We start from the raw sequence: 111,662 nt of genomic DNA, 5'->3' as shown, positions 1-111,662 counted from the left end.
TGATCGACGACTCGCGCGCGATGCGCATGATCCTCAAGCGAATCGTCACGAAGCTCAACTTCGAGGCGGTGGAAGCGGGCGACGGCAAGGAGGCGATGGACCTCCTCGCTGACATGACCGAGGTGCCGGAACTGGCCCTCATCGACTGGAACATGCCCAACATGAACGGGCTCGAGTTCGTCACGAAGGTCCGGGCCGACCCGCGACTGCGCGAGATGACCCTGGTGATGGTCACAACCGAAAGCGAACAGAGCCAGATCGTACGGGCGCTCGCAGCGGGCGCTCACGAATATGTGATCAAGCCCTTCACGGAGGGCGCAATGATCGAAAAGCTGGCCCTGCTGGGCCTCGTCCCGACCGGAGCGAATTCATGAGTGTCGAAGTCGAGGTCGACGAGAGTGACCTCGCCGAAATGGTGGAGCAGGTCTGGGAGTCGTACCTCGATCCGGAGGGCATCAGCCCGCTGATCCCGACGTACGACGAGAACCAGCCCTCCGAGGTGCACTCCTCGGTCTCCATCACCGGGTCGTGGAGTGGGCACATCGTCTATGCCTCCTCCCGCGTCGCTGCTCAGCGAGCCGCGGCCGCCTTCCTGGCGATGGAGATGGAGGAGGTGAGCGAGGAGGACATTTCTGACACACTGGGCGAACTAGCAAATATTGTCGGTGGCAACGTCAAAGCAATGCTGCCGCCCGGGGCGCAGCTGTCGCTCCCGCAGGTGGTGCTGGCACCGGAGTCCTCGGCGCGATACCCGAACGCCCAGCGCATCAGCGGGGTGTACGGGGTGTGGGAGGGCGAACCGGTGTCCATTTCGATGTGGCAGAGCAGCACCGACAACAAGGAGGAGGGCGCATGAAGATCCTCATCGCCGATGACAGCCGGGTGATGCGGCAGATCGTCGTCCGGACTTTGCGTCAGGCCGGGTTCGGCGATCACGACCTGGTCGAGGCCGCGGACGGCCAGGAGGCGTTCGACAAGGCCACCGCCGAGAATCCCGACCTGATCATCTCGGACTGGAACATGCCGGGCCAGACGGGCATCGAGGTGCTCCGCAATCTCCGGGCCGCCGGCAACAACGTCAAGTTCGGCTTCGTGACCTCGGAGTGCACTCCGGAGATGAAGTCGGCTGCCGAGGGCGCCGGCGCGGCGTTCTTCATCGTCAAACCCTTCACCGCTGAGCGATTCGATGAGGTTTTCGCTCCTATCTTGGGATGATTAGGACATGTCAGACGTCTCGGTTCTTCCCGGCTCTCTAGCCGTCCGTAACCTGTTCGAGGATCTGCTCGGTCGCGAGGTGATCGTCAGCCCCGGGGATCCGCTCAGCGCGCCGGAGGTCACCACCGCGACGGTCGCCATCTTCACTGATAACAGTCAGAAGATTTACGCGTGCATGGGCATGCAGCTCAGCCTCGCGGCGAACGCGGGCGCCGCGCTCGGTCTGCTGCCGGCCGGCGCCGCCGAGGACAGCATCGACGAGAAGCAGCTCTTCCCCAACCTCGCGGAGAACGTCGGTGAACTCTGCAACATCTTCACCAGCCTCCTCAACAAGGAGGGTTCGCCGCACGTCAAGCTCTACCAGGTGGTCTACCCGGGCCAGGACCTGCCCGCCGACGCGCGTGCGGTTCTGCTCGCCCTCGGCCGGCGGCTCGACCTGATGGTCGAGGTCAGCCGATACGGCAAGGGCAAGCTCAGCCTGTCCCTGGCTCCCTAGTTTGAGGCGTTCCCATTGAAGATCTCCCGTTGCGGGCCCGCCGATTCGGCGGGCCCGCAAATTTTGCGACTTGTTCGCCACCTACCTCGAGTTCCTGCCGCGTAAGCGAGGCAGGCGATCTCCACCGTCGCGAACAATTCTCACCGGGCCTAAGCAAACCGGGGGCCGGGCCGAAGCTTAGGTTGAGCTTGCTACGGGACAGGGAGAAGTCAATGACCTCACCGACCTCCGGACCACTCGGCACCGGCGGCGCCGATGCTGCCAAGGCATTGGCCGCGGCCAAAGCCTCGGAAGCGAAGAGCAAGTCGCTCGGTGACAAGGACACGTTCATGAAGCTCCTCGTCGCCCAGCTGAAGTACCAGGACCCCACCAAGCCAGCCGACTCGACCGCGTTCCTGGCGCAGACCGCCCAGTTCACGCAGGTCGAGAAGCTCGAAGACATGATCAACATGCTCCAGTCGCAACGCATGATCGGCGCTAGTTCGCTGGTCGGCAAGACGGTCACGTACATGGACGAAACCGGTGCTCAGCAGACCGGCGTGATCACCGCGGCGAAGCTCAACGGAGACAGCGAACCGACGCTCAAGGTCGGGAACACGGATGTGCAGCTGTCCAAGGTCGTCGAGATCACCACCGCGACCAACGCCTGAATTCCGTTTCCTCCGAGCTAAGGACTCCTCTTCATGCTGCGTTCCCTTTACTCCGGCATCAGTGGCCTCAACGCCCACCAGCGGATGATCGACGTCACCGGTAACAACATCGCGAACGTCAACACGACCGGCTACAAAGCGTCGCAGGTTCAGTTCAACGACACGCTGAGCCAGATGATGGGCGCCGCGGGTTCGCCGCAGGAAGGCCAGGCCGGCACGAACCCGGCGCAGGTCGGCCTCGGTGTGCGGGTCGCCGGTATCACCGCGAACTTCAGCCAGGGATCGGCGCAGACGACCGGCAAGTCCGGCGACATGATGATCCAGGGTGACGGGTTCTTCATCACCCGCAGCGGCAACGAGACGCTCTACACGCGGGCCGGCTCGTTCTTCTTCGACGCGAACGGCGTACTGGCGACCTCCACCGGCGAGCCGGTGCAGGGCTGGACGGCCAAGGACGGCGTGGTGGAGTCGAGCGGTCAGCCCGGCGATATCAAAATGCCGCTCGGCGCGACCATTCCGCCCGAGAAGACCACGAAGATCACGCTGAAGGGCAACCTGTCCAGCGACCAGCCGCAGGGTGACCCGGCGCCGCTGACGGACACGGTCAACATCCCGGTCAAGGTTTTCGATGACAAGGGCGCGACCCGGACCATCAACGTGAAGTTCACGCGTGACACCAACCAGCCGCCGCCCACGGTCGACACCGACTGGGACATCGAGCTCTTCGAGGCCGATGGAACCACGCCGGTTATGGAGTCCGACGGCGTCACACCGGTCACCGGTGTCATCGGTCTGGCCAGCGGCAAGGCGGTCATCGACACCACCGGCACGCCAGGCCTCGGTGAGCTCGACTCCGACGGCTTCATGGAGCTGGGCCCGTTCAAAATCAACATGGCTGACGTGACGATGTACTCGGGCTTCTCCGACGCCCGGGTGTTCGACACCGACGGCCAGACCGCCGGCGCGCTGACCTCACTCTCGTACACCGTCTCGGACACCGGCGAGATCGTCGGCGTCTACAGCAACGGCCTCAAGCAGACGCTGGGCCAGGTCGCCATGGCGACGTTCAAGAACGTGGCAGGCCTGGAGAAGGTTGGCAACTCCATGTTCCGGACCACCGTCAACTCCGGGTACGCGCAGGTCGGCGAACCCGGCAGTGCCGGCATGGGTCAGGTCATCTCCGGCGCCCTGGAGATGTCGAACGTCGACCTCGCGCAGGAGTTCACCAACCTGGTCGTCGCCCAGCGTGGCTTCCAGGCCAACTCCCGCATCATCACCACCTCCGACGAGATCCTCCAGGAGCTCGTCAGCATGAAGCGCTAGTAGCGATTCCGGCGATCGGCCGGGACGGGCACTCGTGCCCGTCCCGGCCGTTTTCGTGAGTGCATGCCCCGATATGACCGCACCCGAGTCGCCACCACGCCGATCTCATCGGCAACCGGCACTCAGCCGAAGTACTAGGTGACGGGCCACGGACGGCCCCACCAGCCAAGACGCCCCAAGGACGGAAGTCGTGATTCTCGTAACCCGCATCAACGGTGCCGTGTTCGCACTGAACCCGGATCTCGTCGAGCGTGTCGACTGCACGCCCGACACGGTCGTGACCCTGGTGGACGGCACCAAGTACATCATCGCCGAGTCCGTGCCCGAATTCATCGACTCGGTGCGCCACTACCGCGCCTCGCTGATCGCCCAGGCGAGTCGCTTGGAGCCCGAGCACGTGGCTACCAACTCCTCGTCCCACTCCTCGTCGGATGACGAGCTCGACGCCAAGGTGCTCCCGCTGCACCGGAAGGATCGCTGATGGACCTCGCAACCATTATCGGTGTCGCCGCCGGCCTGGGCATTGTCTTCCTGGTCCAGATCGTGGAGGGTGGTTCGCCCGCCTCCATCATGCTGTGGCCGTCGATGCTGCTGGTCTTCGGTGGTGGCTTCGCCGCCGCCATGACGGGTGGCGTCATGAAGGACACCGCCGCCTTCGGTGCGCAGCTCAAGAAGGGCTTCACCAACAAGGTGACCCCGCCGACCGAGCTGCTCGACAACGTCGTGAAGCTGGCCGAGCGCGCTCGCCGCGAGGGCCTGCTGGCCCTCGAGGACGCGGTCAAGACGGTCGAGCACCCCTTCCTCAAGCGCGGACTGCAGCTGGCCATCGACGGCACCGACCCGGACGAGCTGCACGACATCCTGCACGCCGAGGTCGCCGCCAAGAAGAAGGCCGACAAGGTGGGCGTGAAGTTCTTCGAGTCCTGGGGTGGCTACGCCCCGACGATCGGCATCATCGGCACGGTCATGGGTCTGGTGCTCGTCATGGAGAACCTGGACAAGCCCGAGACGCTGGGCCACTCGATCGCCGCGGCGTTCTGCGCCACCCTCTGGGGCGTGCTCAGCGCCAACATGATCCTGCTGCCGATGGGTGCCCGTCTGGCCCGGCTGAGCGCGATCGAGGCCGAGGAGATGGAGCTGGTCATCGACGGTGTCCTGGCCATCCAGGCCGGCTCGAACCCGCGTCTGGTTGCGCAGAAGCTCCGCAGCCTGCTCCCGCCGGACGAGATGAAGAAGGCCGAAGCGGCGGCATCGACCAAGAAGGCGGCCTGATCTAGATGAGTTCCGGCGGCGGGGGCGCCAAGCGCAAGCAGAAGCACGAAGAGCACGAAGAGCACGCCAACCACGAGCGCTGGCTCGTGTCGTACGCGGACATGATGACCCTGCTGTTCGTTCTGTTCGTGGTGCTCTTCGCGATGAGCAGTGTTGACCAGAAGAAGTTCGCCGAGCTGGCGGCAGGCCTGTCAGCCGGCTTCGGTGCGGACAGCGTCGCCTTCACGGGGCAGTCGGCTCCGCTCGACGGCGCCGCGAACACCGCACAGATCGTGCAGATCGACCCGGGCTCCAACCCCGGTGACGGCACGTCCGGCACCCAGGGCCTGAACCAGGAGCAGAAGGAAGCGGTCGAGCGGGCCCTTCTCGCCGAGGACCGTAAGGAGGCCTCCGCGAATGCCGAAAAGGCAGCGGAGGAGGCGGAGGACCTGAAGGCCATCGAGCGGAGGATCGCGGACGCGCTGTCCGCGCAGAAGCTGCTCAACAGCGCGAAGTTCACGATCGACCAGCGCGGTCTGGTGGTCACCATCGTGACCAACGACGTGGTCTTCGCCGGCAACCGGGCGGAACTCCAGTCGGGCGGCAAGAAGATCCTGAACGCGATCGCCCCGACGCTGGCGACACTGCCCAACAGCATCGAGGTGGACGGTCACACCAACCAGCTCCGCGCGAAGACCACGTATTACCCGAGCGGCTGGGAGTTGTCCGCGGCGCGGGCCTCGACCACGGTCCGGTTCTTCACCGAGCACGGTATCCCGAAGAAGCGGCTGAGCGCGGTGGGCTTCTCCGACACCAAGCCGCTGATCGACCCGAAGGACCCGCGGTCGATCACGATGAACCGCCGGGTGGACGTCGTCGTCCTGACCCAGCTTTCCGCGGAGCAGGCGGCGCTGCTGCCGGCCGCGGCGGGTGCGGACGGCAAGTTGCACACCGGCGAGACCACGGCTGCCGCCAAGGCCGCCGCCGCGGCGAAGGCCGCGACCAAGACCACGACCACGACGCACGACTGAACTGAGGGGAGTTCCGATGGCGGACGAGAAGGACACGGCGGCTGAAGCGCCGAAGAAGTCGAACAAGATGCTCATGATCATCATCGCCGCGGTGCTGGTCGTGCTGGTCGGCGGTGGCGCCGGAGCGTTCTTCATGCTGAAGGGCGACTCGGCGGAGGCGGCCGAGGAGCCGGTGAAGGGTGACGTGGCCGCGGTCGAGAACACCCTGACGGTGAACCTCGCGGACGGGCACTACCTGAAGTTCGGGTTCGCCCTGCAGCTGACCGAGGCGGCCGGCCACGACGGTGTCGACCTCAGCCAGGCGATGAACCTGGCGATCGAGACCTACACCGGCCGGGACATCGCGGAGTTCGCCACCGAGGAGAGCCGCAACGCGATCAAGGCCGAGTTCCTCGAGAAGGTCGAGAAGGCGTACGAGGCGGAAGAGCAGCAGATGGTCATGGACATCTACTACACCTCCTTCGTGACCCAGTAACGACAAGCGCCGAAACGGGCAGGTCCTCCACCGGGGGACCTGCCCATCGGCCGGAAAACTGGATGAAAACGCCGCCACGGCTCAGCGGTTCGGTAACTGAGCCGATGAGGACGACGTGACCACCGCTTCGCGTTCCCCCGGCAGGATGTCACGTCGCGGCCAAGGCGGAGGCCCGGCGCCGTACGACTTCCGCCGCCCGATCAAGCTTTCGCGTGAGCATGTCCGCACCCTGCAGATCGCCTTCGAGACGTACGCGCGAAGCTGCGGAACCCTGCTGACCACCCGGCTCAGGGCGGTCAGCAATGTCTCGTTGATCTCCATCGAGCAGCTGAACTACGACGAGTACGTCGCCTCGCTCGCCAACCCCACGATCATCGGCGTGGTCGTTCTGGACCCGCTCCCCGGCACGGTGCTGATGGAGATCGCGCAGTCGGCGGTGATGACCGCGATCGACCACATGCTCGGTGGCCCCGGCGGCACCCAGCCGGAGCGGCCGCTGACCGAGGTGGAGATGCCGCTGCTGCGCGGCCTGCTCGAGCGGATGCTGGGCGAATTGCGCTACGGCTTCGAGACGCTTGTCGACATCTCGCCGAAGCTCAAGGAGATCGAATACAACGCGCAGTTCCTGCGCGCGCACGCCCCGGGCGACGCCGTCGTGGTGGCCTCCTTCGAGACCAAGATCGGTGCCGAGGAGTGCATCGCCACCATCTGCCTGCCGTTCAACACGATCCTGCCGGTGCTCTCCCGGACCGAGACGATCGTGCTCAGCGCGGCCGAGCGGCAGGTACGCGACCGGGCCCTGCGCAACCTCACCGCCGGACTTTCCGCGGCTCCGATCGACGTAGCAGTGCGATTCCAGCCCATTCGGATGCGTACCGATGACATCGTGGATCTACGTCCGGGTGACGTCGTGCCGCTGGGGCATCCGACCAGCCGGCCTCTTGAGGTGACCGTCAACGACATCGTCTTCGGCCATGCCGTTCCCGGTAACCAAGGCGCCCGGCTCGCCTGTCTCGTCGTGCCGTCGCCCAACGAGCACTCGTCCAAGGAGTCTGGCCGCTCATGACCGCCCCCACCATCAACGCGCCGCAGCTGGCGCTCGCCCGGAACGCCGCCGAAGCCGCGCTGGCCGTCCTGCCCACCAGCCGGGCGCTGGTCGCCGCCGACCCGGTGGCCCCCGACGCCGGGACGGTGATCGACGGCCAAGCGATCACGGCGCGGTTCACCGGCGCGGCGTCCGGCGAGGTCGTCGTGGTGGTCGGCCAGGATCTGGCGGACGCGCTGCGGGAGAGCCCGCTCGGCGAACTGGATCTGACCGCCGCCGTCCGGCCGGCGCTGGAGGCGGCCGCCCGGGTCTTCGGTCCGGTGGTGCTCGACCCGGGCCAGCTGATGGAGCCCGAGGTCGCGCTCAGCGCGCTGGCCACCAAGGAGGGCGCGGTCGCGGTCCCCTTGCGGGACGACGAGGCGGTACGCGCGGTCGTCGCCCTCGCGCTGAGCCAGTGGCCCGGCGACGAGCCGCCGGCCGCGAGCCTGGCGCCGCAGACGACCCGGATGCCCGGCGGCGGCGCCCGCGGCGGTCTCGACATGCTGCACGACGTGGAGATGGAGGTCTCCGCCGAACTGGGCCGGACCAGGATGAGCGTCCGCGAGCTGCTGTCGCTGACACCCGGCGCGATCGTCGAGCTGGACCGGGCCGCGGGCAGTCCCGCCGACCTGCTGGTCAACGGCCGGCTGATCGCCCGTGGCGAGGTCGTGGTGGTGGACGAGAACTTCGGGATCCGGATCACCGAGATCGTCTCTCCCGGCACCGAGCGGGAGTAGTCGCCTTGATCGGGCTCGTCGTCCAGGTCGTCTTCTCGCTGCTGGTCGTCCTCTTCCTGATGTGGGGCCTGGCCAGGGTGCTGCGCCGCCCGTACGGCGGACGCGGCGCCGGACCGCTGGCGGTGCTGAACCGGGAGCAGCTCAGCCGCGGCTCGATGATCGCCGTGGTCCGGGTGGCCGACCGGGCGCTGGTGCTGGGCATCACCGAACAGCAGGTCAGCCTGCTCGGCGAGACCGAGCTCGACGCCTTCGAGACGGAACCGGCCGAGCACCGCGACGCGCTCGAGGTGGACGCCGTGACGCTGCCCGGCTGGCATCCGGTCGGCGTCGGCGGCCGGATGGACGACACACCGCGTACCTGGGTCTCACCGCTGGAGTTCCTCCGCGATCGGACGTCCCGCCGATGATGCGACGCGCGATCCTGCTGCTGATGCTGGGTGCCGGACTGGCCATGGTCCTGCTCCCGGCCGCAGCGTCCGCGCTACCCGGCGACTCGGCGGGCGTGGTTCTGGCTGCGCCGCAGGCACCGGCGCCGCCTTCGCCGCCCTCGATCAACATCGATATCAACGGTACGAATCCCGACGGCAGCCGCCCGGCGTCCTCCCTGGTGATCGTCCTCGGCCTGACGCTGCTCTCGGTCGCCCCGGCGCTGCTGCTGCTCTGCACCTGTTTCACCAAGGTCTTCATGGTGCTCGGCATCACCCGCAACGCGCTCGGCCTGACCAGCATGCCGCCCAACCAGGTGCTGGCCGGGCTGGCGCTGTTCCTGAGCCTGTTCATCATGGGCCCGACCGTCTCGGGCATCAACGAGCAGGGCGTGCAGCCCTATCTCGCCGGTGACAAGACGCAGTCGCAGGCGTTCCGGGACGGTGTCGAGCCGTTGCGCGAGTTCATGTACGACGTGACCCGCGAGGACGAGCTCGCCCTGCTGATCAAGGTGTCCGGCGAGGAGCGGCCGGCGAACATCGAGTCGGTGCCGCTGACCACGCTGGTCCCGGCCTTCATTCTCTCCGAGCTGCGGGCCGCCTTCATCATCGGCTTCGTCATCTTCATCCCGTTCCTCATCATCGACCTCGTGGTGTCGGCGTCCCTGATGTCGCTGGGCATGATGATGTTGCCCCCGGTGACCGTGGCGCTGCCGTTCAAGCTGCTGCTGTTCGTGCTGGTCAACGGCTGGAGTCTGATCATCACGGCCCTGGTCGGTTCGTACTGAGCCGATGAACTACGACGTGCCCATTGCGCAGCTCCTGGCGATCATGCTGGGAGCGGTACGAACGGGCGCGTGGATGATGATCTGCCCGCCGTTCAACTCGCGGCTCATCCCCGGGCCGGTCAAGGCGCTGCTCTCGGTCGGCTTCACCCTGCCGATGGCGCCGTACCTGCAGAGCACGATCCCCTCGCTGGAGACCGCGGACCTGATCGCCAGCGCCGCACTGCAGGTGTTCATCGGCGCCGGGCTGGGCTTCCTCACCGCCCTGCTGTTCGCCGCCATCCAGGCGGCTGGTGACCTGCTCGACCTGTTCGGCGGTTTCACGCTGGCCTCCGCATACGACCCGTTCTCGATGAGCCAGAGCTCGATCTTCGGCCGGTTCTACCAGCTCCTCGCGATCACCCTGCTCTTCGCCAGCGACGGGCACCAGCTCATCCTCCGGGGATTCCTGCAGAGCTTCCGTACGCTGCCGCTGGACACCACGTTCTCGATGGAGACCTTCAGCCGCCTGCTGGTCCGCGGCATCGGTGAGATGTTCCTGGCCGCGGTCCAGATCGCCGGGCCGCTGATCGCCGTGCTGTTCCTCGCCGACGTCGCGCTCGGCCTGCTCAACCGGGTGGCGCCCGCGCTCAACGCGTTCCAGCTCGGTTTCCCGGTGAAGATCTTCCTGGTGGTCACGCTCTCGGGCATCGCCATCGCGATGCTGCCGGGAATTCTCGACGTGCTGGTCGACAAGGCGGTCACCGCGGTGGTCCGGCTCAGCGGGGGTTGACCCGGAGCCGAAGAGGCGGAAAAGGGGGTGGGGAGATGTCTGGCGAGAAGACCGAGGAACCGACACAACAAAAGCTCAAGAAGGCCAAGCAAGAGGGCCAGATCGGGCGCAGTCAGGACCTCGGCGCCTGGGCCGGCATGCTGGCCGCCAGCATCATGCTGCCCCGCACGCTGCGCAACGCCATGGACCACGCCCGTGAGCTGATGACCAAGGTGCCGGACACCATCGCGAACCCGGATCCCGGCAAGACCCTCGCCATCCTCAAGGACGGCCTGCTCAGCGCCGCCTGGGCGGTGCTGCCGCTGGCGGTCACCATGATGGCGGTCGGCATCCTGGCGGCCGGCGCGCAGGGCGGCATCCGGGTGGCGACCAAGCTGTTCATCCCCAAGTTCAACCGGTTGAACCCGTTCAGCGGGATCAAGCGCATGCTCGGCCCGCAGGCGCTCTGGGAGGGCGTCAAGGCCCTGGTGAAGACGATCGTTCTCGGCACGGTCCTCTACTTCACCATGAAGGACATCGTGCCGGTGCTCATGACGGCCGGCCAACTCCCGCTCACCTCACTGCTCTCCACGGTCACCGACGCCTCGATCCAGCTGATCCGGGCGGCCGCGGTAGCCGGCCTGGTGATGGCGGCGGCCGACTACTTCGTGGTCCGCCGGCGCACCAAGAAGCAGCTGCGGATGAGCAAGGAAGAGGTCAAGCAGGAGCACAAGAACACCGAGGGCGATCCGCTGGTCAAGGCCCAGATCCGGGCCAAGCAGATGGCCATGGCCCGCAATCGGCAGATGGCGGACGTGCCCACCGCGGACGTGGTGGTGGTCAACCCGGTGCACGTCGCCGTCGCGCTGCGGTACGACCCGGAGAAGGGTGCCCCTCGGGTGGTGGCGAAGGGCAAGGGGCCGCTGGCCGCGAAGATCCGCCAGCTCGCCACCGAGAACCGGGTGCCGATGGTGCAGGACGTCGCCCTGGCCCGGGCGCTGAACTCCAGCGTCGAGATCGGCCAGGAGATTCCGGCGGAGTTCTTCGCCGCGGTGGCGAAGGTGCTGGCGTTCGTGATGAGCCTGAAGGCACGTGGTGCGGCTGCTGGTTTGCACCGCAACCCGAACCCCACCCCAGCTATGGCATAACCGAAATTCAGGAGATTTCCTCACATCGCGGTGCAAGAGCAGGGAAGATCGGTGCGTGGCGGTGCCACAGCGGCCTGGTGTGACGGCGGAAGATCGCCGGACGGAACGACGCCCGAGCGGCGGCGGCTGGGCCTGGATGGCAACCGGACTGCCCGTGCTCGGAAGGTGCCGTGAAGATACAGAACATCAGCAGGTTTGCCGTACCCGTCGGGGTCATCGGCATCATCATCATGATGGTCGTCCCTCTGCCGACCTTCCTGCTGGACCTGCTGATCGCCGTGAACATCACGATGGCCCTGCTGGTCCTGCTGGTCAGCATGTTCGTTCAGAAGCCACTCGACTTCGCGGTCTTCCCGGCCCTTCTGCTGGTGCTCACCCTCTTCCGGCTGGCGCTCAACATCAGTGCCACCCGGCTGGTGCTGCGCGACGGCGACGCCGGCAAGGTGATCCACGCGTTCGGCAGCTTCGTCGTCGGTGGCAACCTGGTCATCGGTCTGGTGATCTTCTCGATCCTGGTCATCGTCCAGATGATCGTGGTGACCAAGGGTGCCGAGCGGGTCGCCGAGGTCGGCGCCCGGTTCACGCTCGACGCCATGCCCGGCAAGCAGATGGCGATCGACGCCGACCTCAACGCCGGCCTCATCGACGACGCCGAGGCGAAGAAGCGCCGGGCCGAGGTCGCTGCCGAGGCCGACTTCTACGGCGCCATGGACGGTGGTTCCAAGTTCGTCAAGGGCGACGCCATCGCGGCCATCATCATCACGCTGATCAACCTGATCGGCGGCTTCGCGGTCGGCATCCTGCAGGCCGGGATGGCGCCGGTCGACGCGATGAACCACTACAGCATGCTGAGCATCGGCGACGGCCTGGTTTCGCAGATCCCCGCCCTGCTGCTGTCGGTCGCCACCGGTCTGATCGTGACCCGCTCGGCGACCTCCGGCGACATGGGGCAGAGCGTCACCACGCAGCTCAGCCAGAACAAGCTCGCCCTGCGCATCGGCGGTGGCGCGGCCCTCGCGCTGTGCGTCATCCCCGGCCTGCCGAAGCTGCCCTTCCTGGTGGTCGGCGCGTCCGTGCTGGCCATCGCCCACCGGATCAAGGATCCGGTGCCGGAGGCGATCGAGGCGGCCGCCGCCGAAGCGGTCGAGATGCCGTCCCCGGACTCGCCCGAACAGCTGCTCGGCGAGATGCGGATCGACCCGCTGGAACTCGCCCTGGCGCCGGACCTGGTCGACCTGGTCGACGCCAGCAGCGGGGACCTGCTGGACCGGGTCCGCGCTCTGCGCCGCAAGATGGCGATGGAACTGGGCGTCATCATGCCGCCGGTCCGCACCCGGGACGACTTGGATCTGCCGCTTTCCTCGTACGCGATCCGTATTTCCGGTGTTGATGCCGGCGCCGGACAGGCGCCGCCGGGCACCGTGCTGGCCATCGGCGAGGGGTTGCAGGCACTTCCCGGCCGTGCCGGGGTGGAGCCGGTCTTCGGCCTGGCCGGCAAGTGGGTCCCGGCCGAGATGCACTACCAGGCAGAACTCTCCGGCGCGACGGTGGTGGACCGAGCGTCGGTGATCATCACGCACCTGGCCGAGATCGTCCGGACCAACGCCAGCCGCCTGCTCGGCCGGGAGGACGTCCGCGCGCTGAGCGAGATGGTGAAACGAACCCATCCGGTCGTGGTCGAGGAACTGACCCCGGCGCTGCTCAGCCTCGGCCAGGTGCAGAAGGTGCTGCAGGCGCTGCTGGACGAGGGGGTGCCGATCCGCGACCTGGTCCGGATCTTCGAGGCACTCTCACTGCGGGCGAAGATCTCGATGGATCACGACAGCCTGGTCGAGGCCGCCCGGGGCGCGCTCGGCCCGGCCATCGCCGCCCAGTACGCGACGGCCGGCCGGCTCACCGTGATCACGCTGGACCCGATGCTCGAGCAGGGACTGCTCGAATCGTTGCGACCCAGCGACACCGGCGCCTTCATGGCGATCGACGGCATGCGTGCCGAGGCGATCGTCAGCGAGGCCAGCCGGCTCGCCGAGGCCGCGGAGCAGCAGGGACTCAATCCGGTCCTGGCTTGCTCACCACAACTGCGGCTGCCGCTGATGCGGCTGCTGCGGGCCGGCTCCCGCCGGGTGCAGGTGCTGTCGTACAGCGAAATCTCTGGTTCCACCGCACAGATCGAGACGATAGGGGTGGTGAACGGTGCCTACGCGGGTGCTGCTTGAGGGACCGGCCATCGAGCCACTGCTGGCTCAGGTACGTGACGAGTACGGCTCGAGCGTGCGGATTATTTCCGCCGACAAGGTACGAAGCGGTGGTATCGGCGGCTTCTTCGCGAAGCAGCACTACGAGCTCTCCGTCGAGGTACCGGATGCTAACGAGGAGAGTGATGACATGGCGCAACAAACCGTCGCCCAGAACGGCACGAACAGCTTCGAGCGCCTGCTGGAACAGGCCGAGTCGCAGGACCGCGTGTCCACCGAGGGCCCACCGTCCCACCGGGCCCGGCAGGAGAGCCGCGACGCCGGCATGGGTGACACCGGCGCCGCGTTCGCCGAGCTGATGGCGGGGCTGGACGTGGCCACCCACATGAGCGGCAGCGCCCAGCACCGCCCGGCGGCCCGGCCCCGCCAGAACGAGGCCCGCGAGGAGACGCCGATGGTCCGCCCGTTCCGGCCCGCCGCCGCGGGCGGCTCAGCGGTGAACGCCGGCCACCGGCCGCTGCCCGCCGCGCTGCCGACCGCACCGAGCTTCCCCGCCCGGCCGACACCGCCCGTCGCGGAGCGCGAGGAACCCCGCGAGCCGAGCCCGCCGATCCGCGCGTCCCGGGCTGCCGCACCCACACCGGTCCGGCCCACCGAACCCGCCCCGGCGCCGCCGCGCGCGGCCACCGCGTTCAGCCCGGCACCGGCCCGGTCCGCCGCCGAGGTGTACGGGCTCGACGAGTCGACACCGATCTCACCCGCAGCCCCGGCGGAGCCGCCGGTCGCGGTGGCACCGGCCGTCGCGCCGGCGACACGGGAGACCGATCTCGACCCGGTGCAGCGGAACCTGATCTCGGTCGGGATGCCCGAGGCCATGGCCCGCAAGATCACGGGCGGGGACACGTACGCCGGCGTGCTCAGCGTTCTCGCCGCCCGCCCGGCCGCGCCCGGCATCCCCGACGGTCCCGGTGAGATCCTGGTGCTGGCCGGCGAGGTGCACACCGCCGTACCGATCGCCAAGCAGCTGCTCGAACAGATCCACGTGGACCAGACCCACCTGCTCCTCGCCGGGCCCTCCACGGCCGGCACCGGGCTGCACTCGTCCCGGCTCATCTCCAGCCGGAGCGCCGCGGAATCCCGCTCCGAGAAGCTGCAGAGCTCGGAGCACCCATGGGTCGTGGTGATCGACGCGCCGGTCGGCGGCACCGACCCGTTCTGGGTCAACGACATGTGCGACGCGCTCGGCGCGACCGCGCTCTGGGCCGTCGTCGACGCCACCCGCAAGACCGCGGACACCGCCCGTCACCTGCGCAGTCTCGGGGATGTGGAGTCGTTGGTCGTACACAGTGTGGAGCTCACCTCGGACCCGGCCTCGGTGCTCGGTCTCGATGTGCCGATCTTCTCGCTGGACGGCAAGCCGGCCACGCCGCACGCCTGGGCGGCCATGCTCTGCGCCCGGATCGCGGCCGAGGTCATGCCGTCCGCGGCGATGCCCCGCCGGGGCAGCCGCGCCGCCCGCCGATGATCAGACCGTCGGTTCTGCTGTTCGCGCTGCTGATGAGCGCGCCGGCCTGGTACCGCCTGGTGCTCGACGAGATCGACATCATGCAGGTGCTGATCCGGTTCCTCATCGCGGTGCCGATCGCCGCGGTGCTGCTGGCCGGATTCCGGTTCATCATCGGCGGATACCGGACTGCGGCGGAACCGGCGGCGACCCCGGTGACACCGGAACCGTTCGAATCGTCGGAGCCGGACAAGTCACCCTGAAATGCCTAACGGCGCCGGCCCACCGTGTGTGGGCCGGCGCCGTCGTGTTCGCTCAGGCGCGGATGTCCAGGCGGCCGTCCGGGACGGCACGCCGGGTGGCGCCGGGGGCCGGCTCGGCGGGAACGTCACTGCCGCCGGACTGCGGACCGGTACGCCGGCCCAGCGCCCCGGCCTCCGCGAACTGTTGCCGAGCCTGCTGCTGGGCGTTGCCCTGGCGCAGGTCGAGCGAACAGTTCCCGAAACCGGAGTCCTCCAGCTCGCGGCGCAACTCGTCGAGGGACGAGCGCAGCGCCTCGGTGCCGGCCTCGGTGCCGCCGGTGAGCTGGACGCTGATGTCGCCGTTGCGGATCTCCGCCACCACCTGCACCGGTCCGAGGTCGAGCGGGTGCAGTTGCACGGTGAGCCGGTGGATGCCGTCGGCGTCCAGCCGCAGCGGGGCGATCCGCATGGCCACCTGGGCGGCCGGCGGCGTCGGCACGGCGGGCGCGGGCGGCGGCGGGGCCGACGGCGCAGGAGCCGGGGCGGTGGGAGCCGCAGCCTGCGGGCCGCCGACACCGGCCGGCGCCGGGGTGCCTGGAGTGCCGGGCGTCGCGGATGCGGCGGCCTCGGCCGGCGCGGTCAGCGGAACGCCGGTGGGCAGGCCGGTCGGGGCGGCGGCCGGTTCCGGAGCCGCTTCGGCGGCGGGGAACGGCTGGGCGCCGCCACCGGCGGACCCGTTCGGAGAGCCTCCGGTGTCGGCGCCGGTGTCCGGCGTCGCGGTGGCGGTGGTCTCGGCGGCCGGGGTGGTTCCCGCGGTCTCCGGTGTCGTGGCGGCGGTGGTCTCGACGGGCACCGGAGTGGTCGGGGCCGCTTCGGCCGGTGTGGCCAGCGCGGCGGGCCGGACCGGAACGTCGGTCACCACCGGGGCCGGGGTGCCGGCCTGAACCGGGCCGGCGGTGCTCTGTCCGGGGGGAGCGGCGGGAGAAGCGGCAGCGGCCTGCCCGGTGATGCCGGCGGCCTGAGCAACGGTCCCGGCCTGGTCCGCGGAAACGGCCTGACTTGCGGCCCCGGCCTGATTCGCGGGCCCAGCCTGGCCCGCGGCAAGGGCCTGGCCAGCGGCAACAGCCGGGTTCGCAACAGCCGGGTCCGCAACAGCCTGGCCCGTGACACTCTGGCCGGCGACACCAGCCTGGCCCGCCGCAGCGGCCTGGTCGGCACCGGCAGCGGGGTTCTGCGCAACGGTCGCCGTCTGGTCGCCGGCCGGCGTTGCGGCCGCGGCGATGTCCGGCACCGGGCTCACGACCGGCGCCGCCACACCTTCGACAGTCAGAGCCTCGGACGGTACGGCCGTCGCGCCACCCTCACCACCGGTGAGAGCCGGGTCGACCGCCACTACGGCCGGCGTCACAGGGACTGCCGCCGCAACACCGGTCGCGGCCGGGGTGGCCTCTTCATCGACCGGGCGGTTACGCGGCTTCACCGCGCTCTCCTGCTCCTTGCCGGCGCGGTCCGTGGTCGTGGGCTCGCGCTCCTGGTCACGTCGGGCGGCGGAGCGCTCGGCGGCCCGCATCCCGGCAGCCTTGTCGGCCCGCCGATCCGCGGTGTTGCGCTGCTCGGCACTGCGCTCGGCAGTGGCCCGCGCGGCGTTCCGGTCGGCCATCGCCCGATTGGCGGCACTCCGCTCGGTGGTGACACGCTGCCCAGCCGCGCGCTCGGCGGCAGCCCGCTCGGTGGCGGCCCGCTCAGCGGCGGCCCGCTCAGCCTGACGGCCCGCGGCACCGCGCTGCTCGTCGCCACGCGCCGCCCGCCGGTCAGCGCCACGCTCAGCAGCGAGGTCAGCGGCCCGATCCGCAGCAGCAGCCCGCCCGGCAACGGCAGCCCGGTCGGCGGCAGCAGCCCGGGCAGCAACAGCAGCCCGGTCAGCAAGCCCGCTCAATTCCCGGCCGGATGCCCCGGAAGACCGAGCACCCCGAGCCGGCGCATCCTGGCCTTCGTCGTCACCCGGCCGGCCCAGCTCGGCCGACAGCGCCGAACCGAAGTCCGCCCCGCCTTCCTCGCGTCGCCCGCCCGGACGGCGGTTCGTCTCGGCCACCGGCCGGCGGTCGGGACCCGTCACAGAACTCGGCGTGGTCATGCGGTCTCCCTGCTGCTTTCGACGATGGACTGCTGGAGGTGGAGGGCGGGGATCAGCCGCCGAGCGCGGCCAGGGCCTTCTGCACCTTCGGGACGTACGCCTGGGTCTCACTGAACGGCGGGATCCCGTCGTACTTGTGCACCGCCCCGCCACCCGCGTTGTACGCGGCCAGGGCCAGCGGCACCGACTTGAACTCCCGCAGATGCTTGCTGAGCAGCTTCGCCGCCCCGTTCACGGCCTGCGCCGGGTCGAACGCGTCGTCGACCCCGAGCCCCCGTGCGGTGCCCGGCATGAGCTGCATCAAACCTTGGGCGCCGGCCTTGCTGACGGCCTGCGGGTTGTAGCCGGACTCCACCTTCGCTACCGCGGCGAGCAGCTTCGGCGAGACGCCGTGGCGGGCGCCGGCCGCTTCGAACAACTCCGCGTACGGCACCCCGCTCAAGCCACCGGACGAGCGCAGACCGGCCGGCCGCAGCGCGGACATGTCCTGCACCGCAGCGGCGGGCACGGTGTCCAGGACGCGACGGATCGCGACCGGCTTCTCGTACACATTCTGGATCTTGACCTGATCGCCGGGCTTCGGCGCCGCGATCATCCTGTTGTCACCGAGGTAGATGGCGACGTGGTCGACCGGCGAGTTGAACGCCAGGATGTCGCCCGGCTTGGCCTCGGCCATGCTCGCCACCGGGCGCCCGGCGCGGGCCTGCTGCCCCGACGTGCGCGGCAACTCGACGCCGAGGTCCTGGTAGGCGCGCTGGACCAGCGCCGAGCAGTCCAGGCCCTTGGCCGGATCGGTGCTGCCGAACACATACGGCGTACCCAGGTACTTCTTGGCCGCCGCCACCACGTCGTCCCCGTTCGGGCCGACGGTGCCGGACAGCGCCGAGCCGGTCCGGGTCGCGTCGGCGAGAGCAGAGGCGAACTTGGTTCCGGAAGTGGCCGCGGCCGGAGCCGGGTTGAGGCCGAGCTGGTCCTGCAGCTCCGAGATGCGGGACAGAACCCCACTCACACCCAACGTCATACTTCGCTCCCGTTCGTCTCGGCGGCATCTGACTTGGCGACACTTCCGGCGGCTTGCCGTGCTTTCGAGGTGATCGCCAACTCGTCGAGGTTGGCCTGGTCGACACGCAGGTCGTGAGCGCGCACGGTGGCGGCGTGCCGCTCCGCCATCATCTCCACGGCCCGGCGCCGCTTGGCGGCGTCGGCGAGCGCGGCGACCTTCTCCCGCTCGACCTCTTCGGCATCGGTGACCATGCGCTGAGCCCCGAACAGCCCGGCCGCCAGCGACTGCCGTGCCACCAGCGACGCGACCATCGCCCGCGCGGTCCCCTCGGTCGGCGCCGCGGATCCGACCAGGTCCAGCTTGCGGCGCCTCAGCAGAGCCTCAGCTTCCCGAATGTCAGCGCGGGACTGCATCACCGCACCACGAGCGGCGTCCTCCTGCGCCTTGCGGGCGCGAAGCACAGATCCAAGTCGGAACAGGCGATTCACGTGGGCCTCCTAGCGGGGCCGTGGGGCCCTCACATGACCGCTTCGGCCTGCCCCGGTCTCCGCTGAGCCCCTGCACCCGCCTTGCTACCCATCCGCCACCAGCGATGCGTCAAGCGCGCGCCCAGAGCCAAACCCCAGCGATGTACGAACATCGAGTCCCACCCCGACCGTCCCGCGACCAAGCACGCCCCGCGGCCCCCGACGCGGCCGCCGGGCTCACCCACCGCCCCAGCTCACCCCACCCCCCGCCGCGCCCTCCACGCCACGCCTGGCCTGGCCTGGTCACAAGCTGACCGTGAGCGGGGGTCTGCACGCCGGCGGCGCGACTGTGCCGGGCCAGTCGGCTGGCGGGTCGGGCTGACGCTGAGCGCTGCTTCCCGCGCCGCGAAGCGACGCTGCTGGTCAGCCGGCCTGTCGGGGCTGACGCTGAGCGCTGCTTCCCGTGCCGCGAAGCGACGCTGCTGGTCAGCCGGCCCGTCGGGGCTGACGCTGAGCGCTGCTTCCCGCGCCGCGAAGCGACACCGCTGGTCAGCCGGCCTGTCGGGGCTGACGCTGAGCGTTGCTTCCGGCGTCGGGAAGCAGCTCTGGTGGTCAGCTGGGGTTGGGGTGAGCGGGACCGGGAGGGTGAGCCCGGCGGGGGCGCTGGGGCATTGAGTGGCTGCTGGGTCGCTGGGGTAGTGGGGGACTTTTCGTCGCGCGTACCCCTCAGGTTGTTGCTATCAATGCGCGCAGCGCGGCCCAGGCATCGTCGGCGGTGACGCGTTCGTCCAGGTCTTGGCGGAGGAAGGCGCCGATTTGGGGCCAGGCGGCGTTGGCGCGGTCGGCCTCCGGATTGGTGCCGGGGACGTAGGCGCCGATTTCTACCAGTTCACGGACTTCGCGGTGGGCGGCCATCAGGCGGCGCAACTCGGTGGCGTCGGCGCGCTGCTGCGGGGTGGTGATTTTGTTGGCTACGCGAGAGATCGAGTCGAGTGCCTGGATGCTGGGGAAATGTCCGGCGGTGGCCAGTTTGCGGTCGAGGACGATATGGCCGTCGAGGATCGAGCGGGCGGCGTCGGCGATGGGCTCGTTGTGGTCGTCGCCCTCCACCAGCACCGTGTAAAGGCCGGTGATGCTGCCTCGCGCGCCCGGGCCGGCACGTTCCAGCAGCGAGGCGAGCATCGCGAAAACTGACGGAGGGTAACCGCGGGTGGCGGGTGGCTCGCCTACCGAGAGGCCTACCTCACGCTGGGCCATCGCTGCGCGGGTCACGCTGTCCATCATCAGGAGTACGTCGGAGCCCTCGTCGCGGTAGTACTCGGCGATCCGGGTGGCGACCGCGCCGGCGCGGAGCCGGACCAGCGGTGGGGTGTCCGAGGTGGCGATCACGACGACCGAGCGGGCCAGACCCTCCGGGCCGAGGTCGTGCTCGATGAACTCGCGCACCTCGCGGCCGCGTTCGCCTACCAGGGCCACCACGTTCAGCTCCGCCGAGGTGCCGCGGGTGATCATGCTCATCAGGGTGGACTTGCCGACGCCGGAGCCGGCGAAGATGCCGATGCGCTGGCCGCGGCCGCAGGGGACGAGGGTGTCGAGTACGCGTACGCCGAGCGACATCGGCTTGTCGACCAGCTGCCGCTCCATCGCCGAGGGTGGCGCCGCGTCGATGCCGACCAGTTCGCCGCGCAGCGGTGGTCCGCCGTCCATCGGGCGGCCCAGGCCGTCCAGGATGCGCCCGCGCAGGTCCGGCCCGACCGCGATGCGCAACGGACCGCCCGTGCTCACCGCCGGTGTCCCGGCGCCGATCCCGGCGACCGGCCCCAGCGGCAGGCAGGAGAGCCGTTCCCCGTCGAGAGCCGCCACCTCGGCGAACACCGCGTCCGGACCGTCGCCGATGCGCAGCAGGTCACCGACCCGGGCCTCCAGGCCGCTCACTGTCACCCGGAGCCCGACCGCGCCGGTCACCCGGCCGCTGACCAGGGGGCGCGCGGCGACGATCGCGTTGTGCAGGCGATGCTGGAAGACGTCGGTCACGGTTGTCCTTTCCGGCCCGCGCGGACGGCGGACCACGCGCAGACGCAGGCCCGCGCGGACCGCGGGCCCGCGCTCAGAGGCGCAGCGCCTCCCGGGCCCGGCTCATCGCCGCCTCGATGGTCGCGTCCACGGTCGCCGTGCCGGTCTCGGCCGTGGCGTCACCGGGCTGCAGGCGGGGGTCGGGTCGCAAGGTGATCCGGCGGCCCTCGTAGTCGAAGTCACCGGCGGGCGCGTCGCCGACCAGCGTCTGATAGTCGTCCGGGTGCAGGCTCACGGTCACCTCGCCCTGTTCCGGCGCGGCGCTCATGGCCCGGCGCAGCGCGTCGGCGCCCCGCTCCGGATCGTCGCGCAGGGTCCGCCCGATGATCGCTTCGGCCAGCTCGTACGCGCTGGCCAGCACGACCTCCTGCAGCTCGGAGAAGGTCGGCATGAGCTGGTTCTCGATCTCGGTGACCGCACGGCCGAGGGCGTTCACCGCACTGGCCAGGGCGGCGGCGCGGCGACGGTCGTACGCCTCCTCGGCCAGAAGCGCGCGTGCCGTGGCAGCCTCAGCGGCGGCCACGGCGTCACGCTTTCCCTGCGCCCATCCTTCGGCGTATCCGGTCGTACGGGCCTGCTGTTTCGCCTGCTCGGTGGCCTCGTTGTCGATCGGCTCCGGGTGGCGCAGGTCCACGGCGAACCGGGCGGCGGTGGCGTTCTCCGCCACCGCCCCGCGGATGACCGGCCGGTCAGGCAATGAGTTCATCTGCCTCGCCACCGCGCTGGATCTCGATCTGGCCGGAGTCCTCGAGGGTGCGGATGACACCGACGATCTTCGCCTGCGACTCCTCGACCATCTTCACCTTGACCGGGCCGAGCAGGTCCATCTCCTCGAGCAGGTTCTCGCGACCCCGCTCGGACAGGTTCTTGGTGACCTTGTCGCGTACGCCCTCCGGCACACCCTTGAGCGCGGTGGCCAGGTCGGCCGGCTCCACCTGGCGCAGGATGAGCTGAACCGCCCGATCCTCCAGGTTGATGATGTCCTCGAACATGAACATCCGGCGCCGGATCTCCTCGGCCAGCTCCGGACTGCGGGCGTCCAGGGCTTCGAGGATGAGCCGCTCGGTGGTGCGGTCCGCCCGGTTGATGATGTCCACCAGCGGCTGCAGACCGCCGACCGTGGAGAGCTCGTCGGGCTGGAGCACGCTGGAGAGCTTGCGCTGCAGGGCGCTCTCGACCTGCCGGATGATGTCCGGCGAGGTCCGGTCCATGATCGCGATGCGGTGCGCCACCTCGGTCTGCACCTCCAGCGGCAGGCCGGCCAGGATCGAGGAGGCCAGCCCGGAGGGGATGTGCGCCAGCACCAGGGCGATGGTCTGCGGGTGCTCGTACTGGACGTACGAGAGGAGCTGCCGTGGATCCGCGTTGCTGAGGAAGTTGAACGGGATGTCGTTCATCGACGCCTCGAGCCGGTCCAGGATGAGCGCCGCCCGATCCTTGCCGAGCGACGCCTCCAACAGCTCCCGGGCGTAGTCCATGCCGCCCGACCCGGCGTACCGGGTGGTGGCCATGGCGTAGAACTCGTCCATCACGTCGTCGACCTGGACCGGGTCGAGCTTGCCGAGGCGGGCCACCTCGGCGGACAGCAGCTCGACCTCTTTCTCGGTCATGTTGGCCAGCACCTGCGCGGATTGTTCCTTGCCGAACTGGACCAGCATTATCGCGGCCTTGCGCACGCCCGTCATCGACAGCGTGGTGAGCGCAGGTGTGGTCAACGGGTACTCCTCGTCTTTTACGCGTGGGGGTGTGAGATCAGTGCGTCGAGTCCGCGGCCATCCAGCTGCGGATCAGCGCGGCGGTCTCGTCCGGCTTGTCCCGGACCAGCTCCTCGATCTCGCGGTGCCGCTCCTCACGGGCCTCGTCGTCACGCCCCGCCGGCTCGGCGCTCTCCAGCATGTTCATGCCGGCCATGGCCGTGGTGGCGTCGAGCTCCGCCTGGCGCTGAGCCTCCAGCGCGGCCTGCATCTCCTCCAGGTGCCGGCGCTCCTCCTCGGTGAGCTGCTGGCGCTTCTTGGCCCGCTTGTTCGCCCGCCAGGCCAGGAAGATCAGCGCAAGGACCACGAAGAGCAGGGCGCCCGTCTTGATCAGCGTGAGCTGCTTGGCCTCCTTCTCGGCCGCCGCCGCGGCAGCGAGCTCGTCCTTGGCCGCATCCGCCGCGCTGGTGTCGAACGGCATGGCCGCGACCGCGATCGTGTCGCCCCGGGTGGCGTCGATGCCGGCCGCCGCGCTGATCAGCTGCTGGACCTGGGCCGAGTCCACGGCGGCCGCGGTGGTGCTGTTCAGCAGGACCGAGACGTTCAGCCGGTCGATGCCGCCCGGCGCGTTCCGGCGCACCTCCTGCACCTCGTTCAGGTTGCGGTTGCGGACCTCGTTCTTGTTCGAGTACTGGCCGTTGCCGGTGCCGTTCGGGACCTGGATGTTGTCCGGGCCGAGCACGCCGCCGTTGCCGGAGCCGCTGCCGGTGTAGGTCTCGGTGTTGATGCTCTCCGACTGGGCCGGCACGGACGGGTCCGCGCTGTACGTCTTGCTGCGGGTCTCGGTCTGGTCGAAGTCCAGCTCGGCCGTGGTGGTGACCACCGAGTTGCCGGGACCGACCAGGTTGTCCAGCATCCGCTGGAGCGAGGAGTTCAGCCGGTTCTGGAACGAGACGGTCTGCTGCTCGGCGCCGTTGGTGCCACCGGCCGCGACCGCCGCGCCGCCGCCGGCGGACAGCATCCGGCCCTCCGAGTCGGCCACCGTGACCTGGGTCGGGTCGAGGCCCTCGACGCTGGACGCGACCAGGTGCACGATCGACTGCACCTGCTGCTCCTCCAGCGGGTTGGTCGCCTTCGAGGCGACCAGAACCGAAGCGGTCGGCTTGCTCTGGTCGTCGGTGAAGACGTCCTCCTGCGGCATGACGAGGTGCACGGTGGCCGCCTCGACGCCGTCGATCGACTTGATGGTCTTGGCGAGCTCACCCTCCAGCGCGCGCTGGTAGTTCGCGTGCTGCATGAAGTCGCTGGTGGTGATGCCCTGCTGGTCGAGCAGCGAGTAGCCGGTGCCCTCGTCGTTCGGCAGGCCCTCGCCGGACAGCTGGAGGCGCAGCGCGTTCACCTGGTCGCGCGGCACCAGGACGGTCTGCCCGTCGTTGGCGAGCTCGTACGAGGTGCCCGACTTCTGGAGCGACTCGACGATCGCGCTCGCGTCCTTGGTCGAGAGGTTGTTGAACAGGATCTGGTACGAGGGCTTCGCCGCCCAGGTCGCGAAGAAGTACCCGCCGACCAGGATGGCGACGACAGCGAAGATGGTGACAGCCTTCTGTCCCGGTGTGAAGGACTTGAAGGTGTCCGTGACGCGGCGTACCGGAGCGGGAAGGCGGTCGGTCATATCAGGCCTGCATCCTCATGATCTCTTGGAAGGCTTCGACAGCCTTGTTCCGGATGGCCATGGTCAGCTGCAGTCCGAGGGACGCCTCGGTGGCCGCCATGGTGTACTGCGCCGGGTCCTTCAAAGTGCCGTCGGCGACCTGAACCGCCAGGTCGCTGGCTTTGGTCTGGGCCGCCTGGACGTTCTCGATGCCCTGGGCGAGCATCCCGGCGAAGTCGGCGTTCGGGCCCTGCGCCGCGGCGGTCTTGCCGGACTCGGCGGCATCGGGGAACCAATTGGTTCCACCGATGCCTTCGATACCGGAGAAGCCGCCGATCGGGCCGATCGGTGACGTCACTCTGATCACTTCCCGAGGTTGATGGCGGCCGTGTACGAGTCCCGCGCCCGGTCGACGACGGAAAGGTTGGCCTGGTAGGAGCGCTGCGCCATCATCATCTGGGCCATCTGGCTGCCCATGTCGATGTCCGGCCGGCGGACATAGCCCTCGGCGTCGGCGAGCGGGTTGTCCGGCTCGTACGCCAGGATGCCCTCGGCGCTGCCGTAGTGGATGCCGCCGACCTGGGCGCCGTTGCCGTCCTGCGCCGCCTGGGCCTGGACGTAGCGCGCCTGGAAGGCGTTCTCCGACGTACGGCTGGTGGTGTTGACGTTGGCGATGTTGTCGGCCACCGCGTCCAGCCACTTGCGGTACACGGTGACGCCGGTGCCGGCTACGCCGATCGCGTTGAAGATGCTCATCCTCAGGCCCCCTTGATGGCTTCGCGCAGCGAGTTGTACTTGCCGTCCAGCGCACGGATGGTGAGCTGGTAGCGCATCGTGGTGTCGATGTGCTGCAGCGTCTCGTGGTCGAGGTTGACGTTGTTGCCGTTGAGCCGGGTCGGCTCCAGCGACGTCTGCATGCTCGGGGTCACCCCGGCCGGCGAGTCGCCACGGGCAACGGCGCTGCTCAGCGCCTCCTCGAACTTGACCTTACGCGCCCGGTAGCCGGGGGTTTCGATGTTTGCGATGTTGTTGGCGATGGCGGTCTGCCGGGCCGCGAGACCCGCGACAGCTACGCGCAGTGCAGACGACGAGCGGTCGTCGAACAAGGTGTCTCCCCTAGTCGATATCCGTCATGTCGCCGATCCTTGGCTTCGTTACCTGAGCAATCCGTGCTCGTACCATGCAGTTCGGCGTGACCGCCGATCCGCTGAGTCCCAACCGGTTGCTGCGAGGTTGCACACGAAAACGTCCCGGACCCCGCGGTGGGGTCCGGGACGTTCTCGGCTCTTCGTTACATCGCGCAGTCCAGGTAGACGGGGCGTTTGACCGCCTCGCCGGTCTCGATCCGGGCCGTCATCGCCGACTGCTGCCGGTTGGCGGTGAGCCGGCGGGCCAGCTCCTCCGCGGCGGCCAGCTGCCGGGTGAGGATCGCGTCCGCCCGGGGCCGCAGCTCCAGCGGCAGGGCACCCAGCTCGGTCGGCGGGCGCCACAGGTCCGACGGCGGCGTCTCGGCGATGCGGCGCTCGTCGAGAAGCATCGCCTCGACGGCCTCGACATCCATCTCGAGCTCGTCCAGTGCGGCGGCCCAGGCGCCCCGCCAGTCCACCGCCTGCGTCGCGGCGCTCATGTCCCGGCCGACGCAGCCTCGCGCCACGCGTCGCGCAGCGGCTCCAGCAGCTTGCGACAGCCGGCGACACGGTCGGCGTCGCGCTTGATGTTGGCCCCGATCAGCTCGGTGAGGATGAAGCCGTAGAGGTTGGCCAGGCCCGGCGCACCCTCCCAGGCGTCCATCTCCAGCGTGGTACGCAGCTCGAGCACGATCTCCTGAGCGTGGTTGATCTTCTCGTTCGCGATCTCGCGTTCCCCGGTGCGCAGAGCTTCTTCACCCTGCATCAGGTCGAGAATCATCCGGTCGTAGAGCATCACCAGGAGCTTCCCGGGCGACGCGGTGTTGATCGAGTCCTGCAGGTAGCGATCGCGGAGGTGCGGGGCGGTCATCGGTCTCCTCGTCAGTACTGACTGAATGGGCGGGATTCAGGCTGAGGATCAGCCGAGACCGGCCAGTTGGCCGGAGAGCCAGCTGGACTGGTTGTTGAGCTTGCCGAGGGCGGTCTCCAGGGCGGCGTACTGGCGCTGGAGAGCCTCACGGCGGTTGGTGAGGCGGATGTCCCAGTTGCTGATCTGGTCGTTGATCGAGTCGATCTCGTTCTTCCGGCCCGTGATCACAGCCGTGACGTTGGTCTGCCGCTTGTCGGCCAGGCTCTCGAACTTCTCCGCGAGCGCGATGGACGCGCCCTGCACCCTGGCGGGGTCCGCGTTGTAGGTGGCAGTAAAGGCCGCCGAGTCGAAGGTGAGCTGCCCGTCCCGGCTGAGCTCGATGCCGAGCTGGCTCAGCGAGCCGAACGGGAGTGTTTTCGGGTTGGCGACCGAGTCGACCGGCCCGTTCTTGTCGTACCGCGGGTTGGGGTACTCGGACAGACCGGTGCTGACCGCGCCGAGGATGGACTGGGTCATGTCCCGGACCATGAAGTCACCGGTCAGCGGCGAGCTGGCCTTCGTCGCGGGGTCGTACGCGGTCTGCGTCTTGACCTCGGTCAGCGTCGCGTTCATCGCCTCGACCATGGCCTGCACCTTGGCGGCGATACCGCTCACGTCCGGAGTCGCGTCCACGGTGACACCGGTCGTCTCCTTGGAGACCACCACGGTCACGTTCGGCAGGAGCCCGGTGAAGGTGTTGGTGCTGCTGGTGACCTCGTAGCCACCGGCGCCGGCGAGCTTGAGGACGGCGTTCTGGGCAGCCGTGGTCACCGGCTGATTGTCGCCGTCGAGGTTCTTGTTCTCCAGGCCCTGGACCGTGAAGCCGTACTCGGCGCCGGTCTTCGACGAGGTGAACTGCATGACACCGGTGCCGTCGGCGGTCTTGACCAGGTGCGCCCGGACGTCGAGACCCTTGGCGTTCACCGCGGCGACGAGGTCCGCAGCGGTCCCGGTGGCCGGCGCCTCGACGTTGACGACCATCGGCGTGCCGGCCTCCCAGGTGCCGTCGGTCTTGTACTTGCCGGGCGGCGTGATGGTCAGCGACGTGTTGAGTACCGCGGTGGTGTCCACGTGCAGGCTGGTGACCTGGGACTTGGCCAGCTGCTTGACGTCGAAAGTGACGCTTCCTGCGGCGCTCGACAGGCTCTTGGCCGCCGTTGCGGTGACCGTGTCGGAGTTGGAGGTGGCCTTGACCGCCCGCCAGGTGCTGAGCTGACCGAGCTCGTCCGCGGCCGACTTGAAGGCCTTGAGCTTGGAGTTGACCGACTGGTAGGAGGCGACCGCGGTCTCCGCGGTCTTCACCTTGGTCTTGAGCTTGGTCTGCGGAGCCGCTTCCACCTGCATCAGCTGGCTGATCATGGACGACGTGCTGAGACCGCTGACGAGTCCGTCAATTGAGCTGGTCATGAGAGGCCTGCTTTCCTGGCGGGAAACGGGTGGACTGGCGGGAATGGTCGGGGGTAGCCGGCGTGCCGGCTACCCCCATCTGTTCGGCCGTTCTCGGGCCAGATTCAGTTGTCGACGGTGGCTATTCGGTTAGCGAATCGGCCACGGTCAGCGCAGCAGCGACAGCACGTTCTGCGAGGCCTGGTTGGCCTGCGACAGCATCGAGGTGCCGGCCTGGGTCAGGATCTGGTTGCGGGTGAACGACACCATCTCCTGGGCTATGTCGGTGTCCCGGATGCGGGACTCCGAGGCGGAGAGGTTCTCCACCGCCACGTTGAGGTTGTTGATGGTGTGCTCGAAACGGTTCTGGAAAGCACCGAGCGAGGCGCGCTGGTCGGAGATGCTCTTGATCGCGTTGTCCAACGCGCTGATCGCCTCGGCGGCGCCCGACGGGTCGGTCCCGGAAGCGGCCCGCTTCAGGTCGAGGTTGTTGACCCCCAGCGCCGCGCTGGTGACCGCACCGATGGAGACGTTCAGCTTCTCGCCGGCGTTGGCACCGATCTGGAAGTCACCGTTGGTGCTGCCCTCGATCACATCGCTGTCGGTGTCCTGGAGGATGCCACCGACGTTGTTGGCGACGGTGAACTCCTTGGACCCGGAGGCCTTGAAGCTGGCGCCGCTACCGTCGGCGGCGACCTCAAAGGACATCGAGATCTCGTCACCGTTGTAGTCGTTGTCGCGCAGCTGCTTCTTCAGCTCGGCGTTGAACGCGTCGGTCAGATCCTTGGCGCTCGTCGACGTGGCGGTGGTGGTCACCGAAACCGTGATCTCGTCGCCGGTAGCGGCCAGGTCCTTGCCACCCAGCTCGGTGATCTGGAACGAGTAGGTGCCGGCCGGGATCGACTGCACCTTCGCGGTCGAGTCCGTGGTCACCTCCTCGGTCTTGCCGAAGGTGCCGTTGAGCAGCTTCGACTTGCCGAACGCGGTGGTGTCGCCAACCCGGTCGATCTCGGCGGCCAGCTGGTCGAACTCCATCTGGGCAGCGTTCTTCGCGTCGTTGTCGAGCGAAGCGTTGCTGGCCTGGACGGCGAGGTCACGCATGCGCTGGAGCATGCTGGTGACCTCGTTCAGCGCGCCCTCAGCGGTCTGCACGACGCTGATCGCGTCCTGAGCGTTGCGGACCGCGACCTTGAGGCCGCCGGTCTGCGCCCGCAGGCCCTCGGAGATCGAGAGGCCGGCCGCGTCGTCCGCCGCCCGGTTGATCCGGAAGCCGCTGGACAGCTTCTCGAGCGACTTCGACATCTGGTTGTCGGTCACCGACAGGTTCCGGTAGGCGTTCTGGGCAGCGATGTTCTGGTTGATACGAAGACCCATTTGGGTTGTTCCTCCTTGAGTGGGGTCCTGAACCGGCCCGTCCATGAGCCGTGGTGTTACGCCACATCCATTCGGCGGGTCGCCGAGCGGCCCTGAGGATTCTCCGAGATTTTCTCGGGCTTTTCGGGCTAACCGGGTAAGTACCGATAGTCGGAAACCGCTCAGCGGTACGGCGGATGTGCCGACCTGTCCGAATGAGCGGGCCTGCCGAGGGGGCGAGCCCGACCAGCGATACGACGGAGGACCGGGTGAGCCTGACCGACCTGGCCAGCGTCCTGTGGCGTTCACGTGAGCTGCTCGAGATGCTGTTGTTCAAGCTTGAGGAGGAGCAGCTGCTCCTCGCGTCCAACCGGTCACGCTGGCTCAGCCACGCCACCCGTGAGGTCGAGGTGGTGCTGGACCAGATCCGGCAGACCGAGGTCATCCGGGCCGCGTACGCCCAGGAGGTCGCCGCCGAACTCGGCCTGGCGTCGGACGCCTCGCTGGGTGAGCTCGCCGATGCGGCACCCGATCCCTGGTCGGATCTGCTGCACCAGCACCGTAAGGCGTTCCTGATGCTGACGTCGGAGATCCGGGCCCTGGCCGACGTCAACCGCGACCTGCTCACCGCGGGTCAGCGCGCGGCTCGCGAAACCATGCTCGCGTTCGCCGAGACTGTGGAAACGTACGGACCGCAGGGCCAGACCGTCAGCGGCGCCGTCCGGCGCCCCACTCTCGTTGATGAGGCGATCTGATGGGCAGCACATTCGGTGGACTCAACACGGCGCTCACCTCGCTCTACGCGCAGCGCCGGGGCTTGGACGTCACAGGTCAGAACATCGCCAACGCCAGCACCGAGGGATACACCCGGCAACGGGTCGTCATGCAATCCCAGAACGCCAACCTGGTGCCCGGCATCTACTCGACCACGAGCGCGGTCGGCAGCGGCGTCACGGTCTCCTCGGTGGAGCGCCTCCGTAACACCGCGCTCGACCAGCGCAGCTTCACCGAGCACGCCAACTCGGCCTACCACAACGAGCGGGCCGCGGCGTACAACCTGATCGAGGACGTCTTCGGCGAACCCAGTGACACCGCGTTGCAGGGCCGGCTGCAGGACATGTGGGACGGCTGGAACTCCGTGGCCGCCAACCCGGACAAGGCTGCGCCCAAGGCGGCTCTGCTCGAGCAGGCCACGACGGTCGCCGCGACGCTGAACGACGCGTCGGCCTCGCTGAACAACCAGTACCAGTCCACCCGGCTGGGGTTGGACACGTACGTCAAGGACGTGAACAAGGCCGCCGACGCGATCGCCAAGCTGAACAAGGAGATCGTGGTGGCGACCGCGGCCGGCCTGCAGGCGAACGAGCTGCAGGACCAGCGGGGCATGCAGATGCTCAAGCTGGCCGAACTGACCGGCGCAACCGCGACGGAACTGCCGAACGGGGCGATCAGCGTCTACGTCGGCAGCGCGCCGCTGGTCAGCGAGTTCAACACCCGGCAGATCGAGATCGCGCCCGGCAGCGCGCTCCGGCTGGAGGATCTGGACCCGGACGGGGCAGACCTCGACGTCAACCTGCGGTGGACGGACACCGAGGCTCCGGTCGCCGCCGGCGGGACCATCGGCGCGAACATGGAACTGCTCGCTGCCGACGGCACACTGGACGCGATGGTGAAGCGGTTGAACACCGTTGCTACCAAGCTGGCGACCGACATCAACGCCCGGACGCAGGGCGGTACGGATGTCAACGGCGACGTGCATGATCCTGCGTACGGCGCCGACGGCACGCCCGGTGTGGCGTTCTTCGTCTCCGGGAACGGGCTGCCGCTCTCCGCCGCCAACATCACGGTCAACTCCGCCGTCAACGCGACCACGCTCGCCGTCTCGTCGGGTGACCCGCTGGGCGTCAACACACCGACCAAGATCCTGGACGGCACGGTCGCCGACAGCATCTCCGACCTGTCCACCTCGCGGACCGGAGCGGACGCCGAGTACCAGCAGCTGATCGGTGATCTCGGCGTGTCCGCGCAGTCCTCGATGCGCCGGCGCGACATCCAGAACGCCGTCACGGACCAGGTGGATGCCGCCCGGGACTCGGAGTCGGGGGTGAACCTCGACGAGGAGATGACCAACCTGCTCACCTATCAGCGCGGTTACGAAGCGGCCTCCCGTGTTCTCACCACGATTGATTCGATGCTCGACCAATTGATCAACCGGACCGGCCTGGTCGGTAGGTAGGAGTTCCGCCCATGAGCAGCAGTCCACGTGTTACGGAAAGCAGTGTCCGTACCCGGACAATGGCGAGTCTGCAGCGAAATCTGAGCCGGACACAGACCGCGCAGGATCAGATTTCGAGTGGCAAGCAACTGCATCGCCCGTCGGATTCTCCGACCGGTACCGTAACCGCACTCCAGTTACGTGGAGAAGTGCGCGCGAACAAAAAATATTCGGCGAATGCGGACGATGCCCTGGGCCGGCTCGGCACGGTCCAGGACACCCTGCAGAGCGCGTCCTCGCTGGTTGCCAAGGTCCGCGACCTGACGCTCGCCGCGGCCAGCGCGGGAGGCGGCAGCACGCCCGAGGCGAACAATGCCCGGGCGGCCGAGATCGAGCAGATCAGAGGCACGCTGATCCAGTTCGCGAACACCAAGTACCTGGACCGGCCGGTCTTCGGTGGCGCCACGCCCGAGGCCACCGCCTACGGCGCGACCGGCACCTACGCCGGCGAGGAGGAGGGCAAGGTCCTGCGGGCCATCGGCCCGAACGCCAAGGTACGGGTGGACGTTCGGGGTCCCGAGGTTTTCGGTGCCGAGACGGTGGACGACGAGAACGGCAATCCGGTCAAGAACCCGGAGCAGTTGTTCAATGTCCTCGATTCTCTCGTCACGGCCATGCGCGACGGTGATAGTGACTCCATCACCGAAGGTCTGGCCAATCTCGATAAGGCCTCTGGTCTCCTGAATTCCACTCTTTCGGACGTAGGTGCCCGATACAATCGGGTTACCCAGATGAAGCAGTCCGCTGAGGATCGCTTGATGTCCGTGTCGTCGCAGCTATCCGATATCGAGGATGTCGACCTGCCGAAGGCGATCATGGAATTGCAGCTCCAGCAGACCTCGTATCAGGCCGCCCTGGCCGCCACGGCCAAGGTGATCCAGCCCTCGCTCATCGATTTCCTGAGGTGACCATGAGTATCCGCACCGCCACCCGACTGACTGAGGCCACCATGACCGACCCGTCGCTGGGCCTGCCGACCATCTCGATGGCGGTGCCTATGCCCGGGTTCCCGGCTCACCGGGAGTTCGTTCTGGTGCGACTCAACGAAGAAGGCCTGCTGTACGCCTTCACGTCGATCGACAACCCGGAGCTGCGCTTTCTGGTCGCGCCGCCCGAGCCGTTCTTCCCGGAGTACGCCCCGGAGATCGACAACGAGGTGTTCGCCGCCCTGAACACGAAGGACCCGGACCGTCTGCTGCTGCTCACGGTGATCACCGCCGGCACGGATCAGACATCCGCGAACCTGCTCGCCCCGATCGTGGTGGACCGCGACAGCATGCGTGCCATGCAGGTCGTCCTCACCGGGTCGAACTACCCGGTCCGCGCGATCATGAACCGGAACTTCTGACCCTCCGTTGCAGGCGCGGCCGTGTTTCCTCGCGGCCGCGCCTTTGCCATGCTGTCCGTTCCATGGATGGAGGAGGGCACCGATGCTTGTGTTGACCCGGCGGGCCGGGGAGAGCGTGATGATCGGCGACGACGTCGTCATCACGGTGCTCGAAGCCCGTGGCGATGTCATCCGGCTGGGTATTCAGGCTCCTCGCGACGTGCAGGTCCATCGTGAGGAGGTGTACCGCGAGCTCCAGGACGCGAACCGCGCGGCCGCCTCACCCACCGAGGACGCCGTCCACGCCCTGACCAGGATGCTGGAGAAGTCCGACACGGACGAGTGAGATTGAGGACGCCCGTCGCGCATCGCGCGGCGGGCGTTCCCGTTCGCCTCGCACCTCGCTTGCACCGGCTTGCCGACCTCGCGGACAACGCGGAACCCGCACTCTCTTCCTCAGGCGGATATCCCGTCCCTTCATCTTCGGGAGCGAGCGTTGGGCGCAGAACGCGAATCAGTAATCGGTGGCGGCGCGGTCGGTACCGCCTCGGCGCTGGATCTGACGGTGGATGCCCATGTGCACACCGGTTTCGCGGCCGGCCGGGATGCCGTCGGTGTGGTGGTCTCGGCCGCTGACCGGGCCGGCCTCACCGCGCTCACCTTCGCCGATCAGGCCGGGCCGGACACCACCTGGCTGACCGCTTACGCCGATGCCGTTCGCCGGGCCCGGCACCGCACCGAGCTGCGGCTGCGGGTCGCCGTCGAGGTGGAGGTCGTGCGGCCGGATGGCTGGCTGGCCCTGCCGTCCGACCTGGCTCAGCTGGACGCGCTCTCGGTCGCGGTTTCCGGGCTGCCGTACGGCGCCGAGCTGCTCGACGCCCGGGAGATCCGGCTGCGGATGAACTCCGGCGCCCTCACCGCGGAGCAGGTGGCCGAGGCGCTGGTCACGGCCACCGTGCGGGGCCTCGAGCGGGCTTCCCGGTACGTGCCGTCGCAGCTGGCCCGCCCGCTCGCGTTGCTGGCGCAGGCCGGCATCGAGGACAGCGTGCTCAGCCCGGCGCTGGTCGGCGAACTGACCGCGGCGTGCCGGACCACCGGCACCGTGGTGGAGATCAGCGAAGCCTGGCGAAGCCCGTCTGCGCGAATGGTGGAGATGTTCCGCGATGCGGGCGTGACAGTGGTTCCCGCGAGCGACGCTCGATACGCCGCCGAGGTCGGACGTTGGCAGTACCTGCGCCGCCTCTGAGAAAGGCGAAACCGAACACGACTTGCGTTCGTCTCCGTACTCTCTGTGATGCCGGGTCCATCAGCAGGGGAGAGTTGCGATGAGTATGGTTCAGCAGGCTATCGAGGTCAGCGCACCGGTGCACACGGTGTACGAGCAGCTCGCGGCATTCGAGAACTACCCGCGATTCATGACCGGCGTGCGTCAGGTGACGGCGACCGGGGCTGATCAGACGCACTGGATCATGGATGTCGACGGCAAGCGCCGGGAGTTCGACGCCCAGATCATCGAGCGGTCGCCGGACGAGCGGGTCTCCTGGTCGACCATGGAGGGGCCACTGCTGGCCGAGACGATCACGTTACGCCCGATGGGCGAGACGAAGACCCAGGTCGTCGCGCAGCTGGAGGCTGACATCGCGTTCCTCATGCCGAGCGACCGGCACGGGCAGGAGTCGCTGAACCGCCGTCTCAAGGCCGACCTGACCACGTTCAAGGGTCTGGTCGAGAGCGGTGTGCTGGGTGGCCGCCCGATTCCGACCGGCGCCAGCGCGAAGTCGCTGAGCGGCATGCTCACCCGGGATCCCGCGTCGCCGGCCTCGGTCGCCGCGCGTATCCGCAACCGCCAGGCCGGCTCGGTCGGTCCGGGCGCGGGCTGGGACACCGGTACGGCCGACCTGGGCAACGCCGACCCGACCGGCACCGGCCTCACCGACAACCCTCTGCACAACGCGCCGACCACCGCAGATCTGAAGAGTCCGTCGGGCATCCGCGGCGCCCAGGACCTGGAGCGCGAGATGCGCGCGGCCGGCAGCGCCCCGATGGGCGGCCGGACCAGCCGGGCCGACATGTGGGGCAGCGGCATGGTCAACGAGGAGGAGCGCGGCTGAGTCCGCCGAAACGCGAAGGCCGGCCATTGGCCGGCCTTCCTGCTATGCGGGCGCGCCCTCCAGGGTCACCAGCAGGCGAGCACCCCGGGGTACGGCGTGCTCGTACCGAACCGAGCCGCCGTTCGCCTCGACCAGGTGGCGGACGATGAACAGACCCAGGCCGGAGCCCCGGATGAAGCGGCCGAAGAGGTTGGGCAGCAGTTCCTCGGGGATGCCGGTGCCGCTGTCCTGAACCGTCAGCAGCACTCCGCCGTCCCGCCGGTCGGCCCGTACGTGGATCGGCGGCGACCCGTGCCCGAGCGCGTTCTTCAGCAGGTTCTCCACCACGACGGTGAGGTGCCCCCGGTCGGCGAGCGCGGTCAGCTCCTCGTCGATCGCGATCTCCACGTCGCCCTCGTCCCCGATCGCGGCGCTGACCGCCTCCACCACCTCGAGCAGCGGCACCGGCACCCGGCGGGCGGTGACCGTCCCGGTGTCCAGCCGGAACAGCAGCTGCAGGTCGTTCATCATCTTGATGAGCCGGCGGGTGTTCTTGTCGATCTTCGTGGCCAGCTCCAGCCGGATGTCGTCCGGCAGGTCGGCCCAGTCGGCGCAGAGCAGTTCGGCGAGGCTGGCGATGGAGCTGATCGGCTGCGCCACGTCGTGGGTAAGCATCGACGTCAGGTCGTTCTTGAAGGTGAGCGCCGCGGCGAGCTGGGCGTTGCCGCGTTCCAGTTCGGCGGCGTGCTCGGTGAGGGCGTTCTCGGCGCGCTTGCGTTCGGCGATGTCCACGCAGGTCGCGACATATCCGCGGGTCGAGCCGGCGGCGTCCGGGATGGCGGCCATGGTGGCGAGCACCGGCACCTCGGTGCCGTCGGCCCGCGGGATCGTCCAGTCCTGTCCGGTGCCGGGCGGCGGCAGCGGCGGCGGGTCGGGGACCAAGTCGTCGTGCCCGGTCAGCTCCCGCCACCGCCGGTTCACGTCGATCACGCGGTAGTTGACGTCGAGGACCATGACGGCCTCGTTCATCGACTGCAGCAGCGTCTGGGCGAAGTCCTGCCGATCGCGCAGTTCGGCGACCAGGTGACGCTGCCGCCGGTCGGCCCGGTCGAGGGTGCGGACCAGGTAGGCGAGCAGCGCGAGGAGCGCGAGCGCGGCCAGGATCACCCCGGTGCTCACCGCGGCAGCCGGGCGGCTGATCCCGGTGCGCACGGCAAAAGCGCTCACCAGCGCGGCGATGAGGGGCGCGGCGATCAGGGCGGGGGCGAGTCGGCGTACGGCGATGCGCGGTCCCGAGTCGTCCAGGGTGCGCAACGGCCCGGTTTCCGGCCGGGCCAGGATGGTGCCGGTGGTCAGCAGGAGCAGCGACCCGGCCATGGACAGCGGCATGACGCCGTCGGGTCCGCCGCCGGCCGGGAACGTCGGCGCGAAGAGCCGGGGGACCAGGGCGACCAGCGCGATGATGGCGGCGCCCAGCAGAAGGGGGTCGGCGATCCGGAAGGCCACGATCCCGGAGCGGGGGCTCAGCCGCAGGTCGAGGGTGGCGAGCGCCAGGCCGGCGAGGAGCACGGCGACCGAAGCGGCCGGATGATCGGCCAGGGCCGCAGCGCCGAGGGCGGCGGCGACCAGGGCGAACAGTGCAGCAGCGGCGGTACGCGTACGGGTGGCGCGTTCACCGGTGACCGGCAGGACCTGCAGCAGCAGCGCGATCCCGGCCGGAACGAGCGATACCGCCGGGTCGGGGATCACCCCGCCCGGCGGTGCGCCGTCGTCGAGCGTGCGCGTGTCCAGGGCGCCGAGAACGGCGACCGTGACCCCGGCGCACCCGGCGATCAGCCGGGACAGCCTGCCCACGCCATGCGCCGCGATATGCACATATACCCCCAAGACGTGAGGGAAAGAGCATAACGCGGCCTACCGGAGCAGGCGGTTACTTGCCCGCCCAGTCGAAGCCCTCCTCGAGGCGCACCTTGCTCGCGACCTTGAGGATGTCGGCCTGGTGCCGGTTGGCGTGATGGCCACAGAACGCCAGTTCGCCGCCGCTGGTCAGGGCGACCTCCAACTTGGCGGCCGCGCCGCAGCGATCGCAGCGCTCGGTCAGCTCGCCGACGGTGTCGATCTCGGGCGACAGCAGGGTGGTCATATCGCTCTCCTTGCTCAGTGGGCCTTGCATCGGTGGCGGTGCAGCGGTCCTGACAGCGTGAGATTCGGCCCGCGGCACGGTGGGCTTAGAGGTTCACCGGTGTGATCCGGCCGATCCCTACCGGTCGTGAACACCGCACCTTGGGCGCAACCCGGGCGTACCCGGTTCTGCTCCCCTTCCTTTTCAGCATTTCTCTCAAGTTGCTTGCGGCATACCCCGGGGCCTCGAGCGCAACCGAGAGGACGATGCTTTGTTCGGTACCGACGCCCGTCGTCTGGCCGCCCGTTCCGTAGCCGCCGCGAGCGCCGCAACCACCGTACTTTTCGGCCTTCCCCTGGCGGCGTCCGCCGTGGAAGCCGCACCCGCCGCCGGCGTGATCAGCGGCGCGGGCGCCGCCGGGGCCATCCCCGGCAGCTACATCGTCGTACTCGATCCGGGCTCCGCCGGGGCGGGCCGGATCACCTCAGCTTCCCAGGAACTGGTCCGCGAATACGGCGGAACGGTTCTCGACAACTACTCGGCCGCCGTCGAGGGCTTTCATCTGAGCGCGACCGCCGCCCAGGCGCGCCGCATCGCCGCTGACCCCGCTGTCCAGTACGTCGAGCAGGACGCGACGATCACCACGGCCGGCCGGCAGTCCGGGTACGTGCCGTGGGGAGCGGACCGGATCGACCAGCGCTCGCTGCCGCTGTCGAGCACCTACACCTACCGGTCCGCCGCGGACGTCACCGCGTACGTGATCGACACCGGCATCCGCACCAGTCACCAGCAGTTCGGCGGGCGAGCGGTCGACGGCTGGGACTTCGTCGACGGCGACGCGGTCGCCGACGACTGCCACGGGCACGGTACGCACGTCGCCGGCACGGTCGGCGGCGCCACGTACGGCGTGGCCAAGGACGTCAAGCTCGTCGGGCTCAAGGTGCTCGGCTGTGACGGCTACGGCTCGTACACCGCCTTCATCGCGGCCGTCGACTGGGTGACCGCGAACGCGAAGCTGCCCGCGGTGGCGAACATGAGCCTGGGCGGCCCGGTCAGCCGGACGCTGGACGCGGCCATCGAGCGGTCCATCGACAAGGGCATCACGTACGCGGTCGCGGCCGGCAACGAGAACCAGAACGCCTGCGACTTCTCGCCGGCCGGCACCGCAGCCGCGATCACGGTCGGCGCGGTGGACATGGCCGACGCCCGGGCGTCCTTCTCCAACTACGGCAGCTGTGTCGACCTGTTCGCTCCCGGCGTCAACATCATGTCGGCGGGCAAGGACTCGGACTCCGCGGTGGCGCTGATGAGCGGCAGCTCGATGGCGACGCCGCACGTCGCCGGCGCGATCGCGCTGGAGCTCGCCGCCCACCCGGACTGGACGCCGCAGCAGGTCCGCGACGACCTGGTCGCGAACGCCGGCACCGACCTGGTCCGCGACCCGGGCACCGACTCGCCGAACCGCATGCTCTTCACCGGCCACCTGGCCGACGCCGCCTGACCCGGCCGACGCGGGCCGAGCCGCACCGGCCCACCCGGCAGCCGCCGGGTGGGCCGAACCAGGTGCGCGGGGCCGCCCAAGTGCCGTACGCGACCCCCGGCCGACGGATAGCGTGAAGGCGACCCCAGCCCGAGGAGGACCGACATGTCCGAGGCGCCGGTCGCCGAGAGGCCGACTGTCCTGGTCGTCGACGACGAAGAGGACCTGCGCGACATCATGCGCCGGATGCTGGAGCGCCGCGGATACGCGACGCTGGTGGCCGGCGATCCGGAAGAGGCGCTCTCGGTCTGCCGGGAGCATCCGGGCGAGATCGCCGCGCTGGTCACCGACCTGACCCTGCCCGGCGCCTCGGGTGGGGAGCTGGCCGACACCGCCGTCGATCTGCGGCCCGGACTCGGCGTGGTCTTCATCTCCGGGCTGCCCAAGGACATCGCGGTCACGAAGGGCCTGGTCGGCGCGGACGCGCTGCTGGTGAAGAAGCCGTTCACCGCGGACGCCCTGCTCGAGGCGCTCAAGGCGGTGCTTTCTCAGCCCGCGGGGTAGGGGAGGGTCAGCTCACCCAGCCGCCATCGGGCCGGGCCGTCCAGCACCGGCCACCCTTCGGTACGCATCCGGCGTACCGTGGCCAGCCATCGCTGGCGCGGCCCGAACGGGCTGGCCTCGGTCTCCCACGCCCGGCCCAGCGCCTGCAGCAGCTCGTGCACCGGATGCCCGGGCACGTTGTGGTGGATCAGCGCCTTCGGCAGCCGCTCCGCGAAGATCGCCGGATGCTGCAGCGCCGCCAGCCGGGCGGAAAGAGTGAGCGTACGAGGTACGCCATCCTCCACGACCGTCCACGTGGCGATCCGTCCCAGCTCGTCGCAGGTGCCCTCGACCAGCAGCGCGCCGGTCGAGGTCATCGTGCGCCAGGCCGCGGCCACCTCGTCCTCGGCGTATTGTCGCAGCACGTTGAACGCGCGCACCACCACCGGAGCCAGGCCGGCCAGCTCGAACCCGCCGCGCCGGAACTCCAGCCACGGCGGGTCCGCGAACGGCTGGGCGTCGCTCACGCGTACCGGATCGATTTCCAGACCGACGACCGCGACATCCGCACGGACCGCGGCCGCCAGGCGGCCGCGGAGTTCCACCGCCGTGACCGGCGTGGCGCCATAGCCCAGGTCGATCACGAGCGGCCGCGCGGCATCCTTCAAGATCGATTCACATCGGTACGCGATGAAGTTGTCGACCCGTCGCAGCCGGTTGGGATTGGTCGTCCCCCGGGTGATCGCGCCGACCGGCTTCAACCTACTTCTCCCGGTGCACCTTGTGCTGGGCCGCCTGGGCGATCGGCCGGATCACCAGGCGGTCGATGTTGACGTGTTGCGGCCGGGTCGCGGCGAACGCGATGACGTCCGCGATGTCGTCGGCGACCAGCGGCTCCTTGACCCCGTCGTAGATCGAGTCCGCCTTCGCCTGATCGCCGCCGAACCGCTTGAGCGAGAACTCGTCGGTACGCACCATGCCGGGGTCGATCTCGATCACCCGGATCGGCTTGCCGGACAGTTCCAGCCGCAGTGTCCCGACCAGCGCGTTCTGGGCGTGCTTGGCCGCGGTGTACCCACCGCCGCCCTCGTAGACCGTGAAGGCCGCGGTCGACCCGACGGTCACGATCGTGCCGGCGCCGCTCGCCTCCAGTGCCGGGAGCAGCGCCTGGGTGACCCTCAGCGTGCCGAGGACGTTCACGTCGTACATCCATTGCCAGTCATCGACCGACCCGGCCGCGACCGGATCCAGTCCGCGGGCGCCGCCCGCGTTGTTGACCAGGACCGTGAGCGGACCGCCCAGGCCGGCCACCAGCTCGGCCAGCCGGGCCACCGAATCGTCCGAGGTCACGTCGCACTCGGCGGCGGTGGCGTTCGGGCCGATCTCCTCGGCCAGCTCGGCCAGCCGGTCAGCACGCCGGGCCGCGGCGACCACGTGAAATCCCTCGGTGGCGAGCCTGCGGGCCGTGGCAGCCCCGATCCCGCTGGATGCGCCGGTCACGACAGCGATGTTCTGCATGCTCCGATCCTCCCGCACCTGCCTGATCACCCCCCTCCCGCAATGACTTGGATCACCCCCGGTCGGCTGCGCCGTGGTTCGGTGAGCGCCGATGGGGAAGATGAACGTTGGCGCAACAAGTTTTTCTACTCGACTTCTTCATTCGACGCGGAGGGGGTAAACGTGGCACAGCTACGGGCCGGCGGGTGGCCCGCCCCACGGCGCATCGCCACCCTCTCGGTGCACACGTCGCCGCTGGAGCAACCGGGCACCGGTGACGCCGGCGGCATGAACGTCTACATCGTCGAGGTCGCCAAGCGCCTCGCCGAGCGCAACGTCGAGGTGGAGATCTTCACCCGGGCCACCGCCAGCGGCCTTCCGCCGATGGTCGAGATGCTGCCCGGCGTGCATGTCCGGCACGTCACCGCGGGCCCGTTCGAGGGCCTGGCCAAGGAGGAGCTGCCATCGCAGCTGTGCGCCTTCGCCAACGGCGTCCTGCGGGCCGAGGCCGCACACCCGCCCGGCCACTACGATCTGATCCACTCGCACTACTGGCTCTCCGGGCAGGTCGGCTGGCTGGCCCGGGAACGCTGGGGCGTGCCGCACGTACACACCGCGCACACCCTCGCAAAAGTGAAGAACCAGTACCTTGCGGACGGTGACCGGCCGGAGCCCAAAGCCCGTCTGATCGGTGAGGAACAGGTCGTCGCGGAGTCCGACCACCTGGTGGCGAACACCCGGTTCGAGGCGCAGGACCTGATCACCCACTACGACGCCGACCCGGCCCGGGTCAGCGTCGTGCAACCGGGCGTCGACCTGCGCCGGTTCCGTCCGGGCGCCGCCGACCGGGCCCGCTTCGGGCTGCCGGAGAACGGCCGGATCGTGGCGTTCGTCGGCCGGATCCAGCCGCTCAAGGCGCCTGACGTGCTGATCTCCGCGGTCGCCGAGATGCGCCGCCGCAGCGCCTCCGACGTGACCGTGGTGATCTGTGGCGGTCCCAGCGGCACCGGCCTGGACCGGCCCCGGTCACTGATCGAACTGGCCGCCTCGCTCGGCGTCTCCGACTCGGTCGTGTTCCTTCCCCCGCAGACCGGCGCCGACCTGGCCGCCCTGTACCGGGCCGCCGACCTGGTCGCCGTCCCCTCGTACAACGAGTCGTTCGGACTGGTCGCCCTCGAGGCGCAGGCCTGCGGCACCCCGGTCGTCGCGGCCGCGGTGGGCGGGCTGGTCACCGCGGTCCGGGACGGGATCAGCGGCGTGCTCGTCGACGGACACGACCCGGCCGACTGGGCCCGGGTTCTGGAACGGCTGCTCGACGCACCCGGCTACCGGCACCGGCTCGCCGCGGGAGCCGTCGCCCACGCGTCCCGCTTCTCCTGGGACCGCACTGCCGAATCGCTGCTGCGGGTCTACCGTGACGCGATGGTTGAGCACCGGGCGCTGATCACGGCGCGACTCGAGGGAGCGACCTTCGCATGGTGACGGAACTGATCGAACGGGTCCTGACCGACCGCGAATTGGAGTGGGAGTCCACAGGCGACAGCTCGTACGTCGTCTCCCTCCCCGGCACGCACAAACTCAAGACGGCCTGCAACCTGATCGTCGGCGCGCACGCGCTGCGGATCGAGGCCTTCGTCATGCGCCGGCCGGACGAACGGCACGAGGACCTGTGGGCCTGGCTGCTGCGGCGCAACGCCCGGATGTACGGGGTCGCGTTCTCGATCGACGCGGTCGGCGACGTCTATCTGACCGGCCGGGTCGCGCTGAAGGGCTTGGACGAGGACGAGCTGGACCGGCTCCTCGGTTCGGTGCTCACCTACGCCGACGAGTCGTTCGACACGATGCTGGAGATCGGCTTCGGCACGTCGATCCGCCGGGAGTGGGAGTGGCGGGTCAAACGCGGCGAATCACTCGCCAACCTGCAGGCGTTCAAGCATCTGGCCGAGTCCGCCGACTAACCGGCCACCAAGATCGGTTCTTTACCGGCTGGGAAAATTGATGAACGGAAGATTGTCGAGCGAACCGAGTCCACTGAGGATGGCCACGATGCGGCCGGTCCCGGGCTGGTGGCGACGGACAGCGCGCAATTCGCCGGGTTCGCCGATCGAGCGAGAAGCCTAGTAATTTTTTCCATGCCCACAAGCCCGGACGAGTGATTGGCGGATCCTCCGATCGGTTGGTTGTCGGCGATTGTGACGGTTGAGACAGATGTCGACACGAAATCGGCTTGTGAGGCTTGACTGCCCCAACTAGCGTGGTCGATGGACGCCGAGCCGTTAGTTCGGGGAACGGGTCGATCGGCAACGATCGCCGCGGATCGGCGTTTGGGGACGGGTGGCATGAGCCGTTGGGGGACGGCGCGACCCGAGACCGGCGGTTAGTGCGGGCGGCGCCTATGGGGATGGGTGTCGTCCGCCGCCGCCGGCGCTTTTGTTTCCGGCTTGTTTCATTTGCGCGCGACCAAGCAATTGGCGCGCGCATTTCTGTGCTCGGAAACACGCGGCGTCCGAAGTGTTCCCTTAGCGAGGGCTGCGAGGTTCCGCCCCATCCCTACCGAACCCACCTATCCGGTCGGCGATCCAGTCAGCCCGGGCGTTGATCCAGTCCAGCTGGCTCTCACTGCTGCTTCAGTGGGCGGGAGGCGACCGTGGGGGTCAGCCGGGCGTGCCGGGCTGACCGTCACTGCTGCTTCAGTGGGCGGGAGGCGACCGTGGGGGTCAGCCGGGCGTGCCGGGCTGACCGTCACTGCTGCTTCAGTGGGCGGGAGGCGACCGTGGGGGGCAGCCGGGCGTGCCGGGCTGACCGTCGCTGCTGCTTCAGCGGGCGGGAGGCGACGCTGGGTGACAGCTGGGTCGGGGGCGTCAGGAGGTGGGCACGGAAGCTCGGGCGGCGGCGAGCTCGATGGCGCGGGCTTCGGCTCGGCGCTGTTGCTCGGCCCGCCGGGCGCGGGCGGGACCGGCCAGCAGTTGGCCCACCGAGGCCAGCGCGCAGAGCACGAAGCAGCCCGCCCACAGCACGGCGTCGCCGCCCTTCTGCAGGATCAGGCCGCCGAGGACCGGTGCGATCGCCGTACCGATGGACCAGGTCAGCGAGTTCAGCCCCTGGTAGCGACCGCGCAGCGCGGGTGGCGACAGGGCCGCGACGGTGGCGGCGTTGCTGGGTGACTGCAGCATCTCGCCGAGCGTCCAGATGATCACCGTGATCGCGAACATCCAGGCCGTCTCGGCGAGCGCGACCAGCCCGAACCCGACGCCGATGATCAGACCGGCGAGCGCCAGGACGCGGGCGCTGTCGCGCCCTTCGATGAGTTTCGGCACGAAGAGCTGGCCGAGCACGATCAGTACGCCGTTGACCGCGATCACCAGGCCGTAGGTGGCCGCCGAGAACCCGTCGGCCAGCATCGCGATGGGCAGTGTCGACGCGTGCTGCAGGATCACCAGCACCGACGCCAGGGTGAGAAGCAGATAGATCAGGAAGACCCGGTCCTTCAGCGCGGTGCCGATGCCGCCGCCGGCGAGGGCGGGGCCCGCGCCGTGCACCCGGGCCGGCCGGGTCTCGGCCAGGAAGATCGCCGTGATGATCGCGGTGATCAGCGTGGTGCCCGCGTCCACGACGAAGAGCAGCAGGTAGTCGAACTGCGCGGCGAACCCGGCCGCAACCGCGGCGAGCGCGAAGCCCAGGTTGATCGCCCAGTAGTTCAACGAGTACGCCCGGACGCGGTCCCGGTCCGGGACGACGTCGACCATCATCGCCGAGAACGCCGGCCGGACCCCCTCGGCGAACAGGCCGAGCAGCAGGGTGACGACGGCGATCTGGGCGTACGTGTGCGCGAAACCCAGGGTGAGCATCAGGGCCGCCGCGCCGAACTGGGCGGTCAGCATGGTGGGCCGCCGGCCCCAGCGGTCGGCCAGGACACCACCGGTCATGGTGCCGATCGCGCCGCCCACCCCGTACAGGCCGAGGATGATGCCGGCCTGACTCTGGGTGAAGTGCCGCTCCCCGGTCAGGTAGATGCTCAGGAACAGCACCACGAAGGCGCCGAGGCGGTTGATCAGGGTGCCGGCCCAGAGGAACCAGAACTGCCGTGGCAGTCCTCCGGCGGCCTGCCGTAACCAACCCCGCACGACGCCTCCCGGGTAAGTGCTGTTCAAGACTGAGTCCCTTACAACCTAGGGGGCGGCGCAACCGGGTTTCGCTGTGGCGGCGGACACGTACCGGGTGGCCCGCACATCGCCCATGGCCACGGGGGAAGATGTGTTCATGACTGGAACCCTGGTGCTGCTGCGGCACGGCAACAGCGAGTGGAACGCCAAGAACCTCTTCACCGGCTGGGTCGACGTGGACCTGGACGCCAAGGGTGAGGACGAGGCCCGGCGCGGCGGCGAGCTGCTCAAGGAGCAGGGGGTGCTGCCCGACGTGGTGCACACCAGCCTTCTGCGCCGCGCGATCCGGACCAGCGAGATCGCCCTGCACATCACCGACCGGCATTGGATCGAGGTCAAGCGCCACTGGCGGCTCAACGAGCGCCACTACGGCGCCCTGCAGGGCAAGGACAAGAAGCAGACCCTGGAGACGTACGGCGAGGAGCAGTTCATGCTCTGGCGCCGGTCGTACGACGTCCCGCCGCCCCCGATCGAGGACGACTCCGAGTACTCCCAGTTCGGCGACGCCCGGTACGCGAACCTTCCGCCGGAGGTGCTGCCCAAGGCGGAGTGCCTGAAGGACGTGCTCGAGCGCGCCCTGCCGTACTGGTACGACCAGATCGTCCCGGACCTGCGCGCCGGCAAGACGGTCCTGGTCGCGGCGCACGGCAACTCGCTGCGCGCCATCGTGAAGCACCTCGACGACATCTCCGACGAGGCGATCGCCAAGCTGAACATCCCGACCGGCATCCCGCTGCGCTACGACCTGGACGAGAACCTGCGCCCGATCACCAAGGGCGGCAAGTACCTCGACCCGAAGGCCGCCGAGGAAGCCGCCGCCGCGGTGGCCAACCAGGGCCGGAAGTAAAAGGGAACCGGAAGTAAAAGGAAAGTAGAACGACGAGGGCCGGGACGCCCCCGTGGCGTCCCGGCCCCGGATCCCTGGCCGCGCGGCAGGCGCGAGCGGGGATCGATATCAGCTCTGCGCGTTCGCCGGCTCCCCGGTGATCAGGTAGATCAGGTGCTCGCCGATGTTCACCGCGTGGTCGGCGTAGCGCTCGTAGAAGCGGCCGAGCAGCGCGCCGTCGATCGCGGTCTCCGCGCCGTACGGCCAGTCGTCGTCCAGCATGATCTTGAAGAGGTGACGCTCGAGGTCGTCGATCGCGTCGTCCTCCTTGTCCAGCTCCGCGGCCACCGCGACGTCCGGATCGCGCAGCAGCGTGGTGATCTTCTCCGCCATCCGGTCCGCCACCTCCGCCATCTGCTGGAACGTCGGGCGCAGCTCGGCCGGCACGGCGGGGGACGGGTGCCGGCGCGACGCGGTCTTCGCCACGTGCTCGGCCAGATCGCCCATCCGCTCCAGGTCGGCCGAGATGTGCAGGGCGGTGATCACCCGGCGCAGGTCGCCGGCGACCGGCGCCTGCCGGGCGATGGTGTCCGCCACCTTGGCCTCGACCTGCTCGTAGATCGCGTCGATCTCGGCGTCCCGCTCCATCACCGCTTCGGCGGCCTTGAGGTCCGCGGTCAGCAGCGCGCTCGTCGCCTTGCGGAGTGCGGCACGCACTGCTTCTGACATGGTCACCAGCAGGCGGCTCACCTCGATGAGGTCGGCCTGGTACTCCTCGCGCATGTTCTGGTCCCGGTGCTCAGGGCCGGCCCGATCCTCAGGCGACGGCCGGTGTGTGCTGCTCACGCTAGGTCGGGACAGCGGCCTGAACGTGAACAGCGGTGAACGACGCCGGGCGCAGTGGTGAACATTATTCGACGTGCGCCCGGTTTGCCCGATTGGCCCTATGGCTCAGGTAAACAATGACCCTACGATCGCAGCGTGGAGTGGGAAATTGCCGTCGGCCTGATCTCAGCCGCGCTCGCCGTCGGTGTGGGAGCGGGGCTGGTTCTGGCCCGGGTCCGCCGGCCGGGAGACGCGGCCGAGCCGGGACCGTTGGAGGGGGGAACAGCCATCGAACCGGACGAGGATCGGCCCGCGGGCAAGCACGGCCTCAAGGGGCTCGGTCGTAAGAGCCTCGACTCGCTGCGGGTCGGGGTCGTCGTCCTGGATGCCGACGACTACCCGGTGCTGGTCAACCCGGCGGCCCGGGCGATGGGCCTGCTCCGCTCCGGCGGTGCGCCCGGCACCATCGCGGCCCACCCGATCCTGCGGACACTGGCCGGACAGGTCCGGCGTACCGGCGTACGCCGCGAAGTTGAACTTGATCTGCCCCGCGGTCGTGCCGGTGGCGCTCAGGCTCCCCTGGGCCTGCACCTGCGTGCGGTGGCCCTGAATGCGACGCATGTCGCGGTCGAGGCCGCCGACGTCACCGAGGCGCATCGGCTGGCCCGGGTCCGCCGCGACTTCGTCGCCAACGTCAGCCACGAGCTGAAGACCCCGATCGGGGCGCTGCAGCTGCTGGCCGAGGCGCTGCTGGACGCCACCCAGCTTCCCGACGCGACTCCGGAGGCCCAGTCCGAGGACCTGCTGGCCGCCCGCCGGTTCGCCGAGCGCATCCACCACGAGTCGGCCCGGATGGGCCGCCTCGTCAACGAGCTGCTCGAACTCAGCCGGCTGCAGGGTGCCGAGCCGTTGCCTCATCCCGAGCCGGTCTCGCTGGACTGGGTCATCGCCGAGGTGATCGACCGGACCAGGACCACGGCGTCGGCCAAGAGCATCGAGATCGTGTACGAGGGGCCGAAGGGTTCCATGGTCTACGGCAACGACAGCCAGATCGCCACCGCTGTCACCAACCTCGTCGAGAATGCCATCGCGTATTCGGGTGAGGACACCAAGGTCTCGCTGGCCATGCGGCACAGCGACGACTGGATCGAGATCGACGTCGCCGACCAGGGCATCGGCATCGCGCCGACCGACGTCGACCGGATCTTCGAACGGTTCTACCGGGCCGATCAGGCGCGGTCCCGTTCCACCGGCGGAACCGGCCTCGGCCTGGCCATCGTCAAGCACATCGCCACCAACCACGGTGGCCGCGTCACGGTGACCAGTTCACTCGGCGACGGTTCTACGTTCACCTTGCGCCTACCGGCGCGACCCCCCGAGTCCCCCGAGTCCCCCTCGTCGTCACCGACGGCGATTGAGATCGAGTCCGGTGTGGCCGGGCGCTGAGTCTTCCGGGCGGCTCCGCCGCAAACCCGGAAAACCGTGCTGAAGCCGACCACCGACGACGGAAGGAACTTCATTGGCCCGCGTGCTCGTGGTCGAGGACGAGGAGTCGTTCTCCGACGCCCTGTCGTACATGCTGCGTAAAGAGGGGTTCGAGGTCTCGGTCGCTGCGACCGGCACCTCGGCGCTCACGCAGTTCGACCGGACCGGGGCCGACATCGTGCTCCTCGACCTCATGCTGCCGGAGATGTCCGGCACCGAGGTCTGCCGCCAACTGCGGCAGCGCTCGGCGGTACCGATCATCATGGTCACCGCCCGGGACAGCGAGATCGACAAGGTGGTCGGCCTGGAGATCGGCGCCGACGACTACGTCACCAAGCCGTACTCGCCGCGTGAACTGGTCGCCCGGATCCGTGCCGTGCTGCGCCGCCAGGGCGCCGAGGCGGCCGAGGTGACCACCCCGACGCTCGCCGCCGGTCCGGTCCGGATGGACGTCGAGCGTCACGTGGTGACCGTCGACGGCTCCGGCGTGCAGTTGCCGCTGAAGGAGTTCGAGCTGCTCGAGCTGCTGCTGCGCAACGCCGGCCGGGTGCTCACCCGCGGCCAGCTGATCGACCGCGTCTGGGGCGCCGATTACGTCGGTGACACGAAGACCCTGGACGTCCACGTCAAGCGACTGCGTTCCAAGGTCGAGCCGGAACCCTCCGCGCCGCGCTACATCGTCACCGTGCGCGGTCTCGGCTACAAGTTCGAGCCGTAGAGATGGGGCGGCCAGGCGCCCTTCCTTGGACGCCTGGCCCATGGGATTCGGTATTGCTCTGCACCAAGATGGCATGCGACTAGATAAGATCGCCATCCCGGGACGGGGTTTCACCCCCGGAGGGGTGACGCCGGCTCGCGTCCGCCGCGGCGCTTCGGCGCCTGCGCCCGGGTGGTGGCCGGGTGGACGGCGATCAGACCGGACTTGATCCGGGCGGTGCAGAGCTCGGCCAACTTCTGGTACGCGGCCTCGCCGACGAGCGCGATCAGCTCGGGCGCATAGGAGAGGTACATCGGCTCGGTGCCGACGTGCGCGTCCGGGGACGAGGTGCACCACCAGGCCAGGTCGTGGCCGCCGGGGCCCCAGCCGCGGCGGTCGAACTCGGTCAGGGTGGACTGCAGCAGCTTGGTGCCGTCGGCCCGGGTGACCCAGTCCTGTTCCCGGCGGACCGGCAGCTGCCAGCAGACGTCGGGCTTGTACTTGAGCGGGTGCGCCCCGTCCCGCAGCGCCTGGGCGTGCAGGGCGCAGCCGCCGCCGGCCGGGAAGTCGGCGTCGTTGAGGAAGACGCACGGGCCGTCACCGGATCGGGTGGCCGTACGCCGAGCGGGTTTCGTCCCGTCGACCGTGTCCACCTCGGTGTAGTTCTTGAACCCGCGCCGGTAGTGCTGCCAGGTCTCCGGGGTGAGCTTCGCGGCGGCCGCCTTGACCCGGTTCTCGTCGTCGGCGTCGGTGAAGAACGCGCCGTGCGAGCAGCAGCCGTCGTCGGCCCGGCCGGGGAGAATGCCACGGCAGGCCGAGCCGAATACGCAGGTCCAGCGGGAGAGCAGCCAGGTAAGGTCGGCGCGGACCAGGTGTTGCTCGTCGTCGGGGTCGAGGAATTCGATCCATTCCCGCGGGAAGTCGAGGGGGACTTCCCGAGGTGGCTGCGTGCGGCTCATCCGGGTCAGCGTACGCGCACCGATGGATCATGACCGTTTAGAGCTGATATATCCGGGCGTGCCGGGCGCGGCTACCCTGGAGGGCGTGAGTTCCCGCGTTCCCGTGCTTCTCTCCAGCTCCTCGGTCTTCCCCGAGCCGACGGCAGCGGCGTTCGAGATGGCAGCCACGGTCGGCTACGACGGCCTCGAGGTCATGGTGTGGACCGACGCCGTCAGCCAGGATGCCGGTGCCCTGAAAGGGCTGGCCGACCACTACGGCGTGCCGGTTCTCTCGGTGCACGCGCCCTGCCTGCTGGTGACCCAGCGGGTGTGGAGCCCGGACCCGTGGGAGCGGCTCAACCGGGCCGCCCAGCTCGCCGAGTCGCTCGGGGCGCCCACGGTCGTGGTGCACCCGCCGTTCACCTGGCAGCGGGACTACGCGCGCAACTTCGCCGAGGGGCTGGCCAAGGTGCAGGCCCGGCATCCGGACCTGAGTTTCGCGGTGGAGAACATGTTCCCGGTGAAGATGGCCGGCCGCTGGTTCGTGCCGTACACGCCGGGCTGGGATCCCACCGTGACCGGCTTCGACGCGTACACGCTGGATCTTTCGCACTGCGCGGCGTCCCGGATCGACGCGCTGGAGATGGCCGCCAAGATGGGGTCCGGGCTGCGGCACGTGCACCTGGGTGACGGCACCGGCGAGGGCCGCGACGAGCATCTGGTCCCGGGCCGCGGCAATCAGCCCTGCGCCGAGCTGCTGCGCTCGCTGGTCAGCAAAGGCTTCACCGGCTCGGTCGCCCTCGAAATCAACACACGCAAGGCCGCCAGCCGCCCGGCCCGCGAGGCCGACCTGCGCGAGGCCCTCGAGTTCGCCCGCCGCTATCTGGCCCCCGCCGAAACGGCGATCACGCAGGCTTAGAGCGCCGGCGTGAGCGTGGTGGCGGCACGTTTGCGGGCGCGGTGCGCGGCGACGTGCGAGCGGGTCGCGCAGCGCTCCGAGCAGAAGCGGCGGCAGTTGTTGGACGAGGTGTCCAGGTAGACGTTGCCGCAGCGCTCGTCGGCGCAGATGCCGAAGCGGGCGCTGCCGTACTCGCACAGCCACACGGCGAGACCCCAGACCGCCCCGGCCAGGTACTCCGCGCTGACCGAGGCGCCGCGGCTGGTCACGTGCATGTGCCAGTCGCTGGCGTCGTGCCCGGAGATGCGTGGCTGCACCGGGTGCGCCTCGAGCAGCGAGTTGAGCTCGTTGACCGCCTCGTTGTCGCGCCCGGACGTGCCGAACTCGAAGACCTCGCGCAGGCGCCGCTGGGCGCGGCGGAAGACGGCGAGGTCCTTCTCCGCGACCTCGTCCCGCATGTAGGCCTGCTCGCCGGCGAACAATGCCCGCAATCCGGCGAGATCGTCCAGGCCGGCGTTGACCAGGTCGACCGCCGTCCGCGCGTACGCATCGAAGTTCACCCGACAACGGTAGCCGTACCTGGCCCCAGGGGGCACGTCTGTCGTGCCCGGGAGGTGCGAATCGGGGCCGCGCCGCGGGGCCGCACGGCGACGCGGAGGTTACGCTCGGCGCATGTTCCGTTCCCTGTTTCTCGCCGCCGCCGGGTCCACCCGGCTCGAGCGCATGGTCGAGTCCGCGCCGGTCAGCAAAGGAGTCGTGCGGAGGTTCGTCGCCGGCCGCAGCGCCGACGAGGCACTGCGGGTGAGCCGGGAACTGGTCGATGACGGCCTGGCGGTCAGCCTCGATCATCTGAGCGCGGACACCCGGACGATGGAACAGGCGGTGGCCACCCGCGACGAGTACGTCGCGCTTCTGCGCCGCCTGCGCGACATCGGGCTGACTCCGGCCGCCGAGGTCAGCGTGAAGCTCTCGGCCCTGGGTCAACAGATCGACGACAAGGTGGCGTACGAGCACGCGCACGCCATCTGTGCCGCGGCGGCCGACGCCGGCACCACGGTGACGCTGGACGCCGAGGACCACACGACCACCGACGCGACGCTGGAGACGCTGCTCGAGTTGCGCCGGGACTTCCCGTCGACCGGTGCGGTGCTGCAGGCGTACCTGCGGCGCACCGAGGGGGACTGCCGGGAGCTGGCGACGGCGGGGTCCCGGGTGCGGCTGTGCAAGGGTGCCTACGCGGAGCCCGAGTCGGTCGCCTTCCAGTCGGCCCTGGACGTGGACAAGTCGTACGTGCGCTGCCTGAACATCCTGATGTCCGGTGAGGGCTACCCGATGGTGGCGACCCACGACCCGCGGCTGATCGCGATCGCCGAGGACCGGGCCCGCTGGTTCGACCGCTCCACGGGGGAGTACGAGTTTCAGCTGCTCTACGGCGTACGCCCGGAGGAGCAGGCCCGTCTGGCGGCCGGCGGCCACACCGTGCGGATCTATCTGCCCTACGGCGAGCAGTGGTACGGCTACCTGATGCGCCGCCTCGCCGAGCGCCCCGCCAACGTGGCCTTCCTGGCCCGCGCTGCCACCTCCAAGAAGTAACGCATTCGGGCGATTCTCGGCCGAAACCGGCGTGTCATCCTTGACTTTTTGTGGGCATTTCACGGAACGTATCGCGTTGGTCACAGCCGTATCGATACCGTTCTGATGACACGCACGTCATCTGCCGGCGCCGCCAGGCCGGTCATGGTGGATCGTGCCTGCGAAAGGAACGGTGCGACGCGATGACGGGTCCAGCCCAGACCGAGGAACGGCTCTCGGAGGTTCGATTCCTGACGGTGGCTGAGGTGGCCGCACTCATGCGGGTCTCCAAGATGACCGTCTACCGGCTCGTGCACGGCGGTGATCTCACCGCGGTCCGGGTCGGCCGTTCGTTCCGGGTGCCCGAGCACGCGGTACACGAGTATCTGCGCGGCGCCTTCTCGCAAAGCGCCTAACTGCAGCAAGGCCGGGGGCCGGGGAGGTCCGTGTTGGCCCGGTAGGGACGTCCCGGTACGCTTGACCGGTTGGTTCCCGGGTCCAGGCGTGCCGCCTCGTGCGGCGCCAGTGCTCCGGGCGCCGTCCAGACCGGCTCCGGCCGGGTTTCACTCATGGTTTCGAGAGGCTTTTCGTATGGGCTCCGTGGTCAAGAAGCGCCGCAAGCGTATGGCGAAGAAGAAGCACCGCAAGCTGCTGCGCAAGACCCGCGTCCAGCGTCGCCGTCTCGGCAAGTGACGGTCGGCCGGGCTCTCTCACGGTTTTGCCTCGGTTTTCCGCCGCGGTAGAACACAGCCCGGCTTCCGGCTCTTGCCGACCCTTTCCGAGGCTTCGCATCGAAAGGTGCACCCGTGGTGACCTCACCGCCCAGCGTTGTCGTGGTCACTGGAGTCAGCCGTTATCTCGGCGCTCGGGTGGCCGCACGCCTCGTCGCTGATCCCCGGATCGACCGTGTCGTCGGCTTGGATCCGCATGACCCGCCCGCGGGCCTTCTCGGCCTGCTCGACGGCGTGGAGCGGATCCAGGCTGACGCGCGCGCGGCCACCGAGGCGATCGCCGACCTCGGCGCCGAAGCGGTCGTGCACATGGCTGTGACCAGCGTCCCGGACGCGGAACACGGCGGCCGCGCGGCGATGAAGGAACAGAACGTCATCGGCACCATGCAGGTGCTGGCCGCCGCGCAGGGCAGCAGCCGGTTGCGCAAACTCGTGGTGCGTTCGTCCACCGCGGCGTACGGCGCGTCCTTCCGGGACCCCGCCGTCTTCACCGAGGACACCGAGCCGCGCGCGGTGCCGCGTGGTCCGTTCGCCCGCGACATCCTCGACATCGAGGGGTACGTCCGGGGTTTCCGCCGCCGCCGGCCCGAGGTCGCCGCCACAGTGCTGCGGTTCGCCCCGATGATCAGCTCGTCCGCCGAGACGTCGCTGACCCGCTACTTCTCCCAGCCCGTCGTGCCGACCGTGCTCGGCCGCGACGCCCGGCTGCAGTTCGTGCACGTCGAGGACGCACTGGAGATCCTGCACCGGTCGGTGACCGAGGATCACCCGGGCACCTTCAACGTCGCCGGCGCCGGTGTGCTGATGCTCGCCCAGGCGGTTCGCCGGGCCGGCCGCGTCGCCCTTCCGCTCCCCGAGTCGGCGCTGTCCACCGGCGCCGCGCTGCTGCGCAATCTCGGCGTCGAGCAGATCGGGCTGGACCAGATCGACCTCTTCGTGCACGGTCGGGTGGTGGACACCACCCGACTGATCCGCGAGTTCGGCTTCACGCCGCGCACCACGGCGGCCGCCTTCGAGGAGTTCATCCAGGCGCACGTCGCCGGTTCCACGATCACCACCGAGCGGCTCGTGGCCGCCGAGCGGGCGATCCTGGACGGCATCCGCCGGGTGCGGGCGGCGGCTGAGGCGCCCGCGGCCGCCGAGACCGCGGCGGTGGGGCGGGACCGGCCATGAGCCAGCACGAGTATCGCGACATGCTGCCCGGGCACGCCGAGTTCCGGTTGCCCGCGCCCGCCCCGGCGCAGCGGGTCAACGGGCGCCGGCCGATCCCGGAGGAGCCCGTGGCAGAGTCCTCGGCAGCGCAGGCCGCCGGCGACACCCTGGACGTCTGGGATCAGCGGGTCGCCAACGGCCTGGCCTTCCTGCGCCGGCGACTGGCCGGGGCGTACGAGGTGGACGAGTTCGGGTTCGACCCCGAGCTGGCCGACGCCCTCTTCCACCCGCTACTCAAGATCCTTTATCGGGACTGGTTCCGCACCGAGGTCCTCGGCATCGAGAACGTGCCGGCCGACGGCGGTGGCCTGGTGGTGGGCAACCACTCCGGCACCATCGCGCTGGACGCCCTGATGCTGACCGTCGCCCTGCGCGACAAGCACCCGCGCGACCGGCACCTGCGCCTGCTCGGCGCCGACCTGGTCTTCCGGATGCCGGTGATGAGCGAGCTGGCCCGCGCGGCCGGCGCCACCGTGGCCTGCAACCCGGATGCCGAGCGCCTGATGACCAGCGGCCAGCTCGTCGGTGTCTTCCCGGAAGGCTTCAAGGGCATCGGCAAGCGCTTCGCCGACCGATACAAGCTTCAGCGGTTCGGTCGCGGTGGGTTCGTCTCGGCCGCGCTGCGCACCGGTACGCCGATCATCCCGGTCGCCATCGTCGGCGCCGAGGAGATCTATCCGATCCTGGCCGACCTGAAGCCGCTGGCCCGGCTCCTCGGCGTGCCGTACTTCCCGGTCACGCCGACCTTCCCCTGGCTGGGACCGCTGGGCATGGTGCCGTTGCCCAGCAAGTGGCTGATCCAGTTCTGCCCGCCGATCCCGACCGCGCACCTGACCGAGTTCGCGGATGATCCGCTGGTCGTCTACAACCTGGCCGACCAGGTCCGGGAGACGATCCAGGCCACCCTGCACGAGCTCCTGGAGAAGCGGCCGGACCCGTTCGGCCCGTGAATGAACTCGGCAGATCCGCCCTGAACCGTCCTATAGTGACGAATGAGGGGCGGCCCCGGAGTTTCTGACTCCGGCACCGCCCCTCGCCACGTTCGCCGAGACTGGAAGTTCGTGACCTAGAACAGGTCGCCGAGCAGTCCGCCCAGCACGCCTTCCTCGGCCTCGTCCGGCACCGGCGTGGTCGTCGTGCCCGACGGCGACGGCGAAACGCTCCTGGTCCCCGGCTGCACTCCCGGCAGCGTCGGGTCCGCGTCGCCCGGGACCGTCGTCCCGGCGGTGGTGCCCGGCTTGACCTTGCCGCTTTTTACCGGCTTCGGCTCGACCGGATCCTCGTCCTGCTTGTTGGCCTTGCCGGTGCGGTCCGGCTGTGGCGCGGAGCCGGCACGGTCACCCTGTCCGTCGCCGCAGTTACGGAGCTTCGGCCCCAGCTCGTCGGAACCGGCCGGCGTGATCCGCTCGCAGCGCAGTCCGGTCCGCAGCGACTCGCTGCGCCCGGCCACGTCCTCGAGCAGCGCCAACGACGTGAGCGCCCGCTCCCGGTTGTCCGGGGAGAGCCGGTCCAGGGCCGGCCCGAAGGCGTCCCGCTGTCCGTCGACGAACCCGTCCAGAGTGGTCAGCGGCTTGGCGTCCTTGTGCGACACGGCCGAGGTGGTCAGCAGCCGTACGCCCTTGCGGGTGTCGGCGTCCATGTCGTCCAGGACGGACGCGAAGCTCGCGTCGTCGCCGTCCATGGAGACCGCCTCGGTGAGCCGGTTCCTGGCGAAGTCCAGCGACAGCTGACCCCGGTTGGAATCGGATCCGGCGATCGCCAGCTGCGCCCGTTCGGTCGACCGCTTGACCCCGTACAGGGCGTCGCCGGGTGACGCGCTCTCGCTCGCCGCGGAGATTCCGGAGACGGCCATCGCGCCGGCGGCCACGCCGATCACGATCGCGCCGCGGGCCCGGATCCGGCGCCCGAAGATCGGCCGGCGGGCCGCGGCAGCGGTTGCCGGGACCGGTTCGAAGTCGTCCTCGTCAGCGGTCCGGCCGATGCCGTCCCGTTCGGCGGTCGCGACCAGCATGGCGCGCAGACCGACGCGGAACTCGGAGTCGACCGGTGAGCTCGGCCGGGCCGCGGTGAGGCGGTTGCCGATGGCCACCAGCCGGTCCAGCTCCACGTCGGCGTGGCCACGGGTGTGGTGCCGACGGGCGCCGCCGGCCTCGTCGAGTAGCTCCGCGAAGCGCTCGGCGCTCCGGCGGTCCCAGAAATCGAACTTCACCGTGGGCACCTCCCCTCGCTCGTGACTGTCTCGCCGGCCTGCGGGCCGACGTCGGCGACCGGGCCGTGGGTGACGGCCCGGGGTCGCATCCGGACAAACGCGCGACACGCGGCCCCGGTTACGGGTGTGTGACGGGGCCATCGGGTATCGGAGATCGACATCTGTGGGCGCTCGGTCAAGACTGGAACCCTTCCGGCAGGAGCCGGTTGAGTGCTCGTACGGCCCGGTACTGCAGGGCCTTGATCGCACCCTCGTTCTTGCCCATGGTCTGCGCGGTCTCGGCGACCGAGAAGCCCTGCAGGAACCGGAGCACGATGCACTCCTGCTGTTCCGGGTTGAGCTGCTTGACCGCGGTGAGCAGGGCGACGTTGGTGATGTGGTCGACCACCGCGGACTCCGGGCTGCCCTCCGGCCCGCGATCCTCCCGGTCGGCGTCCAGAACGTCGCCGGTGGTCACCTCGAGGCGGTAACGGCCCGACTTGAAGTGGTCGGCGACCAGGTTGCGGGCGATCGTCACCAGCCAGGCGCCGAGGTCACGGCCCTGCCAGGTGAAGCTGCCGATGCGCTTGAGCGCGCGCAGGAAGGTGTCCGAGGTGAGGTCCTCGGCGAGCTGCCGGTTGCCGACCCGGAAGTAGACGAACCGGAACACGGTGTCGACGTAGCGGTCGTAGATCAGCCCGAACGCCTCGGACTCACCGGCCTGGGCCCGCTCCACCAGCGCCCACACCTCGGCGGCCGGGTCTCCCCGGTCGGGCCGGGCCGGATGCTTCGGCGGCGCCGATTCGGTCGGCGGTCCGGTGGTGCTCTGGGTCGGCAGCACCACGGTGTGGTCGCCGGCGACCGTCTCGGACTCGCCGATGTTGGACCGCTGGCCCGCGGTCGGCTGCGCCGGGGGACGAGGCGTGCCGATCCGCCCACCGAACTTGCCGTTGGCCGAGTTCGGTTGAGCGACAGCGGGCGGCCCGTTCGGAGTCCGGCGGCTGCCGGTCTGCTTCGGGCTGTCACCGCGGATCGCGTTCACGATCGAGCTGTTGTCGAATGAACTTTTTTCAACGTGGCCAGGGCGGTGGCGCCCGGCACCGATCCATGGCCAGAAGGCGTCAAGCCCAACGCCAGGTTGAAAAAGGTTCACTGACTCGCGCAGGGCGTTCAAGCCGTCGTTGAGCGCGAGCCGTGCCGCGAGGACGTCGCGGTGGAACGGGTCCTCGGCGTACACATGAGTCACTTCGCCTCCTCAACCCGGCGGGCCTGGAGTGTCGACCGCGAATCCGTCCCGCCAGACATGAACTCGCTGAAATTCCGTGCTTTTTGTGGCACAGCGGCCTCCTCGGGATGAGGGTGGTCACTCACAACAAAAGGGGTGGGGCAACCCGCTGAATCGCCGGCTGACCTCACCCGTTGGTGTGGATCCCGTTACACAGACCGGAAGTATCACCGGCATCGGACACAGCGAGTCGCACACCGTGTGCGCTGCGCGCAAAGCCGCGAATATGATCAAACGCGACGCCCGGAGCTCTCCCCACACTCGCCGAGCAGCCTCACCGGCGATCGGACCGGCTGTCCGGCATCCCGGTGGGAGGCGGTTTGTGCCAGACTCTCGCCTCGTGGAGGAACCCGCCGTTGATCCGGTCGCCGAGGCCGCACATCGCAGTCCGGACAAGCCCGCACTGATCTCCGGCGACACGGTTGTCACATGGGCGGAATTGGACACGCGGGTGTCCACAGCGGCCCGATGGGTGGCCTCCCGGAGCGCACCCGGCGACCGGATCGCCGTGCTTCTCGGCAACACCGTGGACTTCGCGGCCGCCTACTTCGGCATCCTGCGGGCCGGCCGGGTCGCCGTGCCGCTCAACCCGGGTTACACCGAGGACGAACTCGAGTTCGCGCTGACCGACTCCGGTGCGGTGGAGACGCTGTCGGGCGTACCCCGGGGAAGTCTGGATGCGGACGTCGCCCTGCCGGAGGTCCGCGCCGGAGACCTCGCGGTGCTGCTCTACACCTCGGGCACCAGCGGGCGGCCGAAGGGCGCGATGCTGACCCACGCCGCGCTCGCCGCCAACCATGACCAGCTGGACCGGATCGAGCCCCCGGTGGTGGGCCCGGACGACGTGGTGCTGCTCGCGGTGCCGTTCTTCCATGCGTACGGGCTGAACACCGGGCTCGGCACGGTCGCGCACCACGCGGCGACCGGTGTGCTGGCCGAGCGTTTCGAGCCGTCGGCCTCGCTCGAGCTGATCGCTGCGCACGGCGTCACCGTGACGGTAGGCGTACCCGGCATGTATCAGGCCTGGACCCGGCTGCCGGAGGCCGCTGCCCGGCTGGGCAGCGTGCGGACCGCGGTGTGCGGCGCGGCGCCGCTGGAGGCCGGCGAGGCAGCGCGCTTCCGGGCGCTGACCGGCAAGAGCATCCTGATCGGGTACGGGTTGACCGAGTCCTCTCCCGTGCTGACCACGACCGCTGTCAGTCACCGCGACAAGAGCGGCTCGATCGGCCGGCCGTTGCCCGGGGTGGAGCTGCTGTTACGTGCCGTTCGCGGGTTTTCCGGCGAAGCCGGCCGGGCTAGCACTGGCTCGCGCGGCGGCGCTGAGCTGTGGCGCGACGGCACCGCGTCGGTCGAGGAGGATCTCGCCGAGCTGGACCTGTCGGTCGCGGCCTCGGCCGGCACCGACCCGGGCGAGATCGTGGTGCGCGGGCCCAACCTGTTCGCCGGGTACTGGCCGGACGGCAGCGGCGGACCGGACCCGGACGGCTGGTGGGCGACCGGCGACATCGCGTACGCGGACGCCGACGGCGACCTGGTCCTGGTCGACCGGATCGGGGAACTGATCCTGGTGAACGGCTTCAACGTCTACCCGGCCGAGATAGAACGGGTGCTGGACGCGCACCCGCGGGTGGCGGCCTCGGCGGTGGTCGGGCTGCCCGATCCGGAGAGCGGCCAGCGACCGTACGCCTATGTCGTGCCCACCGGCGACCCGCCGCCCAGCGTGACCGAGCTGCAGGTGCACTGCGCGGCCCGGCTGGCCCGGTTCAAGCTGCCCGGCATCGAGCTGGTCGCCGAGCTGCCCCGGTCGCCGATCGGCAAGATCCGGAAGAGGGACCTCTGATGACCGACCGACTCACCCTGATCAGCCGGGCCGGCTGTCACCTGTGCGAGGTGGCCGAGCAGACGCTGGACCGGATCGCGCCCGGACAGTGGACGAAGGTCGACGTGGACTCGGACATCGAGCTGGAACGCGACTACGGCGACCGGGTGCCGGTGCTGCTGCTGGACGGCAAGGAGCACGGCTACTGGCGGATCGAGGAGGAGCGCCTGCTGCGGGATCTGGCTCGACAACCGGGTGAACCCCGCCTGTAGTTTGGCTCCCCGTGACAGCAAAGCACCTGGTCTGGGACTGGAACGGAACCCTTCTCGACGATCTGCACCTGGTGGTCTCGTCGACCAACACGGCCTTCGCCTCGGTCGGCGGCCGCGACGTCGGCTCCGACGAGCATCGGCTGGCGTTCCGGCGCCCGGTCGCCGAGTTCTACGCCGAGATGCTCGGGCGCGCCGTCGACGACGAGGAGTTCGGCCGGCTGGACCGGATCTTCCACGACGCGTACCGGGTCGGGCTGACCGACATCGCGCTGGCCGCCGACGCGCAGGCCGCGATCAAGGCCTGGCCGGGCAGCCAGTCGCTGCTGTCCATGTGGTTCCACAGCGAGCTGGTCCCGGCCGTCGAGTCCTTCGGGCTGACCGGCATGTTCACCCGGATCGACGGACTGCGGGCCGAGCTCGGCGGCGGGTTCAAGGCCGCCCACCTCGCCGCCCACCTGGACGGGCTCGGCGTGGCCGGTCGTGACGTGGTGATGATCGGCGACTCGCTCGACGACGCCGACGCGGCCGAGTCGGTCGGCGGCAAAGCGGTCCTCTACACCGGCGGGTTCACCCACCCGACCCGACTGCGGGAATCCGGCCGTCCGGTGGCCGACACGCTCGTGGACGCGGTAAAGATGGCCATGTCACTCTGAGTCAAGTGGCCCTGGTGGGGTCGGACAAGTAATACTCGACAGGTCGGCCCGGCTAACACAGCGGGTCGATCTTGTCCAATTGTCCCGACAAGATCGCGATTTGTGCACGCCTTCACAAGCGCCTACTCTGTGACTCCGACGAGCCCCGCTACCACAACCTCTCCACGAGGGTTCCACCGGTATCGCACAGACAGGGCTCACCGCAGGTCCGCCTCGTCGGCACGGAGTCAGATGAGTCAGCAGCGTCACGGAAGCACGCCCGGCGAAGCCGGTGGCGTCCCGGCCTTCCCGGATCTACCGGAGGCGACCATCGCGCGACTGCCCGAGTACCTGCGCGCCCTCCATCACCTCGCCGAGACCGGCGCCGAGACGGTCTCCAGCGAGGGGCTCGCGGCCGCCGCGGGGGTGAATTCCGCCAAACTTCGCAAGGACCTCTCGCATCTGGGGTCGTACGGGACCCGTGGTGTCGGTTACGACGTCACCCTTCTGGTCGACCAGATCGAGTACATCCTCGGCCTGGACAAGAACCGGGCGGTCTGCCTGGTCGGCGTCGGCAACCTCGGGCACGCCCTGGCCGGGTACGCCGGATTCGCCAGCCGTGGCTTCCGGGTCGTCGCGCTCTTCGACGCCGACCCGAAGAAGGTCGGCGAGCGGATCAACGGGCTGACCGTGCAGCACATCGACGAGCTGGACCGGATCGCGGCCGAGGAGTCGATCGCGATCGGTGTGATAGCGACCCCGCCGGGTACCGCGCAGATGGTCGCCGACGCCCTGGTCGCCGCCGGTGTGACCAGCATTCTGAACTTCGCGCCCGGAGTCCTTTCGGTGCCGCCGAACGTCGACGTGCGAAAGGTGGATCTCGCCATCGAGCTCCAGATCCTTTCGTTCCATGAACACCGCAAGGCGTCCTTGACCGCGCTTCCGGGTGGCCGGGCCGCCGCGGCGGACAACCAGGAGGCGGTCGGCTCGTGAACCTGCTCAGCATCGGTGCCTCGTACCGCACCGCTGACGTCGCCGTCCTGGAACGGCTCGCCATCCCCGAGTCGGACGTTCCGGACCTGTTGCAGAAGCTGGTCGCCCAGCCGTACGTGGGTGAGGCGGTCGTCGTCTCCACCTGCAACCGGGTCGAGGTGTACGCGGCGGTCAGCGGCTTCCACGGCGGCCTCGGTGACATCTGCAACGTGCTGTCCGAGCACTCCGGCATCCCGGCCACCGAGCTCGCCGGCCACCTGTACGTGCACTACGGCGAGGCCGCGGTCCGGCATTCGTTCCGGGTCTCGTCCGGGCTCGACTCGATGGTCGTCGGTGAGGCCCAGATCCTGGGGCAGCTGCGCGACTCGTACCACGCGGCGACCGAGGTCGACTCCGCCGGACGGCTGCTGCACGAGCTGATGCAGCAGGCGCTGCGGGTCGGCAAGCGGGCGCACGCCGAGACCGGCATCGACCGGGCCGGGCAGAGCGTGGTGACCGCCGCCCTCGACGTGGCCGCCGACCATCTCGGTGGTGACCTGGAAGGACGTTCCGCGCTGGTGATCGGCGCGGGGGCGATGGGTGCGCTGTCGGTGGCCACGCTCACCCGTACCGGGGTGGGACCGCTGCGGATCACCAACCGCAGCGCCGAGCGGGCCGACCGGCTGGCCGAGGCGTACGGCGCGGTCGCCGTGCCGTTCGAGGACCTGGAACGGGTGCTCGGCGAGGTGGACATCGTGGTCAGCGCGACCGCCTCCACCGAGCCGGTGCTGACCCGCGACCGCCTCTCCACGGCGCTGTCCGCGAAAAAGGACCAGCTGATCGTCCTCGACCTGGCCGTTCCGCGGGACGTGGCGCCGGACGCCACCGATCTGCCCGGCCTGGTTGTCGTCGACATCGACAGCCTTGCCGCCAGCCGCCGGACCCACCCGGCAGCGGCGGAGACCGCGGCGGTCGAGCAGATCGTCGCCGGCGAGGTGGACAACTTCCTCGGCTGGCTGCGCGGGGCGGAGATCGCGCCCACAGTTGCGGCGCTGCGGACCCGCGCTGAAGAGGTCGTCTCGGCGGAGATGCGCAAGTTGGTGTCCCGTCGTCCGGAATTCACCGAGGAGCAGCGGGCCGACGTTTCCCGTACCCTGCACCGGGTCGTCCAGCAGCTGCTGCACTCGCCGACCGTGCGGGTCCGGCAGCTTGCCGCCGAGCCCGGCGGGGACCAGTACGCGGCCCTGCTCCGCGAGCTGTTCGACCTGGACGTGCCCCTTGCCACCCAGGCCAATGCCGTGCCCGAGATCGGAGGAAAGGCGTGAGCAAGCCGCTTCGGCTCGGTACCCGGGGCAGCGCCCTGGCGATGACCCAGTCGCAGATGGTCGCCGACGAGCTGACCGCCGTCACCGGCCGCCCGGTGGAGCTGGTCCGGATCGTCACGGCCGGCGACCGCTCCTCGGCGCCGGTCCAGCAGCTCGGCGTGGGGGTCTTCGTCTCCGCGCTGCGCGACGCTCTGATCGCCGGTGAGATCGATTTCGCCGTGCACTCGTACAAAGACCTGCCCACGGCCGACCACGCACGGCTGCACATCGCGGCCGTCCCGCCCCGCGAGGACCCGCGGGACGCCCTGATCGCCCGCGACGGCCTGACCCTGGCGGAGCTCCCGCCGGGCTCGGTCATCGGCACCGGTGCGGTGCGCCGTATCGCGCAACTGCGTGCTTTGGGCCTAGAGTTGCAGGTCACGCCGATCCGAGGGAACGTGGACTCGCGCATCGCCCGGGTACTCGGACCCGAGGCCGACCTCGATGCCGTCGTTCTCGCCCGGGCCGGTGTGGCACGTCTCGGCCGGTCGGCCGAGATCACCGAGACGCTCGACCCGATGCTCATGCTGCCCGCCCCGGCCCAGGGGGCGCTGGCGGTGGAGTGCCGGAACGACGACAGTGACGTGGTCGGACTGCTGGCCGCAGTCGACCACGCACCGACCCGCGCCGTCGTCATGGCGGAGCGGTCGATGCTTGCCACGCTCGAGGCCGGGTGCTCCGCCCCGGTCGCGGCACATGCCGAGCTCGCCGAGGGCGAGAACGGTGACGAGATCTACCTGCGCGGTGCGGTGATCAGCCCGGATGGGGTCCGAGCCATCCGACTGTCGCGCACCGGAACGCCCGCCGGCGCGGCGGAGATCGGCAAGGCACTTGCCATCGATCTCCTCGACGCCGGAGCCGATACCCTGATGGGGAGCACAGAATGACCACCCGCACCGCCCGTAAGCCAGCCGGACGCATCGCGTTCATCGGCGCCGGACCCGGCGACCCGGAGCTGCTGACCCGCCGCGCGTATGCGGCGTTGACCGATGCCGACCAGGTGGTCTACGACCGTGGCGTGCCCGAGACGCTGCTCAGCGCGATCCGCTCCGGCGCCAAGGAGGACGCGCAGTTCAGCCCGGCCGAGGGTGCGCCCGGCGACGTCGCCAAGGTGCTGCTCTCCGCCGCCAAGTCCGGCCTCTCCGCCGTGCACCTGGTCGCCGGTGACCCGTTCGGCCACGACTCGGTGGTCAAGGAGGTGCAGGCGGTCGCGCGTACCGCGGTGCACTTCGAGGTGATCCCGGGCATCGGGCAGGCCGAGGGCGTCGCTGCGTACGCCGGGGTGCCGCTGCCGGGCGTACGGATCGCCGCCGACGTCGACGACATCACCACCCTGGACTTCGACGCGCTCGCCGCGGCCGCCCAGAAGGGCTCGTTCGCGGTCGCCGTGGACGCCGGTGACCTCGCCGCCGTCCGGGACGGCCTGCTGGCCGCCGGTGTCGAGCCGGGCGTGCCGGTCGGCGTGACCGGCGACGGCACCGGGGAGACGCAGTACACCACCACCTCGACGGTGGACAGCTTCGTCGCGGCGGCGCTCGGCTTCACCGGCCGGGTCGTCCTCACCGTCGGCTCGGACGTCGCCGAACGCGACACCCTGAGCTGGTGGGAGAACCGCCCGCTGTACGGCTGGAAGGTGCTCGTTCCGCGTACCAAGGAGCAGGCCGGCGCGATGAGCGCCCGGCTGCGTGCCTACGGCGCCATCCCGTGCGAGGTGCCGACCATCGCGGTCGAGCCGCCCCGCACCCCGGCCCAGATGGAACGCGCGGTCAAGGGCCTGGTCGACGGCCGGTACGCCTGGGTGATCTTCACCTCGGTGAACGCGGTCCGCGCGGTCTGGGAGAAGTTCGGCGAGCACGGCCTCGACGCCCGCCACTTCGGCGGCGTGAAGATCGCCTGCATCGGTGAGGCGACCGCCGAGGCGGTTCGCGCGTTCGGCATCCAGCCCGAGCTGATCCCGTCCGGCGAGCAGTCCAGCGACGGTCTGCTGGCCGAGTTCTCGCCGCACGACGAGATCCTCGACCCGGTCGGCCGGGTGCTGCTGCCGCGCGCCGACATCGCGACCGAGACGCTGGCAGCCGGGCTCATCGAGCGTGGCTGGGAGGTCGACGACGTCACCGCGTACCGGACGGTGCGGGCCGCTCCGCCGCCCGCCGAGATCCGCGACGCGATCAAGTCCGGCGGCTTCGACGCGGTGCTCTTCACCTCGTCCTCGACGGTGCGGAACCTGGTCGGCATCGCCGGCAAGCCGCACGCCCGTACCGTGGTCGCCGTGATCGGCCCGAAGACGGCCGAGACCGCGGTCGAGTTCGGTCTGCGGGTGGACACCCAGCCGCAGACGGCGTCGGTGCCGGACCTGGTCGAGGCGCTCGCCGAGTACGCGCTCGAGCTGCGCGAGAAGCTGGCGGCGATGCCCGCCAAGCAGCGCCGCGGTTCCAAGGTGCAGGGTCCGACCGCTCTCCGATTCCGCTGATCTCCCGAAACGCGCCGGCGAACAGCCGGCGCGTTTCTCCTTTCGTAGGAGCGCCGATGTCCTTCCCCGACATCCGTCCGCGCCGGCTGCGGCGCACCCCGGCGATCCGCCGGCTGGTCGAGGAGACCCGCCTCGCCCCGTCCGAGCTGGTCCTGCCGCTCTTCCTGAAAGAGGGCCTGACCGAGCCGAAACCGATCAGCTCACTGCCCGGCGTCGTCCAACACAGCCGGGAGTCGCTGCGCAAGGCCGCGAACGAGGCGGTCAGCGCGGGCGTCGGCGGTCTGATGCTCTTCGGCGTGCCGGAGAACGGCAACAAGGACGAGACCGGCTCGGCCGGCCTCGACCCCGACGGCATCCTCAACGTCGGCATCCGCGACCTGCGGTCCGAGGTCGGCGACGCCACCGTGATCATGAGCGACCTCTGCCTGGACGAGTTCACCTCGCACGGGCACTGCGGTGTGCTGGCCGCCGACGGATCCGTCGACAACGACGCCACGCTGGACATCTACGCCGAGATGGCGGTCGCCCAGGCCGCCGCCGGCGCCCACATGGTCGGCCCGTCCGGGATGATGGACGGCCAGATCGGCGTGATCCGCAAGGCGCTCGACGCGCGCGGCTACCAGGACGTGTCGATCCTGGCGTACTCGGCGAAGTACGCGGGCGCCTTCTACGGGCCGTTCCGCGAGGCGGTCGAGTCGACCCTGCAGGGCGACCGGCGGCAGTATCAGCAGGACCCGCCCAACCTGCGGGAAGCGCTGCGCGAGGTCGACCTCGACGTGGCCGAGGGCGCGGACATCGTCATGGTCAAGCCGGCGCTGCCGTACCTCGACGTGATCGTCGCGATCCGCGAGCGGGTCACCGTCCCGGTCGCGGCCTACCAGGTCTCCGGCGAATACGCGATGGTCGAGGCCGCCGCGGCGAACGGCTGGATCGACCGCGAACGCGTCATCCTCGAATCGCTCACCTCGATCAAGCGCGCGGGCGCGCAGATCACCCTCACCTATTGGGCCACCGAGGTGGCCCAGATCTTGCGAAACCGCTATTGAGTACGGCCTAGGCCGTTCCGCCGAATCGACACCGTCCCGAGAGTCCACGCGAGCACCCAGCCCGGTCCCGGCCGCAACGCGGCCGCCGGGCTGATGCACGTGGTGCTCTTTACTGGGTCGGCTCCAGGCTCTGGACCAGCTGCGAGACGTCGGCGATGTACTCGAACCAGTCGCGATCGGACTGATAGCCGAGCTCGGCGTTCACCTTCAGCATCGACTCGTTGTGCTGTGCGTTCCACGTCTGCACCTGCCGCAGCCCCGGCTCGGCGGCGCGCAACTCGAACAGCATCCGGGCCTTGATCGCCCGGTCGATGCCGTAGCCGCGGTGCTCCCGCACCACGATCGTGTCGTACTGGTCGGCGCGTTCCGGATGCTGCGCCGGGACCACCACCTCGGTCAGGCCGGCCACGCTGCCCGTGGCCTCGTGCATGGCCAACACGATGTACGGCTTGAGACCTCGCTTGTGCAAGGTGTTCAGCGAGTCGCGCAGACGCTGCGGATCGGACGAGCGGGGTGCCAGGTCGAGATCGTCGTCGTCGTGCTGAGCCTCGGCCTTGGCCTGCGCATATGCTTCCAGAAGCCAGTCCGGCGGGCCACCGGGGTGATACTCGATCCGGTAACCGGAACTGATCCCGTTCGCCATCGAGCCGAGGGCCAGCCAGTCCACCGCGTCCAGGTTCAGCACGGAACGGGTCTCCACGTACTCCCGCTCGAAGCCGAGAGCCTCGTAGAACGGGATCGCCGAGGTGCCGCCGATCGCCTCCACCCCGATCGAGGAGAACCCCTCCAGGTACGCCCGGCGGGCGGCAACACCGACCAGTTGCCGGCCCAGCCCGCGGCGGCGCAGCTCCGGCCGGACCACGATCTCCAGCACACCGATGTCACCGAGCAGCAGAATGTTGACGTGGGCGAAGATCTGGCCCTCGCCCTCGGGAAGGCGGTCGTCCTCAGCGATCCAGGTGATCCGCCGCTCGCCCGGCATGGTCTCGGCCAGATAGTCCCGAACCTGCACGTCCCGCCAGGGTGGATCATCGGGGAGATCGGCGGCCATGACCGCGTTGACCATCTCCACGAGCGACTGGATCTCGGCCGCGGACGCGGAGCGGGGATCCCATTCACGCACCCTCACCCGTACATCGTGCCGTTTACCGGACCTTCAGGGAAGGGTTGACCACGCAAAAGTACGGGCTTGGTCACCCTGCGTCGCGGTGTCCGTCAGGTGCGGCTGCGCAGCCCGTAATCGTTCGCCGTGTTGAAGACGTCCTGCGCGTACTGCCGGACGTCGTTGTAGGTCAGCACCGCCTCCCACCACACCTCGGCCTTGGCCAGATCCCGCCCGCCCTGACAGAGATAGGCTGCGGCGGTCAGGGCGGCGTCGTCGATGTCGTTCGGATTCTTCTGACCGTCGTTGTCCGCGTCGATCGCGGTCGCCTGCCAGGTGGCCGGGATGAACTGCATCGGCCCGACCGCGCGGTCAAAGGTGACATCCTTGTCCAGCGCACCGCGGTCGGTGTCCCGGATCAGCTGCCGCCCACCCTGCCCGTCCAGCGGCAGCCCGTAGATCGTCGGCTGAGCCACTCCGTCCACCCCGAGCACAGCACCCTCGTGACTGCCGTGCCCCGACTCGATCTTGCCGATCGCGGCCAGCGTGGTCCAGCTCAGGTGACAGGACGGCGTCTGCTTGGCGGTGACCAGCTCGGCGTAGCCATAAGCCTGCACCGCCACCACCGGGATACCGACCCGAACGCCGACCTGCTGCGCCCACGAGGCCAGCGAATCCGCCGGCCGGGCACCGGTCACAGTGGGCTGCGCAGTCGGCGGCCCACTCACGCCCGGCGCGGACGGGAAGGTCCCCACCGGCGCCCCGAACGACGGCGGCGCACCGGACGGCTCACCCCAGGTGGCCCCCGGCGCGGCCGACTGCCCGGTGAAGGTCGGCGTGGCGCTCGGTGCCGGAGCAGCCTCCAGCGCCCGGGGAACCAGATAGGCGCCCGAGGTGACAGCCAGCGCGACCAGAGCGACCACCACGAGACCAGGCAGGATCACCCGCCCGCGCGGCCCTTTGGCCCAGGCCGTCGTAGCCCTCCCGGCCCGCCCCACCGACGCCACCGGATGAAAGCGCCGCCCCTTCGAAACCCCGGCCGCCGCCACGCCGGCCTTGGCCCCACTCGCGGTAGCCCCAGAACCGCCCGCCGCCTCGCCCGGCTTCCCCTTGGCTGCGTCTGTGCTGGCCGCTGACGCCTCGCCCGGCTTTCCCCCGGCCGCGTCCGTGCTGCCCGCTGACGCCTCGCCCGGCTTGCCTCCGGCCGCGTCCGTGCTGCCCGCTGCCGTCTCGCCGGGCTTCGCCCCGACTCCGGTCGCGCTGGCGCCGTCCACTGCCGTCTCGCCGGGCTTTGTTGCGGCTGGGCTCGCTCCTGCTGCTGCCGTCTCGCCGGGCTTTGTTGCGGCTGGGCCCGATCCTGCTGCTGCCGGCTCGCCGGGCTTTGCTGCAGTCGGGCCAGTGCTGCCCGCTCCAGGCTCCTTCGAGCCTGCTGTCGTGTCGTTCTTCTCGGCTGCGGCGGTCGAAGCGGGACGGCTGCCGTCGGCTGGCTCCGTGCCCGCGCCGGACCGGGCGGCACCGGCCGACTTGGCGAGAGCGGCTGCGGTTGCTCCAGCCGCCGCTACAAGGCCTGCCCAGGCGGAGTCGGCCTGGACAGAATCGGCCGCCTTCTCAGAACCGGCCTCACCCCGCCCGCTGGGCTGGTCTGGAGCCGCTGCTGCGGTGCTGCCCGATGGATCTGGGGCCGCCGAGGAGCCGCCAGCCTGGTCCGAGGCTGTCTCTGCCCGGCCACCGGCATGATCCGAGGCCGCCTCCGCCTGGCCGCCGGCCTGGCGCGAGTCCGCCTGACCGCCGGGCCGGTCTGAGTCTGAGTCTGAGTCTGAGTCTGAGTCTGCCTGGGCATGGCCGCTGGCGGCCTGCTCCGGGTCCGCCGGCTGCTCTGGGCCGGCTGGAGCTGATTGAGCGGTGGCCGACCCCTCATCCGGGCGGGGCGTGACTGTCGACTCCGGAGCGGCGGGCTTTTCGGGCGCGGCCTCACCGCTGCCGGACGGAGCGCTGGAGCTGTCGGGTGCGGGGGCCGCGCCCGAGCTGCCGAGTGGCCCGCCCTGGTGCGGCGCCGCGCCGGGACTGCCGAGTGGCCCGCCCGGATGCGGCGCCGCGCCGGAACTGCCCAGCGGCCCGCCCTGGTGCGGCGCCGCCGAGCGCAACTCCGGTCGCTCTGCTGGGTTCTTCTGCGCCTCCGCCACGGGTCGACCCTACCCGTCTGTGTCACTCCCCGGGGAGCTCGCGCCAGGCCTGTGGACAAACCCCCGTGCGCAACTGCCTATAGGGGCCCTACGCTGGTCGGATGCCGCGCTACGAGTTCCGGTGCCGCGCCTGCGGCGCCACCTTCGAGGTCAGTCGTCCGATGAGTGAGGCGAGCGCTCCGGCAGCCTGCCCGGGAGGCCACGACGACACCGTCAAGCTGCTGTCCACAGTCACCGTGACCGGGCGGGGTGGCCCAGCGCCATCCGGGCCAGCGGCGGGCGGCAGCGGCGGAGGCGGCTGTTGCGGCGGCGCCTGCGGCTGCTGATCAAGCCAGCAGCGCAAGCAGGGCAGCGCAGCGCAAGCAGCGCAGCGCAGCGCAAGCAGGGCAGGGCAGGGCAGGGCAGGGCAGGGCAGGGCAGGGCAGGGCAGGGCAGGGCAGGGCAGGGCAGCGCAAGCAGGGCAGCGCAAGCAGCGCAGCGCAAGCATGGCAGCGCGAGCAGGGCGGCCAGGCAGCGTGAGCCAGGCAGCGTAAGCAGGCGCGGAGTAAGGCGCTCAGCAAGAGCTGAGTAAGAACTGACCAGAGACTGATCAAGGAGGACGCCGCGTGGCCGGCCCCCAGACGGCCGCGCGGCAAAAGCACGCCGACTCCACCCGGTGAGGCGGCGCTTGCAGGGCGTGTCCTTCCGCGTGCCCCATACGGGTACACCCGAACGGCCCGACGGTTTTGACCGAGCGCGGCGTTTCCCGCGTTCGATCTCTTTCGTTACGAGACGCGTAGTCCCGTATGCCACCGTCGATGCCGCGATCGGGTTTGTCCTCCGTACGGGGTCGGTCAGTGGCGGGAAAATGATTACCGTCCGTTTCTACGATGGGCGGTGACGCAGAGATACGGCAGCATGAGGCGCGACTTCCACAAAGGGGGCGGAGGTTCCACCGTGTCGGGACGGAGCGAGCTACCTAGCGGTCTGGTGACCTTTATGTTCACTGACATCGAGGGCTCGACACGACTGGCCCGGATGCTCGGCGAGGCATACCGAGAGGTTCTCGGAGCGCATCGTTCGGTGCTACGCGCTGTGCTCAGAGACTTCGATGGTGTCGAGCTACTAACTGAGGGTGACTCCTTTTTCGTGGCGTTCGCCGATGCCGATTCGGCGGTTGCGGCATGCGTCGAGGCGCAACGGCGACTGTCCGCTTTCGACTGGCCGCGCCGGGACGCGGTGCCGCGCGTCCGGATGGGACTGCACACCGGCCGGGCCACTCCGGTCGGCCAGGAGTACGCGAGTGCCGAGGTGCACCGCGCCGCCCGTGTGTCCGCTGCGGCCCATGGCGGCCAGGTGCTCTGCTCGGAGGCGACCGCCTTGGCTGTCACCGCCACCTACGCCACGGCGGGCGGCAGAGCGGCCGCGGCCACCCTGGCGTCGGTCGATCTGCTCGACCTGGGCGCCTACCGGTTGCGGGGTTTCGACGACGACGAGCGGATCTTCCAGGTCATCGCACCGGGTCTGGACCGGGAGTTCCCGCGGCCGCGGACGGCTGAGGCGCCCCGGCACAATCTGCCCGCCGAGCACAGCGCCTTCGTCGGGCGACGGGCCGAGAGCAACGAACTGGCCGAGCTGATCAGCCACAACCGGCTGGTCACGGTGGTGGGCCCGGGTGGTTCCGGCAAGACGCGGCTCACCCTTGCGGTGGCGGATCGGCTGCTTCCGGCGTACCCCGATGGTGTTTGGACGATTGATGCCGCGACCGCGTCGAGCGGCCTGCCCACCGGCTTGGCCGCGGCTCTCGGCCTGCGACCGGAACCGGGTCGCCCGATGATCGAGACCTTGGTCGAGCACTGCGCCGAACGGCGCATGCTGGTGCTGTTGCAGACCTGCGATGCCGCGCCGGCGTTGACCGCCGATCTGGCGCATCGCCTGCTCAGCCGGTGCCGGCGGCTGGATGTGGTGGCTACCGGGCGGGCACCGCTGGGTCTGGACGGCGAGACGGTCTGGCGGATTCCGCCGCTGGTGCCGGGGGATGCGTTCGCTCTGCTGCGGGATCGTGCCGCGGCGGCGCAGGGTGGCCGGCCGATTGACGGTGAGGCGCAGCTGGCCCGGCTGGCAGCGCGGCTCGAGGGGTCGCCGCTGGCGATCGAGTTGGCGGCGGCGCGTCTGCGGCTGCTGCCCGCGGAGCAGTTGGCGCGGCGTCTGGACGATCCGCTGCGTGCGCTGGACAACGATTCGGCCGGGGAGGGCCGGCATGCGAGCCTGACCAACAACCTGGCCTGGTCCTATCGGACGCTCGGCAGCCAGGCCGCCGGCCTGTTGCGCCGGCTGGCCGTCTTCGCCGGCCCGGTGGATCTTGCGACGGTCGAGGGATGCGGCGCCGGAGCGCTCGGCGCGCTCTCCGAGCTTGCCGACAAGTCGCTGGTCGAGGTGGTGCCGGGGCCGCGCTACCGGCTTTCCGATCAGGTACGGGCGTACGCGCTCCGCCAGCTCACCGCGTCCGGCGACGAACCGGCCGTCCGGGACCGCCATCTCGCCTGGTCCCTGGAGACCCTCGACAGCATCACGGTGGACACCGACGGCCAGGTGCGGACCGTCTCGCTGACCGAGCTGGCCCCGCACGTGCCCGAGTGGCAGTCCGCGCTGCGCTGGGCCGCGAGCTGCGGTGACGTACATGCCGGTCTGCGTCTGGCCGGCGCGCTGGACCCGTGGTGGCGTGAGCACGGCGGAGCCGGTACGGGCCGCGAGCTACTGTCCATGCTGTATCAGCGGTTCGCCGGCGCCGACGTGTCACCCGCCGAGCTGGCCGGCGCCCATCTGGTGCGCGCCGGGCTGGCCGAGGACCGTACCGACCGGAATCGTCACCTGCGCGAGGCGGAGGAGGCGGCACACCGTGCCGGCGACCCGGCGATGTTGATCCGGGTGCTCGCCGCGCGGCGGGTCCAGTTGGACAGCGTCGACGACGCCACCGCGGAGCGGGCCTGCCGCGCGGTGATCGCCGATGCCGAGCGGGCCGGGGTGGCGGCTGCCGCCCTGCCGGCCGTGCTGTCTCTGGCCGAGCTGCTCTGGCGACGGGATGCCCTGGTCGAGGCGGCCGAGCAGCTGGGCGCCGCCCGTCAGCTCGAGGCCGTGCACCCGGAGGATCGCGGCCGCCGCGCCGTGGACTGGCTGCTCGGCATGGTCGCGTTGCGCCGTGGCGACCTGGTGGCCGCCCACGATCATCTGGTGGTGGCGTTGCGGTCCCGGCTGCGGCACGGCTTCCGGGGCGCCGCGGCGGATGCGGTCGCCGCGATCGCGGTGCGATGTGTGCTCGGCGGTGACCCGGCCACCGCGACCGTGCTCTTCGGTGGTGCGGAGGCGGCGCGTGGCGCGCAGCGCACCGAGTCGTTCGGCGCGTTCTGGTCGGCGCAGCAGACCGCCCTGCGGGCGGCGCTCGGCGATGCCGCTTTCGATGCCGCGTACGCGGACGGCGCCGATCTGGGTTTCGATCAGGTGGTCGCCATGGCGCTGGCCGTCGAGCACCCGGACCTGGAGGACGGCGCGGCCCGGTTTGCCCAGCTAGGCGTCGCCGAGTAACACCGTGGCCTGATAATAACCCCAGGCCACGGTGTTGCAGACGGGCTGGACCAGCCGCCGGTGTTCGTCGCAGGTGCGCCGCAGATCGGCCCGGAACACCCGGTCCAGGCGCCGCTTGTGTTCCGCGAAGACGCCTGCCGCCCGGTAGTTGCGATAGCCGAAGTCGTGGTGCCAGCAGGCGTTCTGAAACTTGAATCCGAAGGGGCGCTCCGGACCGTGCGAGCAGTAGTCGGTCGACCAGTCGAACCCGTACGCCGCCCAGCGTTCCCGATCGAGCCGGGCAGCGTTCCATGCGGCGGTGCTGGCCGCGGTGGGCTGGGTCCACCGGGCCAGCAGGGTCGCCTTGTCGACGACCGTCCCCCACGCGGACCCGGTCGGCAGTATCGTCGTGCCGGCCAGCAGGAAACCCGCGACGGCGGCGCGGCGGATCGCAAGGCGAATCATCGTGCCTCCTCCAGGTGCGACCTTCAGCTTGACCGTTAGGGTGTGTCCGTGCAGGCGGTTCCATGATTCATCTACCGCTGGTCCGACAGGGACCGTTGCGGGCGCTCGGCGTCCGGTTGTTGATGGCGTGCACCCTGGTCGTCGTCTCGGTGACCGTGATCTATGCGGACCGGGAGGGCTACCGGGACGTCAACGAGGACGGGCTGAGCCTTCTCGACTGCTTCTACTACGCCGTGGTCACGCTCTCCACCACCGGCTACGGCGATATCACCCCGGTGACCGAGAGCGCGCGGCTGGTGAACGTCCTGTTCATCACCCCGGCCCGGGTGCTCTTCCTGATCATCCTGGTCGGCACCACGCTCGAGGTGCTGACCGACCAGTACCGCAAGGGCCTGCGGGTCACCCGGTGGAGGCGGAAGTTGAAGGACCACGTGATCATCTGCGGCTACGGCACGAAGGGCCGGGCCGCCGTCGCCGCGCTGCTGGAGACCGGGTACGACAAGTCGCGCATCGTCATCGTGGAGAACCGGGAGGCCGGCGTCCGGCAGGCGACGGCCGGCGGGTTCGTCGTCATCGAGGGCGACGCCACCCGGTCCGCGGTGCTCAACGAGGCCGACGTGAAGAACTGCAAGTCGGTCATCATCGCCACCGACCGGGACGAGGCCTCGGTCCTGATCACCCTGACCGTGCGGCAGTTGACCGCCGGGCAGGTCCGGATCATCGCGGCGGTCCGGGAGCAGGAGAACGCGGCGCTGCTCAAGCAGAGCGGCGCGCACCACGTGATCGTCTCGTCCTCCACGGCCGGCCGGCTGCTCGGCCTGACCACCACCGCGCCGCCGCTGATCGACGTGGTGGAGGACCTGCTCACCCCCGGCCAGGGCATGGCGCTGGCGATGCGTTCAGCCGAGCGGGCCGAGGTGGGCCGCAACCCGCGTGAGCTGCCGACGCTGGTGGTGGCGCTGATCCGCCGCGGCAAGGTGCTGCCGCTCGGCGGCGAGCACGCCATCAACATCGAGACCGGGGACCTGCTGGTCTACATCCGCGACGACGAGAACTCGCACAACGGGGTGTCGGTCTAGGGCTTGCGGCCGACCCCGGCGAACTCGGAGACCTTGTCGGTGATGCCCGGCCGGGCCGGGTCGGGCCGCCATGCCGAGCAGGTCACGACGCCCGGGTCGAGCAGCTCCAGGCCGGTGAAGAAGGCGGCGATCTCGTCCCGGCTGCGCGCGCAGATCGGGGCCGCGCCGCTCTCGTTCCACTGTTTCATCGACTGCTCGACCGCCGCACCGTTGACCTCCTTGGTCGGGTGCGACATCACCAGGTAGCTCCCGGACGGGACGGCGGCGACGAGATCACGCACGATTCGGGTCGCCTCGGCGTCGTCGACCACGAAATTCACGATGCCGAGCAGCATGATCGCGATCGGTTGGTCGAAGTCGAGGGTGTCCCGCGCCTGCGACAGGATGTGTGGGGTGTCCCGGATGTCGGCGTCGACGTAGTCGGTGGCGCCCTCGGGTGTGCTGTTCAGCAGGGCCCGGGCGTGCACCAGCACCATCGGGTCGTTGTCCACGTAGACGATCCGGCTGTCCGGGGCGACGCCCTGGGCCACCTCATGCGTGTTGTCCGCGGTGGGCAGGCCGGTGCCGATGTCCAGGAACTGCCGGATCCCGGCGTCGCCGGCCAGATGCCGCACGGCCCGGCCGAGGAACTCCCGGTTGGCCCGGGCCGACTGCACCAGCTCCGGCATCAGGGCCAGCGCATACTGCGCGGCCTCGCGGTCGGCGGCGAAGTTGTCCTTGCCGCCGAGCAGGTAGTTCCACAACCGCGCGGAGTGTGCCACCTCGGTGTTGAGCGAGGCGTGCACCTCCGGATCCAGCCCGTGCGCATCGGTCACGAACCGAACATTATCGATCCGGATCCGGGAGGGGAAGGACCTTCCCCTCCCGGAGCGACCGGGGAACCACAGGGGCGACCGGAAACTACAGGATGGTCCAGGTGTCGCCGGCGTTGAGCAGGTCGCCGAGCATCTCCTCGGGCGTGCCGGTGGCCTGGGCCCGGGCGTCCAGCACCTGCTTGCGCACGATCTCGTCGTAGGACGGGCGCTGCACGTTGCGGAACACCCCGATCGGGGTGGTGTTGAGGTCCGAGCCGGAGAGGCGGGAGAGGGCGAACGCGTACGCCGGGTCGTCCACGGTCGCGTCGTGCACCAGCGGGGTGCCGCCCTCCTGCACCTTCAGCCCGAAGCTGCCCTCCGGGTGCACCACCGAGAACCGCCCGTCGGTGCCGAACCGGATCGGCTCGCCCTGTTCCAGCCGGATCAGGTGCTCGTCCCGCGTCGACGGGTCCTTGATCAGCTCGAACGCGCCGTCGTTGAAGATGTTGCAGTTCTGGTAGATCTCGACGAAGGCGGAACCCTCGTGCTGGGCCGCGGCTCGCAGCACGGACTGCAGGTGCTTGGCGTCCGAGTCGATGGTCCGGGCCACGAACGTCGCCTCGGCACCCAGCGCGAGCGACAGCGGGTTGAACGGCGAGTCCGCCGACCCTGCCGGCGTCGACTTGGTGATCTTGCCGATCTCCGAGGTGGGCGAATACTGCCCCTTGGTGAGCCCGTAGATCCGGTTGTTGAAGAGCAGGATCTTCAGGTTCACGTTGCGGCGCAGCGCGTGGATCAGGTGGTTGCCGCCGATCGACAGCGCGTCGCCGTCACCGGTGACCACCCAGACGCTCAGGTCCGGGCGGGACGCGGACAGACCCGTCGCGATCGCCGGGGCCCGCCCGTGGATCGAGTGCATCCCGTACGTGTTCATGTAGTACGGGAAGCGCGAGGAGCAGCCGATCCCGGAGACGAAGACGATGTTCTCCCGGGGGATGCCCAGCTCCGGCATGAAGCGCTGCATGGCCGCGAGGATCGAGTAGTCCCCGCAGCCCGGGCACCACCGGACCTCCTGGTCGGACTTGAAGTCCTTGGCGGTCAGTTTCAACTCGACCGGGCTAACCATTCTTGACCACGTCCTCCAGCATGCTCTCCAGCGTCGCGGCGGTGAACGGAAGGCCGCTGATCTGGTTGAAGGGAACCGCGTCGACCAGGTACTTCGCCCGGATCACCGAGGCGAGCTGACCGAGGTTCATCTCCGGGACGACCACCTTGTCGTACCCCGCCAGGACCTCACCGAGGTTGGCCGGCAGCGGCGCCAGATGCCGCAGGTGGGCCTGCGCGATCGACAGCCCGCGCTGGCGCAGCGCGCGGCAGGCGGCCCCGATCGGGCCATAGGTCGAACCCCAGCCCAGTACGAGTACGCGCGCGTTCTCCTCCGGGTCCTCGACGTCCACGTCCGGCACCGGGATGGCGTCGATGCGTGCCTGCCGGGTCCGGACCATGAACTCGTGGTTGGCCGGGTCGTACGAGATGTCGCCGGTTTTGTCGGCCTTCTCCAAGCCACCGATCCGGTGCTCCAGCCCCGCGGTGCCCGGGACCGCCCACGGCCGGGCCATCGTCTCCGGGTCCCGCAGGTAGGGCAGGAAGCGCCCGTCCGGCGAATTCGGCTCGGTGGCGAAGGAGACCTGCAGCTCGGGCAGCTCGTCGACGGACGGCAACAGCCACGGTTCGGAGCCGCTCGCCACATAGTTGTCGGAGAGCAGGATGACCGGGGTGCGGTAGGTCAGCGCGATCCGGGCCGCCTCGAGCGCCGCGTGGAAGCAGTCGGACGGCGACTTCGGCGCGATCACCGCGAGCGGCGCCTCGCCGTGCCGGCCGAACAGGGCCATGTTGAGGTCGGCCTGCTCGGTCTTGGTCGGCATCCCGGTGGACGGGCCGGCCCGCTGCACGTCGACGACCACCAGCGGCAGTTCCAGCGCGATCGCGAGCGAGATGGTCTCGCCCTTGAGCGCCACGCCCGGGCCACTCGTCGTGGTGACGCCGAGGGCACCGCCGTACGAGGCCCCGAGCGCCGCGCCGATCGCGGCGATCTCGTCCTCGGCCTGCATCGTGGTGACGCCGAACTTCTTGTGCTTGGAGAGCTCGTGCAGGATGTCCGACGCCGGGGTGATCGGGTAGGCGCCCAGGAAGACCGGCAGCTTCGACCGGACCCCGGCGGCGACCAGGCCGAGCGCGAGCGCCTGGTTACCGGTGATGTTCCGGTACGTGCCGGGCCGCATCTTGGCGGGCTTCACCTCGTACCGCACGGCGAAGACCTCGGTGGTCTCCCCGTAGTTCCACCCGGCCTGGAAGGCGGCCTTGTTCGCCGCGACCAGATCGGGGCGCTTGGCGAACTTGCGCTCCAGGAACCGCAGGGTGGACTGGAACGGCCGCGAGTACATCCAGCTGAGCAGGCCCAGCGCGAACATGTTCTTGGCCCGCTCGGCGTCCTTCTTCGAGACGCCCGCGTCGGCCAGCGCGGCGACCGTCATCGAGGTCAGGGGGACCGGATGCACCGCGTACTCAGCGAGCGAGTCGTCCTCCAGCGGGCTGGTCGCATATCCGACCTTCGCCAGATTTCGCTTGGTGAACTCGTCGGTGTTCACGATGATGTCGGCGCCGGCCGGCAGCTCGGCCAGGTTGGCCTTGAGCGCCGCCGGGTTCATGGCCACCAGGACGTTCGGCGCGTCACCGGGGGTCAGGATGTCGTAGTCGGCGAAATGCACCTGAAAGCTGGACACGCCGGGGAGCGTCCCAGCTGGTGCACGGATCTCGGCGGGAAAGTTGGGCAGGGTCGAGATGTCGTTGCCAAGCTGAGCGGTCTCTGAAGTGAACCGGTCTCCAGTGAGCTGCATACCATCGCCGGAGTCGCCGGCGAATCTGATGACTACCCGGTCCAGCTGCTCGACTCGCTTCGCGGGAGCGGCCACGTTCAACCTCCAAAGAGCGCGGTCCGGCGGCTGAGGTTCGTCGATGAGCCGGCCCGCAAATCGTCACTTCCAGACTACGTCGCCGCTCCTTACGAGGCGGCCGCGGACCGTTGCCCACAGTAGCTACGAGAGGAAAGCACCAGCCAGCAATGTCCACCATGCGGCACACGGACAGCGGCCGGTCGTCCGTTAGGCTCCACGATCGTGGACGGATATCTCGGTTCGTACGCCACGCTGGGGCTGGTGCTGGCCGCCGGGGTGCTGCTGTTCGTGGCGGCGTTCGGGGCCAACCGGCTGCTGCGACCGGCCGACCCGGCCGAGCCGCCGGGCAAGCGGATCGCGTACGAGAGCGGGATCGACCCCGTCGGCGGGGACTGGGCACAGGCGCAGATCCGGTACTACGTCTACGCGTACCTCTATGTGCTTTTCGCGGTGGAAGCCGTATTTCTCTTCCCGTGGGCGCTGATCTTCGACCGGCCCGGGTTCGGCGGACTGGCCATCGCCGAGATGGGCATCTTCGTGGCTGTGCTGGCCCTCGGCATCCTCTACGCCTGGCGTAAGCGGATCCTGACCTGGACCTGACCGCATCCGCAGGGACATCGACCGGGTGGCGGGCTCGCCACCGGAAAGCCGACATGTCAACATCGTGCGCATGGGTCAGCTTCTGCTCTTCATTGTCGTCGCGCTGGTCGTCGCGACCATCGTCTTCGGCGTGACCGTCTTGCTGAGCGGGGGCGATTCCGGCCTCACCCCGGTCGAGCCCGACGGCCGGGCGGTCCCGCTCCCCAGCGACCGCCCGCTCGGCGAGTCGGACATCGCCGAGACCAGGTTCGACACCACCTGGCGGGGTTACCGGATGGCCCAGGTCGACCAGGCCCTGCAGCGGGCGGCGTACGACATCGGCTACAAGGGTGAGCTGATCGGCGTGCTCGAGGCCGAGGTGGCCGCCCTCCGCGAGGGCCGGCTGGAGGACGCCGACGCGCTGCGCAAGGCCCGTGAGGTCGCCGCGGCCCCGCCCGTGCCCGCCACGCCGCCGCCCACCGAGCCGGCCGCCGCGGAGCAGCCGGACGACCCGGTCGCCAAGGTCGCCGAGGTTCCGCCGCAGGCGTCGGCGGCGCCGGCCGCCGACGGGGAGCCGGCGGATCGCCGATGAGCGGCCCAGGTTCAGCCGACGGTGCAGCGGGCCTTGGCGACGCCGCCCGTCCCGGTAGTGGCGAGGTCACCGCCACGGTGATCGTCAACGCCCCCGCGGAGAAGGTGTTCGCCGCGTTTCTGGACTGGGAGAAGCAGTCCGAGTGGATCCCGTTGACCCGGGTCAAGGTGGTCGAGGGCGACGGCGGTGAGGGCAGCCTGGTCGAGGCGGTCACCACGCTCGGCCCGGCCGTGCTCCGCGACGAGCTGCGGGTGGTCAAGGTCAACGCGCCGTACGAGGTGCGCGTCGTCCACTGCGGCAAGGTGCTCCGCGGCCCCGGCGCGATGCGCTGCACCGCGATGTCCGGCGACCGCACCCAGGTCGTCCTGCACGAGTGGTTCCACCTGCCGGCCGGCCCGGTCGGCAAGATCGCCTGGCCGGTGCTCTGGCCCGGCTCCAAGCTCGGCTTCACCGGCGCGCTGAAGAAGTTCGGCCGCCTGGTCGAACAGGGCCGCCTGCCGTGACCGAGGGTCTGGTGATCGGCCCGGACGGACAGCCGCGCTGCTTCTGGGGCGCGAGCTCCCCGGAGTACATGGCCTACCACGACGACGAGTGGGGCAAGCCGGTCCGCGGCGACGACGCCCTGTTCGAGCGGCTCACCCTGGAGGCCTTCCAGTCCGGCCTGGCCTGGATCACCATCCTGCGCAAGCGGCCGGCGTTCCGGGCCGCGTTCGACAATTTCTCGATCGAGAAGGTGGCGACCTACACCGAGGCCGACGCGGACCGGCTGATGGCCGACGCCGGGATCGTCCGCAACCGGATGAAGGTGGACGCGGCCCTGCACAATGCCAAGGTCGCGGCCGATCTGGACGAGGGCCTCTCCGCGCTGCTCTGGTCGTTCGCCCCGGTGGCCCGTCCCCGCCCGCGGACCCGGGCCGACGTTCCGGCCGTCACCGCCGAGTCCACCGCCCTCGCCAAGGCGCTCAAGAAGCGCGGGTTCAAATTCGTCGGACCCACCACGGCGTACGCGTTGATGCAGGCCACCGGGATGGTGGATGACCACCTTGCGGACTGCTGGGTCCCCACGTGATGAGATGAACCCATGGCGCAGTGGTCGGTGATCATTCCGGACGAGCAGTGGGCGACCGAGCGGTTGTACCAGCACGATGTCGTGACGGTGGCGGGCGGCCCCGCGGAGGCCTCAGCGGGCGACGAGGTGGTCGTGGTCGCCGAGGAGAACGTCGTGGCGCTGGCCCGGGTGGAGAAGGCTGACGCCGGCGAGCTGGTGCTGGGTTACCAGCGGCGGGCGTTCGACGAGCCGGTCCCGGCCGAGGGGCTGACCGGCGGCGCGATCGACGCGGGCACCTTCCGGCGGCTGGCCGAGCGGCTCGGCGCCGCGGCGGACCGCAAGCCCTGGCTGGTCAGCGTGGCGATGCCGATCGAGGCGAGCAACCCGGCGGAGGCGGTGCGGCAGTTCTGGTCGCACGTGCTGGAGCTGGGCCCGGCGGAGCTGCCGACATACGTCTGGCCCTCCGGCGACGAGCTGGCCATGCAGGCCTTCGTCCTCGGGGCCGAGCGCAACCAGGACCCCGAGGAAGAAGACGAGGACGACTGAGCGTCAGCGCCCTTCGTAAACCGGCTTCTGCTTGTTCAGGAAGGCCGAGACGGCCGCCTTGTGGTCCGCGGTGGCCCCGCAGATCGCCTGGGCCTGAGCCTCGGCGGCAAGGGCGTCGGAGAGCGTGCCCGCGTCGCCGATGGAGAGCTCCCGCTTGATCGCGCCGTAGGCGATCGTCGGGCCGGCGGCCAGCCGTGCCGCGAGCTCCTGAGCGGCCGGCAGCACCTGCTCGTCGTCCTCCAGCAGCCGGGAGAGCAGCCCGATCCGGTACGCCTCCTCGGCCTTCACCGGCTGGGCGAGCAGCAGCATCTCGACCGCCCGGGCGTGCCCGACGATCCGCGGCAGCGACCAGGAGATGCCGCTGTCCCCGGCCAGGCCGACGTTGGCGAACGCCATCAGGAACCTGGTCGACGGCCCGCCGATCCGGAAGTCGGCGAGCAGCGAGAGCGACGCGCCCGCGCCCGCGGCCATCCCCCGGACCGCGGCGACGACCGGCTTCGGCATGCTGGCCAGCCGCTGCGCGATCGGGTTGTAGTGCACCTGAACCGTGTTCAGGTCGGTGGCGCCCGACTCCAGCAGCGTGGCGTGCTCACGCAGGTCCTGGCCGCCGCTGAAGGCGCCGCCGGCGCCGGCCAGCACGATGGCCCGGCAGGACCGGTCGCTCTCCAGCTGGGCGAGGGTGTCCCGCAGCGCTTCCTTGAGGTCGACGGTGAAGGAGTTCATCGCCTCGGGGCGGTTCAGGGTGAGGGTGACGACGGCGTCAGTGCGGTCGACGAGGAGCGAGTCGGTCATGGTTCTGAGAATCCCACACGTCCACCACGGGTCGCTGATTGCAGGCAACGTTCCACGTAGCGGTCGGCGGCCGGGCGCAGCCGGGTGGCGTGCTTGTCGAAGAACGCGGCCGCGCGGACGCCCGGCCACTGCGCCGGCAACAGCGCGGCAGGCAGTTGCGGGTCCTGGAAGAGGAACGACCGCCAGGCGTGCACCAGGCGGAACCGGGCCGCGTACGCCTCCTCATCGGAACTACGTGCCGTGACGGCTTTGACGACCGGCCGTAGCGACGTCACGAACTCCTCGTACGACCGGCCGATCCCTTCGAGGTCCCAGGCCCGGCCGACGATCTCGGAGCCCGCGGTGTGGCTGGCGCTGAACCGCTCGTACCCCGTCCCGGCCTCGGTGAGGGCCGCCTCGATCTCGTCGGAGGCGCGTGGCGCGATCCACACGTGCTCGCTGAGCGGCCCGTAGCCGAGGAACGCGAGCCGGGCGGAGTCCCGGCGGCCGAGTTGATCGTTCAGCAGGATCATGTCGAAGCGGCCGTCCCAGCCGCCGCGACCGGTTCGGTACACCCGGCTCGCCGCGTCGTCGAGCCGGCGGGCGGCTTTCGGAGTCAGCAGATAGCCGGGTCCGGAGGCCAGACGAAGGGGGTGCAGCCATCCTTGTCGCACCATTCGCGACACCGCGGTGCGCACGGCTGGGGCTGCGATGTCCAGCGGCGCCAGCAGCCGGACCAGGGCCGCGACCGGGGCTCGGGAGCCTCGGGCACGCAGGTAGTCGCCGTACAGGTCGAAGAGTGCGGACCGCGCCTGCATGACCGCACATTGTGACAGCCTGGAAGGCGATATGCTAGATGCTGTCACATCCGCCCGGGCTGGGTTTGGGTTCGCCGGTGTTCATCAGGGAAAATGTTTGATCGGCACGGTGGGCCGCAACGCGTGAACACGTGAAACGGCCTGTACGGCCGCCGGTCGGAAACGAGCAGACGCGTCGCGTGGGGCTGAGCACGCGACGTGGTTGCTGTGCATTCCAGGAGCAAGTGGCTGTGGGGCAACCCACCGACCCTGACGTAGGTCTGAGGGGAGACAAGATGGCGGCGATGAAGCCGCGGACGGGCGACGGTCCGCTGGAGGTCACCAAAGAGGGTCGTGGCATCGTCATGCGCGTCCCGCTGGAGGGTGGTGGCCGTCTCGTCGTTGAGATGACTCCGGACGAGGCCAACGCGCTGGGTGACGCGTTGAAGTCGATCGCCGGCTGACGTTTCACGCGAGCCCGCCGGTACGGTACCGCCCGTACCGGCGGGCTTTCCACGTCTTACGGAAAGGTCATCCTCCCGTGTTCGCTATCCACTTGACCGGCACTCCGGACGAAACGGCCACCTGGGTCGTCCCGGTCGGTCCGGGCGGGCCGCACTCCGTTCCCGAGGTCGGGGCCGAGGTGGCCGCTCTGGCCGGGCAGACCGAGGGTGCCGGGGAGGCCGGCCGGATCGTGGCGCTGCCACGGCCGCTGAGCCGTCCGCGCCGGGTGCTGCTCGCCGGCATCGGTGACGGCGACGAGGCGGGCTGGCGTGCCGCGGGCGCCGCGGTGATCCGGGAGGCGGCCGACGACGAGATCCTGGAGGTCCGGCTGCCGGCCGGCGCCTCCGAGGCCGCGCTGCGCGGCCTGACCGAAGGCCTCTGGCTGGGCGGCTACCGCTACCGCGACGCACCCAGGCAGCCGCGGTCCGGCGAGGTGCGGGTCATTGCCGACAACCCTGAGGGGTACGCGCAGAGCCTCACCCTGGCCCGCGCGACAGCCACCGCCACGTGGTTCGCCCGCGACCTGACGAACGCCCCGTCCTCGGTGAAGAACCCGGCCTGGTTCGCCGACCAGATCGTCGCCGCGGCCGCGGACCGCCCCGGTGTGACCGTGACCGTCCGGGCCGGCGACGAGCTGCTGCGCTTCGGCGGCCTGCGTGCCGTCGGCGGTGGATCGGTGTCGCCGCCGAGGTTCGTCGAGCTGTCCTGGCATCCGCCCGGTGCGACCACCCACGTGGTCCTGGTCGGCAAGGGCATCACGTTCGACACCGGCGGCATCTCGATCAAGCCGCGGGACAGCATGAAGCTGATGAAGAAAGACATGGGCGGGGCCGCTGCGGTGATGGCCGCCGCGCTCGGCGTCGCCGACCTGAACCTTCCGGTACGCGTGACCGCGCTGGCCCCGCTCGCCGAGAACGCGGTCAGCGGGTCGGCGTTCCGCCCCGGTGACGTGATCACCCACTACGACGGCTCGACCAGCGAGAACACCAACTCCGACGCCGAGGGCCGGATCGTGCTGGCCGACGCGCTGGCGTACGCGGCTGAGCAGTTGAATCCCGATCTGGTGCTCGACCTCGCCACCCTGACCGGCGCGAACGCGGTGGCGCTCGGCAAGCGCACGGCCGCCCTCTACAGCCCGGACGACGACCTGGCGAAGGCGCTGACCGAGGCGGGCGCCGCGGCCGGCGAGCAGATGTGGCGGCTGCCGCTGGCGGACGACTACGTGGAGAACCTGCGCAGCGACATCGCCGACCGGATCAGCGCGCCGCCCGGGCCGGGCTCGGTGATGGCCGCGCTGTTCCTGCGCGACTTCTTCGGCGACGCGAAGTGGGCCCACCTGGACATGTCCGCGCCCAGCTGGGCCGAGGCCCACGATCTGGACCTGACCAAGGGCGCCACCGGCTGGGGCGCCCGAACGGTGCTGAGGTACCTGTCAGCGCTTCACAGCGGTCAGTAGGCCGGCGCCGGAGGGGATCACCGCGGGGATCCAGGCGTCCGATTCACGGATCGTCTTGACCGTCTCCCGGATGGTCAGGGTGTCCACGTCACGGGCGGCCGGGTCGCTGATCCGGCCGTTCGCGTGCGCGCCGTTCACGATCAGCACGCCGCCGGTGCGCAGCAGGCGCAGGGCGGCCTCGGTGCAGGCGGCGAACTCGGTGGTGTCCGCGTCCACGAAGATCAGGTCGTAGGCGCCGTCGGCCAGCCGGGGGAGCACGTCCAGCGCGCGGCCGCTGATGATCCGGGTACGCGACGACGCGAAGCCGGCCTCCAGGAACACCCGGCGGGCGATCCGCTGGTGCTCGTGCTCGACGTCGATCGTGGTGAGCACCCCGTCGGGGCGCATCCCCCGCAGGAGCCAGACGCCGCTCACACCCGTACCGGTGCCGATTTCGACCACGGCCTTGGCGTTGCCCGCGGCTGCCAGCAGGCGCAGCACGGAGCCCGCGCCGGGCGAGACGCAGGGCAGGCCGAGCTCGTGCGCCAGGGCCCGCGCGGTCTGCTGAACCGGGTCCTCGGTGGCGTAGGTCTCGGCGAACGGCGTTGATTGCGGCGCCGGCTGGCCGAATGAACGGGCTGGACCGATGATGACGACCTCCTTTCAACCAGGCACATCGGATAAGAGAGTAGAGCGATGCTCTCCGGTGATGCACCGCGCCGTCGATGCATAAACCGGCCCGCAGGCCGGTGGGAAAGTGGGAACCGGCGAATCCGTGTCATCCTGGATGCGCGGAGCCGGGCGGACTGATGAGTGGAGGCACCGACGTGACCGACGGCTGGAACTGGCGCCGGCCACCGACTGCGCCTGCTTCGGGCGCGCCCGGGCCCGCGTCGCCGCCGCCGGATTCACCGTGGTGGTCCGACGCGGCGGCCGATCCGTGGCGCGATCCGTACGCGCCTTCGGCCGTGGTGCTGCCACCACCACCGCCCACCGGCGGCCCGGTCCTGGACCGGGTGCCCGACCCCGACGCGCCCCGTCGCTCACTCACCCCGATCCTGCTGATCTGCCTGGTCACCGCCCTGTTAGCAGGTGGTCTCGGCGGCACGCTCGGGTTCGTCTTCGCGGTCCGCGGAGGTCTCGCACAGGGCGCCGGCACCCAGCTCGGCGCCGGCACCCAGCGGGTTCCGGAGTCGGCGCAGCGGGCGCCCGAGTCGTTGGCCGGCGTGGCCGAGCGGGTGCTGCCGAGCGTCGTGACGGTCCGGGTCACCGGGGCGATCGGCTCCGGTTTCGTGGTCTCCACGGACGGCTACGTGATCACCAACGACCACGTCGTGGAGGACGCCGACGACGACGTCCTGTCGGTCTCCTTCAGCGACGGCTCCACCGCGTCGGCCCGGGTGGTCGGCCGGGATCCGGAGTCCGACATCGCAGTGATCAAAGTCGCAAAGAGTGGGCTCACCCCGGTCGAGCTCGGCGACTCGGACGCGATCGCGGTCGGTGACCCGGTGCTCGCCTTCGGTTCACCACTGGCGCTGGTCAACACGGTGACCTACGGCATCGTCAGCGCCGTGGACCGGACCATCGAGGCCGGCGACCCGGGCGGCACCACCCGCTATTACGCGGCCATCCAGACCGACGCCGCGGTCAACCAGGGCAACTCCGGCGGCCCGCTGGTCAACGCGGGCGGCCAGGTGATCGGGGTGAACTCGGTGATCCGCTCGGTGGGCGGCGCCGACACCGAGGCCGGCAACATCGGACTCGCCTTCGCCATCCCGATCAACCAGGCGAAACGCGTCGCGCAGGACATCATCGACACCGGCAAGGCCCGGCGTACGGTGATCGGCGCCGAGGTGGTCACCGGCGAGACGGCCGGCGGCGCCCGGTTGCGCGCGGTGGAGCCTGCCGGGCCGGCCTCCACAGCCGGTCTGAAGAGCGGTGACGTGATCACGAAGCTGGACGGGCACATCGTCGAGGACGGCACCGACCTCATCGCGCTGGTCCGCAAGCACGCGCCCGGCTCGGTCGTCGCGGTGGAGTACAGGCGGGGAACCAGAGCCGCCAACGCCTCCGTGACCCTCGCGGCCGACACCAACTGACGTAGGCTTTGCGCCGGGACGCCTGGGAGGCCGTACGTGTTCGAGAATCTGAACTGGTGGGAGATCGGCGCACTGCTCATGCTGGCGCTGTTGATCTTCGGGGAGCGTCTCCCCAAGGTGATCGGCGACGGCCTACGGATGCTGCGTGGCCTGCGCAACATGGCGCAGAGCGCGACCTCCGACCTGAGCCGCGAGCTCGGCACCGACATCCAGCTCGAAGACCTGCATCCGAAGGCTTTCATCCGCAAGCACCTGCTCAGCGAGGAGGACGAGGCGGCCATCCGTAAGCCGCTGCAGAACCTCTTCGACGACGTGAAGCAGGACCTCAACGGGGTCAAGTCGGAGCTGTCCGACGTCGCGGCCGCCGCCGACTTCAAGAACCAGCCCAAGACGACCGCTGCGCCGGTCGAGAGCCCTCGACCGACGCAGCGTTACGACCTGGACGCGACCTGAATCAGCCTCGCTTGGCATTCACCATCAGGCCTAGCGGCTTGCCGACCAGGGACTCGCGGCGGATGGCCAGCTTGTCGGCGACGGCGTCGAGGGCCTTCGCGGCCGGCGCCTCCGGGTCGGCCAGCACGATCGGGGTGCCCCCGTCGCCGGCCTCGCGGACCCGGGTGTCGAGCGGCACCTGACCGAGCAGCGGCACCCGCGCCCCGACGATCTTGGTCAGCGACTCGGCCACGGTCTCGCCGCCACCGGCGCCGAAGACCTCCATCCGGGAGCCGTCCGGCAGCTCCAGCCAGGACATGTTCTCCACCACACCGACCAGGCGCTGGTGGGTCTGCAGCGCGATCGCGCCGGCCCGCTCGGCGACCTCGGCAGCGGCCATCTGCGGGGTGGTGACCACCAGGATCTCCGCGTTCGGCAGCAGCTGGGCCAGCGAGATGGCCACGTCGCCGGTACCCGGGGGCAGGTCGAGCAGCAGCACGTCCAGGTCGCCCCAGTAGACGTCGGCGAGGAACTGCTGCAGCGCCCGGTGCAGCATCGGGCCACGCCAGACGACAGCGGCGTTGCCGGCGGTGAACATGCCGATCGAGATCACCTTCACGCCGTGCGACTGCGGCGGCATGATCATTTCCTCGACGCGGGTGGGCCGGCCGTCGACGCCGAGCATCCGGGGCACCGAGTGGCCGTAGATGTCCGCGTCGACCACGCCGACCGACAGGCCCCGCTTGGCGAGGGCCGCGGCCAGGTTCACGGTGACGCTGGACTTGCCGACGCCGCCCTTGCCGCTGGCCACCGCATACACCCTGGTCCGGGAGCCGGGCTGAGCGAACGGGATGACCGGCTCGGCGCTCTCGCCGCCACCCCGCAGGGTGGCCTGCAGCGCCTTGCGCTGCTCCTCGGTCATCACCCCGAAGTTGATCTCGACCCGGTCGATCCCGGGAATCTTGGTGAGAGCGGCGGTGATGTCGTTGTTCAGCTTGTCCCGCAGCGGGCAGCCGGACACGGTGAGCAGCAGATCGACCTTGACCAGGCCGTCGCCGACGGTGAAGCCGGCGACCATTCCCAGGTCGGTGATCGGGCGGCGGATCTCGGGGTCGTCGACGGTCGCCAGAGCGGCCTGGATCGCGTCCTCGAGCGTCGATGCAGGAGCGGACATGCAGCCCATGCTACGTCGGCGTCAGGGGTGGTCTTCTTCCCACTCCATACGAGCCCGCTTCTCCCGCCGCAGTGCCGCTTCGTCCAGTTCGTCGGCCAGCCGGTTCAGCTCGGAACGCACGAAGTCCCTGGTCGCGACGTCGCCGAGGGCGATCCGCAGCGCGGCGATCTCGCGCGTCAGGTATTCGGTGTCGGCCTTCTGCATCGCCGCCCGGCGGCGATCCTCGTCCATCGCCAGCCGGTCCCGGTCGGTCTGCCGGTTCTGCGCCAGAAGGATCAACGGCGCGGCGTACGACGCCTGCAGCGACAAAATCAACGTGAGGAAGGTGAACGTGTACGGGTCGAACCGCAGCCGCTCCGGCGCCAGGGTGTTCCACGCGAACCAGGCGGCGATCACCACCGTCATGTAGACGATGAACTTCGCCGTGCCCATGTACCGCGCGATCCCCTCCGACCAGCGGCCGAACGCCTCCGGATCGAACTTGGGCAGCTGCACCCGGCCCGGGTCGCGGGGCTGGTCCAGACGGTCGCGCCGGTTCTCGCTCACAGGGCCGGCTCCTCGTCCTGGGCGTCCCGGTCACGCCAGTCCCGGGGCAGCGAGTGGTCCAGCACGTCGTCGACGGTGACCGCGCCGAGCAGCCGGTGCGTCGAGTCGACCACCGGCATCGCGACCAGGTCGTACGTCGCCATCCGCCGGGTGATCTCGAGCAGCCCGGTCTCGGTGCGCAACGGGTCGATGTCGCTGTCCACCAGCCCGCCGACGAGCGTGGCCGGCGGTTCCCGGAGCAGGCGCTGGAAGTGGACCATACCGAGATACTTCCCGGTCGGGGTGGCGCTCGGCGCACGGGCCACGAAGACCTGCGCGGCGACCACCGTGGAGAGCTCCGGTTCACGGATCCGGGCGAGCGCCTCGGCGACCGTCGTGTCCGGGGTGAGGATCACCGGCTCCGAGGTCATCACACTGCCGGCGGTGCCGGGCCGGTAGTTCATCAGCTGCCGGACCGGGGCCGCCTCCTCCGGCTCCATCAGGTCGAGCAGCACGGCCTGCTCGCTCTTGGGGAGCTCGGCGAGCAGGTCGGCGGCGTCGTCCGGATCCATCCGTTCGAGCACGTCGGCGGCGCGTTCCCGGTCCAGGCCGACCAGGATCTCCACCTGGTCGTGCTCGGGCAGCTCCTCCAGCACGTCGGCGAGCCGGCGGTCGTCCAGGGCGGCGGCCACCTCGTTACGGCGGGCGTCCGGCAGATCCTGCAGCGCGTTGGCCATGTCGGCCGGGCGCATCTGGTCGAGCAGGGCGATCAGGTTCGAGGTGCCCTGGGTGTCGGTGGGGCCGACCAGGCCGCGGACCCGGTCGTACTCCGCCTGGTAAAGATGCCCCCGCCGGGTCAGCCGGCCGGTGTGCTCCCGAACCGCCACCCGGGTGATGATCCACTCGGTTCGCCGGTTCTGCTCCATCCCGATGTCCACGACCGCGCCGACATGCTCGTCGCCGTCCTCGTTCTCCGGCTTCACGGTGACCCGGCGGTCCAGCAGGTCCTCCAGGACCAGCAGCTCGTTGGGGCGCTTCTCGAACCGGCGCAGGTTCAGGCTGCCCGTGCTGAGGACGACGCCTTCCGCATCCATGCCGGTCACCCGGCCGATCGGCAGGAAGATCCGGCGGCGCAGGGCCATCTCGGCGACCAGGCCGACGATCTGCGGCGGACGGTTGGTGGTGCGCAGGCGTACCACCGCGTCGCGCACCCGGCCGACCCGGTCCCCGTTGGGGTCGAACACCGGCAGGCCGGCCAGGCGGGCCAGATAAACCCTCGTCCCCATGGTCACGGACTCAGATTAGGTTAGGGTCCGGACATGTCCACCGTGGCCTACGAGATCGTTGACGTGTTCACCGATCGGCCGTTCGCCGGTAATCCGCTCGCGGTCGTGTATGGGGCCGACGACCTCGGCGGCGACCAGATGCAGACGCTGGCCCGCGAGTTCAACCTGGCGGAGACGGTCTTCGTGCTGCCACCGGTCACGGACGGCGCCACGTACCGTGCGCGGATCTTCACCCCCGAGGCCGAGCTGCCGTTCGCCGGCCACCCCAGCGTCGGCGCCGCGGTCACGTCGATGCGCCGCGGCCTGTTCCCGGCCGGCAAGGTGGTCCAGGAATGCGGCGCCGGCCTGCTGCCGATCGAGGTGACCGACGCGGGCCGGGCCACGCTGACCGGCGGCACACCGAGTCTGGGCGCGCCCCGCGACCACGGCCCGCTGCTCGCCATGCTCGGCCTGACGGCCGCGGACTACGCAGGTGGAGACCAGGCAGCGGCCCGCCCGGCCAGTTGCGGGCTGGCCTGGGTCTTCCTCCCGGTACGCCGGGACGCGCTCGCCCGCATCCGAGTCGACGTGCCCGCCGCGGAACGGTTGGGCATCACCGACATCAGCGTCTTCGCCTGGTCCGACGGCGAGGCCCATGCCCGCGTCTTCGTCCCCGGCACCGCAGTGTGGGAGGACCCAGCCACCGGCTCAGCAGCCCTCGGCCTGGGCGTCTGGCTCGTCGCAGCCGGCTGGCTCCCCGCCGACGGCATATCCTCCTACCGCGTCCACCAGGGCATAGAGATGAAGCGCCCATCCTTGCTGGAATGCACCGTGACAGCCACGAACGGCACCGCCACGGTCGCAACGGTGGCCGGCCACGTATGCCCGATAGCCGAGGGCCGCATAGCCGTCCCACCCTTCATCGGCTGACCCGGCCTGCCGAATCGCGCCTTCCCGGCCCTCGGCCTTGCGGACTCGGCCTTGCGGACTCGGCCCGCGGGCTTCCGGCTTTCCGGGCCTGGCCGGAGGCCTTTCGCTTCCGGGCTTCCGGGCTTCCGGGCTTTCGGCTCCCGGCCTCCGGACTCCGGGTCCGGGCCCCGGCCTCCCGGCCCCGGCCTCCCGGCCCCGGCCTCCCGGCCCCGGCCTCCCGGCCCCGGCCTCCGGGCTTCGGCCTCCGGGCTTCGCGGCCCCCGCTTCCTGGCTTCCGGCCGCGCCCCCGGCCTCCCGTGCCCAGCCTCCGGGCTTCCGGGCCGGGTCTCCGGTCCTCCGGACTCCCGCCCCTTGCCTAGCCAGCCGGATTTGCGAGGTCCTGCCTAATTGCGCGCAATGTGGCGCCGCATCTCACCAAGATCCGGCGACCGGCGACCGGCGACCGGCGACCGGCGACCGGCGGGCGGCTCGTGCGTTGCTTGCATGAGTGGGTCGCTCGGTCAGCGCTTGCGGACGCGGTGCAGGCGGAACGGGCGCCGGGTCTCGATTCGGGCCGGGGTCTCGCGTGGCGGGGCTGCGGCCGATTCGGCAGGCAGTTCCGCGGTGCCGACGGCGGACTCGGCGGCCGGGGTCAGTTTCACCAGCGCGCAGCCGTTCTCGACCCAGCGGGCCACCAGGTCGTCCGCGGTGCCGGAAGCGTTCAGGCGCTTTGTGGCCAACTGGGGAGCGATCTCGTCCCACTCCGGGCTGCCGGGCAGCAGCCGGGTGACCACCGCATCGGCTGCCACGATCTGGCCGCCGTGATCGCCGCGCAGCCGCATGGTTGCCCGTTCGGCCTGCGCCAGATCGGGGGCGAACTGCTCGCCCGGCCCGCTGATCACGGCCAGCGAGTTCTCCACCGGCATGCACCACAGCGCATACGCCGGCCCGTCGCCCACCGAGACCCAGGCGATCGCCGCCTTCTTGATCGCCTCATCCAGTACGCCAGAACTCACCGCGTCATCCTCCCACGCCGACCATCCACTCACCGCCCGCCGGCCTGGCCGGGGTGACCATGCCCGGCCGGTTAACAGGGCTGTTTGAGCGCCGCTCAAACAGCCCTGTTAACCAGCCATGGAACTGCTTAAGCCCGGTGGCCGCCGGGCGGCCCGGTGTTGCAGGTGGCCGCGTCGTAGTGGGGGACACGTAGCTTTTGGGAACTGCGTCGCGCGTACCCCGCAATGGTTTTCAGATCATGGCCGGGACGTGATCGATCAGCGTGAGCACCTCGGTGAGCGATCGCACGGTGCGGCCGGCGAAGTTGGTGTCGGCGTCGAAGACGAGGTGATTGGCCAGGTCGGGGGCGGCAAGCCGGACCGGGGTCATGCCGACCGCGGCCGCGCCGGTGAGTTCGTGGCTGCCGCCGTCGCCGACGTAGAGGCAGTCGGCGGGGGCTACACCGAGGCGGTCGCAGGCCGTCAGGTAGATCTCGGGGTCCGGCTTGCAGACGCCGAGCTCGACCGAGTAGATCTGGGCGTCGAGCAGCGGCGCCACCGGGAGGCCGGGCAGGAAGGCGGGGAGTTCGTGGGTGCAGTCGCTGATCACCGCGGTGCGCGCGCCGCGGCTGCGGATCGCGGTGAGGGCGCTCACCGCGTCCGGGCGCAGCTGGGTGTCGGCGCGCAGGGCGTCGACCCGGGCCGGCATGGCCGCCCGGATGGCGCTCGGCCGCGTGTCGCCGCCGACCTGCTCGATCACCCAGCGTAGGGTGGCTTCGGCCGAGCCGAAGCTTCCGCAGGCCCGGGCCCGGAAGGTGCGGTCCAGTACGCCCACCAGCGCGTCCGGGTCGGCTCCGAGCGCTCGGGCGATGTCGGCGTGCTGTGGCCCCCGCTGTACAGACCTGGTCAGCGTGCCGAAAAAGTCAAACAAGACGGCTCGGTATACGGACACGTAAATCGCCTTCCGGGGCATCGACGGGTAGAAAATGGCGCACGACCGCCGGTGACTGTAGCGACTTCGTCACTCTCCGCCAATAGAGGTCAGCAAACAGTGGCGCTTCACTCTGCAAGAAGCGACGGCCGGGGATGAATATGCGTTCACCGCACACCGTGCCGCCGCCGGCCACCATGCTTGCCCTGCTCGTGGCTGTGCTCGCGGTCTCCTCGTCGGCGCCGCTGATCGCGTTCGCGGCCGCCCCGGCACTCGCCGTCGCCTTCTGGCGGAACAGCCTGGCGACCGTCGTGCTCGCCCCTGTGGCATTGGTCTCACGGCGTACCGAGATCCGTGCGGTGATCCACGGGCCACGGCGACGCGAAGGCCTCTTCTGCCTGCTTGCCGGGCTGGCGCTGGCCGTCCACTTCGCGACCTGGATGCCGAGCGTCCAACTCGGCTCGGTGGCCACCGCCACCGCGCTGGTCGCCACTCAGCCGGTCTGGCAGGGACTCATCGCGGCGGCGCAGGGGAGGCGGCCGTCGACCGCCGGGTGGATCGGCATCGGGCTGGCCGTAGCCGGCGCCGCCTGGGCGACCGGGGTCGATTTCGGCGTCTCCGCGCAGGCCGTCTTCGCCGACGTGCTCGCCCTGCTCGGCGCGATCGCCGCCGCGGTCTACACGGCGCTCGGCGAGCGGGCGCGGACGTCGTTGAGCACGACCACCTACACGTCGATCTGCTACGGGACGTGCGCGATCCTCCTGCTGGCCGTCTGCGTTGCCGGTGGGATCGATCTGACCGGGTACGACGGGCAGACCTGGGCGGCGATCCTCGCCATCGTGGCCGGTGCGCAGCTGCTCGGGCATTCGATGTTCAACTACGCGCTGCACCACACGTCGGCGACGACGATCAGCGTGCTGATCCTGCTCGAGGTGCCCGGGGCGGCGCTGCTCGCCTGGCTCTGGTTGAGGCAGGTACCTCGGCTGAGCTCGCTGCCCGGCCTGGCGTTGCTGCTGCTCGGGGTGATCGTCGTGATCGTCGGAGCTGCCCGCGGCAGCCGTCCGGTGCGGGTGTCGGCTCCGTCCACGGCCTCCTCCACCCCGCCGCCCTAGCGCTGCCGCCTCCTCCACCTCAGCGCTGCCGGGCGGCCTCTTTCTGGCGAATTCGGTATGGAATCTGCCTCCTCGGCCCGCTCTGCGATAGAACGTCGCGTTGGCGTGCTGGCTCGTTGCACCACCATGCGGCAGCGCAGCGGGATCGAGGGGGAGTGGATGCGACGCGATCGGATGATCCGGCTGCTAGCGGCCGGAACCCTGGTCCTGAGCGGCGCCGGGTGCACCGGGGTTAGCGGCGCGGCGGTGCCGGAGCGGGCCGGCCTGACCGGCACTTGGCGCACGGCCGGATGCGAGTTCAGCCGGCTGCCCCACGGCGCCCGGATCCCGATCATCCCGGCCCGGCTCAGCGCCGCCATGGATCGCATCGAGCGCGGCGGCCGTGAGCGGTTCGCCGCCAGCTTCGCAGGCATCGAGATAGACCAGCGACGGGTACGCGCAATCGTGTACCGCGTCCCGTCAGCCGCATTCGACGATTACGTCCGGCAGAGCGCGGAAGACAACTGCGTCGTCGTACGCGACGCCGCACACGCCGTCGCCGAACTCGGGGACTGGCACGACCGGGTGGTGGCCGACCTGCCGTACTGGACTGCGCAGGGCGTACGGATCGTCACCGTCGGCAGCCGCCACGACGGCGTCGGTGTGGAGATCGGCACACGCGACTTCGAGCGGGCCCGCCGCTGGCTCCCCGCCCGGTACGGCGTCGAGGCACCCCTGGTCTTCGTCGAGGAAGGGCTGGTCACGCCGTTGACCAGCGGACGGCCGACCACACCCGAGTCCGGCGGCTGACCGTGGGCGCGATGTCGGAAAGCCGTCAGATCGGCCCAGCGCCGGGAAGGCCCGGGTACGCCACAGTGACATGATGTTTGCCCCGGCTTCCGGGAGCAGGCAGGATCGCCGCATGGTCTTCGACGCCCGTTCCGCCGGGGGTAGTCCGTCCCGGCGAGACGCCACCCGCCCCGCTGATGGCCGACCACCACGCTCCGGTGCCCCCGGCGCGGATCCGGAACGTCCCGACGAGCCGAACATGGCGGACGTCCTGGAGGCGGAGATCGAAGAGGCCGGAGAAGCCCCGGTGACACTCCGCCTGGACGGCAAGGTCGCCCTGGTCACCGGTGCCGGCAGTCCCGACGGCATCGGGTACGCGACCGCGCGCCGCCTGCGCAACCTGGGCGCCCGCGTCGCGATCGTGTCGACCACCCGCCGGATCCACGAGCGTGCCTCTGAACTGGGCGTGACCGGCTTCGTCGCCGACCTCACCGACGAGGCCGAGGTCGGCGCCCTGGCCGACGCCATCTCCGACCAGCTCGGCGACGTCGAGGTCCTGGTGAACAACGCCGGCCTGGCGAGCCGCGCCAGCCCCGAGGTGTTGCGGCCGGTCGCCCAGCTCACCTTCGACGAGTGGAAGGCGGAGATCGACCGGAACCTGAGCACCGCCTTCCTGTGCAGCCGCGCATTCGTCGGCGGCATGTCCGAACGCGGCTGGGGCCGGATCGTCAACCTCTCCGCCACCGCCGGCCCGGTGAACGCCCTGCCCACCGAGGCCGCCTACGCAGCAGCAAAGGCCGGCGTGGTCGGCCTGACCCGCGCCCTGGCCATGGAGCTGGTCGCCGACGGTGTCAACGTCAACTGCGTGGCCCCCGGCACGATCTACACCGCGGCCTCCACGGTGACCGAGATCAAACAGGGCCTGGGTACGCCCATCGGCCGCCCCGGCACCCCGGACGAGGTCGCCGCGGCGGTCGCTTTCCTGTGCTCACCGGCGGCGTCATACATCACCGGCCAGATGCTGGTCGTGGACGGCGGCAACAGCGTCCGGGAGGCCCAGTTCCGCTGACCACCCACCCGGTGTGCTGTCCACCTCCGGCACAGCACACCGGCCCGGCCCGGCCCGGCCCGGCCCGGCCCCGGCCCGGCTCCGGCCCGGCCCGGCCCCGGCCCGGCCCCGCTCGGCCCGGTTTCCGGCCCGGCCCCGCTCGGCCCGGTTTCCGGCCCGGCCCCGCTCGGCCCGGTTTCCGGCCCGGCCCCGCTCGGCCCGGTTTCCGGCCCGGCCCCGCTCGGCCCGGTTTCCGGCCCGGCTCGGCTCGGCCCGGTTTCTGGCTCGGCCCGGTTTCCGGCCCGGCTCGGCTCGGCCCGGTTTCTGGCTCGGCCCGGCTCCAGCCCCCGCAGCTTCCGCCAGCCCGCAGTGCTGTCCATACTGCGGTCGCTGTCGCGGGATGGACAGCCGCCGCCCGCCGGCACGACGTCTGAGGTCGGCCGCAATGCCGCTTAGCGCAGCTTCGTGAGCTGGCCCACCGCGCGCTCGACGGCCAGGCAGCGATCCTCGACGTAGTCCATGCCGGCTTCCTCAGCGATGCGCCTGGCTTCGGCCGAGACGATGCCGCTCTGCAGCCACACGGCGGGCGCTTTGATCGCCGCCGCCTGCCGGACCACCTCCACCGCGTCCCGAGCGGGCCGGAAGATGTCGACCAGGTCGATCGGCTCGCCGATGTCCGCCAGCGTGGGCACAGTCGGGACACCGAACACCTCGTCCACGAACGGGTTCACCGGAATGATCCGCCACCCGTGCCGCAGCATCTGCAACGGAACCGTGTGCGACGGCTTGTACGGATCCCGTGACGCGCCGACGACGGCGATGACGTTCGCTTCCGCCAGGATCTGCTGAGCACTACGCATGCCCCAACCCTATCCGCGCCGCAGCCGCGGTCCCGCTGGTCGGGCTATTGGTTGGGTGGCTTTCCCGGCCCCTCACCGGTGTGCCGGCACAGCCGGACAAACCGCCTGCTCGCGAAGCCATGGCTCGTGTCGATGATGATCAGCCTCCGTCCTGTCGGTCGGGTGGGCATCTGCCCGGCCGAGGTCGGCTCAGGGCAGCGTGAGCTGTTCGGGCGGCCGCCTCCGCCAAGATCGGCTTAGGCGGTGCGAGCGGAATCCGTCGCCCGCCTGACTTTGGATCGGCGTGGCACCGAGCGGCGAGCAAGATGCACTGCCTGCTGCCTTTCGGTTCGGCGTGGCTCACAGCAGCGTGAGCTGCATGGGTTGGCTGCTGCGTTTCGGTTCGGCGTGGCTCACAGCAGCGTGAGCTGGTCCGCGTTCTGTGCAGGCCCCGTGCGGGGTCGCCGCCCGCGGGACGGCTCCCTGGAGGGCTCGCTGTCGGTGACCCGGCGGGCCTCGGCCGGCTCTGGCCGGTGCAGGCCGTGCCGGCGGGCCGCGATCCGCACCCGGGCGCCGATCTCGTCCTGGTACGCCCGAGGCAGGTACGACCCGTTGCCGAACAGCTCCCGATACCGCGGCCGCAGCTCGGGGTGGGAACGGGCCAGCCAAGCCGCATACCACTCGCGGGCGCCGCGGCGCAGATGCAGCGGCAGGGGTGTCACGCTCGTCGCCCCGGACTCGGCGATGGCGGCGACTGTCTCGTCGATGGACTCGTCGGTGTCGGTGAGGCCGGGCAGGATCGGCGCCATCAGGACGCTGACCCGGAAACCGGCGTCGGTCAGGCGGCGGACCATCTCGAGCCGGCGTCGAGGGCTCGGTGTGCCGGGCTCGGCCGAGCGCCACACCGCCTCGTCGACGAAGCCCACGGAGACGGCCAGCCCGACCCGGGTCACTTCGGCGGCCTGCTGGAGAAGCTCGAGATCGCGCAGGATCAGCGTGCCCTTGGTGAGGATCGAGAACGGGTTGGCGTGATCGCGCAGGGCCGTCAGGATCTCCGGCATCAGCCGGTAGCGGCCTTCAGCCCGCTGATACACATCGACGTTGGTGCCCATCGCGATCGAGGCGCCGGACCAGCGTGGATCGGCCAGCTCGCGGCGGATCAGCTCGCCGGCGTTCACCTTCACCACGATGCGGCTGTCGAAGTCGTGCCCGGAATCCATGTCGAGGTAGGTGTGGGTGTTGCGGGCGAAGCAGTTGTGGCTGACCACGCCGTCGGCGATGAAGTCGCCGGTGCCGGTGGAGATGTCGAAGAGCGGCAGGGTGAGCCCGAGGTCCTCGATGTCGATCACGGCGAGGCGCCGCTCGGTCCGGACGCCGACGCCGGACGCGTCCAGGGGCATCTCGGACGCCCCGGTCATGTGCCGGAAGCGGAGGGCGGCCTCGAGGTGCCGTTCGGTCTCGACCCGCCCGACGGTGGCCGGCCGACCGGCGACGGCGGCGCGGGACCGCACGGGGCTGCGAGCGACCATCCCGAGGTGGGTGAGCGCCTCGACGACCCGCCGCAGATACGCCTGGTCGGCGCTCTCGAAGACCACGGCCAACCGATCCGTGCGCCCGACCGCGCCGAACGCCCCGGCCAGAAACCCGCGAAACCAATCTCCGGTGGGCAGCTCAGGCCAGCGGAGCGCTTCGGTCAGGGAGACGTCGTCGAGGTAAGTGTCGGCGCGGATCCACGCGTCTCCCTCGCGTCCCGAGTCCGGGCCGGAGGCGTCCCCGCGGACGAGCCCACAGAGGAAGCCGGACTGATAGTCGGGCGACTCCTTGGGCGACTCGGCGAAGTGACCCACCCCGAACATCAGGTCGCCGACGGCGAGGGCCGGCTGGTGCGGCTCGTTGGGGCTGACATGACGCCAGCCGCGGTCGGTCAGGAAGCGATGATCCCCGCTGGAGACCAACCGGGTGCCGTCGGTCAGGGTCACCCGGAAGGCAGCCTTGCTCGTGGACCAGTGATCCAGCACGGTGGTCGGCACATATCGCCGGTGTGGGCCGGCGCCCATCGTGCCCATCACGGCGTCGCCCGGGCGGATCTGCGCGAGCGGGCGGGTCGACCCGTCGGCGAGCAGGATCGGGGTGTCACCGGCCAGGCAGTAGGTGCAAGCATGGGAGCAACCGCGATAGGGGTTGATGGTCCACTCGAACGGCACCCGGGAGGCGGCGGGAACCCGGTTGATCAGCGATTTCGCACGCACCTCATAGAACGTCATCCCCGCGAAGCCGGGGGTGTCGAAGGTGCGGACGGTCGCGCCGGGCAGCACCAGCGGCAGGGGTGGGGCCGCCGGCGCTGCCCTGTCCGGGAGCGAGTCGTCGTCGGTGCGAGCCGACAGGTTGGACCATCGCATGGCAGGTATTCGAACACATGTTCTATCCCCTGTCCATGACCTTCGCCGGATCTGTGGACAACAAAATCCGGCCTGTGGACAACGAAGTGGACAGCGAAGTCGGACAACAAAAAGGGCCCGCGAACCGCGGGCCCTTTTGCAGTGTCTTCCGAGCTCAGCTACGACCGGCGGCCGCTTCCTCCTTGGCGGGAGCGGCCGGCGCCGCCTTAGCAGCCGGCGCCGCCTTGGCAGCCGACGCCGACTTGGCGTCAGGCGCAGCCGAAGCGGCCGGAGCCTCCTTGGCCGCGGGAGCCGCCTTGGCAGCCGACGCCGCCTCGCCGTGCGCCCCCTTACGGTGCGCGGCGATCTGCTCGCGAACCTCGTCCATGTCGAGCTGCTCGACCTTCTCGATCAGACTCTCCAGCGCGGTCTCGGGGAGAGCGCCGGGCTGGGCGAAGACCACGACACCGTCGCGGACCGCCATGATCGTCGGGATGGAGCGGATGTCGAACTTCGCGGCCAGCGCCTGCTCGGCCTCGGTGTCAACCTTCCCGAACGTGATGTCCGGGTGCTTCTCCGAGGAGCGCTCGTAGGTGGGCGCGAACCGTACGCAAGGCCCGCACCAGCTGGCCCAGAAGTCGACCAGGACGATGCCGTCCTTGCCGGTGACCTCGTCGAAGTTCGCTGCGGTCAGCGCAACCGTCGCCATGATGCCTCCGTCTGCGGGAATCGCTTTCGTCCGGTAAAACTCCTGGTCCCCCTCCACCATTCCCGTTCTGGCGGCGGCGACACGTGGCCTACGGCACCATTCAGGAGCGCAACAGGGACAACTCATCGTAACTGAAAGTAGGCGCACAGTGTCTGATTGCCGACTCTCGCTCCGCGCGGAATGAGTCCCGCATCTCATGATCTAGGCGATTTGTCCTGCACAAGCGCCGGTCGTGGGAGCGTGTCCAAACTTCAAACTTTCAGTAAAGAAACCTAAATGTGAGCTGGGTCACATCTGAAAGTCCTTCACATGGATACGGACGGTAAGGCAAACTCTTTCTCAACAGAGCGTGGGCGGCGGGTGCCGGGGAGGGCCCCGCCGCTCATTGCGTCTCCTGTCGGGTTGATCCCGCGCAGAGCCGGTGACGTGAGCCCGGCGAGATCGAATCGGTAGCCTATCGCTCCATGACCGCGGGCGAGGACCATTCCACCGACGTCGGCGTGGGCCCCTGGGTGGGTCCGTGGCCGACCGGCGAGCAGTACGATCCGGAGCTGCTCGAGGCCGGTGACCGGCGCAATGTCGTCGACCGGTACCGGTATTGGCGCCGGGAAGCGGTGATCGCCGAGTTGGACACGCGACGGCACGACTTCCACGTCGCGATCGAGAACTGGCAGCACGATCTGAACATCGGCACCGTGGTCCGCAATGCCAACGCCTTCCTCGCCGCCGAGGTGCACATCGTGGGCCAGCGCCGGTGGAACCGCCGGGGCGCCATGGTCACGGATCGTTATCAGCATGTGCGCCACCACCCGACCATCGAGGAATTCGTGGCGTGGGCGGCCGGCGAGCAGCTGCCGGTGATCGGCATCGACAATCTCCCCGGCTCGTGCCCGATGGAGACGACCACGCTTCCGCGCCGCTGCGTCCTGCTGTTCGGGCAGGAGGGGCCGGGTCTCTCCGACGCTGCCCGGGCTGCCTGTTCGCAGCTCTTCTCGATCGCGCAGTACGGATCGACCCGCTCGATCAACGCCGGCGTCGCCAGTGGTATCGCCATGCATGCGTGGATTCGCGCGCACGCCGGCCCGCCGCCCGCCTGACCTGGATCGGCCCCTCTTCTGCCGATCCGCTTGACGGGGGCTTCCGCGACCCGCACGGTATGGAGTGTGGGTGTCACGGTGAGTTGCCCCAGATGTGCTGCTCAGGTTCGGAAGCCGGACCTGATGCACAGCAACTGGCGGTGCGACGACTGTGGCGACGTTCCGCCGTTCCACGTCGCCGAACACATCAGTGCGGAGATCGTCGGGGCGGTGCTGCGGGAGTCGGCCTCCAGTGCGGAGCGGATCCCGCTCTGGTGTCCCTGGCCGCTGCCGACCGGCTGGATGGTGACCGGTGTCGCCTGGTCGGGCGACGACCGGTTCGGGGTTCGGGCGACCGCGCTGGCGTGCAGCGGGCCGGAGCCGCTCGGCGGCGGGCCGGCTGACCTGGTCCTCATCGCCGAGCAGCCGGGCGTCGGCCTGGGCACCCGGTTCGCCGGCATTCCCGGCATTGATCCCGGGCACCTGCTCTCCGAGGCGCTGGGTGACCGCGGTGCACATGCCGGTCCACACGCGAAGATCAAAGCGGCCGGGCATCCCACTCCACTGTGGTGTGTCAAGTCACCGGAAGATCGAAGTGCCTACGTGAGTGAGGCAAAAGGAATGTGGCTCTATGCGGTAGCGTGGCCCGCAAGCGCGGGCTATCTTCTCGCGGAGCACGTCGTTCTGCACGACCTCTCCGAGGGGGTGCCGCCCGAGCTGGTGTTCGGAGCGCCGTCGCCCTACCTGCACGGTCGTGCCTGACCTCTTAGGTGTGACCTGCGGGGATGGCAATCGGCTTTCCGGACACTTTGTTCACACGAAGCGACGAAGCTGATACCGTCAGTATTGCCGCGGCGCTGAACGCCACTCGCACCCGGAGGAAGGCCCCCATGGTCAAGAAGGTCCTCACCTGGCTTGGTATCGCATTCTTGATCTTCTTCATCGCCTTCAACCCGAGATCCGCTGCAGCGGTCTTCGAGTCACTCGGCGGTACGATCGCGGACATCGCACGAGGCTTCGGCACCTTCTTCACGGACCTCGTCGCATAGCATCACCACATGGATCCTGGTGAGCCGCGCGACCCGCGAGGTGAGGGCGCCCGACGCCCTCAGGATGACGATGCGAGTTTCGGGTACAACGACCCGGCGTACCAGGACGATCCTGAGTACACACGTACTGATCCCTATGCGGACGAGGCTGGTCCCTATGCGGACGATCATGCCTACGCACGCGGGCAGCAACGCCCGCCCGGCGATCGTTACGTGGAGCAGGAGGAGTACGAGGCGCCTGAGTTCACCGAGGAAGAGCTGGAAGGGCTCGACCGCAGCGGTGGACCCCGGCGGTTCCTCCCCTTGGAGGACGAGCCGACCACGCTGGTCGCGAGGTATCTGTTCCCGACCGAGCGCTACCGCGGTGAGTGGAAGCGGCACTGGATCCATCTGACCGGTCCGATCGGGATCGGCGCCGCCGCCACGCTCGCCCTCGGTTACCTGGCCGGCTTCCTGACCCGGCAGGAGATCGACGGCATGGTGACCGTCGCGGTCCTGATCTGGCTCGGCGTGATCAGCTGGGTCGCCTGGAAGGTCTTCGACTGGTATTTCGACCGGTTCATCCTCACCAACAAGCGGGTGATGGTGGTCAACGGCATCATCACCCGCAAGGTGGCGATGATGCCGCTGCTGCGGGTCACCGACATGAAGTACGAGCAGTCCGCCCTCGGCCGCATGCTGAGTTACGGCACGTTCGTGCTCGAGTCGGCCGGTCAGGACCAGGCGCTGCGCGAGGTCAAGCACCTGCCCAACCCGAACGAGCTCTACCTCCGGGTGGTCGAGGAGATGTATGAGCCGCAGGCCGTCGAGGCCCGGCTGGGCAAGGACGACGAGGGAGAAGACGCCTGAGCAGGTCCGGCCCAGCGGTAGCGTGGCAGCGGTGACCAAAATCGACCTGCACTGCCACTCGACCGCCAGCGACGGCACGTTGACGCCGGCCGAGCTGATGCGGGCCGGCGCCGAGGCGGGGCTCGACGTCATCGCGATCACCGATCACGACACGACCGGCGGCTGGGAGCCGGCTGCGGCCGCCCGGCCGGACGGTCTGCGGCTCGTCCGTGGCGCCGAACTGTCGTGCCGCTGGTTCGGCATGCAGCCGGCCATCCCGTTGCACCTGCTGGCGTACCTGTTCGATCCGGCGGAGCCGATGCTGGCGGCCGAGCTGCTGCGGCTCCGGGAGGACCGGGAGCAGCGGGCCGAGAAGATCGTCGAGAAGCTACGGGCGGACGGTGTGCCGATCACGTGGGCTGAGGTCCACGGGTACGCGGCGGGCGGGTCGGTGGGCCGGCCGCACATCGCGCAGGCCCTGATCAGGGCCGGGTTGGTGCGGACCACCACGGAGGCGTTCGCTTCGACATGGCTGGGCGCGCGTTACTTCGTACCCAAGTCTGATCTTGATGTTTTCGAAGCGGTGCGTGCCGTGCGTGCGGCCGGTGGGGTGGCCGTTTTTGCTCATCCCCGGGCGACCAAGCGTGGCCGGGTGGTGCCGGATGAGCTGATCATGAAGTTGGCTGAGGAAGGCCTCTTCGGCCTGGAGGCCGACCATGAAGATCACACGCCCGCCGAGCGGGCCCAGGTGCGGGCCTTGGCGGAACGGCTCGGCCTGGTCGTGACCGGATCATCCGATTTCCACGGTACGCACAAGACAGTCGCCCTGGGCGCCTTCCGCACCGCCCCGGAGGCGTACGAGAAAATCGTCTCCGCGGCGACCGGCGTCCCTGTCCTGGGGTGACGATCGCCGCACCGGCCTGCGCCGGAGGGTGCCGACCCCTACCTTGATCGGGTGAACCTCAAGCTGTTCGGCGAGTTCTTCGTGACTCTGCTGGTGATCGTCGATCCGCCCGGCATGGTGCCGGTCTTCCTCGCGCTCACCGGGACCCTGCCCGCCAAGGCCCGCAACCGGGCCGGCACGCAGGCTGTGCTGCTCGCCCTCGGCGTGATCGTGGGCTTCGCGGTGGCCGGGCAGACTCTGCTGGACTACCTGCACGTTCAGTTGCCGGCGTTGCAGGCCGCCGGTGGCCTGCTGCTCGTGCTGGTCGCGTTGCAGCTGCTCACCGGCAAGACCGACCAGCCCGAGGAGCAGGCCGGCACGAGCAACGTCGCGCTGGTGCCGCTGGGTACGCCGCTGCTGGCCGGACCGGGCGCGATCGTCGCCACCATGCTCTTCGTCCAGCGTGCGGAGAGCACCGACGAATACCTGATCCTCGCGGCCGCGATCCTGGCCGTGATGGCCACCGTGTGGCTGGTCCTGCGGTTCTCCGGAGTGATCGTCCGGCTGCTGCGGCCGGCCGGCATCGAGGTGCTCACCCGGATCGCCGGTCTGCTGCTCGCGGCCATCGCGGTGCAGCTCATCGCGGATGCCGTCTTCGCCTTCGTGAAGTCGTACTCGGCCCTGCTCTGAAATTCTTGTCGGGGGGTGCTGGCAGGATTGCTGTGTGCCCCCCACCAGATCCCGTGCCGCCAAGCCGGGCGCCGTCGTGCCCGAGCAGTTGGGCTTCGCCGGCATGCCCGAGCGGCTCTTCGTCTGCACGCCGAGCAAGCTCGGGGCGTATATTGACTGCCCCCGGCGATATCGATATTCGTATGTTGATCGTCCCAGCCCGCCCAAGGGCCCACCGTGGGCGCACAACTCGCTCGGCGCGAGCGTGCACACGGCTCTGAAGAATTGGTACGCACTGCCGACCGAGCGGCGCGCGCCAGGCGCGCTGCCGACGTTGCTCAAGGCGACTTGGGTACGGGAAGGCTACCGGGACGTCGACCAGGAGCGAGCGGTCTACTACCGGGCTCTGGACTGGCTGGAGTCCTACGTGGCGACCCTCGATCCGGCCGAGGAGCCACTCGGGGTGGAGCGCGGGGTGGCGACCAAGACCTCGATCCTCGCGCTGAACGGGCGGGCTGACCGGATCGACGCCCGCAGCGGGCCGGAGGGTCCGGAAGCGGTGATCGTCGACTACAAGACCGGCCGCTCGGGGCTGGACGCCGACGACGCCCGTGGGTCGCAGGCGCTCGCGCTGTATGCGTTCGCCGCCCAGCGGGTCTTCCGGCGGCCCTGCTATCGGGTCGAGCTGCACCACCTGCCGACCGGCACGGTGGCCGTGCACGAGCACACCGAGGAGTCGCTGGCCCGGCAGGTGCGGCGGGCGGAGGAGACCGCGCTCGACATCATGGCGGCGGAGAAGGCGGTGGCGGCCGGGGCTGATGCGGACGAGTCGTTTCCTACCAATCCGGGGTCGCTCTGTGGCTGGTGCGACTTCCGCAAGGCGTGCCCGGCCGGGTCGGAGGTGGCGGCGAAGGAGCCTTGGGCGGCGGTGGAGCATCTGAAGGGCTGAGCCGGCTTGGGTTCGCGGCCTTCCGCTTGCCTTCCTCGGCTTGCTTCCCTCCTCGGCCTGTCTTTCCGGCTTGTCTTTCCGGCTTGCCTTGCCAGGCTGCTTTGCCTTGTTTGGCGCGCGGTCAGGCTAGGCCGGCGCGTTCCAGGGCGGCCTGGCGCATCGGAGCGACCCGGTACTGCTTGGGCAGGGTGGACAGGATCGTGGCGATCAGCGCCCGCAAGCCTCGGGCGGAGAGGCTCGCGGCCAGGTCGGTGGTGGGCCAGCCCAGGCCGCCGTACATCTTGCGGGCCCAGGGCGGCAGCAGGCCGATCGCGGTGCCGGCAATGCCGAGGTATGCCCAGCGCGGCGGACCGAGGGTGAGACCGAGCCGCAGCGCCCGGCTGCCCCAGGTGGCCGGCACCGGCGGCACGGTGAGGAAGAGAGCCGTCTCCGCGCTGTCCCGGGTCAAGCCGAGTTCGGGGCGCAGGCCCGCGTAGTAGTCCGCGACCTCGGCGGCTGTGGACGGCACGATGGCCGGATCCAGCCCGACGAGCTCGGCGGACCGGAGTTGCTCGGTGTAGTACGCGTCGACCTCGTCGTCGGTGAGGCGTACCCCGGCGTGCACCGCGGTGCTCAGGAACGACTCGACCTCGGCGACGTGCACCCAGCGCAGCAGCTCCGGCTCGTTGATCGGGAAGCGTTCCCCGGTGCGCGGGTCCACCGCGGTCATCCGGGCGTGCAGGCGGCGCAGCCGGGCGGCGGCCTCGTGCACCTCGCCGGTGCTGCCGTAGATGACCGTCCCGACGTAGTTCGACGTGCGCATCAGGCGACCCCAGGGGTCGGCGCGATACCCCGAGTTCTGTGAGATGCCGGCGACTGCGCGGGGGTGCAGCGCCTGCAGGTAGAGCGAGCGCAGCCCGCCGAGCATCAGGATGGGTTCACGATGCAGTTTCCAGGTGATCGAATCCGGTCCGAACAGGCCAACGTCTCCGGTCATGCCATCCAGCGTGCCACGCTCAGGCGGAGAATTCGGAGTCCAGCCGGGCTCCGGAGGTCGGGCCGAGGCTCGATTCAGGTGGAGCTGGGGGAGTCTTGCTGGGTCTGGCACATCGGGCCGCGCTCAGGTGGAGATGGGGGAGTCTTGCGGCCTGGCACATCGGGCCGGGGCCGGGCTCAGGTGGAGATGTCGGCGTCTCGCTGGGACTGGCAGGGCGGGCAGAGGCCCCAGAAGGTGATCTCGGCCTCGTCCAAGGCGAAGCCGTGGGCGCTGCTGGGCGTCAGGCAGGGTGGCTCGCCGACCGCGCAGTCGACATCGGCGATCTGGCCGCAGCCGCGGCACACGATGTGATGATGGTTGTCGCCGACACGGGCCTCGAACCTGGCGGGGCTGCCGGCCGGCTCGATCCGGCGGGCCAGGCCGGCCCGGGACAGCGCGCCCAGGACGTCGTAGACCGCCTGCGTGGAGACGGAGTCGAGCCGGGTGCGGACCTGGCGGGCGATCTCGTCCACCTCCAGGTGACCGCCGGCGGCGAGGACCTCGAGCACCGCAAGACGCGGCCGGGTGACCCGCAAGCCATGCGTACGCAGCAGTTCTGCACCGGTGGACATCGGTCCATGACAACACGGGCGACGTGATTCACCAACCCTGACAGCGGTCGCGGCGGATCAGTCCGGCTACAAGATTGTCACGAGGGGATGTTTGCGCCGTCAACGACTCCTAAGCTTGCGCGGACACCCCGGATCCCCGCGCACGCACCCCCGCATCCCCGGGTGAACCCGGATCGAGGAGGAATGGTGTTCGACCAGGTCAACGGCTTACCGGTACATATCCTCGTGCTGCATGCCGCAGTCATCTTCGTACCCCTGCTGGCACTTGGGGCGACCGTCTACGCGCTCGTGCCGCCCTGGCGGCCGAAACTCGGCTGGGCGGTCGCGCTGCTGGCTGTGGTGGCGCCCGCCTCGGCGTTCGTCTCGAAGCAGTCCGGTACCGAGCTCTACAACCGGCTGCTCGGCCAAGGGCTGAGCGGCAACGGCAAGGAGATCCTCGACCAGCACATGGACTACGGGACGCTCACCACCTGGCTGTCCATCGCCTTGGGCGTGGTGAGCCTGATCCTGGTCGCGCTGACCGTACGCAACCCTCGGGCGCTGCCCCGGATCGCCGACCTGGCAATTGCTGTGGTCGTGATCGTTCTGGCCGCGCTGACCGGCTACTACGTCTTCCAGACCGGCGACTCGGGTGCTACCGCGGTCTGGGGCACCTACTGACTTCGGCGGCCGGCTGATTTCGCGGCCGGCTGTCTCTCCGGCGGCCGGCCAGGCGATGCTTCCTCGCGGGCCGGCTGGGCGGGGCCTTCTCGCGAGGCCGGCGGCGCGGGCCTTCTCGCGCAGTCGGCTGCGCGGCTCTTCTTCCGCGGTCGGCTGCGCGGGCTTTCTCGCGCGGCCGACCGGTCAGAAGATGATCCGGGAGCAGAACAGGCACATGAGGATGATCCCGACCGCGCCGGCGACCAGGCCGATCCCGTAGGTCACGGTTCGCGCGGAGCCCTCGGCCTCGTCGAGCGCGTCCATGTCCTGCGGCGGCATGGCCCGCGGCGGCGGAGGGTTGGCGATCGTCGGCGGCCGCCAGCCGGGCGCGGGCGGGTCGGCTCGGGGCGGTCCGGCATAGCCGGGCGGCTCGGGTACGGGCGGCTCGTCCCGGTCCGGGCGGCCGAGCGATGCTGCGGAAGGGTCGGGACGCTGCCAGAACGCGTCGTCCGGCTCGCTGGTGGGGGAGCTCACGTTCACCGACGGTACAGCCGGAGGGGGACGACGGCCGCGTGGCTGTCGGCTTACCCTCGTAGTCGTGGACATCCTGGATGACCCGGAGCGGGACAGCGACGCCGAGCGCGAGGTCGACTTCGAGTCCGAAGAGGCGCCGGTGTTGCCTGATCAGACCCGTGACGACACCGAGCGGGGCTGGGGCGAGGTCAGCTACTCCAACGACGATCGCCTGCTGGAGGACCGGCCGCCTCACTGGGACTGACACCCGGACCCAGGTGCGGACGCGCCGGATCCCCACTCGGCGCGCCGGATTCAAGCTCAGGGCGCCGAGTCCCCGCTTGCGCGCCGGATCCCGCTTGCGCGCCGGATCCGCGCTTGCGCGCCGAATCCCGCTTGCGCGCCGGATTCAGGCTCGGGCGACCGTGATGCGTTGCTCAGCCGGGGCGGATCAGGATGGCGAAGCCTCGGCCCGGGGCTGCCACCGCGCGTTCTGCATCGGCTGGGCGCAGAGCGAGCAGCAGGCCGCCGGTGACTGGATCGTCTTTGCCGGTGACCTCCAGGACCAGCGCGTTGCTCGCGACCGGTGTGGTGCGGCGGCCGTCGTCGTCCTCGAGCCGGAGCAGGTCGACCCGATTGCCGGGCCGGACCACGGCCAATGCCGCCGGGTCGGCCAGCCGGACCGGTAGGCCGACGCTTCCCGCCGGGACCGCTGTCACGCCGGTGGACGATCGTGGTGGTTCAGGGGCGGCCGGTGATGCCGAACCGGTGATGATCGGCGCGGGGCAGGTGGTCGGCCGCATCCACAGGACGGCGGCTGCTGTGATCAACAACACTGCGACGGTGGCTAGGCGCAGGAGCGAGCCGCGGCTGGGACCGCGCCATTTCACCGGGTCGAGGCGTTCGCCTGCCGGATCGGAACGGGGCACCCTGACCTCCTGACTCGCCGCGCTGTGCTGGCGGGCCGACGGTAGGAGATTTGTGGGCGGCCTGGGCGGCAGGCTGTGGACGGCCGGGAATTGTGGATAACGCCGGCGACCTCAGGAGATCTTGCTAAGAGCGCGGAGGCTGCGAGTTGGGGCGCCGGCCGCGACGAAGCGCGGCGGCGCAAGGTGGGTGGTGGCCGCGACAAAGCGCGGCGGCGCGAGGTGGGTGGCCGCGACGAAGCGCGGCGGCGGGAGGTGGGTGGTGGCCGCGACGAAGCGTGGCGGCGCGAGGTGGTGGCCGTGACGAAGCGCGGCGGCGCGAGGTGGGTGGTGGCCGCGTGGAAAGGCGGGTGCTCGCGAGGAAGCGCGGTGATCGCGAGGTCGGCGCTGGCCGCGAGGGAAGGCAGGTAGCCGCGAGGAACGGTGCCGGCCCCGAGGTAGGGCTGGCCCCGAGGTAGGGCTGGCCGCGAGGAAGCTGGCCGGGCGGGATAGGCCGCGGGCACGAGGAAGCGCGCCGGGCCGGTTGAGGGCTCGGCGCGCTTTTCGCTGTTGAGGTCAGGAAGCCGCGGCGGTTGCGGAGCCGGACGAGGAGCTCGATGACGATGAGGACGACGAGGCTGCGGCCGGGGTGGTGGACGACGAAGACGACGAGGATCCCGTCGAGGACGTCTCCGGCTTCTTGGCTGCGGCGTCGGGGGTGGCGGCGCCGGACTTCTCGGCGCTTACGTTGCCGGACCGCGAGTCGTTGCGGTAGAAGCCGGAACCCTTGAAGACGATGCCGACCGAGTTGAACACCTTACGGAGCTTGCCGTGGCAGTTCGGACACTCGGTGAGCGCCGGGTCGGAGAAGGACTGCACGGCTTCGAGCTGCTCACCACACTCGGTGCAGGCGTACTGGTAGGTAGGCACGGCTCCTCCGGATCGATCGGCTGCTGGCACTCGCCAACTCCGAGTGCCAATGTTGCGGCATCGGAGGTCAATTCGTCCACTCGGGGCCCGGCTTGAGGGAGAAGCCGCCAGTGGGTGTGATCACAGCGTGGACCCGGCGGTCGTGCGGTTCGGCCGGAACCTCGTCGACCTCCTCACCATCGTGGAGCAGTGCCACGGTGAGCGGGCCCGGATTCGGCAGGCGGGCGAGGACGCGGTCGTAGGAGCCGCCGCCGCGGCCCATCCGGGTGCCGTCCGGGCCCACCGCGAGCGCCGGGACCAGCACGAGGTCGGCTTCCCGGATCGCGTTCACGCCGAGTCGTGGACCGTCCGGTTCCAGCAGGCCACGCGGTCCCCTGAGCAGCCGGGCGTCCCAGACGGCCCAGTCCAGGTCGTTGTCGGCGAGCAGGACCGGAACGATCAGCCGCCCGCCGGGCGCGAGCGCGTCGGCCAGCAGGTTCGGCAGGTCGGGGCCGCCCGGTTCGGAGCCGATCGGCACGTACGCCGCAAGGGTCGAGGGCGCGGTCCGGCGTACCAGAGCAAGGGTTTGATCTTGAAGTTGCGCGGCTGCGGCCGCGAGGGTGCCGTCCGAGAGTGATCGACGCGCGGTGAGCAGGCGAGCGCGCAGCGCGATCTTGTTTTGTGGTGATTTTTCCGCGTCACCGGCTAAATCCGACATGCAACACCCCCTTTCGAAAACCGGCAAACGGTGCACACTATGTCAGCATCGCTCCAAAGAGGGCCACTCCCGGGAGGATGTGTGACATTACGTGGCCGGCTCACCAGCGCGTTTCTGGTGGTCGTGCTCGGTCCGGTCCTGCTCGGGTCGATCTTCGTGGCCCTGACTGTCGGCGCGGTGAGCCGGGAACGGACCGCCGAGCGCCTCGACCATGCCGCGACGACCGTCGGAGCTGCTGTGGGAGCGCTCTGCCGGCAGCTGCAGGCGGTGGCTGACTCGGTCGCGGTGGTCCCGGTGGAGGCCCGTTCCGCGGTGGCTGACCAGTTGATCTCGCGAGGTCTTGCCACCGAGGTACGCCTGACCGATCCGGATCAAAGCGGAGGGGCGCTGAGCGGGCGCGGTGGAGCTCCGGACGCCGCGATTCAGCCGCGGATCAGCACCGGCACCGGTTCGGACGACACCGCGGCAGGCTGGCGGGATTGCGCCGGCGGAGGGTGGGACGGCCAGGACGCCACTGCGGTCACCGGAATCTCCGCGTCCGCGTACGCCGAAGGTCTGACCGTCATCGCTGCTCAGCGCATCGATCAAGCAATGCTGGACCGCCTCGGCGCGGCCGGTGGGGTCGGTGTGGCGCTCGGCGCCGCCGCGCCGCAGCGCGACGGCACGGTGACCCAGAAACTGACCGGCGGGCCGGGCCAACCATTGCCGCTCACGCTGAGCATTCCGGCCGGAGATGCGAGTTTCCGGTACGCGATTCTACTGCTGATCGTCCTGACCACCGCTGTGATCGCGGTGCTGGCCGCCCGCTGGCTGGCCCGCTCCACCACCCGCCCGCTCGGCGATCTGGCCTGGGCGGCGGACCGGGTGGCCAACGGTGATCTCGACACCCGGGTGCCGATCCCGCGCCCGGACGAGCTGGGGCGGCTGGCCGGCACGTTCAACCGGATGACCCGGGAGCTGCAGTCCTACGTGCAGGCGCTGACCGCGAGCCGGGATCAGCTGCGGCGCCACCTGGCGATTCTGGGCGACACCCTGTCCAGCACCCACGACCTGGACCGCATCCTGCCGGTGATCCTGCGGACCGCGATGACCGCGACCGGTGCGCGAGCCGGGCTGGTCCTGCTCGCCGACCCGGCCGACGGGCGACTGGCCGCGCGCTGCGGCGCCGGGCTGACCGGTGCCTGGGACGTGCCGGCCGCGGAGCTGACGCAGCGCCGTCTGGTGCCGGGCCGGGGCGTGCTCGGGGCCGTGGCGGCCACCGCGACGCCGCGGCGGGGCAACGGCGGGTCGGGCCCGGACGAGCCGGTGTGTGAGTCGTATCTCGCTGTGCCGATCTGCGCCCCGCCCAGCGAGGAGACCGAACCGGAACCGGGCGCGCTCGGCGTGCTGGCTCTCTACGATCGGCTGGGCGGGCCGGCCTTCGACGACGCGGACCTGCGGACTGTGCGTACCTTCGCTGGTCAGGCCGGGGTCGCGGTGCACAACGTACGGGTGCACGAGGAAGCCCAGCGACTTTCTCTGACCG

Annotated in this window: 119 protein-coding genes and 1 pseudogene (2 of these 120 cut by a window edge); 73 read left to right on the top strand and 47 right to left on the bottom strand. The window is 70.0% G+C overall.

What is annotated here, in order from left to right; genetic code table 11:
* The 19 genes from OHA21_RS36090 to OHA21_RS36000 form a co-directional block, all read left to right on the top strand.
* Window positions 1-374: the 3' portion of a response regulator gene (locus OHA21_RS36090; RefSeq protein WP_173476755.1), read on the top strand. Its footprint begins 13 nt before the window's first position; only the last 374 of its 387 coding nucleotides appear in the window; its start codon lies beyond the left edge, outside the window; its stop codon occupies window positions 372-374.
* Window positions 371-856, top strand: a complete 486-nt coding sequence (locus tag OHA21_RS36085) for a chemotaxis protein CheX (RefSeq protein WP_328462761.1) — start codon at window positions 371-373, stop codon at window positions 854-856. The genes OHA21_RS36090 and OHA21_RS36085 overlap by 4 nt, the downstream gene beginning before the upstream one ends.
* Window positions 853-1,215 (top strand): response regulator, encoded by a 363-nt coding sequence (locus tag OHA21_RS36080; RefSeq protein ID WP_328462759.1) that lies wholly within the window; start codon window positions 853-855, stop codon window positions 1,213-1,215. Before OHA21_RS36085 ends, OHA21_RS36080 begins: the two co-directional genes overlap by 4 nt.
* 7 nt (window positions 1,216-1,222) lie before the next feature.
* Window positions 1,223-1,711, top strand: a complete 489-nt coding sequence (locus tag OHA21_RS36075) for a hypothetical protein (RefSeq protein WP_328462757.1) — start codon at window positions 1,223-1,225, stop codon at window positions 1,709-1,711.
* 212 nt (window positions 1,712-1,923) lie between these two features.
* The gene (locus OHA21_RS36070; RefSeq protein ID WP_328462755.1) at window positions 1,924-2,361 is read left to right on the top strand and encodes a flagellar hook assembly protein FlgD; all 438 of its coding nucleotides are present in this window, start codon (window positions 1,924-1,926) and stop codon (window positions 2,359-2,361) included.
* Between the two features lie 33 nt (window positions 2,362-2,394).
* On the top strand, window positions 2,395-3,684 hold the full coding sequence (locus OHA21_RS36065) for a flagellar hook protein FlgE (RefSeq protein ID WP_328462753.1): 1,290 nt from the start codon (window positions 2,395-2,397) through the stop codon (window positions 3,682-3,684).
* Between the two features lie 190 nt (window positions 3,685-3,874).
* Window positions 3,875-4,165: a flagellar FlbD family protein gene (locus tag OHA21_RS36060; protein ID WP_328462751.1), complete on the top strand. Its 291-nt coding sequence runs from the start codon at window positions 3,875-3,877 to the stop codon at window positions 4,163-4,165.
* Complete coding sequence (locus tag OHA21_RS36055; RefSeq protein ID WP_328462749.1) at window positions 4,165-4,956, top strand: motility protein A; 792 nt, start codon at window positions 4,165-4,167, stop codon at window positions 4,954-4,956. The genes OHA21_RS36060 and OHA21_RS36055 overlap by 1 nt, the downstream gene beginning before the upstream one ends.
* 5 nt (window positions 4,957-4,961) lie before the next feature.
* Complete coding sequence (locus OHA21_RS36050; protein WP_328462747.1) at window positions 4,962-5,966, top strand: flagellar motor protein MotB; 1,005 nt, start codon at window positions 4,962-4,964, stop codon at window positions 5,964-5,966.
* 16 nt (window positions 5,967-5,982) lie between these two features.
* Window positions 5,983-6,441: a flagellar basal body-associated FliL family protein gene (locus OHA21_RS36045; RefSeq protein WP_328462745.1), complete on the top strand. Its 459-nt coding sequence runs from the start codon at window positions 5,983-5,985 to the stop codon at window positions 6,439-6,441.
* Between the two features lie 115 nt (window positions 6,442-6,556).
* Window positions 6,557-7,507 (top strand): flagellar motor switch protein FliM, encoded by a 951-nt coding sequence (locus OHA21_RS36040; protein ID WP_328462743.1) that lies wholly within the window; start codon window positions 6,557-6,559, stop codon window positions 7,505-7,507.
* Entirely contained in the window at window positions 7,504-8,262 is a 759-nt protein-coding gene (gene fliN, locus OHA21_RS36035) for a flagellar motor switch protein FliN (RefSeq protein WP_328462741.1), read from the top strand. Before OHA21_RS36040 ends, fliN begins: the two co-directional genes overlap by 4 nt.
* Window positions 8,263-8,267: 5 nt before the next feature.
* On the top strand, window positions 8,268-8,669 hold the full coding sequence (locus OHA21_RS36030; protein ID WP_328462739.1) for a FliO/MopB family protein: 402 nt from the start codon (window positions 8,268-8,270) through the stop codon (window positions 8,667-8,669).
* A complete protein-coding gene (gene fliP / locus OHA21_RS36025; RefSeq protein ID WP_328462737.1) occupies window positions 8,666-9,475 on the top strand; it encodes a flagellar type III secretion system pore protein FliP in 810 nt (269 codons plus the stop codon). The genes OHA21_RS36030 and fliP overlap by 4 nt, the downstream gene beginning before the upstream one ends.
* A 4-nt stretch (window positions 9,476-9,479) precedes the next feature.
* The gene (locus OHA21_RS36020; RefSeq protein WP_328462735.1) at window positions 9,480-10,244 is read left to right on the top strand and encodes a flagellar biosynthetic protein FliR; all 765 of its coding nucleotides are present in this window, start codon (window positions 9,480-9,482) and stop codon (window positions 10,242-10,244) included.
* A gap of 35 nt (window positions 10,245-10,279) precedes the next feature.
* The gene (locus OHA21_RS36015; RefSeq protein WP_328462733.1) at window positions 10,280-11,371 is read left to right on the top strand and encodes an EscU/YscU/HrcU family type III secretion system export apparatus switch protein; all 1,092 of its coding nucleotides are present in this window, start codon (window positions 10,280-10,282) and stop codon (window positions 11,369-11,371) included.
* A gap of 170 nt (window positions 11,372-11,541) precedes the next feature.
* On the top strand, window positions 11,542-13,587 hold the full coding sequence (flhA, locus tag OHA21_RS36010; protein WP_328462731.1) for a flagellar biosynthesis protein FlhA: 2,046 nt from the start codon (window positions 11,542-11,544) through the stop codon (window positions 13,585-13,587).
* Window positions 13,577-15,091: a hypothetical protein gene (locus OHA21_RS36005; protein ID WP_328462729.1), complete on the top strand. Its 1,515-nt coding sequence runs from the start codon at window positions 13,577-13,579 to the stop codon at window positions 15,089-15,091. Before flhA ends, OHA21_RS36005 begins: the two co-directional genes overlap by 11 nt.
* Window positions 15,088-15,333 carry a hypothetical protein gene (locus OHA21_RS36000; RefSeq protein ID WP_328462727.1) on the top strand — a complete coding sequence of 82 codons (246 nt, stop codon included), beginning with the start codon at window positions 15,088-15,090 and terminating at the stop codon, window positions 15,331-15,333. The genes OHA21_RS36005 and OHA21_RS36000 overlap by 4 nt, the downstream gene beginning before the upstream one ends.
* A 52-nt stretch (window positions 15,334-15,385) precedes the next feature.
* On the opposite strand, the gene OHA21_RS35995 is transcribed toward OHA21_RS36000, so the two are convergent.
* The 14 genes from OHA21_RS35995 to OHA21_RS35930 form a co-directional block, all read right to left on the bottom strand.
* On the bottom strand, window positions 15,386-17,446 hold the full coding sequence (locus OHA21_RS35995) for a flagellar hook-length control protein FliK (protein ID WP_328462725.1): 2,061 nt from the start codon (window positions 17,444-17,446) through the stop codon (window positions 15,386-15,388).
* A 52-nt stretch (window positions 17,447-17,498) separates the two neighbouring features.
* Entirely contained in the window at window positions 17,499-18,467 is a 969-nt protein-coding gene (locus tag OHA21_RS35990; RefSeq protein WP_328462723.1) for a transglycosylase SLT domain-containing protein, read from the bottom strand.
* Window positions 18,464-18,937 (bottom strand): cell envelope biogenesis protein TolA, encoded by a 474-nt coding sequence (locus OHA21_RS35985; protein ID WP_328462719.1) that lies wholly within the window; start codon window positions 18,935-18,937, stop codon window positions 18,464-18,466. The genes OHA21_RS35990 and OHA21_RS35985 overlap by 4 nt, the downstream gene beginning before the upstream one ends.
* A gap of 705 nt (window positions 18,938-19,642) precedes the next feature.
* Window positions 19,643-20,950 carry a FliI/YscN family ATPase gene (locus OHA21_RS35980; RefSeq protein WP_328462717.1) on the bottom strand — a complete coding sequence of 436 codons (1,308 nt, stop codon included), beginning with the start codon at window positions 20,948-20,950 and terminating at the stop codon, window positions 19,643-19,645.
* A 73-nt stretch (window positions 20,951-21,023) separates the two neighbouring features.
* On the bottom strand, window positions 21,024-21,695 hold the full coding sequence (locus OHA21_RS35975; protein ID WP_328462715.1) for a FliH/SctL family protein: 672 nt from the start codon (window positions 21,693-21,695) through the stop codon (window positions 21,024-21,026).
* A complete protein-coding gene (gene fliG, locus OHA21_RS35970) occupies window positions 21,679-22,704 on the bottom strand; it encodes a flagellar motor switch protein FliG (protein ID WP_328462713.1) in 1,026 nt (341 codons plus the stop codon). Before fliG ends, OHA21_RS35975 begins: the two co-directional genes overlap by 17 nt.
* A gap of 37 nt (window positions 22,705-22,741) precedes the next feature.
* Window positions 22,742-24,355 (bottom strand): flagellar basal-body MS-ring/collar protein FliF, encoded by a 1,614-nt coding sequence (gene fliF, locus OHA21_RS35965; protein ID WP_328462711.1) that lies wholly within the window; start codon window positions 24,353-24,355, stop codon window positions 22,742-22,744.
* Window position 24,356: 1 nt separating this feature from the next.
* Window positions 24,357-24,692, bottom strand: coding sequence for a flagellar hook-basal body complex protein FliE (fliE, locus tag OHA21_RS35960; RefSeq protein WP_328462709.1), 336 nt, complete (start codon window positions 24,690-24,692; stop codon window positions 24,357-24,359).
* Between the two features lie 5 nt (window positions 24,693-24,697).
* Window positions 24,698-25,090: a flagellar basal body rod protein FlgC gene (locus OHA21_RS35955; RefSeq protein ID WP_328462707.1), complete on the bottom strand. Its 393-nt coding sequence runs from the start codon at window positions 25,088-25,090 to the stop codon at window positions 24,698-24,700.
* Window positions 25,091-25,092: 2 nt separating this feature from the next.
* A complete protein-coding gene (locus OHA21_RS35950) occupies window positions 25,093-25,440 on the bottom strand; it encodes a flagellar basal body rod protein FlgB (RefSeq protein ID WP_328462705.1) in 348 nt (115 codons plus the stop codon).
* 185 nt (window positions 25,441-25,625) lie between these two features.
* Window positions 25,626-25,961, bottom strand: coding sequence for a hypothetical protein (locus OHA21_RS35945; RefSeq protein ID WP_328462703.1), 336 nt, complete (start codon window positions 25,959-25,961; stop codon window positions 25,626-25,628).
* The gene (gene fliS, locus OHA21_RS35940; RefSeq protein ID WP_328462701.1) at window positions 25,958-26,332 is read right to left on the bottom strand and encodes a flagellar export chaperone FliS; all 375 of its coding nucleotides are present in this window, start codon (window positions 26,330-26,332) and stop codon (window positions 25,958-25,960) included. Before fliS ends, OHA21_RS35945 begins: the two co-directional genes overlap by 4 nt.
* A gap of 48 nt (window positions 26,333-26,380) precedes the next feature.
* On the bottom strand, window positions 26,381-27,778 hold the full coding sequence (gene fliD, locus OHA21_RS35935) for a flagellar filament capping protein FliD (protein WP_328462699.1): 1,398 nt from the start codon (window positions 27,776-27,778) through the stop codon (window positions 26,381-26,383).
* A gap of 147 nt (window positions 27,779-27,925) precedes the next feature.
* Window positions 27,926-29,131, bottom strand: coding sequence for a flagellin N-terminal helical domain-containing protein (locus OHA21_RS35930; protein ID WP_328462697.1), 1,206 nt, complete (start codon window positions 29,129-29,131; stop codon window positions 27,926-27,928).
* A 248-nt stretch (window positions 29,132-29,379) separates the two neighbouring features.
* Between OHA21_RS35930 and OHA21_RS35925 the strand changes: the two genes are divergently transcribed.
* The 7 genes from OHA21_RS35925 (at window position 29,380) to OHA21_RS35895 (ending at window position 34,823) form a co-directional block, all read left to right on the top strand.
* Entirely contained in the window at window positions 29,380-29,865 is a 486-nt protein-coding gene (locus tag OHA21_RS35925) for a flagellar protein FlgN (RefSeq protein ID WP_328462695.1), read from the top strand.
* Window positions 29,865-31,346, top strand: coding sequence for a flagellar hook-associated protein FlgK (gene flgK, locus OHA21_RS35920; protein ID WP_328462693.1), 1,482 nt, complete (start codon window positions 29,865-29,867; stop codon window positions 31,344-31,346). The genes OHA21_RS35925 and flgK overlap by 1 nt, the downstream gene beginning before the upstream one ends.
* 11 nt (window positions 31,347-31,357) lie before the next feature.
* Entirely contained in the window at window positions 31,358-32,293 is a 936-nt protein-coding gene (locus tag OHA21_RS35915) for a flagellin N-terminal helical domain-containing protein (protein WP_328462691.1), read from the top strand.
* Between the two features lie 2 nt (window positions 32,294-32,295).
* A complete protein-coding gene (gene fliW, locus OHA21_RS35910) occupies window positions 32,296-32,733 on the top strand; it encodes a flagellar assembly protein FliW (RefSeq protein ID WP_328462689.1) in 438 nt (145 codons plus the stop codon).
* Window positions 32,734-32,815: 82 nt separating this feature from the next.
* On the top strand, window positions 32,816-33,058 hold the full coding sequence (csrA, locus tag OHA21_RS35905) for a carbon storage regulator CsrA (protein WP_328462687.1): 243 nt from the start codon (window positions 32,816-32,818) through the stop codon (window positions 33,056-33,058).
* Window positions 33,059-33,208: 150 nt separating this feature from the next.
* Window positions 33,209-33,958 carry a hydrolase gene (locus OHA21_RS35900; RefSeq protein WP_328462685.1) on the top strand — a complete coding sequence of 250 codons (750 nt, stop codon included), beginning with the start codon at window positions 33,209-33,211 and terminating at the stop codon, window positions 33,956-33,958.
* Window positions 33,959-34,037: 79 nt separating this feature from the next.
* On the top strand, window positions 34,038-34,823 hold the full coding sequence (locus OHA21_RS35895) for an SRPBCC family protein (RefSeq protein ID WP_328462683.1): 786 nt from the start codon (window positions 34,038-34,040) through the stop codon (window positions 34,821-34,823).
* 42 nt (window positions 34,824-34,865) lie between these two features.
* Here the strand turns inward: OHA21_RS35895 and OHA21_RS35890 are convergent, their stop codons facing one another.
* Complete coding sequence (locus OHA21_RS35890; protein WP_328462681.1) at window positions 34,866-36,656, bottom strand: sensor histidine kinase; 1,791 nt, start codon at window positions 36,654-36,656, stop codon at window positions 34,866-34,868.
* A gap of 76 nt (window positions 36,657-36,732) precedes the next feature.
* Entirely contained in the window at window positions 36,733-36,945 is a 213-nt protein-coding gene (locus OHA21_RS35885) for a DUF7455 domain-containing protein (RefSeq protein ID WP_328462679.1), read from the bottom strand.
* 349 nt (window positions 36,946-37,294) lie between these two features.
* On the opposite strand from OHA21_RS35885, the gene OHA21_RS35880 reads away from it, so the two are divergent.
* Both OHA21_RS35880 and OHA21_RS35875 read left to right on the top strand, forming a co-directional pair.
* A complete protein-coding gene (locus OHA21_RS35880; protein WP_328462676.1) occupies window positions 37,295-38,425 on the top strand; it encodes a S8 family peptidase in 1,131 nt (376 codons plus the stop codon).
* Between the two features lie 144 nt (window positions 38,426-38,569).
* Window positions 38,570-38,968 carry a response regulator gene (locus OHA21_RS35875; protein WP_328462674.1) on the top strand — a complete coding sequence of 133 codons (399 nt, stop codon included), beginning with the start codon at window positions 38,570-38,572 and terminating at the stop codon, window positions 38,966-38,968.
* Here OHA21_RS35875 and OHA21_RS35870 read toward each other — a convergent pair.
* On the bottom strand, window positions 38,953-39,708 hold the full coding sequence (locus tag OHA21_RS35870; RefSeq protein ID WP_328462672.1) for a class I SAM-dependent methyltransferase: 756 nt from the start codon (window positions 39,706-39,708) through the stop codon (window positions 38,953-38,955). The two genes, OHA21_RS35875 and OHA21_RS35870, sit on opposite strands and share 16 nt — an antisense overlap.
* 1 nt (window position 39,709) lies before the next feature.
* Window positions 39,710-40,465: an SDR family oxidoreductase gene (locus tag OHA21_RS35865; RefSeq protein WP_328462670.1), complete on the bottom strand. Its 756-nt coding sequence runs from the start codon at window positions 40,463-40,465 to the stop codon at window positions 39,710-39,712.
* A gap of 162 nt (window positions 40,466-40,627) precedes the next feature.
* Here OHA21_RS35865 and mshA point away from each other — a divergent pair, with 162 nt between their 5' ends.
* Together mshA and OHA21_RS35855 are read left to right on the top strand one after the other, a co-directional pair.
* A complete protein-coding gene (gene mshA / locus OHA21_RS35860) occupies window positions 40,628-41,926 on the top strand; it encodes a D-inositol-3-phosphate glycosyltransferase (RefSeq protein ID WP_328462668.1) in 1,299 nt (432 codons plus the stop codon).
* On the top strand, window positions 41,920-42,402 hold the full coding sequence (locus tag OHA21_RS35855) for a YbjN domain-containing protein (protein ID WP_328462666.1): 483 nt from the start codon (window positions 41,920-41,922) through the stop codon (window positions 42,400-42,402). The genes mshA and OHA21_RS35855 overlap by 7 nt, the downstream gene beginning before the upstream one ends.
* Window positions 42,403-43,305: 903 nt before the next feature.
* Here the strand turns inward: OHA21_RS35855 and OHA21_RS35850 are convergent.
* Complete coding sequence (locus tag OHA21_RS35850; RefSeq protein ID WP_328478750.1) at window positions 43,306-44,568, bottom strand: MDR family MFS transporter; 1,263 nt, start codon at window positions 44,566-44,568, stop codon at window positions 43,306-43,308.
* A gap of 136 nt (window positions 44,569-44,704) precedes the next feature.
* Between OHA21_RS35850 and OHA21_RS35845 the strand changes: the two genes are divergently transcribed.
* The gene (locus OHA21_RS35845; RefSeq protein ID WP_328462664.1) at window positions 44,705-45,454 is read left to right on the top strand and encodes a phosphoglyceromutase; all 750 of its coding nucleotides are present in this window, start codon (window positions 44,705-44,707) and stop codon (window positions 45,452-45,454) included.
* Between the two features lie 108 nt (window positions 45,455-45,562).
* Here OHA21_RS35845 and phoU read toward each other — a convergent pair whose 3' ends face one another.
* Window positions 45,563-46,216 carry a phosphate signaling complex protein PhoU gene (gene phoU, locus OHA21_RS35840; RefSeq protein ID WP_328462662.1) on the bottom strand — a complete coding sequence of 218 codons (654 nt, stop codon included), beginning with the start codon at window positions 46,214-46,216 and terminating at the stop codon, window positions 45,563-45,565.
* Window positions 46,217-46,414: 198 nt separating this feature from the next.
* Between phoU and OHA21_RS35835 the strand changes: the two genes are divergently transcribed.
* Both OHA21_RS35835 and OHA21_RS35830 read left to right on the top strand, forming a co-directional pair.
* A complete protein-coding gene (locus tag OHA21_RS35835; protein ID WP_328462660.1) occupies window positions 46,415-47,704 on the top strand; it encodes a sensor histidine kinase in 1,290 nt (429 codons plus the stop codon).
* A 73-nt stretch (window positions 47,705-47,777) separates the two neighbouring features.
* Complete coding sequence (locus tag OHA21_RS35830) at window positions 47,778-48,461, top strand: response regulator transcription factor (RefSeq protein ID WP_328462658.1); 684 nt, start codon at window positions 47,778-47,780, stop codon at window positions 48,459-48,461.
* Between the two features lie 110 nt (window positions 48,462-48,571).
* On the opposite strand, the gene OHA21_RS35825 is transcribed toward OHA21_RS35830, so the two are convergent.
* Entirely contained in the window at window positions 48,572-49,399 is an 828-nt protein-coding gene (locus OHA21_RS35825) for a hypothetical protein (protein WP_328462656.1), read from the bottom strand.
* Between the two features lie 85 nt (window positions 49,400-49,484).
* On the opposite strand from OHA21_RS35825, the gene OHA21_RS35820 reads away from it, so the two are divergent.
* Window positions 49,485-50,297: a sugar phosphate isomerase/epimerase family protein gene (locus tag OHA21_RS35820; protein WP_328462654.1), complete on the top strand. Its 813-nt coding sequence runs from the start codon at window positions 49,485-49,487 to the stop codon at window positions 50,295-50,297.
* Here OHA21_RS35820 and OHA21_RS35815 read toward each other — a convergent pair.
* Entirely contained in the window at window positions 50,294-50,836 is a 543-nt protein-coding gene (locus OHA21_RS35815; protein WP_328462652.1) for a CGNR zinc finger domain-containing protein, read from the bottom strand. The two genes, OHA21_RS35820 and OHA21_RS35815, sit on opposite strands and share 4 nt — an antisense overlap.
* Before the next feature lie 112 nt (window positions 50,837-50,948).
* Here OHA21_RS35815 and OHA21_RS35810 point away from each other — a divergent pair, with 112 nt between their 5' ends.
* The 5 genes from OHA21_RS35810 (at window position 50,949) to OHA21_RS35790 (ending at window position 54,741) form a co-directional block, all read left to right on the top strand.
* Window positions 50,949-51,869 (top strand): proline dehydrogenase family protein, encoded by a 921-nt coding sequence (locus tag OHA21_RS35810; protein WP_328462650.1) that lies wholly within the window; start codon window positions 50,949-50,951, stop codon window positions 51,867-51,869.
* Window positions 51,870-52,051: 182 nt separating this feature from the next.
* Window positions 52,052-52,264, top strand: coding sequence for a helix-turn-helix domain-containing protein (locus tag OHA21_RS35805; RefSeq protein ID WP_014447695.1), 213 nt, complete (start codon window positions 52,052-52,054; stop codon window positions 52,262-52,264).
* 175 nt (window positions 52,265-52,439) lie between these two features.
* Complete coding sequence (locus OHA21_RS35800) at window positions 52,440-52,541, top strand: 30S ribosomal protein bS22 (RefSeq protein ID WP_007465623.1); 102 nt, start codon at window positions 52,440-52,442, stop codon at window positions 52,539-52,541.
* 113 nt (window positions 52,542-52,654) lie between these two features.
* The gene (locus tag OHA21_RS35795) at window positions 52,655-53,752 is read left to right on the top strand and encodes an NAD-dependent epimerase/dehydratase family protein (RefSeq protein WP_328462647.1); all 1,098 of its coding nucleotides are present in this window, start codon (window positions 52,655-52,657) and stop codon (window positions 53,750-53,752) included.
* Window positions 53,749-54,741, top strand: coding sequence for a lysophospholipid acyltransferase family protein (locus OHA21_RS35790; protein WP_328462645.1), 993 nt, complete (start codon window positions 53,749-53,751; stop codon window positions 54,739-54,741). Before OHA21_RS35795 ends, OHA21_RS35790 begins: the two co-directional genes overlap by 4 nt.
* Window positions 54,742-54,857: 116 nt before the next feature.
* On the opposite strand, the gene OHA21_RS35785 is transcribed toward OHA21_RS35790, so the two are convergent.
* Together OHA21_RS35785 and OHA21_RS35780 are read right to left on the bottom strand one after the other, a co-directional pair.
* A complete protein-coding gene (locus tag OHA21_RS35785) occupies window positions 54,858-56,000 on the bottom strand; it encodes a DUF5667 domain-containing protein (RefSeq protein WP_328462643.1) in 1,143 nt (380 codons plus the stop codon).
* A gap of 175 nt (window positions 56,001-56,175) precedes the next feature.
* Entirely contained in the window at window positions 56,176-57,225 is a 1,050-nt protein-coding gene (locus OHA21_RS35780) for an ECF subfamily RNA polymerase sigma factor, BldN family (protein ID WP_328462642.1), read from the bottom strand.
* A gap of 379 nt (window positions 57,226-57,604) precedes the next feature.
* On the opposite strand from OHA21_RS35780, the gene OHA21_RS35775 reads away from it, so the two are divergent.
* The 8 genes from OHA21_RS35775 to hemB all read left to right on the top strand — a co-directional run bounded on the left by OHA21_RS35775 (window position 57,605) and on the right by hemB (window position 65,839).
* Window positions 57,605-59,104, top strand: coding sequence for a class I adenylate-forming enzyme family protein (locus OHA21_RS35775; protein WP_328462640.1), 1,500 nt, complete (start codon window positions 57,605-57,607; stop codon window positions 59,102-59,104).
* The gene (locus tag OHA21_RS35770) at window positions 59,101-59,355 is read left to right on the top strand and encodes a glutaredoxin family protein (protein WP_328478748.1); all 255 of its coding nucleotides are present in this window, start codon (window positions 59,101-59,103) and stop codon (window positions 59,353-59,355) included. The genes OHA21_RS35775 and OHA21_RS35770 overlap by 4 nt, the downstream gene beginning before the upstream one ends.
* Before the next feature lie 11 nt (window positions 59,356-59,366).
* Window positions 59,367-60,008: an HAD family hydrolase gene (locus OHA21_RS35765; protein ID WP_328462638.1), complete on the top strand. Its 642-nt coding sequence runs from the start codon at window positions 59,367-59,369 to the stop codon at window positions 60,006-60,008.
* Window positions 60,009-60,239: 231 nt separating this feature from the next.
* Window positions 60,240-60,980 (top strand): redox-sensing transcriptional repressor Rex, encoded by a 741-nt coding sequence (locus OHA21_RS35760; protein WP_328462636.1) that lies wholly within the window; start codon window positions 60,240-60,242, stop codon window positions 60,978-60,980.
* Entirely contained in the window at window positions 60,977-62,284 is a 1,308-nt protein-coding gene (locus OHA21_RS35755; protein ID WP_328462634.1) for a glutamyl-tRNA reductase, read from the top strand. The genes OHA21_RS35760 and OHA21_RS35755 overlap by 4 nt, the downstream gene beginning before the upstream one ends.
* The gene (gene hemC, locus OHA21_RS35750) at window positions 62,281-63,210 is read left to right on the top strand and encodes a hydroxymethylbilane synthase (protein WP_328462632.1); all 930 of its coding nucleotides are present in this window, start codon (window positions 62,281-62,283) and stop codon (window positions 63,208-63,210) included. The genes OHA21_RS35755 and hemC overlap by 4 nt, the downstream gene beginning before the upstream one ends.
* Window positions 63,207-64,793 carry a uroporphyrinogen-III synthase gene (locus tag OHA21_RS35745; RefSeq protein WP_328462630.1) on the top strand — a complete coding sequence of 529 codons (1,587 nt, stop codon included), beginning with the start codon at window positions 63,207-63,209 and terminating at the stop codon, window positions 64,791-64,793. The genes hemC and OHA21_RS35745 overlap by 4 nt, the downstream gene beginning before the upstream one ends.
* Window positions 64,794-64,849: 56 nt before the next feature.
* Window positions 64,850-65,839, top strand: coding sequence for a porphobilinogen synthase (hemB, locus tag OHA21_RS35740; RefSeq protein WP_328462628.1), 990 nt, complete (start codon window positions 64,850-64,852; stop codon window positions 65,837-65,839).
* A gap of 109 nt (window positions 65,840-65,948) precedes the next feature.
* On the opposite strand, the gene OHA21_RS35735 is transcribed toward hemB, so the two are convergent.
* Window positions 65,949-66,968 (bottom strand): GNAT family N-acetyltransferase, encoded by a 1,020-nt coding sequence (locus tag OHA21_RS35735; protein ID WP_328462626.1) that lies wholly within the window; start codon window positions 66,966-66,968, stop codon window positions 65,949-65,951.
* Window positions 66,969-67,054: 86 nt separating this feature from the next.
* Window positions 67,055-67,885, bottom strand: a complete 831-nt coding sequence (locus OHA21_RS35730; protein ID WP_328462624.1) for a lytic transglycosylase domain-containing protein — start codon at window positions 67,883-67,885, stop codon at window positions 67,055-67,057.
* Window positions 67,886-69,225: 1,340 nt separating this feature from the next.
* Between OHA21_RS35730 and OHA21_RS35725 the strand changes: the two genes are divergently transcribed.
* Both OHA21_RS35725 and OHA21_RS35720 read left to right on the top strand, forming a co-directional pair.
* On the top strand, window positions 69,226-69,450 hold the full coding sequence (locus tag OHA21_RS35725) for an FmdB family zinc ribbon protein (RefSeq protein WP_328462622.1): 225 nt from the start codon (window positions 69,226-69,228) through the stop codon (window positions 69,448-69,450).
* 610 nt (window positions 69,451-70,060) lie between these two features.
* A complete protein-coding gene (locus tag OHA21_RS35720; RefSeq protein WP_328462620.1) occupies window positions 70,061-72,685 on the top strand; it encodes an ATP-binding protein in 2,625 nt (874 codons plus the stop codon).
* Here the strand turns inward: OHA21_RS35720 and OHA21_RS35715 are convergent.
* Window positions 72,668-73,129, bottom strand: coding sequence for a phospholipase (locus OHA21_RS35715; RefSeq protein WP_328462618.1), 462 nt, complete (start codon window positions 73,127-73,129; stop codon window positions 72,668-72,670). The two genes, OHA21_RS35720 and OHA21_RS35715, sit on opposite strands and share 18 nt — an antisense overlap.
* Window positions 73,130-73,191: 62 nt before the next feature.
* On the opposite strand from OHA21_RS35715, the gene OHA21_RS35710 reads away from it, so the two are divergent.
* Entirely contained in the window at window positions 73,192-74,208 is a 1,017-nt protein-coding gene (locus tag OHA21_RS35710) for a potassium channel family protein (protein WP_328462617.1), read from the top strand.
* Here the strand turns inward: OHA21_RS35710 and OHA21_RS35705 are convergent.
* From OHA21_RS35705 to OHA21_RS35695, 3 genes are all read right to left on the bottom strand, one after another.
* Window positions 74,205-75,023, bottom strand: coding sequence for an SAM-dependent methyltransferase (locus tag OHA21_RS35705; RefSeq protein ID WP_328462616.1), 819 nt, complete (start codon window positions 75,021-75,023; stop codon window positions 74,205-74,207). The genes OHA21_RS35710 and OHA21_RS35705 overlap by 4 nt on opposite strands.
* An 85-nt stretch (window positions 75,024-75,108) precedes the next feature.
* Window positions 75,109-76,128, bottom strand: coding sequence for a 2-oxoacid:ferredoxin oxidoreductase subunit beta (locus OHA21_RS35700; protein ID WP_328462614.1), 1,020 nt, complete (start codon window positions 76,126-76,128; stop codon window positions 75,109-75,111).
* Window positions 76,121-77,974 (bottom strand): 2-oxoacid:acceptor oxidoreductase subunit alpha, encoded by a 1,854-nt coding sequence (locus OHA21_RS35695; protein ID WP_328462612.1) that lies wholly within the window; start codon window positions 77,972-77,974, stop codon window positions 76,121-76,123. Before OHA21_RS35695 ends, OHA21_RS35700 begins: the two co-directional genes overlap by 8 nt.
* Before the next feature lie 204 nt (window positions 77,975-78,178).
* On the opposite strand from OHA21_RS35695, the gene ndhC reads away from it, so the two are divergent.
* The 5 genes from ndhC to OHA21_RS35670 all read left to right on the top strand — a co-directional run bounded on the left by ndhC (window position 78,179) and on the right by OHA21_RS35670 (window position 80,721).
* Complete coding sequence (ndhC, locus tag OHA21_RS35690; protein ID WP_328462610.1) at window positions 78,179-78,556, top strand: NADH-quinone oxidoreductase subunit A; 378 nt, start codon at window positions 78,179-78,181, stop codon at window positions 78,554-78,556.
* A 70-nt stretch (window positions 78,557-78,626) separates the two neighbouring features.
* Entirely contained in the window at window positions 78,627-79,127 is a 501-nt protein-coding gene (locus tag OHA21_RS35685) for a DivIVA domain-containing protein (protein WP_328462608.1), read from the top strand.
* Window positions 79,124-79,630 carry an SRPBCC family protein gene (locus tag OHA21_RS35680; RefSeq protein ID WP_328462606.1) on the top strand — a complete coding sequence of 169 codons (507 nt, stop codon included), beginning with the start codon at window positions 79,124-79,126 and terminating at the stop codon, window positions 79,628-79,630. The genes OHA21_RS35685 and OHA21_RS35680 overlap by 4 nt, the downstream gene beginning before the upstream one ends.
* Entirely contained in the window at window positions 79,627-80,196 is a 570-nt protein-coding gene (locus OHA21_RS35675) for a DNA-3-methyladenine glycosylase I (RefSeq protein ID WP_328462604.1), read from the top strand. Before OHA21_RS35680 ends, OHA21_RS35675 begins: the two co-directional genes overlap by 4 nt.
* Window positions 80,197-80,208: 12 nt before the next feature.
* A complete protein-coding gene (locus OHA21_RS35670; RefSeq protein ID WP_328462602.1) occupies window positions 80,209-80,721 on the top strand; it encodes a hypothetical protein in 513 nt (170 codons plus the stop codon).
* Between the two features lie 3 nt (window positions 80,722-80,724).
* Here the strand turns inward: OHA21_RS35670 and OHA21_RS35665 are convergent, their stop codons facing one another.
* Together OHA21_RS35665 and OHA21_RS35660 are read right to left on the bottom strand one after the other, a co-directional pair.
* Window positions 80,725-81,513, bottom strand: a complete 789-nt coding sequence (locus OHA21_RS35665) for an enoyl-CoA hydratase-related protein (protein ID WP_328462600.1) — start codon at window positions 81,511-81,513, stop codon at window positions 80,725-80,727.
* Window positions 81,510-82,310 carry a PaaX family transcriptional regulator gene (locus OHA21_RS35660; RefSeq protein ID WP_328462598.1) on the bottom strand — a complete coding sequence of 267 codons (801 nt, stop codon included), beginning with the start codon at window positions 82,308-82,310 and terminating at the stop codon, window positions 81,510-81,512. Before OHA21_RS35660 ends, OHA21_RS35665 begins: the two co-directional genes overlap by 4 nt.
* 275 nt (window positions 82,311-82,585) lie before the next feature.
* Between OHA21_RS35660 and OHA21_RS35655 the strand changes: the two genes are divergently transcribed.
* Together OHA21_RS35655 and OHA21_RS35650 are read left to right on the top strand one after the other, a co-directional pair.
* Window positions 82,586-82,753 (top strand): DUF3117 domain-containing protein, encoded by a 168-nt coding sequence (locus tag OHA21_RS35655; RefSeq protein ID WP_014447667.1) that lies wholly within the window; start codon window positions 82,586-82,588, stop codon window positions 82,751-82,753.
* Between the two features lie 77 nt (window positions 82,754-82,830).
* Window positions 82,831-84,249, top strand: a complete 1,419-nt coding sequence (locus OHA21_RS35650) for a leucyl aminopeptidase family protein (RefSeq protein WP_328462593.1) — start codon at window positions 82,831-82,833, stop codon at window positions 84,247-84,249.
* Here the strand turns inward: OHA21_RS35650 and OHA21_RS35645 are convergent.
* On the bottom strand, window positions 84,226-84,777 hold the full coding sequence (locus tag OHA21_RS35645; RefSeq protein WP_328478746.1) for an O-methyltransferase: 552 nt from the start codon (window positions 84,775-84,777) through the stop codon (window positions 84,226-84,228). The genes OHA21_RS35650 and OHA21_RS35645 overlap by 24 nt on opposite strands.
* Window positions 84,778-85,055: 278 nt before the next feature.
* Here OHA21_RS35645 and OHA21_RS35640 point away from each other — a divergent pair, with 278 nt between their 5' ends.
* Together OHA21_RS35640 and OHA21_RS35635 are read left to right on the top strand one after the other, a co-directional pair.
* Window positions 85,056-86,327, top strand: coding sequence for a S1C family serine protease (locus tag OHA21_RS35640; RefSeq protein ID WP_328478744.1), 1,272 nt, complete (start codon window positions 85,056-85,058; stop codon window positions 86,325-86,327).
* Window positions 86,328-86,363: 36 nt separating this feature from the next.
* Window positions 86,364-86,780 (top strand): preprotein translocase subunit TatB, encoded by a 417-nt coding sequence (locus tag OHA21_RS35635; protein WP_328462591.1) that lies wholly within the window; start codon window positions 86,364-86,366, stop codon window positions 86,778-86,780.
* 1 nt (window position 86,781) lies between these two features.
* Here the strand turns inward: OHA21_RS35635 and OHA21_RS35630 are convergent, their stop codons facing one another.
* Genes OHA21_RS35630 through OHA21_RS35620 form a run of 3 tightly spaced genes read right to left on the bottom strand, consistent with a single transcriptional unit; the run spans window position 86,782 to window position 89,750 of the window.
* Window positions 86,782-87,933 (bottom strand): Mrp/NBP35 family ATP-binding protein, encoded by a 1,152-nt coding sequence (locus OHA21_RS35630; protein ID WP_328462589.1) that lies wholly within the window; start codon window positions 87,931-87,933, stop codon window positions 86,782-86,784.
* A gap of 21 nt (window positions 87,934-87,954) precedes the next feature.
* Window positions 87,955-88,479, bottom strand: a complete 525-nt coding sequence (locus OHA21_RS35625) for a DUF1003 domain-containing protein (protein ID WP_328462587.1) — start codon at window positions 88,477-88,479, stop codon at window positions 87,955-87,957.
* A complete protein-coding gene (locus tag OHA21_RS35620) occupies window positions 88,476-89,750 on the bottom strand; it encodes a magnesium transporter MgtE N-terminal domain-containing protein (RefSeq protein ID WP_328462585.1) in 1,275 nt (424 codons plus the stop codon). Before OHA21_RS35620 ends, OHA21_RS35625 begins: the two co-directional genes overlap by 4 nt.
* Window positions 89,751-89,777: 27 nt before the next feature.
* On the opposite strand from OHA21_RS35620, the gene OHA21_RS35615 reads away from it, so the two are divergent.
* Complete coding sequence (locus OHA21_RS35615) at window positions 89,778-90,653, top strand: PhzF family phenazine biosynthesis protein (protein WP_328462583.1); 876 nt, start codon at window positions 89,778-89,780, stop codon at window positions 90,651-90,653.
* Window positions 90,654-91,153: 500 nt separating this feature from the next.
* On the opposite strand, the gene OHA21_RS35610 is transcribed toward OHA21_RS35615, so the two are convergent.
* Both OHA21_RS35610 and OHA21_RS35605 read right to left on the bottom strand, forming a co-directional pair.
* Complete coding sequence (locus OHA21_RS35610; RefSeq protein WP_328462581.1) at window positions 91,154-91,648, bottom strand: hypothetical protein; 495 nt, start codon at window positions 91,646-91,648, stop codon at window positions 91,154-91,156.
* 232 nt (window positions 91,649-91,880) lie between these two features.
* Window positions 91,881-92,579: an HAD family hydrolase gene (locus OHA21_RS35605; RefSeq protein ID WP_328462579.1), complete on the bottom strand. Its 699-nt coding sequence runs from the start codon at window positions 92,577-92,579 to the stop codon at window positions 91,881-91,883.
* A gap of 140 nt (window positions 92,580-92,719) precedes the next feature.
* On the opposite strand from OHA21_RS35605, the gene OHA21_RS35600 reads away from it, so the two are divergent.
* The 3 genes from OHA21_RS35600 (at window position 92,720) to OHA21_RS35590 (ending at window position 95,507) form a co-directional block, all read left to right on the top strand.
* Complete coding sequence (locus OHA21_RS35600) at window positions 92,720-93,670, top strand: DMT family transporter (RefSeq protein ID WP_328462577.1); 951 nt, start codon at window positions 92,720-92,722, stop codon at window positions 93,668-93,670.
* Between the two features lie 159 nt (window positions 93,671-93,829).
* Window positions 93,830-94,459 carry a hypothetical protein gene (locus OHA21_RS35595; RefSeq protein ID WP_328462575.1) on the top strand — a complete coding sequence of 210 codons (630 nt, stop codon included), beginning with the start codon at window positions 93,830-93,832 and terminating at the stop codon, window positions 94,457-94,459.
* A 238-nt stretch (window positions 94,460-94,697) separates the two neighbouring features.
* Window positions 94,698-95,507, top strand: coding sequence for an SDR family NAD(P)-dependent oxidoreductase (locus OHA21_RS35590; protein WP_442874947.1), 810 nt, complete (start codon window positions 94,698-94,700; stop codon window positions 95,505-95,507).
* Between the two features lie 431 nt (window positions 95,508-95,938).
* Here the strand turns inward: OHA21_RS35590 and OHA21_RS35585 are convergent, their stop codons facing one another.
* The 3 genes and pseudogenes from OHA21_RS35585 to trxA form a co-directional block, all read right to left on the bottom strand.
* Window positions 95,939-96,346, bottom strand: a complete 408-nt coding sequence (locus OHA21_RS35585; protein ID WP_328462571.1) for a CoA-binding protein — start codon at window positions 96,344-96,346, stop codon at window positions 95,939-95,941.
* A gap of 392 nt (window positions 96,347-96,738) precedes the next feature.
* Complete coding sequence (locus OHA21_RS35580) at window positions 96,739-98,724, bottom strand: intein-containing Rv2578c family radical SAM protein (protein ID WP_328462569.1); 1,986 nt, start codon at window positions 98,722-98,724, stop codon at window positions 96,739-96,741.
* A 334-nt stretch (window positions 98,725-99,058) separates the two neighbouring features.
* Window positions 99,059-99,412 (bottom strand): annotated as a pseudogene (trxA, locus tag OHA21_RS35575) (thioredoxin); the annotation flags it as partial.
* Between the two features lie 464 nt (window positions 99,413-99,876).
* On the opposite strand from trxA, the gene OHA21_RS35570 reads away from it, so the two are divergent.
* The 7 genes from OHA21_RS35570 (at window position 99,877) to OHA21_RS35540 (ending at window position 104,866) form a co-directional block, all read left to right on the top strand.
* Window positions 99,877-100,509 carry a TrmH family RNA methyltransferase gene (locus OHA21_RS35570; RefSeq protein ID WP_328462567.1) on the top strand — a complete coding sequence of 211 codons (633 nt, stop codon included), beginning with the start codon at window positions 99,877-99,879 and terminating at the stop codon, window positions 100,507-100,509.
* A gap of 66 nt (window positions 100,510-100,575) precedes the next feature.
* Complete coding sequence (locus tag OHA21_RS35565) at window positions 100,576-101,250, top strand: DUF6758 family protein (protein ID WP_328462565.1); 675 nt, start codon at window positions 100,576-100,578, stop codon at window positions 101,248-101,250.
* 23 nt (window positions 101,251-101,273) lie between these two features.
* A complete protein-coding gene (locus tag OHA21_RS35560; protein WP_328479083.1) occupies window positions 101,274-101,537 on the top strand; it encodes a hypothetical protein in 264 nt (87 codons plus the stop codon).
* Between the two features lie 9 nt (window positions 101,538-101,546).
* Window positions 101,547-102,386 carry a PH domain-containing protein gene (locus OHA21_RS35555; RefSeq protein ID WP_328462563.1) on the top strand — a complete coding sequence of 280 codons (840 nt, stop codon included), beginning with the start codon at window positions 101,547-101,549 and terminating at the stop codon, window positions 102,384-102,386.
* A 31-nt stretch (window positions 102,387-102,417) separates the two neighbouring features.
* Window positions 102,418-103,269: a PHP domain-containing protein gene (locus OHA21_RS35550; protein ID WP_442874946.1), complete on the top strand. Its 852-nt coding sequence runs from the start codon at window positions 102,418-102,420 to the stop codon at window positions 103,267-103,269.
* Between the two features lie 51 nt (window positions 103,270-103,320).
* Entirely contained in the window at window positions 103,321-103,938 is a 618-nt protein-coding gene (locus OHA21_RS35545) for a MarC family protein (RefSeq protein WP_328462559.1), read from the top strand.
* Window positions 103,939-104,041: 103 nt separating this feature from the next.
* Entirely contained in the window at window positions 104,042-104,866 is an 825-nt protein-coding gene (locus tag OHA21_RS35540) for a RecB family exonuclease (RefSeq protein ID WP_328478741.1), read from the top strand.
* Window positions 104,867-104,987: 121 nt separating this feature from the next.
* Here OHA21_RS35540 and OHA21_RS35535 read toward each other — a convergent pair whose 3' ends face one another.
* Window positions 104,988-105,842, bottom strand: a complete 855-nt coding sequence (locus tag OHA21_RS35535; RefSeq protein WP_328462557.1) for an oxygenase MpaB family protein — start codon at window positions 105,840-105,842, stop codon at window positions 104,988-104,990.
* Between the two features lie 176 nt (window positions 105,843-106,018).
* The gene (locus OHA21_RS35530) at window positions 106,019-106,453 is read right to left on the bottom strand and encodes a Fur family transcriptional regulator (protein ID WP_328462555.1); all 435 of its coding nucleotides are present in this window, start codon (window positions 106,451-106,453) and stop codon (window positions 106,019-106,021) included.
* A gap of 183 nt (window positions 106,454-106,636) precedes the next feature.
* Between OHA21_RS35530 and OHA21_RS35525 the strand changes: the two genes are divergently transcribed.
* The gene (locus OHA21_RS35525) at window positions 106,637-107,113 is read left to right on the top strand and encodes a DUF2231 domain-containing protein (RefSeq protein ID WP_328462553.1); all 477 of its coding nucleotides are present in this window, start codon (window positions 106,637-106,639) and stop codon (window positions 107,111-107,113) included.
* 183 nt (window positions 107,114-107,296) lie between these two features.
* On the opposite strand, the gene OHA21_RS35520 is transcribed toward OHA21_RS35525, so the two are convergent.
* Entirely contained in the window at window positions 107,297-107,626 is a 330-nt protein-coding gene (locus OHA21_RS35520) for a translation initiation factor 2 (RefSeq protein ID WP_328462551.1), read from the bottom strand.
* A gap of 64 nt (window positions 107,627-107,690) precedes the next feature.
* Between OHA21_RS35520 and OHA21_RS35515 the strand changes: the two genes are divergently transcribed.
* Complete coding sequence (locus OHA21_RS35515) at window positions 107,691-107,870, top strand: hypothetical protein (RefSeq protein ID WP_328462549.1); 180 nt, start codon at window positions 107,691-107,693, stop codon at window positions 107,868-107,870.
* Window positions 107,871-108,042: 172 nt separating this feature from the next.
* Here OHA21_RS35515 and OHA21_RS35510 read toward each other — a convergent pair whose 3' ends face one another.
* The 3 genes from OHA21_RS35510 to OHA21_RS35500 all read right to left on the bottom strand — a co-directional run bounded on the left by OHA21_RS35510 (window position 108,043) and on the right by OHA21_RS35500 (window position 110,137).
* Window positions 108,043-108,441 (bottom strand): hypothetical protein, encoded by a 399-nt coding sequence (locus OHA21_RS35510; RefSeq protein WP_328478739.1) that lies wholly within the window; start codon window positions 108,439-108,441, stop codon window positions 108,043-108,045.
* Between the two features lie 645 nt (window positions 108,442-109,086).
* Window positions 109,087-109,440, bottom strand: a complete 354-nt coding sequence (locus tag OHA21_RS35505) for an FmdB family zinc ribbon protein (RefSeq protein WP_328462547.1) — start codon at window positions 109,438-109,440, stop codon at window positions 109,087-109,089.
* A 67-nt stretch (window positions 109,441-109,507) separates the two neighbouring features.
* On the bottom strand, window positions 109,508-110,137 hold the full coding sequence (locus tag OHA21_RS35500; RefSeq protein WP_328462545.1) for a 5-formyltetrahydrofolate cyclo-ligase: 630 nt from the start codon (window positions 110,135-110,137) through the stop codon (window positions 109,508-109,510).
* An 81-nt stretch (window positions 110,138-110,218) separates the two neighbouring features.
* Between OHA21_RS35500 and OHA21_RS35495 the strand changes: the two genes are divergently transcribed.
* Window positions 110,219-111,662, top strand: partial view of a diguanylate cyclase gene (locus OHA21_RS35495; RefSeq protein ID WP_328462543.1) — the 5' portion only. Its footprint extends 554 nt past the window's final position; the window shows 1,444 of its 1,998 coding nt (coding positions 1-1,444); its start codon is at window positions 110,219-110,221; its stop codon lies beyond the right edge, outside the window.

This window comes from Actinoplanes sp. NBC_00393 (assembly GCF_036053395.1).
In the GTDB taxonomy this organism is placed as follows: domain Bacteria; phylum Actinomycetota; class Actinomycetes; order Mycobacteriales; family Micromonosporaceae; genus Actinoplanes.
The sequence above is the reverse complement of the archived record's forward strand: the minus strand, read 5'-3'. Positions and strand labels throughout refer to the sequence as shown.

Coding starts and splice junctions, on each gene's coding strand:
- OHA21_RS36085 (WP_328462761.1), top strand. CDS start 371: ATGAGTGTCGAAGTCGAGGTCGACGAGAGTGACCTCGCCGAAATGGTG.
- OHA21_RS36080 (WP_328462759.1), top strand. CDS start 853: ATGAAGATCCTCATCGCCGATGACAGCCGGGTGATGCGGCAGATCGTC.
- OHA21_RS36075 (WP_328462757.1), top strand. CDS start 1,223: ATGTCAGACGTCTCGGTTCTTCCCGGCTCTCTAGCCGTCCGTAACCTG.
- OHA21_RS36070 (WP_328462755.1), top strand. CDS start 1,924: ATGACCTCACCGACCTCCGGACCACTCGGCACCGGCGGCGCCGATGCT.
- OHA21_RS36065 (WP_328462753.1), top strand. CDS start 2,395: ATGCTGCGTTCCCTTTACTCCGGCATCAGTGGCCTCAACGCCCACCAG.
- OHA21_RS36055 (WP_328462749.1), top strand. CDS start 4,165: ATGGACCTCGCAACCATTATCGGTGTCGCCGCCGGCCTGGGCATTGTC.
- OHA21_RS36050 (WP_328462747.1), top strand. CDS start 4,962: ATGAGTTCCGGCGGCGGGGGCGCCAAGCGCAAGCAGAAGCACGAAGAG.
- OHA21_RS36045 (WP_328462745.1), top strand. CDS start 5,983: ATGGCGGACGAGAAGGACACGGCGGCTGAAGCGCCGAAGAAGTCGAAC.
- fliN (WP_328462741.1), top strand. CDS start 7,504: ATGACCGCCCCCACCATCAACGCGCCGCAGCTGGCGCTCGCCCGGAAC.
- fliP (WP_328462737.1), top strand. CDS start 8,666: ATGATGCGACGCGCGATCCTGCTGCTGATGCTGGGTGCCGGACTGGCC.
- OHA21_RS36020 (WP_328462735.1), top strand. CDS start 9,480: ATGAACTACGACGTGCCCATTGCGCAGCTCCTGGCGATCATGCTGGGA.
- OHA21_RS36015 (WP_328462733.1), top strand. CDS start 10,280: ATGTCTGGCGAGAAGACCGAGGAACCGACACAACAAAAGCTCAAGAAG.
- OHA21_RS36000 (WP_328462727.1), top strand. CDS start 15,088: ATGATCAGACCGTCGGTTCTGCTGTTCGCGCTGCTGATGAGCGCGCCG.
- OHA21_RS35995 (WP_328462725.1), bottom strand. CDS start 17,446: ATGACCACGCCGAGTTCTGTGACGGGTCCCGACCGCCGGCCGGTGGCC.
- OHA21_RS35990 (WP_328462723.1), bottom strand. CDS start 18,467: ATGACGTTGGGTGTGAGTGGGGTTCTGTCCCGCATCTCGGAGCTGCAG.
- OHA21_RS35975 (WP_328462715.1), bottom strand. CDS start 21,695: ATGAACTCATTGCCTGACCGGCCGGTCATCCGCGGGGCGGTGGCGGAG.
- fliF (WP_328462711.1), bottom strand. CDS start 24,355: ATGACCGACCGCCTTCCCGCTCCGGTACGCCGCGTCACGGACACCTTC.
- OHA21_RS35955 (WP_328462707.1), bottom strand. CDS start 25,090: ATGAGCATCTTCAACGCGATCGGCGTAGCCGGCACCGGCGTCACCGTG.
- OHA21_RS35945 (WP_328462703.1), bottom strand. CDS start 25,961: ATGAGCGCCGCGACGCAGGCGGTGGACTGGCGGGGCGCCTGGGCCGCC.
- fliS (WP_328462701.1), bottom strand. CDS start 26,332: ATGACCGCCCCGCACCTCCGCGATCGCTACCTGCAGGACTCGATCAAC.
- fliD (WP_328462699.1), bottom strand. CDS start 27,778: ATGACCAGCTCAATTGACGGACTCGTCAGCGGTCTCAGCACGTCGTCC.
- OHA21_RS35930 (WP_328462697.1), bottom strand. CDS start 29,131: ATGGGTCTTCGTATCAACCAGAACATCGCTGCCCAGAACGCCTACCGG.
- flgK (WP_328462693.1), top strand. CDS start 29,865: ATGGGCAGCACATTCGGTGGACTCAACACGGCGCTCACCTCGCTCTAC.
- OHA21_RS35915 (WP_328462691.1), top strand. CDS start 31,358: ATGAGCAGCAGTCCACGTGTTACGGAAAGCAGTGTCCGTACCCGGACA.
- fliW (WP_328462689.1), top strand. CDS start 32,296: ATGAGTATCCGCACCGCCACCCGACTGACTGAGGCCACCATGACCGAC.
- csrA (WP_328462687.1), top strand. CDS start 32,816: ATGCTTGTGTTGACCCGGCGGGCCGGGGAGAGCGTGATGATCGGCGAC.
- OHA21_RS35895 (WP_328462683.1), top strand. CDS start 34,038: ATGAGTATGGTTCAGCAGGCTATCGAGGTCAGCGCACCGGTGCACACG.
- OHA21_RS35885 (WP_328462679.1), bottom strand. CDS start 36,945: ATGACCACCCTGCTGTCGCCCGAGATCGACACCGTCGGCGAGCTGACC.
- OHA21_RS35875 (WP_328462674.1), top strand. CDS start 38,570: ATGTCCGAGGCGCCGGTCGCCGAGAGGCCGACTGTCCTGGTCGTCGAC.
- OHA21_RS35865 (WP_328462670.1), bottom strand. CDS start 40,465: ATGCAGAACATCGCTGTCGTGACCGGCGCATCCAGCGGGATCGGGGCT.
- OHA21_RS35855 (WP_328462666.1), top strand. CDS start 41,920: ATGGTGACGGAACTGATCGAACGGGTCCTGACCGACCGCGAATTGGAG.
- OHA21_RS35845 (WP_328462664.1), top strand. CDS start 44,705: ATGACTGGAACCCTGGTGCTGCTGCGGCACGGCAACAGCGAGTGGAAC.
- phoU (WP_328462662.1), bottom strand. CDS start 46,216: ATGCGCGAGGAGTACCAGGCCGACCTCATCGAGGTGAGCCGCCTGCTG.
- OHA21_RS35825 (WP_328462656.1), bottom strand. CDS start 49,399: ATGAGCCGCACGCAGCCACCTCGGGAAGTCCCCCTCGACTTCCCGCGG.
- OHA21_RS35810 (WP_328462650.1), top strand. CDS start 50,949: ATGTTCCGTTCCCTGTTTCTCGCCGCCGCCGGGTCCACCCGGCTCGAG.
- OHA21_RS35805 (WP_014447695.1), top strand. CDS start 52,052: ATGACGGGTCCAGCCCAGACCGAGGAACGGCTCTCGGAGGTTCGATTC.
- OHA21_RS35800 (WP_007465623.1), top strand. CDS start 52,440: ATGGGCTCCGTGGTCAAGAAGCGCCGCAAGCGTATGGCGAAGAAGAAG.
- OHA21_RS35790 (WP_328462645.1), top strand. CDS start 53,749: ATGAGCCAGCACGAGTATCGCGACATGCTGCCCGGGCACGCCGAGTTC.
- OHA21_RS35760 (WP_328462636.1), top strand. CDS start 60,240: ATGAGTCAGCAGCGTCACGGAAGCACGCCCGGCGAAGCCGGTGGCGTC.
- OHA21_RS35745 (WP_328462630.1), top strand. CDS start 63,207: ATGACCACCCGCACCGCCCGTAAGCCAGCCGGACGCATCGCGTTCATC.
- hemB (WP_328462628.1), top strand. CDS start 64,850: ATGTCCTTCCCCGACATCCGTCCGCGCCGGCTGCGGCGCACCCCGGCG.
- OHA21_RS35725 (WP_328462622.1), top strand. CDS start 69,226: ATGCCGCGCTACGAGTTCCGGTGCCGCGCCTGCGGCGCCACCTTCGAG.
- OHA21_RS35715 (WP_328462618.1), bottom strand. CDS start 73,129: ATGATTCGCCTTGCGATCCGCCGCGCCGCCGTCGCGGGTTTCCTGCTG.
- OHA21_RS35710 (WP_328462617.1), top strand. CDS start 73,192: ATGATTCATCTACCGCTGGTCCGACAGGGACCGTTGCGGGCGCTCGGC.
- OHA21_RS35700 (WP_328462614.1), bottom strand. CDS start 76,128: ATGGTTAGCCCGGTCGAGTTGAAACTGACCGCCAAGGACTTCAAGTCC.
- OHA21_RS35685 (WP_328462608.1), top strand. CDS start 78,627: ATGGGTCAGCTTCTGCTCTTCATTGTCGTCGCGCTGGTCGTCGCGACC.
- OHA21_RS35680 (WP_328462606.1), top strand. CDS start 79,124: ATGAGCGGCCCAGGTTCAGCCGACGGTGCAGCGGGCCTTGGCGACGCC.
- OHA21_RS35670 (WP_328462602.1), top strand. CDS start 80,209: ATGGCGCAGTGGTCGGTGATCATTCCGGACGAGCAGTGGGCGACCGAG.
- OHA21_RS35665 (WP_328462600.1), bottom strand. CDS start 81,513: ATGACCGACTCGCTCCTCGTCGACCGCACTGACGCCGTCGTCACCCTC.
- OHA21_RS35660 (WP_328462598.1), bottom strand. CDS start 82,310: ATGCAGGCGCGGTCCGCACTCTTCGACCTGTACGGCGACTACCTGCGT.
- OHA21_RS35655 (WP_014447667.1), top strand. CDS start 82,586: ATGGCGGCGATGAAGCCGCGGACGGGCGACGGTCCGCTGGAGGTCACC.
- OHA21_RS35630 (WP_328462589.1), bottom strand. CDS start 87,933: ATGTCCGCTCCTGCATCGACGCTCGAGGACGCGATCCAGGCCGCTCTG.
- OHA21_RS35615 (WP_328462583.1), top strand. CDS start 89,778: ATGTCCACCGTGGCCTACGAGATCGTTGACGTGTTCACCGATCGGCCG.
- OHA21_RS35600 (WP_328462577.1), top strand. CDS start 92,720: ATGCGTTCACCGCACACCGTGCCGCCGCCGGCCACCATGCTTGCCCTG.
- OHA21_RS35595 (WP_328462575.1), top strand. CDS start 93,830: ATGCGACGCGATCGGATGATCCGGCTGCTAGCGGCCGGAACCCTGGTC.
- OHA21_RS35590 (WP_442874947.1), top strand. CDS start 94,698: ATGGCGGACGTCCTGGAGGCGGAGATCGAAGAGGCCGGAGAAGCCCCG.
- OHA21_RS35585 (WP_328462571.1), bottom strand. CDS start 96,346: ATGCGTAGTGCTCAGCAGATCCTGGCGGAAGCGAACGTCATCGCCGTC.
- OHA21_RS35580 (WP_328462569.1), bottom strand. CDS start 98,724: ATGCGATGGTCCAACCTGTCGGCTCGCACCGACGACGACTCGCTCCCG.
- OHA21_RS35570 (WP_328462567.1), top strand. CDS start 99,877: ATGACCGCGGGCGAGGACCATTCCACCGACGTCGGCGTGGGCCCCTGG.
- OHA21_RS35560 (WP_328479083.1), top strand. CDS start 101,274: ATGGCAATCGGCTTTCCGGACACTTTGTTCACACGAAGCGACGAAGCT.
- OHA21_RS35555 (WP_328462563.1), top strand. CDS start 101,547: ATGGATCCTGGTGAGCCGCGCGACCCGCGAGGTGAGGGCGCCCGACGC.
- OHA21_RS35540 (WP_328478741.1), top strand. CDS start 104,042: ATGCCCGAGCGGCTCTTCGTCTGCACGCCGAGCAAGCTCGGGGCGTAT.
- OHA21_RS35535 (WP_328462557.1), bottom strand. CDS start 105,842: ATGACCGGAGACGTTGGCCTGTTCGGACCGGATTCGATCACCTGGAAA.
- OHA21_RS35530 (WP_328462555.1), bottom strand. CDS start 106,453: ATGTCCACCGGTGCAGAACTGCTGCGTACGCATGGCTTGCGGGTCACC.
- OHA21_RS35525 (WP_328462553.1), top strand. CDS start 106,637: ATGGTGTTCGACCAGGTCAACGGCTTACCGGTACATATCCTCGTGCTG.
- OHA21_RS35500 (WP_328462545.1), bottom strand. CDS start 110,137: ATGTCGGATTTAGCCGGTGACGCGGAAAAATCACCACAAAACAAGATC.